We start from the raw sequence: 90,352 nt of genomic DNA, 5'->3' as shown, positions 1-90,352 counted from the left end.
CCGGGCAAACCGTTCCACACCCGCCGGCGACCCGCACACCAGCGCCATGGTCCGACGCGACATCAGCTTCAACCCAGCCAACGCCTCATCAAACTGCGCCGCCAACACCAATTCGACCGTCACCCCGTCCAGCGCCTGTAACGACTGCGTCAGATAGTGTCCTTCAGCGCTGCGTGCCACGTGCAGCACCCGAATCTCCCCCCGATGCCCGTGGCGCAGCGCCTCGCGCAAGATGCCCCACAACGGTGCCAACCCGGTCCCCGCTGCCAACAACCACAGCGGCCGCTCCTGCCAGTCCGGGTCGTAATGCAAAGCCCCACCTCTCAACTCGCCCAGCCTCAGCTCATCGCCTACTTGTAACTGCCTGGCCCGATCACAAAAGGCCCCCGAACGCCTGCAATCAAGGTGGAATTCCAGAAAGGCTTCCTCGCCCGGCAGGCTCGCCAACGAGTAGGGCCGCGCAACATCGCCGCACCACAGCACCTGGTGCTGGCCGGCCTGGTAGCGCAATGGCCGCTCGGGCAGCAGCCGCAGGCGCAGCACGTCGCCGAACCAGGCCAGTTCGCTGACCGTAGCAGCAACACCGTCGCGTCGAGGGTCGAACAGTTCCAGCACCAGGTCACTGTTGACCGAGCACTGGCAGGCCAGGCGCCAGCCTTGTTCACGCTTGTCCGCCGCCAGGGCCTCGGGCTTCGCATCCCCGGGCATACCGTCCAGGCAGCGCACCAGGCAGGCATGGCAACTGCCGGCGCGGCAGCTGTAGGGCACGGCGCAGCCGGCGCCGTTGAGCGCATCCAGAAGATTACTGCCGAAAGGCACCGCCCATCGGCGCGCCCCCACAGTCAGTTCGGCCATGTCATTGATCTCCAAATACTCGCCTGATGATCAAGCAATGGGGCCGCTTGGCGGCCCTTCGCGGGTAAACCCGCTCCCACAAGGTCGGTGCATTCCCTGTGGGAGCGGGTTTACCCGCGAAGGGCTGCGCAGCAGCCCCAATCGATGTCACCCGTTAAACCATTGAACAGCATCACCCTGCCCACGTCATCAGCAAAAACGATGCCCGCCCCGCAGCCGACCAAGGTCCAGACCACCCGCAGGTGTTTCCCACGGCGGGGCGCGGTATACTGCCGCGCCTTTTTGCCCCGGCCCGACCAGCCAGGGCCTTGCCAGGCACTGCCGACATACCGGTGTGCGTTGTCGGTGTGCCTATTTGAATGTTCCCGTCTTTAAGAGGAGCGCGCTGCATGACCGTGATCAAGCAAGACGACCTGATTCAGAGCGTTGCCGACGCCCTGCAATTCATCTCGTACTACCACCCCGTCGACTTCATCCAGGCGATGCACGAGGCCTACCTGCGTGAAGAGTCGCCCGCCGCGCGTGACTCGATCGCCCAGATCCTGATCAACTCGCGCATGTGCGCCACCGGCCACCGCCCGATCTGCCAGGACACCGGTATCGTCACCGTGTTCGTGCGCGTGGGCATGGACGTACGCTGGGACGACGCCACCCTGAGCGTCGACGACATGATCAACGAAGGTGTGCGCCGCGCCTACAACCTGCCCGAGAACGTCCTGCGCGCCTCGATCCTGGCCGACCCGGCCGGTGCCCGCAAGAACACCAAGGACAACACCCCGGCCGTCATCCACTACTCCATCGTCCCTGGCGACAAGGTAGAAGTGGACGTCGCGGCCAAAGGCGGCGGTTCCGAGAACAAGTCGAAGATGGCCATGCTCAACCCGTCCGACTCGATCGTCGACTGGGTGCTCAAGACCGTCCCGACCATGGGCGCTGGCTGGTGCCCGCCAGGCATGCTCGGCATCGGCATCGGCGGTACCGCCGAGAAAGCCGCCGTCATGGCCAAGGAAGTGTTGATGGAGTCCATCGACATCCATGAGCTCAAGGCCCGTGGCCCGCAGAACCGTATCGAAGAGATCCGCCTGGAGCTGTTCGACAAGGTCAACCAGCTGGGCATCGGCGCCCAGGGCCTGGGCGGCCTGACCACCGTGCTCGACGTCAAGATCATGGACTACCCGACCCACGCCGCCTCCCTGCCGGTGTGCATGATCCCCAACTGCGCCGCCACCCGTCACGCCCACTTCGTGCTCGACGGTTCCGGCCCTGCCGAACTGGAAGCACCGTCGCTGGACGCCTACCCGGAAATCGTCTGGGAAGCCGGCCCGAGCGCCCGTCGCGTCAACCTCGACGAGATCACCCCAGAAGAAGTCGCCAGCTGGCAGCCAGGCGAGACCATCCTGCTCAACGGCAAGATGCTCACCGGCCGCGACGCCGCGCACAAGCGCATGGTCGAGATGCTCAACCGCGGCGAAGAGCTGCCGGTCGACCTCAAAGGCCGCTTCATCTATTACGTCGGCCCGGTCGACCCGGTCGGTGACGAAGTGGTAGGCCCTGCCGGTCCGACCACCGCCACCCGCATGGACAAGTTCACCCGCCAGATCCTCGAGCAAACTGGCCTCTTGGGCATGATCGGCAAGTCCGAACGTGGCCCGACCGCCATCGAAGCGATCAAGGACAACAAGGCCGTCTACCTGATGGCCGTCGGCGGCGCCGCCTACCTGGTGGCCCAGGCCATCCGCAAGTCGAAGGTCCTGGCCTTCGCCGAGCTGGGCATGGAAGCGATCTACGAGTTCGAAGTGAAAGACATGCCGGTCACCGTCGCGGTGGACAGCAAGGGTGAGTCGGTGCACATCACCGGCCCTGCGCTGTGGCAGAGCAAGATCGCCGAAAGCCTGGCGGTGGAAGTGAAGTAATCATCGCCCATGCGATATCAAACGCCCGGCCATTGCCGGGCGTTTTTATTCCAATTCATTATTTAATTTCTGACGACCAACCTTTATCGACGCCTGCGACAGGGGCACTGCCGACATCGCCACCTGATATTTTTGCCAGGTTTCAACTGCTCGCCGCCTGAATAGAATCCTACCTGAAACCCAACCATCAGGTCAGGCCATCATGAAAACTAAACGCTCAATCAGTGACTGGCTCAGCAGGTTTGAAATTGTTCTTTCATCCGCCAGCACTTCAGTTTTCAACAATAGCCGCCAGCAGGTGGAGGTCATCATTCTGGCGCGACCAAACGTTGGGCAAGAATTATCCCAAAGGGAATTCGATTCTTTGCGCATCGTCAGTCAGAAAGTCATCGGCATTTACGACCCGCTTCCAGAGGATGCTTCAGCCCCGTGGTTCTACAGCGAGCATCATGACGAGCGATTCGACTATTTCCCAGCCTTGAATCTACCCCCACTCCCCGAACCGCCGCCGCCTCCCGGTATGGACGAAAAAGATTTGATCCGTGAGGACAACCCGTCGTATTGGCTGAATGACAACGAAATTCGCTACAAGCAGCGTTATATTCATAGCCAAGCGCCGGCTGGCAGCAAAGTGACCCTGCGTGTGGCCATCACCCGGGATGCCGATGATGGCGGAAAGGGCGAGGACTATTACTCTGACGACATCTATGACAGTTCCATTGACCTCTATGCCCATCCGGCTCCTAATTACGTTTTCCCGCAAGACTACCACTGGGCGCAGACCCGAAACGAAGGCGACACCGTCGGCGGCTCCCGCTTTATTCACGAGCACCGTTTGATGCCCATTGAAGTACCCTTTTCCTACGCGCAATGCGAGCCGGATAATACCAATGGCATGATCCGCTGGCAGGATCATCAGCCAGATCAGACCTTCGCATCACACGTCGGCATCGCATGGCCTGGTAACAAGACGGTGCTCTACGACACCAGTATCTGTCTGGGCCCCCACTTCCCAGCGCGTCAGGTCGAAGAGGTCAACACTGACAACACCGGCGCCGTCATCGTGCTACTGCAAGGTGACAACCAGATCCCTTACTACGAAATCAAAGACACCAAAGCCACCAAAGCCACCAAACGTGATGGCCCTTGCCGACTCTCCGCCTACGACCGGCATGGCAACCGTCATCGCTTGTCCATCGCCTTCGACGGTACGCAGTCGGACCCGTTGGGTCGTCGCTCCAAGCTCACGGTGGTCAACACAAGCACCCTGGACGAACAGACCTCGCCGTTACGTGTCGCCAACATTGCGTTCTTCCAGGTGAAAGGGCTCGGCTTGGCAGACAACAACGTCCTCTGCAAACTTCACAATAGTGCCCGCCAACCCACCTTCATCGACGTCGTGATTCGTGCACTCGACGATAAACAGCAGCCCGTACAGCTTACGCCAGCTGAGTTGAACAAGATCGAGCTGGTAAGATACGACACAGGCGCAGCGCTAGGCAGCCAATACACGACCTACATTAGTGAGGCCCCGCGTTTCCCCGATGACTTGTTCGATGTCCTGGGCACACAAGTATCGACGCTCCAAAAACCTTTGCAGAGCGACCAAACCGTACGATTCTGGATAAAGACCAGTGGCGAGTTTAATTTACAGGTTGCAGCTCGTTTGGTCCTAGATGGCGTCACCTATCACACGTATCAAAAAGACTTATCCCCGGGGGGCAATACGGTAGCCGGCAAGTCAAATAGCTCAGCGACGCTCGCTGCCTTGAAAAGAAATTACGACCTCCCCCCCTCAAGTTTTAGTTACGGTCGCGTGGATATTTATAATAACGATGGCAAAGACATAGACATGCACAGACTTTGGATATCGGACCGCTCGTACAAACTGTGTTACTCATCAGGAAACACAACGACACTGCACTACAGAAATTACAAAGACAACATACAACGCATTCAACAACACTATAGACTCGACTACAAACGCACTGTCAAAGTCAGCCCCGACCATGCGCTTACCGCAGAAATAAACGGTATACTTGGAAACGCTTATGCATCCCGACTGCTTACCAATGACGGGAACGGCTACAAGTATTCAGACGCCGGGTACCTGATAACATATTATGATCAAAATGGCTATGGCTGGCCATTGTGGGTTTCCAACCTGACGAACAGTTTCGGAGTTAAATTGAAATGGATTGGCGCCAATTACGTAGACCTACAAAAAGAGCCAAAACCCACGGCATGGCTATTCAAATTGACAGCATTAAAGAATTATCTTCGCAGCGTTCTTCTTGCACTTGGGCTTGTACGAAAATTCGCTGAACGACGATCAAGCAAGGCGAAAACAGGCAAGTAAGGCCGAGATAGCACGGCACTTTTTATACAAGGCCTAGCTGCCATCGCTTCCTTGCTTGATAAAATCCCCCATAGCAATAATCGTTGAACCTGTCCGGGGAATATTAGTCAGGCCAGATAGCGGCGCTCGAGCGATATATATATACCGCTCGCCGTGCCCCTTCTCCCACTTAAATGAGCCCTCATCTCCCACACAGGAAGGGCTCATGACCCACACACAATCCGCCAATCAATGGCTGCGTCGATTCCGCGTCGATGTGACCTCCAACTCCAATCGCGTCTACGCCAATGGCCGCCAGCAGGTCGAAGTCACCGTGACCCTGGAACCGCGCGACGGCCAGACCATCACCGAACAAAGCCTGGCCTCGCTCGAACTGCTGCAGATCGACGACGACGGAAAGCTCCACATTCTGGATGCCGAGCTGCAAGCCCATCACGAGCGCGACCCGCGTTTCGCCTACCACGCCGCCTCCGGCGTTGTGCCCAGCCCCTTGATGGAGTCCTCGCCCCTTACCATCCGCCGCCGCTTCTACGTGACCTCGACACTGCCCGGCGGCACCCTGAGCACCCTGTATGCCGGGATCTGGAAGGACGAGCAGAGCCATTTCGAAACCAACGTCGCCCCGTTCAAGTCGTCGGTGGTCATCGAGTCCATTTCGCCGCAACGGCTCCCCGATTCGGCCTTCGAGCTGAAGATGGAAGGCACGATCGCCTACAAGCAATCCTCCGGGAACTACTGGGATGACGAAGTCGAGCACCAGGTCGGATATTTCGGCCTAAGGGACCCCAACAACTTCATCGTGGAAAGCCGCTCCCAGGCAACACCCGGTGGGCACGCCTTCTACGAACGCCACAACTGGGACCATGCGCTGTTTTCTTTCCAACTGACCAACGACTACAGCCAGCACACCGAAGTGACTGTCCATGGTGTGGGTCAGGCCTTCGCACTGGATGTACCCGGTTCGCGGGGCCGCCTGACCCAACGCCCCAACCAGATGACGCTGCACCGCTACCACCGACGCTTCTATGCACGCCACTACAACGCGCTCGATGAAGAGCAGAGCCTGTGGAAACTCATCGACCATAACGGCAACGAACATCGCATCGAATTCCTCAGCAAGGAAAGCGGCCACGCCATCGACTTCCAGGTCATCCAGGGCAACGTCTGATACACCGGCTCGGCGCCCCGAAAAGGGGTGCCCGGCGTTTCTGGTTCAACCAAGGAAACCTGCATGTCCGCACTGCACACCCAAGCCGGCAACTTTCTGGACTTCCTGAAGACCGGCGTAGACCCTCGCACCGGCCAGTTCACCCTGGCCATCGCCCTGCCGCTGCCACCGGCCAACCAGCTCTGCGGCCCCACCCTGACCCTGACCCTCAGCTTCAACCTGCTGAACTCCGCCCTCGATCGCGGTTATGGCCAAGGCTGGGCACTGGGCCTGTCGGAAATCGACCTGGACCAGAACGCAGCAAGGCTGCGCCTGAGTTCGGGCGAGCAGTTCGCCGTCGACCTGGGTGCCTCCCAGTTCACTGTCAATGGCCGACTGGCGTTGCACGATCAGAAACTGACCACCTTCCTGGTGACCTGGCAGGCTGACGGCAGCCTGCGCGTCGACCACAAGTCCGGGGAATGCGAGATTCTCAGGCGCCAGGACAGCGGCAGCGGTCGCTACCTGCTGGCCGAGCTGCGCTCCCCGGAAGGTCGAAGGCTGTTCTTCGACTGGCTGCCGTTCGCCGAGGGCGATTACAGGCTCCAGCAGATCCGCGACGAACAACGCCCCCTGCTAACCCTGGAAAATCGCCAGGGCGAGCTGCACTTCATCCTCAACCCGCACAGCCAGCAGCCCACCACCTTGCGCACGCTGCTCAGCAATGACTGGCTGACCGAGGTTCACCTGCCTGGCGTCAACGAACCGTTCAGCATCGAGTACGAGCCCATCGACCTTGCCGGTGCGACGACCCTGCTGCTACCCAGCTACATCCGCAGCCCGCTGGGTGCCGAAGACTTCGTACACTGGGCCAGCGACAGCGATGGCCATCACCTGCCACCGGGAGCCCCCTTCCCCTACCTGCCTCGGGTGGTTGCCTGGACCCATGCCACAGGCCGCAACGGCAGCGAACTCAACCGTACTTACACCTGGCTCGGCGAACACAACTTTCTTGGCTTCGGCAGCGACCAGGCCTTCGTCTGGCATACCGGCCGAGACAACCTGTACCAGGTCGAAGGCGACTATCGCTATGAAGTCATCGAAACCCTGAGCGACAGCGACGGCCAGGCCCTTGGCAGCCATCACTACACCTGGGACCGCCATCACCTGCTGGTCAGCGAAGTGACGCGCCAAGGCCCGTGTGAAACACGCAGGACCACCACCCATGGCGCGGACCCGCGCCTCACCTGGGAGCAGCAGCCGGCCTGGTGCCAGTTGCCCCTGCAGGTCTCCATGACCTATATCGATCATGCCCGCGATGGCGCCAGCCGCACCGAGACCACCAGCTACCGATACGATGATGCAGGCAACATCCTGCACGTGCGCTACCCCAGTGGTGTCGCGGAACACAACAGCTACTACCCGGCGACCGGTGCCGACGGCTGCCCGGCCGATGCGCTGGGCAGGGTACGCTGGCTCAGGAGCAAGACCGTGACGCCGGCTCCGGCTGACGGCCAGGCACCCACACTAGGCACCCTGTATACGTACCAGGCTCTGCCATCGCTGCTCGACGGCGAACCTGCCCACACCGTGGTGGCACGCGAACAAGGCTGGGATGAGGGCGAGCAACGCCTGCTGGAATCCACCAGCCAGGTCTACTGCACCGCTCCAGGTCCCGGCTACGGGCGGCTGGCCCGCAGCGCCACGACCTTGAATGGCATGACCACCACGACCGAATACCACTACCGCATCGAGCACGACGATCTGGTCACGCAGACCACGCTCATCGGCTTCGAGCACGACGCCGAGAACCGCTCGACCCGCAGCGATGCCCGCTCGCTGCTGAGCGGCTTGACCACCTGGGAGCGTGACGAGGCCGGGGCACTCACGACCTACGCCCATGACCCGCTCGGCCGGATCGTGCGCACCATCACGGCCGCCAACAGCCCCTACCAGGCCGAGCGCCAGGCCAGCTACCACCTGGGCGACACTGTCGCCAGGCAAGCCGGCAGCGGCGAAGCGCTCAACCCCGTGATGGTCGAGCAGGTCGAGGTCACCGGCCGCCGCCAACGGCAGTGGCTCGATGGGGATGGCCGAACGGTCAGGGTGGAGCTGGAAGATATCCAGCAGGCACCGGGCACCTTCAGGACCGTCGCTCACACCCAGTTTGACGCGCTGGGCCGTCCGGTCAGCGAGACGGCCGTCGACTGGCTCGGCGAAGGCATTGCTCCGCTACGCCTGACCACCACTACCGCCTACGACGACTGGGGTCAGGCCGCACTTACCATCAGCCCCGAGGGCATCGAGCGACATGCTCGCCATGACCCGGTTCGCCAGCGTACCGAGCACTGGCAGGTTGCCGCAGGGCGCAACGGCCCGCGACAGGTCATCGAGCTGAATGCGGCCGGCAGCCCCGCCCGACAACAGCATTTCGACAGCGACGGCCAACTGGTGCGCACCTTGAAGCTCACACGCGACGGCCTGGACCGGGTCATAGAGGAGCGCCTCACCGTCCCAGGCGCTACCGACATCATCAACCGCAAGCGCTACGACCACTACTCGCGGCTGGTCGAGCAACAACTGCCCGACGGTACTCGCCTGGCCTGGACCTTCGCCGCTCACAGCGATGACCAGCACGTGGAATCCATTGCCATCACTCCCGCACAAGCGCAGGCCCCCGCATGACCACCGACACCCTGATTCTCGGTCGCCAGACCTTCGACGGCCTCGGCCGCCAGCGCTCGGTGGCAGTCGCCGGGCGCAGCACCCACTATCACTACCGGGCCGGGCAGCTACCGCCCAGCGCCAACACCTTGGCCGATGGCAAGCGTGTGGCCTTTACCTACGAGCCACAGCTGGGTAATGCATTGCTTGCCAGCCATGCCGACGGCGCCACACAGCAACGCCTCGACTACCACCCCACGCTCGGCCTGCCTTGCAGCGCCAGCGGCGAGCTGTGCAGCCAGCATTGGAGCTTCGACGGCGCCGGCCTGCCACTGCGTGATGCATGGCAGGTCGATGGCGAGGAGCACAGCACCCAGTGGCGCTACTCATTCAATGGCCAGCTGTTGGGCTTCACCGACAGCGGCGCAGTGGAGCACCAGCGCCACCACGATGGGTTCGGCCGGCTCAGTGTGCTCAAAGTCGGCGACGTGACGACTACTTTTGCCTACGACGCCTTCTCCCGCCTCGAAACCGTGACCACCCAGGACCCCGTCGCTGACCGTCTGCTCACGCGAAAAATCACTTACGACAGCATGGGCCGCGAACATCGCAACACCTTCACCGTGGTCAACGACGGCAACACCCGGACCTTCACCCAGACCCTCGGCTACTCGGGCCTCGACCAACTCACCTCACGCACCTGGCATGACGGCGAGCAGCAGGGCGAAGAGACCTTCGCCTACGACCTGCGTTGTCGCCTGGTGCACTACCAGGCCGACCTGCACGCCGCGCCGCAAGACCCCTTCGGCAACCGAGTCGTCGAACAGAGTTTGAGCTTCAACGCCCTGGACGGTCATACCCACATCGTCAGTGACTTTGCCGATGGCAGCCGTGACGAGGCTCGGTTCAGCTACGCCGAAAACGACCCCACCCAGGTTGTCTCGATCACCCATACCCACCCATCCTGGCCCGAACGGATCGACCTCACCTACGACGCGTGCGGCCGCCTGATCGCCGACAGCCTGGGCCGTCAGCTGAACTGGGACGCTCATGAGCGACTGGCACAGGTGCAGCTCGATGGCCAAACCTGCGAATACCGCTACGACGCCAGCGGCCATCTGTGCGACCGGGTGCTCGATGGCCAGCTCGAGCGCAGTTTCTTCAGCGCCGATCAGCCGACCCACACACAACGGTCCGGTCAACGTCACGGCCTGGTAGGTGATGGTGCCTCGCTGTTCGCGATCAACCACCCAGGCGCCAATACCACTCTGCTTGGCTGCGACGGCCAGGGCAGCGTACGCCTGGAAGTGGACGACGATGTTCGCCAACGCCGCTACACAGCCTACGGCAGCACACCGAGCGACTCGACCCTGTCCCGGTTCGGCTTTGCCGGGGAACGTCAGGAACCGTTGACCAGTTGGCTGATCCCCGGTGGCTATCGCCCCTACGATCCACTGCTGATGATGTTCCTCGCCCCCGACAGCGAAAGCCCGTTCGGCCGTGGTGGCATCAATGCCTACGCCTACTGCGGCGGCGACCCGATCAACCGCATCGACCCGGATGGCCACAGCTGGATGAGCTGGACCTTGGCCAGCGTTGGCCTAGCCATTGGCGCCGCGGTCACCCTGGCCAGCCTGGGCACCGCTGCCCCGGCCGTCGCCACCGTCCTCGCCGGAGGCCTGGGAGCCCTCAGCGCCAACAGTGCCTTGGCAATCAGCACCGCCGCCCTCAGTGCCGTCTCCCTCGGCACCGGGGCCGCTAGTGCCGCCCTGCAAGCCAGCGATGCCGACAGCAAGGCCGCCAGCGTGCTCGGCTGGCTCTCCCTGGGCACCGGCATTGCCAGCGCGGTGGCGGGCATGGCGCCTGCTGCGGCCAAATGGGCCGCCGGGCTCTCGAACAGCTCGGGGCGCGCGGCCAGCAAGCTTGCCTCCTTCAAGCCTTACAGAATCGGCCCAGGTGACGGCCAGCGCCCCGCCACGGTGCTATTTGGCACAACCAAGGAAGGTGGCGATGTGGCCTTCATCCCGAACTTGTATGCAGAGAACACCGCGGCATTCGTGACTCACGGCCACCCGCTGGGCATGCTGATGAATGCCCAAGGCCAAGCCGACGATGCCGCAAACATCGCCAGAAACCTGATAGCACCGCGCCTGGCCGAGATGGGTTACCCGGCCGACCAGAAGATCGTGCTACTGGCATGCTGGGGTGGCAAGAGTGGCGCGGCGCAGAAGATCGCCAATGAGCTGCGCCGGCCCGTGGAAGCCTACAGCCAGAAGATTTTCCTCAAAGGGACGGCCACCTTGCAGATGCCTCGAACATACGAACCACTCTGGAGCCCGGGCTTCAATAACATTCCTGTCTACAAGCCATCATTGCCAAGCAGGGCCTTGCGCCGGTTCAACGGCCATTTCCCGGCTTTTGCCGACAAGTCCTACTCGGTTGCCAGGAGCAAGCTCTATTACCCTGGGTGAGCGACGCCGGCAGAGAACTGTTCCGGCCAGTCCCGTCGGGTGAGGACCTGCCCCTCCCGCCTCAGCCGACGGAGCTGCCCAAGGTCAAGGTCGCACCGCAACCATTGGCTGCCAGGCGGATCAAGCTCGGCGCTCAGTGCCATCACGCCATCCGCCGGCATGCCATGGTCCGGCGGCACGAACAACCCGGCGCGGCCGACATTCACGTCCAACGCCGGCGACCAGCTCGCCTGCCCCACGGTCGGGCTCTGCAACACGGCGATCTGGCTCTCCAGTGCCCGGGCCTGGGCGCCGATGCGCACGCGGTGGTAACCGGCCTCGGTGTCGGTGCAACTGGGCGCCAGGATCAGGTCGGCACCGGCCTCGGCCAGGTGCCTGGCGAGCAGGGGGAATTCGTTGTCGTAGCAGATCAGGATGCCCAACCGCCCCAGCGCCGTGTCGAACACCCACAGCCCCTGACCCGGGGCAATGTCCCACTGCTCGCGCTCGAAGCGCGTCATCATCAGCTTGTCCTGATGGCCCAGGCGGCCTTCAGGGCCAAACAGCCATGCACGGTTGCGGTAGTGACCGTCGGCATCCAGCACCGGCGCGCTGCCCGGCTGCAGGTAAACGCCGTAACGTCGGGCAATGCCTTCGCACAGCGCCAGCCAGGGTTCGATCAGCGGCTGGATGCCGGCTATCGAGCCCTTCAGGTCACTGCGCTGCTCGGCGGGCAATTGCCCGCTGAGTACCATCCCGGCGTATTCCGGCAACAGCAGCAGTTGCGCGCCCTGTTCGGCGGCCTCGGCGCACAGCCGTTCAAGGTGTGCCGCGTAAGCCTCCCAGGTTTCGAACAGCTCGATGGCGTACTGGCAGGCGGCGAGGCGGATCATGCCGGCAGTGCCTTGAGCCAGAACGACATGATCTTGCTCGACTGCTCCTGCTCGTCGAGGTCGCGCCAGCTATAAGTCGTGCGCAGCGAGGGCTCATGCAGAAAGCCACGGTTGCGCCAGAAGCCATGCAAGGGTTTGTAGCCCGAAGGCCGGCGCGGATGCCCGGCCGGGCGCTCCACGGCACAGAAGGCGCAATAGTCGAACTCGGCCAGCTTGTGGGCATAGGACTCGCGCTCGATGAAAAAACGCACGCCCAGGCCCTGGCCGCGGTAGGCCGGCAGCAGCACCGACTCACCGAAGTAGTAGACCGAGGCCGGGTCACGGCCCTGGGCCAGGAATGGCTGCTGGAACTCGGGCGTCTCGTCCACCAGCGGCAGGCCGGTCGAAGCGCCGACCACTTGGCCGCCGTCCAGCGCCAGCACTGCCAGGCTGCGCCCGGACTGGGCATAGGTGGCCAGGTAATCGGCTTCGTAAGCTTCAGTGCCTTGGTAAAGGTAGGGGAACTCGCGGAACACCGTCAGGCGCAGGCGAGCGAGGTCATCGATGTAAGGCGCGATGGCGGCGCCATGGAGCAGGCGAATTTCCATGGGGGCGGTCGTTTTGTCGATGTGGATGACGCGCTCGGCTAAGCCGGGCCTGAGGGGAAACCCTATCATCGGGCCCAGGCCATTCCCTTTCCCCTGCGCGACAGGTATTTCTCCATGACCGCTACCGAACTCGTCACCGCCTACTACAACGCCTTCAACGCCGGCGACATGCCCGCCTTCCTCGCCCTGCTCAGCGAGGACGTGATCCATGACATCAATCAGGGCGAGCGGCAGATGGGCAAGGCCAGGTTTGCCGCGTTCATGGACAAGATGAACCGCTGCTACCGTGAGCGGCTGGCCGATCTGGTGGTGATGCAGAACGCCGAAGGCAACCGCGCGGCGGCGGAGTTCACCGTGCATGGCGAGTACCTGGCCGACGATGAAGGGTTGCCGCCGGCCAGTGGGCAGCAGTATGTGCTGGCGGCGGGGGCGTTCTTCTACATTCACTGCGGCAAGATTGCCCGGGTGAGCAACTACTACAACCTCAATGACTGGGTCGAGCAAGTGGGCTGAAAGATCAGCGGGCCGCGTACCCTGTGGGAGCGGGTTTACCCGCGAAGCAAGCGACGCGGTAATGGCACCGGCTTCGCCGGTGTTCGCGGCTAAAGCCGCTCCCACAGGCCCCTGCTAAATCAACCACTCATGTGCAGTTCTGTGGCAGAAGGTCAGGCGATCCTCGTCCCCAGCACCTTCAGAAACGCCGCCAGCCAAGCCGGATGAGCAGGCCACGCCGGCGCCGTCACCAGGTTGCCATCCACATGCGCCTGGTCCACCGCGATGTCGATGAATTTGCCACCCGCCAGCCGCACTTCCGGCGCACACGCGGGGTAAGCGCTGCACTCGCGCCCTTCCAGCACCCCGGCCGCCGCCAGCAACTGCGCGCCATGGCACACCGCGGCAATCGGCTTGCCCGCCTGGTCGAACGCCCGCACCAACTCCAACACTTTGTCATTCAGGCGCAGGTACTCCGGTGCTCGCCCGCCAGGGATCAGCAACGCGTCATAGCTTTCGGCCCGCACCTGGACGAAGTCGTAGTTCAGGGCAAAGTTGTGCCCGGGCTTCTCGCTGTAGGTCTGCTCGCCCTCGAAGTCGTGGATCGCCGTACGCACGGTCTGCCCCGCGATCTTCTCCGGGCATACCGCATGGACGGTATGGCCCACCATGGCCAGGGCCTGGAACGGCACCATCACCTCGTAGTCTTCGACGTAGTCACCGACCAGCATGAGAATCTTCTTCGCCGTCATCGCATCCACTCCTTCCGTTGCATGGGAACAATCCCAGCACGATAGTCCGCTTTGCCGGCCAGCGATATAAGCCGCTAGTCGCGTCGATTGAGCAGGTTGGCTACCAACCGATCCAGCCAGCCCCACAGCCGCTGCTGCACCCGCCGCCACAACGGGCGGGCATGCCAGCGGGCCAGGTCGACCTCCTGGCTCTGGGCGAAATCGCGCTCGAAGCTGGCGGCCACGGCGGCGGTCAGCGGCGGGTCGAGTGCTTCGACGTTGGCTTCGAGGTTGAAGCGCAGGTTCCAGTGGTCGAAGTTGCACGAACCGACACTGACCCAGTCGTCCACCAGCACCATCTTCAGGTGCAGGAAGCACGGCTGGTATTCGAAGATCCGCACCCCGGCGCGTAGCAACCGGGGGTAATAACGGTGGCCGGCGTAGCGCACCGCCGGGTGGTCGGTGCGCGGGCCGGTGAGCAGCAGGCGCACATCGACGCCCTTCTGCGCGGCGCGGCGCAACGAGCGGCGCACGCTGAAGGTGGGCAAAAAGTACGGGGTGGCCAGCCAGATACGCTGCTGGCCGCTGTTCAATGCGCGCACCAGCGCATGCAGGATGTCCTTGTGCTGGCGGGCATCGGCATAGGCCACCCGGCCCATGCCCTGCCCCTGCGCCGGCACCTGCGGCAAGCGCGGCAGGCCAAAGCCCTCGGGTGGGCGCCAGGCGGTACGCCGCTGGTTGGCGGCCCATTGACGGTCGAACAGCAGTTGCCAGTCGCCGACCAACGGCCCCTGGATACCCACCATCACTTCGTGCCATTCGCTGGTGGGTTCGCCGGGCTGCCAGAACTCGTCGGTTACACCGGTGCCGCCGACCACCGCCCAGCGCTCGTCCACCAGCAGCAGCTTGCGGTGATCGCGGTACAGGTTGCGCAAGCCACGGCGCCAGCGCAGGCGGTTGTACCAGCGCAGGTAGACGCCGGCCGCCAGCAACCTTTGGCGCAGGGCCGTCGGGAACGCCAGCGAGCCGTAGTCGTCGAACAGGCAGCGCACCCGCACGCCACGGCGGGCGGCCTGCTCGAGGGCATCCACCACCGCCTCGGCGCAGGCGCCGCCTTCGACCAGGTACAGCTCCAGGTCAACCTGGAACTCGGCGCGCACGATGGCCAGCAGCATGCGCGGAAAGAATTCGGGGCCGTCGATCAACAGTTCGAACTGGTTGCCATCCCGCCAGGGGAAGACCGGCCCCGGCATGTCAGCGGGCGTTGAAGATCAGCACCGCACTCACCGGCACCGACGGGTTGATCGACTTGAGCCCGGCAAGCTTGCGCAGCTTGTCCAGCCCCGGCAGCAGGCCGAAGTGATCGGCACGCAGCACCAGCGGCTCCAGGGTCACCACCTGGAAGCGCCGTTCGTCCAGGCGCGTGGCCAGCAACAGGGTGTCGTAGTTGTGGGTCTGGCCATGCAGGGTGACGCTCACCGGCAGGCGCAGCTCGAGCTGGGCACCGTTGGCCAGGTCGTTGATCGGGCGCAGGTCGATCTGCGCCTGCACCTTGCCGTCGGCGAAGCGCTCTACTTCGAACAGTTCGTCACGCAGGCGCTCGTCGCGCAGCGGGATGCCGCTGCTGACCGAGTCCATCTCGATGCTCACCTCGGCCGCGCCCTTGCGATCGACCGTGCCATGCAGCACCAGGAAACGGTTCACTTCGGCGATGTTGCCATTCTTGCCAGTGACGAAGGACAGCCGCGACGACTCGCCATCCAGGTGCCAGTTGGCATGGGCGGGCAAGCCAGCGGCCAGGAACAGCGGCAGCAGCAGCGAGGGCAGAACACGGGACGGCTTGAACATGTGAAATCCTGTTACACAAGGCCGTCAACCTTAACCGCCCGGTTTCACGGCAGCAAGCGGCAGCCCACGCGCGCGCCCTGCCAGGCCGCCTCGTGTCGCCGGCCCAAACCCTCGGCGCTGACCCGGCGGCCAGCGCTGTCTTCCTCAAGCAGGCCCAGCGGCAGATATTGCTGCACATAGCCACGGCAATAGGCCTGGTCGAAACCCATGACAAAGCGACACGAGCAATACTCCTTGGCCGAATAGGCCGAGAGGATGCCGGGGAAGTCCGCCAGCGCCTGGCGTTCGTGCCAGGCCCAGGCCAGCAGGGCCACTAGCAGTAGCAGGGCAATCCGCTTCATGCACCCTCCCCGGCCAGTGCGGCCAGCACGCGCTTGAGCAGTTCGTTGTGGCTGTAACTACCGTCGCGGTCATCGGCGTAGCGCACGATCACCAGCTTCTGCGCCGGCAGCACATACAAGGCCTGCCCCCAGTGGCCGAGGGCCGCAAAGCTATCCGCCGGTGCGTCGGGCCAGGGCAAGGGTTGGCCGGCTAGCGGCTGGTTGAGCCACCAGTGGCCGCCCGGGTTGGCCTCACCGGGTATCGCTTCGGCCTGCGCGAACAGGGTGCGGTTGAACGCCACCCAGTCGGCGGGCAACAACTGCCGCTCACCCCAACGTCCGCCGCGCTGCATCAGCAGGCCGATGCGTGCCAGGTCGCGAGCGCTCAGGTACAGGTAAGAGGAGCCGACCAGGGTGCCGGCCCCATCGCGCTCCCAGACCGCACTGTCGATGCCCAGCGGGGTGAACAGCGCCTGCCAGGCATAGTCATCGTACTGGCCGGCGTCGAGCAGGCCACGCAAGGTGGCAGCCAGCAGATTGCTGTCACCGCTGGAATAGATAAAGCGCTGGCCGGGCGCGCTGGCGGCGGGCATGGCCGCAGTGTAGGCCGCCATGTCGGCGCGACCACGGGTGTAGAGCATGGCCACCACCGATGACTTGAGCGGTGCGTATTCGTAGTCCTCCTGCCAGGCCAGGCCGCTGGCCCAGTGCAGCAGGTCGCGCAGCCGCAGTTCGGGATGTTGCTGCAAGGGCGGGTAATAGCGGGCGGCAGGCTCATCGAGCTTGAAGCGGCCTTCGCCGAAGGCTACGCCCATCACCGTCGCCAGCACGCTCTTGCTCACCGACCAGGTCAGGTGCGGGGTGTCGTCGCGGGTCGGGGCGGTGTAGCGCTCATGGATGATGCGGCCATCGCGGATGATCAGCAGGGCGTCGGTGCGGATGCCGCTGCGGTCGGTGGTGCGTGGCGGGAAGGCGTAGGTGTCGACGGCTTGCCAGTCGATGGCGGCAGGGTCGACCGGCCAGGTGGGGATGGGCCAGTCTTCGGCCCGGACAGGGCTCACCGCCATTGCCAGAATCAACCACAGTGCCTTCATCTTGATCGCCTGAATGGGGGCTGCTTTGCAGCCCTTTCGCGGCACAAGGCCGCTCCTACAAGGGATCGCGATTCCCTGTAGGAGCGGCCTTGTGCCGCAAAAGGGCCGGCCCCGATTTAACGGATCACCCAGCCTCTCAGGCTTTCATGACAATCCTGCAGCGCTCCAGGCCTTGCCCAGACGCTTTTCCCGGGCAGCGCTGGCCAGCGCCAGCACCCCCTGGTCGCGCTGCCACAACTGCGCCCAGTGGCCAGGCCCGTTGCCAAAAGCCTTGTCGATCTCGGCGCGCAGGCTCTCGAACTGCGCGAACAACCCACCCAGCAACAGGTGACAGGCAACACTGTCGGCACACTGCCGACTGCCTTCGGCACAGCCGGCGAGCAAGCCGATCAAACGCAGACGCAACGGCTGCGGCCACGCGCATTCCTGGGCCACGCCATGCAGCCAGGCCACCAGCGCGGCGAGCACATAGAGGTCTTCGAGGGAGCGGAAGGGTTTGACGTAGGCATCCCAGCCGTCGCCGGCCAGCAGTTCGCAGGCTGCCTCGTCCAGGCGCACACGACCATGGCCCACCTCGGGCATCAGCGGCAAAGTCGGCAAGGCCTCCACGGTCACCCCCGGCTCACCGGGGTAGACCACCGCCAGTTGCAGCCGCGGCGCCTCGCCCTGCCCCTCGCTGCGCGCCGCCACCAGCAGCCATTCGGCATCCAGCCCGGCGGTGACGAAATCCTTGCTGCCGGTCAGGCGCAGGCCGTCGAGGCGGGTGTGCATGTCGGCCGGGCGCACGCTGCGCCGCTCGGTGGCGCACAAGGCGCCGAGGCTGGCCGGGGCGCTGGGCCAAAGCACACGCAAGGCGGCCTGGTAGCCGACCAGGAACGCCAGCCCCGGCGTCGCCATGGCCCGCCCGCCGAGCACCGCCAGTTCGAACGGGCTGACGCCCCCGAGGCGTTCGAGCAATGCCGCGTAGGTTTCGCCAAGGGTGGCCGCCAGCGGATGCCGCAGCGGGTCGTTGAGTCGTTGCAACCAGGCCATCGGACGCTCCTTGAAAAGGGCTTGTGGGGGGTGTCACGCAAGCATCACCAAAGGTTCACAGGGGTGACACCACCCCTACCTAGGCTGACTTTGCACAACAAAGCCGACCGGCCGCAACCCTTTGGCTGGCTTATGGAGACTCGCAATGACTCGGATCGCTCGCTCTGGCGACAACAGCCCTGAACGCCGTCTGCAAGCCGAACGCCTGGTTGGCGAGGCGGCTCTGCAGGAAGCACAGGCCCTGCGCTACAAGGTGTTCAGCGCCGAATTCAAGGCCAAGCTCAAGGGCGCCGAACAGGGCCTGGACATGGACGACTACGACATCCACTGCCGCCACATCGGCGTGCGTGACCTGGCCACCGGCCAACTGGTGGCCACCACCCGCCTGCTCGACCACCAGGCCGCCAGCAGCCTGGGGCGCTTCTACAGCGAAGAAGAGTTCCGCCTGCATGGCCTGCTGCAACTGCAAGGCCCGATCCTGGAACTGGGCCGCACCTGCGTCGATGCCGACTACCGCAACGGCGGCACCATCGCCGTGCTCTGGGGTGAGCTGGCAGAGGTGCTCAACGAAGGCCGTTACAGCTACCTGATGGGCTGCGCCAGCATCCCCATGCAGGATGGCGGTGTGCAGGCCCACGCGATCATGCAGCGCCTGCGCGACCGCTACCTGTGCACCGAACACCTGCGCGCCGAACCGAAGAACCCGCTGCCCAGCCTGGATATCCCCGGCAACGTCATCACCGAGATGCCGCCGCTGCTCAAGGCCTACATGCGCCTGGGCGCGAAGATCTGCGGCGAGCCGTGCTGGGACGAGGATTTCCAGGTCGCCGACGTGTTCATCCTGCTCAAGCGCGACGACCTCTGCCCGCGCTACGCCCGCCACTTCAAGGCGGCAGTCTGATGCCGCGCCTGCGGGCCTGCGCCCGCCTGCTGCGGTTGTTCATGGTCCTGGCGCTGGGCTTAGGCCTGGCCAGCCTGATCGCCGTTGGCGAACGCCTGGGGTTCAAGGCTTCGCTCGCACGCCGCCAGCGCTGGACGCGCATGTTCATGCAGCGCCTGGTCGGCGCCCTGCCCTTCGAGGTGCGGGTGGTCGGTACCCTGCCGCAACGGCCGATGCTGTGGGTCAGCAACCATGTGTCCTGGACCGATATCCCACTGCTGGGCATGCTCACCCCGCTGTCGTTCCTGTCCAAGGCCGAAGTGCGCCACTGGCCGGTAGCCGGCTGGCTGGCCGAGAAGGCCGGCACCCTGTTCATCCGCCGTGGCGGTGGCGACGGCCAGCGCCTGCGCGAACAGATCAGCGGCCAGCTGGAGCAGCAGCAACCGCTGCTGATCTTCCCCGAAGGCACCACCACCGATGGCCGCAGCCTGCGTACCTTCCATGGCCGCCTGCTGGCCGGTGCCATCGACCACGGCACCCCCTTGCAGCCGGTGGCGATCCAATACTTGCGCGCTGGCATGCCGGACCCGATCGCCCCCTTCATTGGCGAGGACGACCTGGTGTCGCACCTGATGCGCCTGTTCAGCCAGGAGCGTGGCGAAGTGCTGATCCACTTGCTGGCGCCAGTCACCAGCGCCGATAAGGAACGCGCCGCGCTGGCCTTCCAGGCCCAGCAGGCGATTCAACTGGCATTGTTCGGCGCCGAGCCGGTAGAAGCGGCGCCGCGACGCCAGGCGCGTGCGGCCTGAGGTTCAGGCGCGCACGTAGCGCTGGCGCAACAGGTCGCTGAAGGCATCCACCAGCAGCACCAGCACCAGCATGGCGATGATCACCGTGCTGGCCTGGGCCTCCTGGAACAGGCTCAGGGTGGTGTAGAGCATCTGCCCCAGGCCGCCTGCGCCGACGAAGCCCAGCACGCTGGCCATGCGGATGTTGTTCTCCCAGCGGTACAGGCTGTACGCCAGCAACTGCGGCCACAGGTTGGGCAAGGTACCGAAGCAGAACGCCGCCACCTGGCTGCCGCCCTGCAGGCGGATCGCCGCCGCCGGTTCAGGTGGCGCGTTCTCCAGCGCCTCGGCGAACAGGCGGCCGAGCACCCCGGCGGTGTGCAGCGCCAACGCCAGGGTGCCGGCATTGGGCCCCAGCCCTGCGGCCAGCACGGTCAGCGCGGCCCAGACCAGTTCAGGAATTGCCCGCAGCGCATTGAGCAGCAACCGCGTCGCACCCTGCAGCGGCCAACCGAAGCGGCCAGCGGCGGGCAGTGCCAGCAGCATGCCGAGGGCCATCGCCAGCAAGGTGCCCAGCCCGGACATGGCCAGGGTTTCCAAAGCGCCCCAGGCCACCGCGCGCAAATGCCCGGCGGACAGGTCCGGGTGCAGGAAGCGCCCGGCGTACTCGCCCATCTGCGCCAGCCCGCCATTGCCGACCACGGCCTGCATGTCCAGCTCGAGGTAGGCAAACGAGGCCAGCACCGCGGCAACGATCGCCAGCAGCACCAGCAGGTTGATCGCCCGGTTCATGCCAACCTCCCGCGCAGCAGGCGGCTGAGGATATCGGCGAGGGTCACCAGCGCCAGGAACGCCAGCAGCATGCTCGCCACCTCGGCGCCGGCGAACATGCGCATCGACAAGTCGATCTGCTGCCCCAGGCCGCCGGCGCCGACGAAGCCCATCACCACCGAGGCACGCACCGCGCACTCCCAGCGGTACACGGTGTACGACACCACTTCGGCCGCCGCATTGGGCAGGATGCCGTAGCAGAATGCCGCCAGCCGCCCGCTGCCGGCTTGCATCAGGGCGTGGGCCGGGCGCTGGTCGACCGACTCGAAGATTTCCGCATAGACCTTGCCGAGCATGCCGCTGTAGGTGATGGCGATGGCCAGCACCCCGGCGGTCGGCCCCAGGCCCACGGCGCGCACGAACAACAGCGCCCAGACGATCTCCGGCACGCTGCGCAGGAACACCAGCAGCCCCCGCACCGGCAGCCGCAGGGTGCGCGACCAGCCGCCTGCCCTGCCGCCCCGGGACGCCGCACGCAACGACAGCGCACGGCTCGCCAGCAAGCTGGCCGGCACTGCCAGCAGCAGTGCCAGGGTCATGCCGGCGGTAGCCACGGCCAAGGTCTGTAGCGTGGCCTGCCACAGCAGGCCGAGGAATTCGCGGTCATGGGCCGGCGGCCAGAAGCCCGCGACGAAGCTGGCCATCTGCTGACGGTTTTCTGCCTGCAGCAACACAGCGGGGTTCAATTCGCTCAGCTGCAACCCTGGCCACAGCAAAGCCAGGCACAGCAGCGTCACCAGCAGACGCGGCAGCGCCGCCGGATCGCGGGCGTCAGTGTTCAGCATCGCGGGATCTGCACGGTCAGGGTCGGGCCTGGGGCAACAGGTGACCCAAGCTGTTCGTTGGCATAGAGCGCATCGAGCAGGCCCTGGGTCACCGCCGTGGCCGGGCAGTCGAAGGCCACCTGGCCCTCGCGGATACCGACCACCCGCGGGAAGTGCGCCAACGCCAGCTCCACGGCATGCAGGCTAGCCACCAGCGTCACGCCCTGGGCCACGGCGTGGCGGTTGAGCAGTGCCAGGCTGTGATCAGCCAGCACCGGGTCCATCGCCGACACCGGCTCGTCGGCCAGCAGTACCTGCGGCTGCTGATACAGCGCCCGGGCGATACCGACCCGCTGCAACTGGCCACCGGACAACTGCCCGCACTGCACGAACAGCTTGTCCGCCAGGCCCAGTTCGGCCAGCACTTGGCGCACGCCAGGCACATCGCCCGGGTGCAGCAGGTTGAGCAGGCCACGCAAGGTGCCCCACTGCCCCAGGCGCCCGGCCAGTACCGCCGTCACCACCCGCTGGCGCGGCGGCAGCGGTGGCGCCTGGTGCACCAGCGCCACCCGCGCACGCAGCTGCTGACGGGCGCCTGCCGACAGGGCCCAGGGTTGCGTTTCCAACAATTCCAGGCGCCCGGCGCTGGGTTGCACCGCCGTGGCCATCAGGTGCAGCAGGCTGGATTTGCCCGCCCCGGACGGGCCGATGATCGCTACCCGCTCGCCCGTTTCGATACGCAGGTCGACTGCTTGCAGGGCCTGGACCTGGCCATGGCGCAGGCCGGCCCTTTGCAGACGGATACTCACTTGAGCAGGCCGGCCTCACGCGCGGCTTGCTCGGTGCCCTGGTAGTTCTCGGGCTTGGTCTCGATGAAGCGACTGGCGGCCTGCAGGTCGAGGATCGCCTTCTGCTCAGGCTTGGCCGGGTCGAGGGCGAGGAAGGCCTGCTTGATCTTCTCCTTGAGCGCCGGGTCCATGTTGCCGCGCACCGTCCAGTTGTAGTCGTAGTAGGTCGGGGTGGTGGCGAACACTTTCACCTTGGTGGTATCGACCTTGCCGGCATCGACCAGCTTCTGCCACACGCTGGCATTGAGCACGCCGCCATCGACCTTGCCGGCCTGCACCCAGGCCACAGTGGCGTCGTGGGCACCGGAGTAGGCAACGCGGCTGAAGTAGTCCTCCGGCTTGATGTTGTCTTCTTTCAACATGAAGTAGCGCGGCATCAGGCTGCCGGAGGTGGACGAGATCGAGCCGAAGGCGAAGGTCTTGCCCTTGAGGTCTTTGAGGCTCTTCACCTCGGGGTTGGCGGTGATGAACTTGCTGGTGAACTGGGCGTCCTGCTCACGCTGCACCAGCGGGGTGGCGGTCGGGTCCTTGAGGTGCACCTGGACGAAGGTGAAGCCACCCAGCCAGGCCAGGTCCAGGCGGTTGCTGGCCAGCGACTCGACCACCGCCGGGTAGTCGGCGACCGGGACGAACTTGACCTCCATCCCCAACTGCTTCTCGAGGTATTCGCCCAGCGGCTTGAACTTGCGCAACAGTTCGGTCGGCGCTTCATCGGGGATGGCGCTGACCCGCAGTACCTCGGCGGCCTGGGCAACGACGGCGCAGCAGGACAGCACGAGGCCGGCAGCGAGTGCCAGAGGGCGTTTGAGCATGGGGGTTCTCCGAATTTGAAAGCAGCTTCAAGCTGCGAGCTCCAAGCGACAAGAAGAAAGCAAGGCAGCATGCGGACAGCTTCGACTTGCAGCTTGAGGCTACAAACTTGCAGCTGTGTTGGGGAATTATAAGAGCCGCTGGCGCAAAGGCCAGCCACTATTGAAAGCAGCTTCAAGCTGTGAGCTTCAAGCGACAAGAAGAAAGCAAGGCAGCATGCGGACAGCTTCGACTTGCTGCTTGAGGCTACAAACTTGCAGCTGTGCTGAAGAGCCGCTGGCGCAAAGGCCAGCTTTGCTACAATCGCGCCACTATTTGTGCAGAGGTGCGTATGAGCGAGCCGATTCGTCTGACCCAGTACAGCCACGGCGCCGGTTGTGGCTGCAAGATCTCCCCCAAGGTGCTGGACGTGATCCTCGCCGAGAGCGGCACCCAGGCCCTGGACCCCAAGCTGTGGGTCGGCAACGCCTCGCGCGACGACGCCGCCGTGTACGCCCTGGACGACGAACGCGGCGTGGTCTCGACCACCGACTTCTTCATGCCCATCGTCGACGATCCCTATGACTTCGGCCGCATCGCCGCCACCAACGCCATCAGCGACATCTACGCCATGGGCGGCGACCCGCTGATGGCCATCGCCATCCTCGGCTGGCCGGTCAATGTGCTGCCGCCGGAGGTGGCCCGCGAGGTGATTCGTGGCGGCCGGGCCGTGTGCGCCGAAGCCGGCATCCCGCTGGCCGGCGGGCACTCCATCGACGCCCCCGAGCCGATCTTCGGCCTGGCCGTCACCGGCGTGGTGAGCAAGCGCCACCTCAAGCGCAACGACACCGCCAGCGTTGGTTGCCGCCTGTACCTGACCAAGCCGCTGGGCATCGGCATCCTCACTACCGCCGAGAAGAAAGCCAAGCTGCGTGACCAGGACCGTGGCCTGGCCCGCGACTGGATGTGCACCCTCAACACCCCGGGCAGCCGCTTCGGCAAGCTCGACGGCGTCAAAGCCATGACCGACGTCACCGGCTTCGGCCTGCTCGGCCACCTGGTCGAAGTCGCCGAAGGCAGCAAGCTCACCGCACGCCTGCAATTCGCCGCCGTGCCGCGCCTGCCCAGCGTCGACCACTACCTGGCCGAAGGCTGCATCCCCGGCGGCACGCTGCGCAATTACGAAAGCTATGGGCACAAGATCGGCGCCCTCAGCGACGATCAGAAGCACCTGCTGTGCGACCCGCAAACCAGCGGTGGCCTGCTGGTGGCGGTCAGCCCTGAAGGCGAAGCCGAGTTCCTGGCCGTGGCCGCCGAGCTGAACCTCGCACTGGCACCGATCGGTGAGCTGGTGGAGCGACAGAGCCACGCAGTCGAGGTGATCTGATGCGCCCCGACTGCACCCACCTGAAACAGCTGTTCCTCGACGACGTGCCGCTGATGGACATGCGCGCCCCGGTCGAATTCAACAAAGGCGCCTTCCCCGGCGTGGTCAACCTGCCGCTGATGACCGACCAGGAGCGGCAGAAGGTCGGCACCTGCTACAAGCAGCAGGGCCAGGCCGCCGCCATCACCCTTGGCCACCAGTTGGTCAACGGCGCGGTGAAAGCGCAACGCCTGCAAGCCTGGGCGGCGTTCGCCCAGGCCCACCCCGACGGCTACCTGTATTGCTTCCGTGGCGGCCTGCGCTCGCAGATCGTCCAGGGCTGGCTCAAGGAAGCCGGCATCCACTACCCCAAGGTGGTCGGTGGCTACAAAGCCATGCGCACCCTGCTGCTGGAAACCACCCAGCAGGCGGTCGAGCAGTGCGACTTCGTGCTGCTGGGCGGCCTCACCGGCACCGGCAAGACCGACGTGCTGCACCAGCTGGACAACGTGCTGGACCTCGAAGGCCATGCCAACCACCGCGGTTCCAGCTTCGGCAAGCGCGCCACCGCGCAACCGGCGCAGATCGACTTCGAGAACGCATTGGCCATCGATGTGTTGAAGAAGCGCGACCGGGGCATCGGCCAATTCGTGCTGGAAGACGAGGGCCGCATCGTGGGTAGTTGCACGGTGCCACTGGAACTTTACCAAGGTATGCAGCACTACCCGCTGGTGTGGCTGGAAGACAGTTTCGACAGCCGCGTGGCGCGTATCCTGCGTGATTACGTGACCAACCTGTGCGCCGAGTTCGTTGCGGTGCACGGTGAAGAAGACGGCCGCAGGCTGTATGCCGAACGCCTGCACCAGAGCATGGCCAATATCCACAAGCGCCTGGGTGGCGAGCGTTTTCAGCGGTTGTCCGCGCTGCTTGGCCAGGCCCTCGACGAGCAGTTGCGCAGCGGTGATGTGAGCCTGCACCGGGGCTGGATCGAAGGGTTGCTCAAGGAATACTACGACCCGATGTACGCCTACCAGCGCGACGCCAAGGCCGGGCGCATCGAGTTTGCCGGGGGTGCTCGGGAGGTGCGCGAGTACCTCAAGGCCCGGGCCCGGCGCGGGCAGCACTAAGGGCGCTTCGCGGCCCTTCGCCGGCAAGCCGGCTCCCACAGGTACTGCACGACAGCTGTAGGAGCGGCCTTGTGCCGCGAAAGGGCTGCACAGCGGCCCCGGCAATTTATGTGGTAACGCTGGGGCCGCTGCGCGGCCCTTTCGCGGCACAAGGCCGCTCCTACGAAGACAGTTGCTCCCACACCGACTGCGTGATCTCAAGACTTGCGCGGTACCTGTGGGAGCGGGCTTGCCCCGCGAAGCAAACGCCGCGGTGGATGAAGGCCGTCACTGCCCTGGGCTGAGCACCCGTTCCAGCTCCGCCGCGCGGTCCTTGCTCATGTCCATCGCGCACATCGCCCCTTCGATGCGGTAGAGGCTGCCGCTGCTCAAGCTACCGTGGAACGCGCAGTTGCCGTCGCGGTATTTGATCCAGCTACGCTGCACCTCGCGCAGGTCCTTCTGCTGCTGGCCCTCGAGCTTGGCCATCAATTGCTTGTAGACACGGTTCAGGCGCTCATCCTGCAATTTGGTTTCGGCCTGGATGCAGGCACCCATGGCCACGGTGCTGGAAGCCTTGTCCATGCACTGGGTGTAGCTGGGCGAGTAATCTTCGGCGTGGGCCGCAGTGATGGCCAGCAGGGTGCTGCCGGCAAGCAGATAACGCTTGAGCATGGGTAATCCTTTCAAAGGTGATCGGCGCACAGCCTAGCACTCGGCCAACGCCGTGGCCGTACACAAAGTCTGAAGTTGCCTGCGCAGCCAACGGTGCCCGGCATCCCCCTCGCGGCGCGAATGCCAGGCCTGGCAGAACGTGAATGGCGCGATCGCCAGCGGTGGCGGGAACTGGCGCAAGGCAGAGTCCAGGCGGGCGCCCAGCAGGCTGCGGCGAGCCACCGTGAGCACCAGGTCGGTACCGGCGAGCAGCCCCTGGGCGGCCCCCCAGTGCGGCAGGCTGAGGGCGATGCGGCGGCGCGCACCGAGCACGCCGAGGGCCAGGTCGATTTCGTTGTCGATCCCCGGGCGCACCGCCACCAGCACATGGGGGCGGGCCAGCCACTGGGCAAAGTCCAGCCCGCCGCGCGGCGGTAGCGTGCCACGGTCGGCCAGGCAGACGAACGACTCCTCGAACAGCACTTGCTCGCAAACCTCGGCAGGCAACTCGGGAAACACACCCAGCGCCAGGTCGGTCTCGCCATCGATCAGTTGCCCGAGCATCGCCTCGCGGCTGCCCTGGGACACCACCAGGTCGATGCCTGGCGCCTGCTCGCGCAACAGCCGCATCAACGCCGGCAGCACCACCCGCGCGCCGTAGTCCGACATCGCCAGGCGGAAGGTACGGCGCGCCCGGCCCGGCTCGAAGCCGGGGCTGCCGAGCAGGCCATCGAGCTGTTGCAGCGCCTGCTGCAAAGGCTCGCGCAGGGCTTCGGCACAGGCGCTCAGTTGTAACCCACCGCCCCGGCGGACCAGCAACGGGTCGGCGAAAATTTCGCGTAGCTGGGCCAGCGCGTGGCTGACCGCCGGTTGGCTGCGGTGCAGGCGCAGAGCCGCCCGCGAGACATGCCGCTCGCTGAGCAGGGCATGCAGGGTGAGCAACAGGTTGAGGTCGATGCGGCGCAAATCATCCATGGGGCGAATACAGCCTCTACATAATTCGAATTTCCATCATTCAAGTGCATATCACAGACTGATACCAGTGTTTCGCACAGGAGTAGACACCATGCCCAACAGCCTTTTTGCCGCCCTGCCCTTGCTGATTGCCTTGCTCGCCGGCGCCGCCGTGCCCTTCCAGGCAGGCAGCAACGCCGCCCTTGGGCGCTTGCTGGGGCATCCGTTGTGGGCGGCGGGGGTGTCGTTGCTGGTCAGCCTGCTGATGCTGGTGCCCGCCCTGCTGCTGATGCGTGCGCCGCTGCCGCAGTTGCACAACCTCGCCCAGGCCCCTTGGTGGGCGTGGTTCGGCGGGGTTGCCGGGGTGCTCTACATCACCGCTGCGCTGGTGCTGACACCACGCCTTGGCGCTGCCGGGTTCATCGTCTGCGTGGTGGCCGGGCAAGTGCTGTCGTCGCTGTTGATCGACCAGTTCCGCCTGATGGGGTTGCCGGAACGGCCAGTCAACCTGCTGCGCCTGGCGGGGGTGGGGATGATCGTGGTGGGGATGCTGGTGGTGCAGTGGGGGACGGTGCGCTGAATCGCCGATGCGACTTGCCCCGCGAGGGTTTCAAAAGGCCTGTGGTTGCTCGGGCGGCATGATCACCTTGTGCGGTTCGAATTGCAGCTCGGGCATCTGCGTGGCGTAGCAGAACGTTGCCCCAAGCGCCGCCAGCAATGCCACATCCAGCCAGCGCCAGCCCGGCACCTCGGCGGCGCTGCTGGCCTTCCAGCACCACCACGCCTGCCCCAGGGTAAATACCAGGATGGCCATCAACCACAGGTAGAACCCCGCGCCAAAACCGCTGAGGTCGTGGAAGGCATAGCTCTGGTTATCCGGCAGCCGTTCGACCGCGAAGCTGCTGGCCGCCAGGTACAGCGCCAGCAGGCCGCACGCCAGCGCCAGCCGCCGGAACCGGCGATGGGCAAGTACCGCCAAGGCCATCAAGGGGTTGGCAAACCACTGGTACAGCCCGAAGGGGATGCCCCACGGCCCATACAGCAGCATCTGCAATGCCGGCAAATGCCGCCCGGCACCGGTCAAGGCACCGTCGAACGCCAGGCTCAGCAGGTACAGGGCCAAGCTTGTGGTCAGGTAGAAGGCGGGCAAGTAAGGCACCTGGTAGCAGCGGGACGAAGTGCGACCTTAACCCAGCCCTCGCTGTCATTCCAAACCCGCTGCAGGTTCCATCGCCTCGGCCGATGGGCTGATCTGCACACCCAGGCTTGGCATGTTGGTCGCTACAACAATCGTCGCTACCAGCACCGCGATCAGTAGCCCATCGAACCAGCGCCAGGCCGGCATGCCTTGCGCCGAACGCGCCTTGCGGCACCACCAAGCCTGCCCCAGGCAGAACAGCAGAATCGCCAGGGCCCAGAGGTAGTACCCGGCGCCAAAGCCAGTCAGTGGCAGGAAGTCGTAGCTACGGTTGTCCGGCAGCCGCTCGATGCCCAGGCAACTGAGCGCCAGGCCCAGGGCGATCACCGCAGCGCCCAGCGCCACCCGGCGAAAGCGCCGACGGGCGAGTATCGCCAGCCCCAGCAGCGGATTGGCAAACCACTGGTAGAGCCCGAAGGCGATGCCCCAGGGGCCCATGATCAGTATCTGCAAGGCCGGCATATGCCCATCGACGCCCATCAACAGGCCGTCGAAACACAGGCTCAGCAGGAACAGTACAAGCGTGAAACTCACATAGAAAGCAGGCAACCGTAGGCTCCATCCATTATCCAAAGGCGCTGCCGAACGTCAGGCAACAGGTGGCTCGAGCAGCAACCCGTAAAGCCCCGAGTCGGACAGCTCGCCGGCCACGCACCAGCGCGCGCGCAGCGTGCCTTCGAGCACGAAGCCCTGGCGCTCCAGGGTGCGCGCCGAGCCCTGGTTGCGCGGGTCGATTTCCGCCTCCAGGCGGCGCAGGTGCAGGGTGTGGGCCAGGTAGTCGATGAAGCAGGTCAGGGCTTCGTCCATGTAGCCGCGGCCCTGGACGGACTTGGCCAGGCAGTAGCCGATCTCGCCCCGGCGCGAGCCCTCTTCGAGGTTGAACAGCTGGACCATGCCGATCAGCTCGCCGTTATCGCGGCGGTACATACCCAGCTTGAGCAACTGGCCGGCGGCATAGGCTTCACGGTCGGCGGCCAGGGCGCTCTCGGCCTCGGCCAGGGTCTGCCACGGGGCGTGGTACCAGTAACGCATCACTTCGGGGTCGGCCATGATGGTCAGCCATTGCTGCGCATCGCCATGGCGCATGGGGCGCAGCTGCAGGCGTGGGCTTTGCAGGCTCAGGTCGCTGGGGAAACTGCGGGGGTCAGGCACGCCGGGACTCCTGTCCGGTGGTGGGAGATGACAGTCTAGCGACAGAGGCCTGGTCTGGCACCCTGGAAAACAAACGGCGCCCACCGCGATGGCGCGTCGTGCAGACAAGGCGGACAGCGGAGATAGGCCAGGAGCAACTGGCCCGAAACAAATGTGGGAGCTGGCTTGCCAGCGATGCGCCGCGCGGGCGGCGCTCGATCTTGAGAGCGCTGCAAGGCTACCGTCATGCACCTAGTGGCCCTCATGCGATTTCAAGACAGGCCCTTGGGCACCACACCGCTGGCCCTGGGTAATCAGGGTTCGGTAATGGCCACCAAGTGCATGACGGGAGACTGGATGAAGGCCACCAGGTGCCTGCCGGTGTTTTTGCAGCGCCTATCAGATCGAGCGCCGCCCGCGCGGCGCATCGCTGGCAAGCCAGCTCCCACATCTGTTTCGGACCAATTATTCCTGTGAGGGTACCGCTGCCCGCCTTGGCGCATGTCGCAAGGCAGTAGCAGCATCAGTCACCTCAGCGGGCTCTGATGTTTATCCGCCACACCGCCTTGTAGGACCTGAGCCGCACAGGATGCCGCTGATTCTGAGCCGGCCATCGGAGCCGTCCTGCATCCTCGCCGCTGCCATTGCCCTAGGGTCTTACTCTTTTCAACCCAGAGAAGTGAACCCATGGCTTATCTCAGCTACTTGTCCATCAACGGCGACCGTCAGGGCCTGATTTCCGCTGGCTGCTCCACCGAGGCCTCGATTGGCAATCATTGCCAGGCGGGACACACCGACGAGGTGATGGTGCTCTCAGTCGCACATCAGCTGATCGGCGACGACAGCCAGCGTGCCCTGCACCAACCGGTGCTGATCACCAAGTTCGTCGACAAGGCGACCCCACTGCTGGCCCAGGCTCTGGACAGCGGCGAACGCCTTGAATGCAACCTCAACTTCTACCGCACCAACCCCGCCGGGCTTCTGGAACGCTACTTCACCCTCAAGCTCGATGGCGCGGTGCTGGTGGAGCAGCGCGTGGACATGCCCCACAGCATGCTGCAAAGCGACCAGGAGGCTCAGGAACACCTGGCAATCCGTTACCGCGATATCAGCTGGATCCACCACACCGGCAGCACCTCGGCCCATGCCGCCTGGCGAGACCTCACATGAGCGCTCGTCAAGGTAACTATCCGCTGGGGCCCGACTATTGGGATGTAAACCAGGCCGCTACGCGCCTGACTGCGTTCGCCTGCACGGTCAGCGCGCGGCATTTGAGCCATGGCATGGCTCGGATGCAGTTCAACCGGGAGGTTGCTTATTTTTCAAAGCAAGTTGTTGACAAGGTGGCGATGCAGCAGCTGAGTCCAGAGGAAGGGATGAAGCTGCTCAAGGGGGAACAAGCCGAATTATTGGTGCAAGCAGCAACACTCGGCCAGCAGACCATTGGTCTTCTTGGTGGGGTGAGTCAAATGGCTGCGGGAGCCGGTGCATGTGCAACAGGCCCTCTCTTGTGCTCTTTCTTCGGGGCTCCGGTATTCGCCCATGGTGCAAACAACGTCTACGAGAACGGAAGTAGCATCTGGAATAAACAGAGCAACACAACGGGACCACTTCGTAAAGCATATCAATATGCAGCAAAGAAGCTTGGCTTTGAAGAGCGAGAGGGAAACATGGCTTACTATACGGCAGATATTGGCTTGGGCGGATACAATCTATTTTTTAGAAAGGTACTAAAACCGGGCGCATGGCGCCTATTCAAATATCACGACATCGATCGAACCCAGGCAATACGAATAATGGGCCACCATACAATATTTATGGAAATGGTCGTCAGCACCGTGACGTTGCAGCAACTGATCGCTGAATATTTTCGCAAATGATGCTCGCGCTAGCTGCCTTCATACTATCTGACATTTCTATCTCTATCTGTTTGAGACGCTACTTGATTGCAAGACCTTTTTTTTGGGCCGGCGCCATCGCCAGCTTTATATACAACATAATAGCCGGCTCCCTTTACTTGCACCTGATGGCGCACCAGAAATTCTTGCTAGTCTTCGACGCCATGGATTTATCAATCAGCTTATGGCCATTCTTGTTCATTTCCTGCCTACTCATGATGTTGTTTCATAGTTGGGCATTTTTAGGAGGCACTGAACGATAGCCCATAATGTCCTTCGAGGACTCAAAACTCGTAGCTATTGCACTCATTACGCCTGGCGAGACCAAATATAAGCGCTCGCCAGGGTTACTACCCGCTGGGGCATGAATATTGGAGCGTCAAACAAGCCTCTACGCGCCTGACTGCCTTCGCCTATACGGTAAGCGCACGGTAATTGAGGCATGGTATGGCTCGGATGCAGTTCAACCGTAAGACCGCATGTTTTTTCCAAACGCATCATTGACGCCAACGCTGAATCAAAGAATATTTTCGCGAATGATTTTTGCACTTGCTCTTTTTTTCGCATCAGACATATGCGCCTCAGTCATCTTGAGACGCCACGCCATTCAAAATCCTCACTCACTAGCCACCGCTATCACAAGCTACCTCTACAACACAGCAACCGCAGGACTTTATTTACACTTGATCGAGCACAGAAGTTTTTTGATTTTCATAGACATCGAAGAGACCTATATGAATTTCCGAGGTTTGACTTTCTTTTCATCAATATTCATGATTCTCTTCCACTGCTGGGCGTTTTCAGGAAGTGCTAAAAAATAGCCCATCACTTGCTGAGACCTACCATAAGCGCCGCAGCGGCGAACCACCGTTCCTAGGACAAGGCATGTCCGACTATTATCCAGTGTCAGCCTCCGGTATGGATGCAGACGGCAGAATTCGACGTGCTACGTGATTATAGAAAACCCTGCCGACATGCCCAGCGTGTCCCCGGTCTCAGCACTTTATCAGGCAGTAACTTACCGTCAGCAAACATGTCCCTAGGGTATTGGCCCAAAATGATAGTTGCAGACAACGCTTTAAAAAAATCGGAACAGTCCGATAATCGTATTCACTCAACCAGCCATGACGAATGCCAAATTTTGGCCAGACCACACCAACACTTACGCCCGCGACAATCACCACACGCGAGCGGAGTGTCAATGTACCCCATAGTTTCCGATCATCTTCCAAACCACGACTATTCTTGAATGCCTCGCACAGAGCAGAAAAATGCTGCGTACCTGCAACCAGCCACGTCGCGAACATTCCGACTATGATAATTAGCGTGGGCACCAACAATAGAATCAACTTTGCAGCAACAGGCCAATTGGCGGGATCAGTCATAGATGACTCCATGAATGAACTCTCCCAACGCCTCGCCTCCAGCGCCCCCCCCTGAACTACCAGCAAAGGATCCAGCACCAACAACGGCGACACCACAAATAGCTCTGCCATGGGGAGTGAAACGACAGACCGCCTTGATTGCATAGCCTCCCAAGGTTGCTCCTAAAGATCCACCCAATAAACCACCGGTGAAACTGCCTGTCTCAGTGAACCTAATCCGTTTGCACGTTTCGGTCTCCCCCGCCCGGCACGCCTCGTAGATCTTCATGTACGACGAAGTCGCCCCCACCCCCACCGCCACATGCCCGCCGTACTTGAGGTACTTGGTCATCTTCGCCACCTCATCCAGGTGCGTCGCATACCCAGGGATCGCCCCCGGCGCGCCGGCCTTCGACCAGTGATGCACCAGGCTCTTGGTCGAGATCCCCAGCCCCCGGCGCAGGTCCTCGTGCTGCCCCAGGTTCAGGTACTTGCCGAGAAACGCGCTGCGCAGCTGTGCGTTCATCTGGCCATACAGCGCCTTGCGCTCGGCGAAGAACTGCGGGCTGTTCAGGTGCCGATGCGCAATGAACTCGCGCTGGTGCAAACGCTCGATGCCTTTGAGCGTGTCTTCCACCTGCCCCAGCCCCCGCGACAGCATGTCCTTGCCCACCCCCATCGACTGGCTCGCGCCGTTGAGCACACCGGCGATCTCGGCCATGTGTCGCATCATGAAGTCGGCTTCTTCGGTGCTGAGCTGCGCCAGCGACGCCCGGGCACTGCGGGCCGCTGCCATCAGTTCGGCTTCTTCGCGAGTGCAGGCGTAGCTGTGCTCGGAGGCGCCAAGCACGAATAGCTCGCCCGCCTTGAAGCCCTGGTCAAAGGTGGGGTTGAGCCGACGCACCAGCGACAGCGGCAGGTTGCCCGGCAGCGCGGCCAGCTGTTGCAGCACCTGCTCGCCGGTCATGCTGCGCGGCACGATGTAGAAACCGGGTTGCAGCCCTGCAGGGGTCGCCATGGCGACTTGTGGGGTGGGTGTGGCGCGTTCAGCAGCCACCGGTGAAGTGACAGGCGCCTTGGCCGGGGCGGCCTGGGACGATGCGATCAGGCGGTTGCTGCCCAGCGGGCAGCCACAGCGCACGCGGGCGCCGTCGACGACGGTGGGTACGCCATCCTGGAGGAAGCGCTGTTCGCCGTCGATGAGGGTGCCCACCTGTCCGCACTTCGGGCAGGCGGTGGTCTGGTCGCCTTCGAGCAGCCAGGCGCGGCCATTCACGTTACCCGCTGCGCGGTCTCCGATGCAGGTGGCGCCGGTGGTGGTGCGGTCGCCCACCAGGCCCTGCCCCTTGCCGAAAATCACGATGCGATAGGTCATGGGCGGTCACCTGCGGCGATGCCCTTGAAAGGGTTGCGGGTCATGCGGCCTTTCCTTTGAACGCAGAAAACGCCGAACGCTAGCAGCTTGATGACGCCTCCGACGGCGCCGAAAACAGATCAAGAAACGTCCTACGGCAACGACGGAACACTCACTCGAACATGCCTTGTTCTGGAGAACAGTCCTCCGCAACAGTGGGTTGTTATGTATCAGAAGGTCAGGCCCACCTGGCATCCCATTCACAAGCCCAGTGCAACGGCAGCAGCGCCACACGATGCAGCGTCACGACCTTGGCACATCGAGACTGCCCGGCAGTCTCGATAAGTGATGGGTTTACTTGCCTTGGCTCATCCCCGGCTCCATGTCATCGATCAGCCCCTTGGCCAGCCCGCTGAGGATCCGCGCGGCGCTGCCGGCCAGCAGATCACCCTCCATTTCAGCTTCAGTAGTCAGGTGCCTGATGCAGCCAAGCAGCGCGGACAGCTCGCCGAAGGCATGTTCGAACGGGATGCCCGGCTTGATGCAGAACAGGTCCAGGCAGGTGGTGCTGCCCTCGGTCGGGCCGTAGAGGCTTTTATCGCTCATGGGCGGCCCTCTTGGACTTGGCGTGGTTGATCAGGGCGATCACCAGTTGCGTGAGGACCGAGGCGTTGTCCAGCAGGATGTCCGAACGCAACTCGGGAGGGCAATCGGCGTAGGCGTGGACGGTATCGACGAGGGTGTCCATCAACGTGGCGGCATGGGCCATGGCCTGCTCGGCGGTGAGGTCGTTGATGATGGTGATGAAGGGAATCGGATACGGTGGATCGGGGACGATCTTTTTCATTGGCACACCAATTGGAAATGTTGTCAGTGAACAACCACCTCCATCCTTCTCACAGACAAGGGTGGCAGCCGTGCGCGAGGTGAGAAGACCGTGCTCCAATCACACACGGCCAGACCGAAGTCTGCACGCGCACAGCTGCCATAACTGGCTAGCACATTGGATTAACACGGCGGGCTTCTCACACCCGGTCGCCAAATGTGACGACCCAGCGACGTTACCCCCGAGGTATTTCCCAGCCAATGCAGAGCCTTCCGACAGTCGCGTAGGATAGGTCCCAAGCGCTGGCCGATTGAAGTATTTGGTTTCAGATTCGGAAATGTCTTACGCCTTCAGGCCCGCCCCACGCTGACCGCGCCAACGCGATTTCGCGCCGTGCCAACAAGGCAGACCAGGTAATGGCACAGGAAAGACTGGCCCGAAACAAACTGTGGGAGCGGGTTTACCCGCGAAGCGCCGCGCGGGCGGCGCTCGATCTTGAGAGCGCTGCAAGGCTACCGTCATGCACCTGGTGGCCCTCATGCGGTCTCAAGACAGGCTAGTGGGCGTCACACCGCTGGCCCTGGGGATTCAGGATTGGGTAATGGCCACCAGTTGCATGGCGGAAGATTGGGTGAGGGCCACCAGGTGCCTGCCGGTGTTTTTGCAGCGCCTATGAGATCGAGCGCCGCCCGCGCGGCGCATCGCTGGCAAGCCAGCTCCCACAGTTTGTTTCGGGCCAGTTACTCCTGTGAAAGTACCGGCGCCTGCCTTGGTGCATGCCTTGAGCCATGTGGGGCGGTGGCAATGCCCACACTGAAACCGCGTCGTACCAACAAGGCGGACAGTGATGGACTTACAGGAGTAACTGTCCCGAAACAGATGTGGGAGCTGGCTTGCCAGCGATGCGCCGCGCGGGCGGCGCTCGATCTTGAGAGCGCTGCAAGGCTACCGTCATGCACCTGGTGGCCATCATGCGGTCTCAAGACAGGCTAATGGGCGTCACACCTAGGATTTGGCAATCGCTCTCCCACATCTGTTTCGGGCCAGTCATGCCTGTTGTTTCACCGCCGCTCGCCTTGCGAATGGGCCGTAAAGCGGCCCCCGGCCATAACCCTCAGAACCCCATGCTGAAGCTCACCGTCACCCCATGGTCGCGGGCATCATTGGACAGCTGCCCGGAATACCCGATCCCCAGCTTGCCACTCTCGCCCACCGCCAGGTCCAGCCCGGCCTCGACCACTGCCGCGTCCTTGGCAATCGGCACGCCCGAGGCACTGAAGCCTGCCCCGCCTTCGATAAAGCGCAGGTCGGCGTCGGGCTTGGTGTCGCCGAAGGCATGCCGCCAGCCCAACGACGCGCGCGGGGTGATGGCGGTGCCGTTGGCCAGCTCGATACGCTTGCCGGCGCGCACGCCCAGGGTGGAATAGGTCACGTCCTGGTCAACGCTGCCCTCCAGCCGCCCTGCCCCGCCCTTCTCATGGGCGGTATCGCTGTCGTACTTGCCGTAGGCCAGCCCGGCGAACGGCTCCAGGGCAATGCCACCGGCGTCGATGGCGTAGCCCACTTCGCCGAACACCTGGGCGCTGCGGGCCTTGTACTTGGCCTTGAGGCGGTCGTTGTAGGCGCCCACCTCGACGTCACGCTTGGTGTCGATGTCGTGCCAGCTGTAGGCCACGCCCAAGCGGGCGGCGAAGGCGTCCAGCTGGTAGCCCAGGTAGGTGCTCAGGTGGTAGCTGTCGACCGAGGCATCCGAACGGCGCTGGTGCGCATCGATACTGGAGTTGGTGTAGCCGGCAGCAACGCCGACCTTCCACTGCTCGTCCAGCGCCCGGTCGACACCGAGCATGAAGCCCTGCAGCTCACGATCGACACTGGCGTGGCTGCTGCTGCCATCGAAGTCGCCCCAACCGCCGAGGGCGCGGATCCAGCCGACGGCCTGGCCCTGGCAACCTTCGCTGGTGAGCTGCTGGTTGGCGGTGGGGGCCAGGGTACGGCGTGGGTCGTCCTGGCGGCTGCAATCGGCCTGGCGCAGGCGGTCGTTGACCGCTTCGCGAACGTAGCGCGAGTCCTCGATCAGCACGCTGGCCGTGCTGGCGTGGATCTCGCCGGACAGGCTGTCGAACGCCGCCCGGGCCTGCGCCGCGCTCATTGGCAGGATATTGCCGGCCAACGCGGCTGGCGCGGTTGGGCCGCTGAGGGCGGTGGCCACGCCACGCTGGTTGCCGGTGACCGCGACCCCGGCAAAGCCGGTACCGTTGCGGCTCAGCGACAGGGTCACCTGGTTGGCGCCATAGGCCACGGCGCTGTTGAGGAACGCCGAGTTGCTCAGGTTGGTGCTGGCGAAGGTCCCGGTGACACCGCCCGCGGCAGTGACCACGGTGTAATGGCCACTGCCACTGAAGCCGGCCAGGTTGACCACCTGCAGGCTGCCGCCGAGGTTGGCGGTGCCGCCGACGTCGAGGTAGCTGGTCGGGTTGCCGCTGACATCGACGAGCAGGCTGCCGCTGGCGGCGTTGGTGAAGTTGCCGGTGACACTGAGTTCACCGCCCTTGCCCGGCATCACCGTGCCCTGGTTGACCAGGCTGGCGACCGTGCCGGTGCCGGTCAGCGCGGCGCCATTGGCCACGGTGACCTGCGCCGCGAGGCTGGCGCCGGGGTTGGCGGCATTGCCCACCTCAAGCACGCCCTGGTTGACGTTGAAGGCGCCGCTGAAGGCCTGGTTGCCGGTCAGCAGCAAGGTGCCGGCGCCGGTCTTGGTGGTGGTGCCGGTACCGGTCAGGCTGCCGTTGAAGGTGCCATTGGCGCCCTGGGCGAACACCAGGCTGGCGTTGTTGAGGATGTTGCCCTGCAGGCTGCTGGTATTGCCCATCAGGGTACCGCCGCTGACCGTGGTGCCGCCGGTGTAGGTGTTGGCGCCGGCCAGTACCAGGGTGCCCGAGTCGAGCTTCTCGATACCGCCGGTCCCCACCAGCGGCGCGCTGATCAACGCCGTCGCGCCGGCATCCACCCGCACCGCCGCGAGGCTGCCGCCGCTGCCGTTGGTGGCGGTCAGGCTGCCATTGTTGCCGGCCACCAGTTGGTAGCCATTGGTGAGGAACTGCATGCCGGTGAAGGCCTGGTTGCCGGCCACGGTCACGGTGCCGGCCTGGCCACCGAACACGGCGAACTGCGCGCCCCAGTTGCTGCTGGCGGTGCCGGTGGAGTTGGTCCAGTTGGTGGCCGAGTTCCAGGTGCCGCTGCCGCCACCGATGCTGCCGTTGGGGGTGGTCTGGCTGCCGTTCCAGAACTGCAGCGAACCGCCGGCGCCCTGCACCACCAGGTTGAGCTGGTTGGCGATGGCGGTCTGCAGGCTCAGGTCGCCCAGCACCACGCTGCCGGGGATGGCGCCGAACACCAGGCCGTTGTCGGTCAGTGAACCGCCATAGCTGAACAGGCGGTACACCCCTGGGCCGAAGCCGCCGGCGTCGGTGATGTTGAGGGTGCCGTCGACGATCAGGTTGCCGGCCACCTGCACCACAGTGGTCGCAGCATTGGGTGCGCCAAGGCTGAAGTCCAGGGTGCTGCCGGAGGCCAGGCTCAGGCTGCCCACCGACAACGGCGTGCTGCCAGGGCCTGCGGCGAGGGTGGCGCCGTTCTGGATCTGCACCGCACCGGCCAGGGTTCCGCTACCGCTCAGGCTGGCGCCGGTGGCGACCGTGACCGTGGCGCTGTCGAGGCGGCCGTTGACCACCAGGCGCCCGGCGTTGACGTTGGTGGCGCCGGTGAGGGCGTTGTTGCCGGTGAGCAGCAGCTCGCCGGTGCCGGCCTTGGTCAGGGTGCCGCTGCCGGTGAGGTTGCCGGTGTAGCTGCCGTTGGCGTTCTGCTCGAAGGTCAGTGCCGCGTTGTTGACGATGGCGCCCTTGAGGCTGTCGCTGTCGCCCACCAGGCTACCGGCGTTGATCAGGGTGCCGCCGGTGTAGCTGTTGCTGCCACTGAGGGTGAGCTGGGCGCTGCCGTTCTTGACCAGGCCGCCAGCGCCACTGAGGTTGCCGGCCAGTTCCAGGGCGTTGCTGCCGGCAATGGCCAGGGCGCCGTTGAGCACGGCATTGTTGCCCAGGGTGACGGCGGTGTTGCTGTCCAGCGTGGTGCCAGCGGCGGCGGTCAGCACGCCACTGCCCAGGGCGCTGTTGTTGCCCACCACCAGGGTGCCGCCGTTGAGCGCGGTGCCGCCGCTGTAGCCGTTGGCGGCGTTGAGCACCAGGGTGCCGGTATCGTACTTGGCGATGCTGCCGGTGCCATTGAGGGCGACGTTGAGGGTGGCCGTTGCGCCGTTATCGACCCGCAGGTTGGTGGTGCCGGTGGTGAGCAGCTCGCCGGCGGCGCCGCCATTGAGCACATAGCCGTCGCTGACGAACTGCATGCCGCCGATGCTCTGGCTGCCGTTGACGGTGACGGTGCCTGGGGTGCCCTGGAACACCGCGAAGGTGTCGTTCCAAGAATCGTTGAGCACGCCATTGGCGTCGGTCCAGTTGGTGTTGGTGGCATCCCAGGTGCCGCTGCCACCGTCGATCACGCCGTTGGGGACGGACTGGCTGCCATCCCAGAACAGCACGTTGCTGGCCCCGCCGACCACCAGGTTGACCTGGTTGGCGATGGCGGTTTGCACGGTCAGGTCGCTGGCCGGCACCGGCGTGCTGCCGATGGCCATGCCGTTGTTGACCAGGCTGCCGCCGTAGGCGAACAGGCGGTACACCCCGGCGCCGAAGCCACCGATGTCGGTGATGTTGAGCGTGCCGCCGAGGGTCAGGTTGTTGGCCACGTTGACCAGCGGGGTGCTGCTGACCGGCGCACCGAGGGCGGCGTTGAAGTTGGCGCTGTTGCCGAGCACCAGGTTGCCGACGTTCAGGGTGCTGCCGCTGGCGGCGCTGAGGGTACCGCCGTTGGCCACCGACACCGTTCCGCCAATGCTGCCGCTGCCGCCCAGGGTGGCGCCGCTGGCAACGTTGACCGTGTTGCTGGCCAGGCTGCCGTTGACCACCAGGCCACCGGCCTGAACGTTGGTGGTGCCGCTGTGGCTATTGCTGGCGCTGAGGGTCAGGGTATCGATGCCCATCTTGTTCAGGGTGCCGGTACCGCTGATGTCACCGGCGAATACGCCGCCCTGCACGCCCAGGCTGTTGCCCGCGGCGATCTGGATGGCGCCGCTGCCACCGATGTCGCCCAGGGTGGTGTTGCCGTCCAGGTTGAGGGTGGCGCCGCTGCTGACATTGAGCTCGCTCTGGCTGCCCAGGGCCGTGGTGCCGAGGGTGCTGAGGCTGCCGGCGAGCAGGTTGATGATGCCGCTGAAGGTGTTGTTGCCCGACAGGGTCAGGTCGGCCAGGCCGGTCTTGTTGAGGGTGCCGTTGCCGCTGAGCACGCCGGCCAGTTGCAGGTCGTTGCTGCCCAGCACGTTCAAGGTGCCGCTGACCGCGACCGGGTTGCCCAGGGTGACCGCGCTGCTGCTGTCGAGGTTGGCGTTGCCGGTGACGCTCAGGCCACCACTGCCGAGCGCTGCGTTGTTGCCGACCACCAGCGTGCCCGCCTGCAGCTCGGTACCACCGCTGTAGGTATTGGCGCCACTGAGCGTCAACGCCGAGGCGCCGCTCTTGACCAGGCTCCCGGTACCCGCCAGGGTGCCGCCGAGGGTCAGGTCGTTGCTGCCCAGCACGTTGAACAGGCCCGCCAGGTTGACGTTGTTGGCCAGGGTCACGGCTTGGCTGCTCTGCAGGCTGGTGCCGGCAGCCGCATTGAGCGCGCCGCTGCCCAGCGCCGTGTTGGAACCGACGATCAAGGTACCGGCGTTGAGCGCAGTGTTGCCGCTGTAAGTGTTGTTGCCGGCCAGCAGCAGGCTGGCGTTGCCGGCCTTGACCAGGCCGCCGCTGCCGCTGATGTCGCCATTGAGCGCCAGGTCGTTGCTGCCGGCGATGTTCAACGGCCCGGCCAGGCTGATGGCGTTGCCCAGTGCCACGGTCTTGTTGCTGTCCAGGGTGGTACCCGCCGTGGTGCTCAGCACGCCGCTGCCCAAGGCACTGTCGCTGCCGACGATCAGCGTGCCACCACTGAGGGTGGTGCCGCCGCTGTAGCTGTTGCTGCCATTGAGCACCAGGGTGCCGGTGTCGAGCTTGTTCAGCTTGCCGCTGCCGGCCAGGGCCACGTCGAGGGTCGCGATGGCACCCGGGTCGACGCGCACGCTGGTGTCGCCGCTACTGCCGTTGACCAGGTTCAGCACACCGCCGGCACCGCCCAGCAGGCGGTAGCCGTTGCTGACGAACTGCATGCCATTGATGGCTTGCGGGCCCACCACGGTGACATCGCCGGCAGTGCCCTGGAATACCGCGAAGCTGCCGTTCCAGGCGCTGTTGGTGGCGCCGTTGAGGTCGGTCCAGTTGCTGCTGCCGGCGTTCCAGGTGCCGGTGCCGCCGTTGACCTGGCCGTTGGCGGTGGTATCGCTGCCGTCCCAGAACAGGATGTTCTGGCCACTGGCGCTGACCAGCAGATTGACCTGGTTGGCCAGGCTGGTCTGCAGGCTCAGGTCGCCGAGGCCGAAGCCAAAGGGCAGGTTGCCGAAGTCCAGGCCGTTGTCGGTGAGCGCGCCTGCGTAGTCGAAGATCCGGTACACGCCGTTGCCGAAGCCGCCGATGTTGCTGACGTTGAGAGTGCCGTCGAGGGTCAGGTTGCCGCCGACGTTGAACAGTGCGGTACCACCGGTGGCGGGCGAGCCAAGCCCGGCATCGACGATCGAACCGCTGTTGAGCACCAGCGAACCCAGGCCCAGGGTGCTGCCGCTCGTGCCGGCCAGATGCCCGCCATTGCTGATGATGACCGTGGCGTTGGCGTTGCCGCTGCCGGTGAGGGTGGCGCCGCTGGCGACGGTCAGCAGGTTGCTGCCCAGGGTGCCATCGACCTTCAGGGTGCCGCCATTGACGTTGGTGTTGTCGGCGAGGTTGCTGATGCCGGTCAGGGTCAGAGTGCCGGTCCCGACCTTGGTCAGGCCGCCGAGGCCGTTGAGGCTGCCGGCGAAGGTGTTGCTTAGGTTGTTGCTGCCCAGGCTCAGGACGCTGCCGATACCGACATCGACCTGACCGCTGCCGGTCAGACTGCCGAGGCTGGCGTTGCCATTGAGGTTGAGCTGGCCGCTGGCGCCGACATTGAGGTTATCGACGTTGGCCAGCACGCCGCTGCCCAGGGTGGTAAGGGAGCCGGCCTGGATATCGACGTCGCCGGTGAAGGTCTTGGTGCCGACCAGAGTGAGGTCGTCGACGCCGGTCTTGATCAGGTTGCCGGTACCACTGAGGTCACCGCTGAGGATCAGCGCGTTGTCGACGGCGAAGGTCAGGTTGGCGTTGTTGCTCAGGGCGATGGTGTTGCCCAGGGCCATGGGCGCGCTGTTGGCCAGGATGGCATCGGCGCTGACCGAGAGGGTGCCGGTGCCCAAGGCGCCGCTGCTGCCCAGGGTCAGGCGTCCGGCATTGAGCTGGGTGCCGCCCTGGTAACCGTTGTTGCCGTTGAGGGTCAGGTTGCCGTTGCCGTTCTTGGTCAGCCCGGCGGTGCCGTTGAGCACACCGTTGAGGGTCAGGTCGTTGGCGCCAGCGACAGTCAGGCCGGCGTTGAGGGTGATGTTATTGGCCAGGCTGACGTTGCTGCCGGCGCTCAGGGTCGAGGCCCCGGCGACGGTCAGGGCGCCCTGCCCCAGCGCGTTGTCGTTGCCGACCACCAGCTGGCCGGCGTTCAGGGTGGTGCCACCCAGGTAGTTGTTGGCGCCATTGAGGGTCAGGGTGGCAGCGCCCGACTTGTTCAAGCCGCCGACGCCATCGAGCACGCCGTTGAGGGTGAGGTCGGCGCTGCCCAGCACATTGAGCAGGCCCCCCAGGTGCACGGCGTTGGCCAGGGTAACGTCCGCGCCGCTGGCATCGAGGCTGGTATTGGCGCCAGTGCTCAGGGCACCGGTGCCCAGGGCGGTATTGCTGCCCACCACCAGGGTGCCGCCGTTGAGCGTGGTGCCGCCGCTGTAGGTGTTGTTGCCGTTGAGGGTCAAGGTGGCGGCGCCATTCTTGATCAGGCTGTTGGTGCCACTGACTACACCGTCGAGGGTCAGCGCCTGGCTGCCGCCGAGGGTGAGGTTGCCGCCAGCCAGGTTGATGGCGTTGCCCAGCGCCAGCGCCAGGCTGGTATCGAGGGTGGCGGCACCGTTCACGTTCAGCGCGCCGCTGCCCAGGGCGCCGGCATTGCCCAGCAGCAGGCTGCCGGCTTGCAGCGCGGTGCCGCCGGTGTAGGTGTTGTTGCCGTTGAGGATCAGTTGGCCACTGCCCAGTTTGTTCAGGCCGCCATCACCACTGATGACGCCGTTGAGGGTCAGCGCCTGGGTATTGCTGACGCCAAGGGTGGTACCGCTGCCAAGGCCGATGGCGTTGGCCACCTGCAGCACCCCGCTGCTGGCCAGTGTGCTGTTGCCGGTCACCGCCAGGTTGCCCGAGCCCAGCGCCGTGTTGTTGCCCAGGGTCAGGGTACCGGCCCCGAGGGTGGTGGTGCCCTGGTAGGTGTTGGCGGCGCCGAGGGTCAGGTTGCCGGTGCCGGTCTTGCTCAGGCCACCGCTGCCGCTGATCACGCCGTTCAGCGCCAGGTCATTGTTGCCGGTCAGGTTCAGGTTGCCGTTGAGCAACACCTGGTTGGCCACGGTCAGCGCGCCGAGGGTGGCCAGGTTGGCGGCGGCGCCGACGGTGAGGGTTCCGGTGCCCAGCGCCTGGTTGTTGCCCAGGGTCAGGGTGCCGGCGTTGAGGGTCACTCCGCCGGTGAGGGTGTTGGCGCCACTGAGGGTCAGGTTGCTGGCACCGTTCTTGGTCAGGCTGCCGGCACCGGTGACGAGACCGCCCAGACCCAGGTCGTTGCTGCCAGCAATGGTCAGGTTGCCACCAAGGTTGACGGTATTGCCGATGTTCAGCGCGGTGTTGCTGTCCAGTGTGGTGCCAGCAGCCGCGTTGAGCTGGCCCAGGCCGAGGGCGCTGGCGTTACCGAGCACCAGGGTGCCGGCATTGAGGTTGGTGTTGCCCAGGATGCCGTTGGTCCCGTTCAGGGTCAGGATGCCGCTGCCGGTCTTGGTCAGGCCGCCGACACCGTTGATATTGCCGCCCAACGTCAGGTTCTGGGCACCGGCAAGGGTCAGGTTGCCGGCCAGGTTGATCTGGTTGGCCAGGGTTACGTTGGCGTTGCTGCTCAAGGTGGTACCGCCTACGGCATTCAGTGCGCCGGTGCCCAGCGCGGTGTTGCTGCCCACGACAAGCGTGCCGCCGTTGAGGCTGGTGATGCCCTGGTAGCTGTTGCTGCCGTTGAGGGTGAGGGTGCCGCTGCCGGACTTGACCAGCCCACCGGTGCCGCTCACGACGCCGTTGAGGGTCAGGTTGCTGGTGCCCGGCAGAGTGAGGTTGGCGTTCAGCGCGATGCTGTTGGACAGGCTGAAGTCGCCGGTACTGGTCAGGCTGGAAGCCCCGCTGACCGTGAGGCCACCGGTGCCCAGTGCCTGGGCGTTGCCCAGGGTCAGGGTGCCGGCGCCGAGGGTGGTGCCGCCGCTGTAGGTGTTGGCGTTGCCCAGGGTAAGGTTGGCGCCGCCTGCTTTGATCAGGCTGCCGTTGCCCGAGACGATTCCGGCCAGGCCAAGGTCGGCACTGCCGGCCACGGTCAGCGCGCCGTTGAGGGTGAAGGCGTTGCCCAGGGTGACGGCGGTGTTGCTGTCCAGGCTGGTGCCCGCTGCGGTGCTGACCGAGCCGGTGCCCAAGGCGGTGTTGCTGCCGACCACCAGCGACCCACCGTTGAGCAGGGTGCCGCCGGTGTAGCTGTTGGCACCGTTGAGCACCAACGTGCCGCTGTCGAGTTTGGCCAGCTGGCCGCTGCCGGACAGGCCAACGTTGAGCGTGGCGGTGACGCCTGGGTCGACACGCACAGCGAAAGCGCCGTTGCTGCCGTTGACCAGGTCCAGGCCACCGGCGCCGATCAGGCGGTAGCCGTTGGTGACGAACTGCAGGCCGGTGGCGGCCTGGGTACCGACCAGGGTCACATCGCCCGCCGTACCCTGGAAGATGGCGAAGTCACCGCCCCAGGCGCTGTTGAGCGTGCCGTTGACGTTGGTCCAGTTGCTGCCGCCGGCACTCCAGGTGCCTGTACCGCCATCGACCGAGCCGTTGGCGACGGTCTGGCCGCCATCCCAGAACTGCACGCCGCCGGCCGCGCCGCCGACCAGCAGGTTGACCTGGCTGCCGACGCTGGTCTGCACCTGCAGGTCGCCGGGCAACACGCTGCCGGGTATGGCGCCGAACACCACGCCGTTGTCCACCAGCGCCCCGGTGTAGTCGAACAGGCGATAGATACCCACGCCGAAGCCGCCGAGGTCGCTGACATTGAGGGTGCCGTCGAGGGTCAGGTTGCCATTGACGTTGACCAGCGCGGTGCCGCCGGTGGACGGCCCGGCCAGGCCGAAATCGAGGATCGAGCCGCTGTGCAGGGTCAGCGAGCCGGTACTCAGGGTGGCGCCGCTGTTGGCCAGCAGGTGCGCGCCATTGGCGATGTCCACGGCGCCCACCAGGCTGCCGGTGCCGCCCAGGCTGGCACCGCTGTTGACCTGCACGTTGGCGCTGGCCAAGGCACCGCTGACGTTGAGCAGGCCGCCATTGACCGTGGTATTGCCCGCCAGCACGCTGACGCCGGACAGTTCCAGGCTGCCGCTGCCGTTCTTCACCAGCCCGCCCGCGCCAGCCAGCACGCCGCTGAAGACGTTGTTGAGGTTGTTGCCGCCCACGCTCAGGTTGCCGCCGCTCGCCACGTTCACCGTGCCGGCGCCACTCAGGCCGCCGACGGTGGCACTGTTGCCGAGGTTGAGGCTGGCACCGGCGCCGACATTGAGCGCCGAGGCATTGCCCAAAGCGCCGGTGCCGACGGTGGTGAGGCTGCCGCCGAGCAGGTCGATGGCGCCGCTGAAGGTGTTGTTGCCGGCCAGTGTCAGGTCGGACAGGCCGTTCTTGATCAGGCCGCCCGTGCCACTGATCACCCCGCTCAGGGTGAGGTCGTTGCTGCCGCCCAGGGTCAGGTTGGCGCCCAGGCCGATGTTATTGGCGAGGTTGAGCACGGCGCTGTTGTCGAGGCTGGCGGCACCGGTCACGTTCAAGGCGCCACTGCCCAGGGCGTTGCCGTTGCCGATGACCACGCCACCGGCATTGAGGGTGGTGCCACCGGTGTAGGTGTTGACGCCATTGAGGGTCAGGGTGGCGAGGCCGTTCTTGATCAGCTGCCCTGCCCCGCTGAGCACGCCGCCGAGGGTCAGGGCGTTGCTGCCGCCCAGGGTGAGGTTGGCGTTGAGCGCGACATTGTTGCCCAGGCTGATGGCGGTGCTGTTGTCCAGGGAGGCCGCGCCGCCCACGGTCAGGGCGCCGCTGCCGATGGCGCTGCCACTGCCCAGCACCAGGCCACCCGCGTTGAGCACGGTGCCGCCGGTGTAGGTGTTCAGGCCGTTGAGGGTGACGGTGGCAGCGCCGTTCTTGATCAACTGGCCGGTGCCATCGATCAAACCGCCCAGGACCAGGTTGTTGCTGCCGCCAAGGGTGAGGTCGGCGTCCAGTGTGATGGCATTGCCGACGCTGAGCGCGGCGCTGGTATCGAGGCTGCCTGCACCCGCCACGGTCAGTTTGCCTGCGCCCAAGGCGGCGCCGTTGCCCAGCACAAGGCCACCGGCGTTGAGGGTGGTGCCGCCCAGGTAGGCATTGGGGCCGGACAGGGTCAGCAGCGCGCTGCCGTTCTTGACCAGGCTGCCGGCACCGCTGATCAGGCCACCGAGGCCGAGGTTGGCGCCACCGCCGATGGTCAGGGCACCGGCCAGGTTGACGGCATTGGCGAGGTTGACCGCGCTGCTGGCATCCAGGCTGGTGCCGGCGGCGGCATTGAGCGCGCCGCTGCCCAGCGCGGTGTTGCCGCCGACCACGATGCGCCCGGCGTTGAGGTTGGTGGCGCCGACATAGGTGTTGGCGCCGTTGAGGGTCAGGGTGCTGGCGCCGTTCTTGGTCAGGCCGCCGACGCCGGCAACCACACCGCCAAGGGTGAGGTCGTTGCTGCCGGCCAGGTTGAGGTTGCCCGCCAGGTTGAGGTTGTTGGCCAGGCTCAGCCCGGCCACGCTGCTGTCGAGGGTGGTGTTGGCGGCGGCGTTGAGCGCGCCGGTGCCGAGCGCGGTGTTGCTGCCGAGCACCAGGGTGCCGGCGTTGAGCGAAGTGGTGCCGCTCTGGGAGTTGTTGCCACTGAGGGTCAGGCTGCCTGCGCCGTTCTTGATCAACCCGCCAGCGCCACTGATGTTGCCGGCCAGGCTCAGGTTGTTGGCCCCGGCCACGGTCAGGTTGCCGCCCAGGCTGACGGCGTTGTTCAGGGTCATGGCCACGGTGTTGCTCAGCGTGGCGGCGCCACCGACGGTCAAGCCCCCGGTACCAAGCGCGGCGGCGTCGGCCAGGGTCAGGGTGCCGGCGTTGAGGGTCAGGCCACCGCTGAAGGTGTTGGCACCGCCCAGGGTGAGGTTGCTGCTGCCGTTCTTGACCAGGGCGCCGCTGCCGCTGACCACCCCGCCCAGGGTGGTGGCGTTGCTTCCTGCCAGGGTCAGGGTGTTGCTCCCCAGGTTGATGGCGTTGCCCAGGTTGACCGCAGTGCTGGCGTCGAGCCCGGCATTGCCGCCAAGGGTCAGCGCGCCAGTACCCAGGGCGTTGTTGTGGCCCAGGATCAGTTGCCCGGCGTTGAGTGTGGTGCCACCGCTGAAGGTGTTGTTGCCGCTGAGGGTCAGGCCGGCGCTGCCATTCTTCACCAGAGCGCCGGTGCCGCTGATCGCCCCGCCCAGGGTGGTGGCGCTGGTGCCCAGCAGGCTGAGGGTGTTGGCGCCGAGGTTGACGGCATTGCCCAGGCTGACTGCGGTGCTGGCATCGAGGCTGGCATTGCCGCCCAGGGTCAGTGCGCCGCCGCCCAGCGCGTTGCTGTGGCCGACGGTAAGCTTGCCGTTGTTGAGCGTCAGGCCGCCGCTGAAGGTGTTGTTGCCGTTCAGGGCCAGGTCGCTGGCACCGTTCTTGACCAGCGCGCCAGTGCCGCTGATCACCCCGCCCAGGGTGGTGGCGCTGGTGCCCAGCAGGTTGAGGGTGTTGGCGCCCAGGTTGATCGCATTGCCCAGGCTGACAGCGGTGCTGGCATCGAGGCTGGCGTTGCCGGTCAAGGCCAGGGCACCGGTACCCAGCGCGGCACTGTTACCGACGGTAAGCTTGCCAGCGGCCAGGCTGGTGCCGCCGCTGTAGGTATTGACGCCGTTGAGGGTGAGGTCGGCGGCGCCGTTCTTGACCAGGCTGCCAGTGCCGCCGATCACGCCACCCAGGGTGAGTGCGTTGTTGCCCGTCAAGGTCAGGGCACTGCTGCCCAGGTTGATGGTGTTACCCAGGGACATCGCCGCCGTGGTGTCCAGGCTGGCGTTGCCGGTGAGGCCCAGGGCTCCCGTGCCCAGGGCGTTGCTGTTGCCCAGGGTGAGGGTGCCGTTGGCCAGGGTGGTGCCGCCGCTGAAGGTGTTGACGCCGTTGAGGGTCAGGTTGCCGCTGCCGCTCTTGACCAGCGAACCGCTGCCGCTGAGCACGCCGCCCAGGGTCAGGGCGTTGCTGCCAGGCAGGCTGAGGGCGGCGTTGAGTGCCACGGCGTTGTTCAGCACCAGCGGCACGCTGCCTTGCAGGCTGCCGGCGCCGTTGACGGTGAGCCCGCCGGTGCCAAGCGCCGCAGCGCTGGTCAGGTTGAGGCCGCCGGCGGTGAGGATGGTGCCGCCGCTGTAAGTGTTGGTGCCGCCGAGGGTGAGCAGGCCGGCGCCGGTCTTGGTCAGCCCGCCAACACCACTGACCACCCCATTGAGGGCCATGTCGGTGGCGCCGCCGACGTTCAGGCCGGCGTTCAGGGTCAGCGCGTTGCTCAGGCTCAGCCCGCCAACGGTGCCTGCCAGGCCGCCGCCATTGACGGTAATGGCACCACTGCCGAACGCGCTGGAATTGTCGAAGTTGACCTGGCCGCCATTCAGGGTGGTCAGGGTGGTGCCGTTGAGCACCTGGCCGAGCAAGCTCCAGGTGCCGCTGTCGACGATCAGCCGGTTGAAGTTGATGTAGTTGCTGGCGTTGATGGTACCGCTGCCACTGGTGCCGCTGCCGCCGCCGATGGCATTTTGCAGCGCCAGGGTGTTGGTACCACCGGCGCCGCCGTCGATCTTGCCCGCTGCCGCGTAGGCGAGGTTGGGGTTGCTGGTGACCAGCAGGGCCACGCCGACACCCAGCCCCGCGCCGACATTGGAACCGGTGATGGCGTTGAAGCGGTTGGTGCTGTTGGCGCCCATCGACAGGCTGCCGGTGAGGGTGCCGGCGTTGGTGAAGGTGTTGCCGGTAGCAGAGGCCTCGAAGGCTGCACGGCCGAGGACGGTGCCGGTGTTGGTGAAGTTCACCGTGCCGCCGCCGGTCACGGCGATCACCGGGGTGTCCTCGCTCACCAGGGTCAGGCTGGCCAGCGCCGAGGAGCCGATGCTGCCGGCGTTGGTAATGGTGGTGGTGCCACCTGCACCGTTGCGCGCATCCAGCGCCATGCCCGTGAGGTTGAACAGGCTCGCGCCAAGCAAGGCACCCGTGCCCTTGATCACGCCCGTGGCGTTGTTGTTGATGTTGAGGGTGCTGCCGGTGCCGGTGTTGCCGATCAGCACCGCACTGGACTGAATGCTCAGCAACCCCAGCAAGGTCGGGTCGATGATGCCGGAGTTGTTCAAGGTGTTGTTGTTGCCGGCCAGCGACAACGAGGTGCCGCCCACCCCCAGCAGCGTCCCCAGGGTGGCGCCTGGGTTGACGTTGACCGTGAGGCCACTGCCGCCGTTGGTATAGCTCGGCGCCAGCGGGTTGGCCGCGCCGTTGCAGGTGATCGTGGACCCCGCCGCGCTACAGACGGCCAGCGCCTGTTCACTGGTGAGGGAAAGGGCCATGCCCCCGACAACCAGGCTGACAGCCAGGGACAATTGCGAGAGACGGGCAGGCAAACGGGCGGCGACACTTCTGTCCACGGAGAGCTCCTTCGTGGATCAGGTCATTCAGTCCTTGAATACGTGTATCGCGGTGATGCAGGAGCGCGACATACGCCGGCCGAAACGCCTGACCCTGGCTACAAGTTCCTTTGTGGAAATGTGTAGCCGCTCAAGCACGGACAGCACGCCGCTTGGGGCGGTCAAATGGTGTTAATACTATTTCGAGGCAGTACGAACTACGCGGGTTGCAGCGCAGTGGCGATTGGATCCATCCGACAAGCGGTCATGGCCAATCGCCAGAATGTGACCGCTTCACCGTTTCGCCTGGGCCTCAGGCAACCTCGGCGCCGTCATCCGGCCAATGCGGCTCGTTGGCGCCAGGCGGTGTCAGGGGTGGCAGGCCGTAGGCCGCACGGGCGTCGTCGCAGCTGGGGTTGTGCACGCCATGCTCCCAGGATGCTTCGAATTCACGGCAGGGGCTCGAGCGGTTCTCGTAGATGCCGCAGGCGACCTGCTTGCCGATCTCGCCGCCCAGGCTGGTACAGCGGCAGGGCTTGGCGTCGGTGCCGATCATGGCGACGCGGGTGGGGTTGATCTGCACCACCAGGTCGTCGGGCACCAGGCCACCGGCCGATTGGCATTCACCCCAGAAGAAAGACACACGAAAGTAGCCGCAGCAGGCGCCGCAGGTCAGGCAAGGGTTCTGTTCGGACATGATGACCAGGGAGGGAGGTTGTTGTTATCGGGGCGAGCGCCCGCGGCGCTATTTGTAATCCAGGCGCGACTGGCTGAGAAGAGGGGGAATGAAAAAAAGATCGCCGCTGATCGGCGTAAACGCATCGCGGGGCAAGCCCGCTCCCACGCAAGCGATGCAAGGCGTGGGAGCGGGCTTGCCCCGCGATCAGGCCAGGCCTGCTTACTTGCTGGTCAGCCCATCAGCACGGAACATCTGGCGAATGCCGCGAATGGCCTGGCGAATGCGGTCCTGGTTCTCGATCAGGGCGAAGCGCACATGGTCATCGCCGTAGTCACCGAAACCGACGCCTGGCGACACGCAGACCTTGGCTTCGGCCAGCAGCTTCTTGGAAAACTCCAGCGAACCGAGGTGTGCGTACTGTTCGGGGATCTTGGCCCATACGTACATCGACGCTTTAGGGTTCTCGACCATCCAGCCCATCTCGTGCAGGCCCTTGACCAGCAGGTTGCGGCGCTGGCGGTACTGCTCGGCGATGTCGCGCACGCACTGCTGGTCGCCTTCCAGGGCGGCGATGGCCGCTACCTGCAACGGGGTGAAGGTGCCGTAGTCGTGGTAGCTCTTGATGCGTGCCAGGGCGCTGACCAGCTCCGGGTTGCCGACCATGAAGCCGATCCGCCAGCCGGCCATGTTGTAGCTCTTGGACAGGGTGAAGAACTCCACCGCGATGTCCTTGGCCCCCGGCACCTGCATGATCGACGGCGCCTTCCAGCCGTCGTAGACGATATCGGCGTAGGCCAGGTCGTGCACCACCAGCACGTCGTACTGCTTGGCCAGGGCCACCACGCGCTCGAAGAAATCCAGCTCGACGCACTGGGCAGTGGGGTTGGACGGGAAGCCGAGGATCATCATCTTCGGCTTGGGGATCGACTCGCGGATCGCCCGCTCCAGCTCGTTGAAGAAGTCCACGCCCGGCACCAGCGGCACCGAACGCACCTGAGCGCCGGCGATCACCGCGCCGTAGATGTGGATCGGGTAGCTGGGGTTGGGCACCAGCACGGTGTCGCCCTGGTCGAGGGTGGCAAGCATCAGGTGCGCCAGGCCCTCTTTCGAGCCGATGGTGACGATGGCTTCGCTCTCCGGGTCGATCTCGACCTCGTAGCGGTCCTTGTACCAGTTGGAGATGGCCCGACGCAGGCGCGGGATACCGCGCGAGGTGGAATAGCCATGGGTGTCTTCGCGCTGGGCGACCTGCACCAGCTTCTCGACGATGTGCGGCGGGGTGGCGCCATCGGGGTTGCCCATGCTCAGGTCGATGATGTCCTCGCCACGGCGGCGGGCAGCCATCTTGAGCTCGGCGGTGATGTTGAAGACGTAAGGGGGCAGACGATCGATGCGCGCGAAACGGCGCGGCGAACCTGGATTGGCCATGGTTTCCTCTGGAGACGTAAGCGCCCGGAACCGTCCGAGCGACGTTGGCCGCTGCGGCGGCCGAATCAGAAGATAATCCCGCCAAGTAAATTTCGCAAAGGATAATTTTCTGTTTTTCCAAAACTTTTCAGGCGCATAGTTTGAAAAAACAGAAAATTCAAAATTGACGAGTCCCCTGTGGGAGCGGGTTTACCCGCGAATGCGTCGCTGGATTCACCCTCGAACTCGCGGGCAAACTCGCTCCCACAGGCAGGTCAATGAATCAATAAACCTGCACCCGCCACAACTCGCGCGAAGCCGAGGCCGCGCTCATGGGCAGGCGCCCGTGCAGGGTCTGGTAGTTGTCGATCAGCACCAGGTCGCCCGCCGCCCATTCGTGGGCGATCAGGCACTGCGGGTCGTACACCAGCCCGTCGAGCTGTTCGATCAACTGGCGCTGATAGGCCTCGTCACCGCCCTGCACCTGCTGCTCGAGGGTCTGCAGCGACGACTCGCACCCTTCCTGGTAACGCAGCACCGGCTCGCCCGTGCGCGGGTCGCGGTCCACCAGCGGATAGGTACGTGGCGAACCGCCGAAATAGGTCATGCGCGTGTAGTAGGTGATGTCGACGCCCTGCCATTGCCGGGCCACCTCGAGCCCGACCTGACGCAGGGCGTTGCGGCTGTCGACGATGGTGGTCTGCCCTTCCCCGGGTTGCGGCGGCGTCTTGCAGTAGAGCATGAAGGTATGGGCGCAGAACTTGGGGTCGCGCTGCACCAGCGGGTCGCTGTCGGGCAGCAGGTTGAGGTCCCAGTGCAGCGGCGTCTTCTCCAGCGAATGCACCACGCCCTGGGGCTGCTCGGCCGGCTTGACCACGTGCACCTCGCCAAAGGCCCAGCGGTAGATGGTGCCGAAGCGCGCGCAGTCGGCGGCGAACTCGCCCTGCTCGGGATACTCGCAGCCCTTCAGGCAGACGAAGCCGAAACTGCGCACCAGCGCCTGCAAGGTCTCGGTGGCCAGCCGTTGTGGCCCCTCCCCCGTGGGGGCGCTGACCACCAGGCCGAACAGCGGCAGTTTCTGCAGTTCGAAGCGGTAGCCCTCCAGCGCCTCGCCGCTGGTTTCATGCAGCAGCCACGGCCGCCCTTGCCAGGTCACCTGCACATGCCGAGCGTTGTCGATTTCGGCACGGCCACGCAGCGACTGGCCGCCATCGAGCTGGCGCACCGGCACCGCGTGCCAGGGGCTGACGACATGGCTCAACCCCTCGGCCAGGGCCAGGGTGAACTTGGGCCCGGCGTTGTCGTACTGATGCACCGACAGGCGAATGTGCTCGGGGAAGAAGCGATCGACCGCCGCATTGAGCGCTTGCCCGCGCAGCATCATCTGGTAGGCCTTGTAGGAGAGCTGGCGCAGATGCTCGTCCTGGTCCTGGCCGGGCTCGCAACACAGGCGCAAATCGTTGTACAGGTGGCTGCACAGCTTGTCGTGGCTGCGGGCCAGGGTTTCGTCGCCCTGGCAGTGCTCGATCAACGCCTCGACGTTCTTCCATGGCAGGCGCGCCTGCTTGACCAAGGTCGCGCGCAGCGTCTCGGGGCTGCTGGCCTGGGGGAACAGGTCTTCCATGCTCACCCAGCGGATGCAGTGGGTGACGCACAGGCTGCGCAGGGCCTGGTTGTAGGCGCGGCGTACCTCGTCGGGCACGCCGACGATGTCGTTGAAGGTGGTGCCATCGCTGAGGATGACGATCTCGCAACCCGGTGCGTGCAGCGCGGCGATCTCCTGGCCGAGGCGGTCGAGACGTTCGATGGCCATCACCTCGCCGTAGTCCGGCAGCACGCCGAAGGTTTTGTCGCGATCGTTCGGCGATTTGCAGGGGAAGCCCGGCAGCACCATGCGCAGCGGCTCGCCACGTTCGAAGCAGCGAGCCAGGCTCTGGGCCAGTTGCGCCTTGCCGCTGTCGGCGAAGCGATCGCCCTCGGCCTTGAGCAGATAACCGTCCAGCACCTGGCTGACGGCTGCGATCCAGCTGTCTTGATCATGCATCTGTGTGTCGTCCTTTGGTGGTGTTACAACGAGCCGGCCAGTTCCATGGATTGGCTCAAGGGGGAAACAGCTGTCGGGCGCAAGGCCGCGAGCAACTGGTCGGGGGTCTGGCAGTACAGCTGCGGGCCGTGGGCACGCAGCGTCTCGGGCTCGCCATAACCCCAACCTGCGGCGACCACCGGCATGCCGGCAGCGTGCGCCGTCAGCAGGTCGACCGGTGTGTCGCCGACGAACAGGCAATGCACGGGTGCCACGCCGAGCCGCTCGGCAGCCAGCAGCGCAGCGTCGGGAGCGGGCTTGAGCGGCTGCCCCGGTTGGTGCCCCATGACCGCGGCAAAGGCCGTGGCCGGCAGCAGCCGCTCCAGCACTTGCAAGGCCAAGGCGTGGGCCTTGTTGGTGACCACGGCGATGGGCAAGCCGCGCGCCGTGAGGGTTTCGAGCAGCCGTTCGATCCCGGCATAGGGGCGCGAGAACTGCACCAGGTGCTGACGGTAACAGGCACTGTAGTCAGCCAGCAGGCGCCCGGCGTGCGACGCCCCCTGCTCCCTCGCCACCTGTTCGATCATCGCGGCCACGCCACCGCCGACCAGGGCGCGCACGCGTGCCTCGGGCAACGCGGCCAACTGGTGCTGCGCCAGTACTTGATTGAGGCACCAGGCAATGTCCGGCAGGGTGTCCACCAGGGTGCCGTCCAGGTCGAACAGCACCGCTTGCGCTTCGCTCAACCGCGCCATCACTGCACGCTCGCGTAATGGCAGGGGCGACCGCGACGGAACACCAGGCGGCTATAGCGCTCGTCGACATTGCTGCGCCGCTCGAGGGTAACCACGCCACGGCGCTTGATCGCCACCGAGTGCCAGGGCGTGCGCCACAGGTCGCTGGTGGGCACCAGGCGGATGCCGATCTTGCTCGACACGGCCAGTTGCGGGTGGATCGACAGGCGCAGGCAGTGCGGGTAGCGCGCCTGCAGCAGCGCGCTCCAGGCTTCGCTGCGCTGGATCACCCGCTGGGAGGCAGGCTTGGCCACTTTCTTCACCGCGTTCATGCTCATGCCGGCAAAGTCGGCAAGGCCGGCGTAGTCCTCCGACAGGAAACGGTGGATGCCGCAGTACATCAGCATCATGTGGTCCTCGGACTCGAAGCGCTGCTGCAACGTACGCAGCGACTGGCCGTGCTCGATCATCAGCTCTTCGCGCATGGAGTCCAGGCAGCCCAGTTGCGGGTAGGCGTCCTTGAGGTCGAACAGGGTGAACCGGCCCGGGTAGTGCTGGTCGGCGTAGCGCTGGATATCGTCGGTGTAGGCCTGGACATGGGCGTCGGGCACCCGCACCAGGTCAGAGAACACATAGCCGTCGGAGCAGATATGGATCACCGCCCCCGGTGCGTGCAGCGCGCGGATCTCTTCACAAAGCCTGTGCAATTCATCGATGGCGTGGTGCTCGGCCAGGTCGGGCAGCGGGCCGAGGGTCTTCTGGCGATTGGGCGACTTGCCTGGGAAAGCCGGCAGCACCATCTCGATCGGCTGACCCTGCTCGAGGGCGGCCAGGACCTTGGGCAGGTGCGGCGCGAGGGCCAGCTCGTCCAGCGCAGGATCCTGCCCGGGCGCCAGGCTGCGGCGACTGAACAGGCAGTGCAGGATGGCGAGGGCGGTGTCGATGGGCGCAGCGGGGTGACGTTGGCGCAACAACGCGCCATACGCCGAAAGAGCGAGGCTCGAATCGGTCATGGAACATTCCTTTGTCTGAAAACGCGGCAATTGTGCCGCCGGGTCATCCTGACCCGCGGCGGATAAAGTCCTGCAAAGCGGGTGACGATGTCAACCACGCCCCGATGAATTTTTACCAAGGCATAAAAAAACCCCGGCGCCAAGGCCGGGGTTTTTCGGGTAACAGCCCGCTGTATCAGCGTGCGTAGGTCATCAGCACATCGGCTGCGGTCTGGCTGTCCACACCCATCATCACGCTCAGGGCGGTGACGGTGAGGATGGAGAAGCCGAAGACCTTGCGCGCCCACTTGCTGTCGTCCTCGGCCTTGTAGCCGCCCCAGGCCATGTACAGCCAGTACAGGCCCATGGCGGCTGCCACGGCGAGGTAACCCAGGCCGGCGTAGCCGCCCAGGGTCAGCATCAGGGTGGCGAGCACGAAGGCCAGCACGTACAGCACGATCTGCTTCTTCGCCGCGAGGATACCGCGCGCCACCGGCAGGACCGGGATGTTGGCGGCGCTGTAGTCCTTGAAGCGGAAGATGGCGATGGCGAAGCTGTGCGGCATCTGCCACAGGCTGAACATCACCAGCAGGGTCACTGCAGCGAGGTCGAAGCTGTTGCTCACGGCGCAGTAGCCGATCACCGGAGGCATGGCACCGGACAGGCTGCCGACCAGGGTGCCGTGCACCGATTTGCGCTTCAGCCAGAGGCTGTAGAAACCGACGTAGACCACGAAGCCAACCAGGGCGCAGAACGCCGACAGTGGGTTGGCCTGCACATACAACAGGCTGAAACCGGCCACCCCGAGCAGGGTGGCGTAGATCAGCGCGAGGGGCAGCGACATGCCGCCCTGCACCATGACGCGGTTCTTGGTGCGCTCCATCTTGTGGTCGATGTCACGGTCGATGCAGTTGTTGAACACGCATCCGGACGCGACCACCAGGGAGGTACCGATCACCACTGCCAGGAACAGGGCGAAGTCCACTTGGCCCTTCGCGGCAAGGAAGAACCCGCCTGCCACGGAAAGCACGTTACCGAAAATGATCCCCGGTTTGGTGATTTGGATAAAGTGCTTCACGGACATGCAGTCTTACCTCACTTGGCCATCATTTCGAAGTGGATGCTGAACATGATCCACAGCGACAGGCCGACCAGCAGTGCAATTACCAGAACGGTGAACAGGAACGTCGACACGTTGGAACGCTGCTCTTTCGAGCGGTCCATGTGCAGGAAGTACACGAGGTGCACTACCACCTGGATGACGGCCATGGCCACCACGATCAGGACGGTCAGGTTCTTCGGCAGGCTTGGGTACATCACCAGGCCGAACGGGATCGCGGTCAGGATGATCGACAGTACGAAGCCGATCATGTAGGACTTCACGCTGCCGTGGCTGCCTTCGTGATGAGTGTCGTGTGCGTTAGCCATTACAGAACCCCCAGCAGGTAGACGACGGTGAATACGCAGATCCAGACCACGTCGAGGAAGTGCCAGAACAGGCTCAGGCAGCTCATGCGGGTCTTGGCGGTCGGCGTGATGCCGTGCTTGTTGATCTGGTACATCATGATCGCCATCCAGATCAGACCGGCGGTCACGTGCAGACCGTGGGTACCGACCAGCGCGAAGAACGCCGACAGGAAGCCGCTGCGCTGCGGGCCGTAGCCCTCAGCGATCAGGTGATGGAACTCGTAGATTTCCATCGCGATGAAGCCAGCACCGAACAGGAAGGTCACAGCCAACCAGCCCAGTACACCTGCTTTCTTGCCGTCGAACATCTTCAGCATGGCGAAGCCGAAGGTGATCGAGGACAGCAGCAGGAACGCGGTTTCAACCAGCACGAAGTCGAGCTGGAAGATGTCGTGACCCGACGGGCCGCCGGCGAAACCGCCGGACAGCACCGCGTAGGTGGCGAAGAGCGACGCAAACAGGATGCAGTCGGTCATCAGGTACAGCCAGAAACCGAGGACGGTCATCTGGCCCGAGTCGTGGTGGTGCTCGTCGTGCCCATGGTCGTGACCATGAGCAGCACCGTGGATTACTTGACTGGACATTGATTACACCCGTTCAAACGATTCGACACGTGCGCCGCCGGCAGGCAGTACACCAGCCTTGGCCAGCGCCTTCATGCGCTCGCCTTCGATGCGCGCCACTTCTTCGGCCGGAACCATGTAGCCCTGGTCGTCACGTGCAGCGTGGCGAACGAAGACCGCGATGGTCGCAACCAGGCTCGCACCCACCAGCCACCAGATGTGCCAGATGAAGGCGAAGCCGAACACGGTCAGGAACAGACCCATGAACAGACCGGTGGACGTGTTGCTCGGCATGTGGATCGCTTCGTACTTGGCCGGAGCCTTGTACGCAACGCCGGCTTCCTTGGCTTCGTGCCAGGCGTCCAGGCCAACTTTCTCAGGCATGTGAGCGAAGTTGTAGAACGGAGGTGGCGACGAAGTGGACCATTCGATGGTACGGCCGCCCCATGGGTCGCCAGTGACGTCCATGTTGTCTTTGCGGTCGCGAACCGATACGAAGATCTGGATCAGCTGGCAAGCGATACCGAACAGGATCAGCACGGCGCCGACAACGGCTACGTACAGGTAGGGTTCCCACAGTGGGTTGTCGGAGTGGTTCAGACGACGGGTCATGCCCATGAAGCCCAGGGCGTACAGCGGCATGAACGCAACGTAGAAGCCCGACAGCCAGAACCAGAAGGCAGCTTTGCCCCACTTCTCGTTCAGGGTGAAACCGAAGGCTTTCGGGAACCAGAAGGCGAAACCGGCGATGTAGCCGAATACCGCGCCACCGATGATCACGTTGTGGAAGTGAGCGATAACGAACAGGCTGTTGTGCAGAACGAAGTCAGCACCTGGAACGGCCAGCAGTACGCCGGTCATGCCACCGATGGAGAAGGTGACCATGAAGCCCAGGGTCCAGAGCATCGGTGCGGTGAAGCGCACACGGCCTTGGTACATGGTGAACAGCCAGTTGAACAGCTTCACACCGGTCGGGATGGAGATCAGCATCGTCGCCAGGCCGAAGAAGGTGTTGACGCTGGCGCCGGCACCCATGGTGAAGAAGTGGTGCAGCCAGACCGCAAAGCCGAGGATGGCGATGGCGCCCGATGCGTAGATCATCGAGTGGTGGCCGAACAGGCGTTTGCCAGAGAACGTCGAAGTCACTTCCGAGAACACGCCGAAGGCCGGCAGGATCAGGATGTAAACCTCAGGGTGACCCCAGGCCCAGAACAGGTTGACGTACATCATCGGGTTCCCACCAAGCTCGTTGGTGAAAATGTGGAAGTCCAGATAACGGTCAACGGTCAGCAGGGCGAGTGCGGCGGTCAGGATCGGGAACGAAGCGACGATCAGCACGTTGGCCCAGGTGCAGGTCCAGGTGAAGATCGGCATGTCCATCAGCTTCATGCCAGGTGCGCGCATCTTCATCACGGTGACGAGGAAGTTCACGCCGGTAAGCGTCGTACCCAAGCCTGAGAGCTGTAGCGCCCAGATGTAGTAGTCGACACCCACCCCAGGGCTGTACTGAATGCCCGCGAGCGGCGGATAGGCAACCCAGCCGGTCTTGGCGAATTCACCAACGCCCAGCGAGATGTTGACCAGCAGCACGCCTGCCAGCAGCAGGTAGAAGCTCAGGGAGTTCAGGAACGGGAAGGCAACGTCACGTGCACCGATCTGCAGAGGAACCGCGAGGTTCATCAGGCCGGTGAAGAACGGCATCGCCATGAAGATGATCATGATCACACCGTGGGCGGTGAAGATCTGGTCATAGTGTTCAGGCGGCAGGTAGCCTTCGGAGCCACCGGTAGCGGCAGCCAGCTGGGTACGCATCATGATGGCGTCGGCGAAGCCGCGCAGCAGCATGACCATAGCGACGATGATGTACATCACGCCGATTTTCTTGTGGTCGACCGTGGTCAGCCACTCGGTCCACAAGTAGGTCCACTTGCGGAAATAGGTGATGGCACCAACGACAGCGATACCACCGAGCGCGATCATGGCAAGCGTCACCATGACTATCGGCTCGTGATACGGTATCGCCTCCAGAGTTAATTTACCGAACATCTCTTACTCCTCTGCACCGGCAGCTGGTTGCATACTCGATTCCACACCCTTGGTGGTGGCCAGGTCTTTGCTGCCTGCTTCTTCGTGGACCGGCTTGCCGCGGTTCATGCCTTCGTACTTGTCGACGATGCGCTGGAACTGGTCAGCCGGAGCCTCGCTGTACAGCGCGACTGGGTTGTACTCGCTTGGTTTGGCCAAGGCTTCGTATTCGGCCTTGTCCAGCTTCTTCGGCGAGGCCTTCACTTCAGCGACCCAAGCATCGAAGTCAGCTTGCGAAGTGGCGGTTGCCTTGAATTTCATACCGGTGAAACCGGCGCCGCTGTAGTTGGCGCTGATACCGTCAAACTCACCGTTCTCGTTGGCGATCAGGTGCAGTTTGGTGGTCATGCCAGCCATGGCGTAGATCTGGCCGCCCAGGCCCGGGATGAAGAACGAGTTCATCACGGCGTCCGAGGTGACGCGGAAGTTGACCGGGGTGTTGGCCGGGAAGACGATCTTGTTGACCGTGGCAATGCCTTGTTCCGGGTAGATGAACAGCCATTTCCAGTCCAGCGCGACCACGTCGATCTGCACCGGCTTCACATCGGAATCCAGTGGACGGTACGGGTCCAGCTTGTGGGTGGAGTGGTAGGTGACGTAACCCAGGGCGATGATGATCAGGATCGGGATGATCCACACCGCGGCCTCGATCTTGGTCGAGTGCGACCAGTCAGGGGTGTAGGTGGCGGACTTGTTGGAAGCACGGTACTTCCAGGCGAACGCCAGCGTCATGATGATCACGGGAATGACCACCAGCAGCATCAAGCCGGTGGCGATCAGGATCAGGTTCTTCTGCTCAATGCCTACCTGGCCCTTCGGGTCGAGCAGGGTCCAGTTGCACCCACTGAGTAAAAGCATGCCTAAAAAGGGCAATATGCCAAACAGTCTGGGGTAACGCTTTTTACTCATCTCACGACCTCTAGATCAGCTTGCTTCAATGCAATTTGTGTTTTGGTAGCCAACACTTCGTCCTGCCAAGCGTCAGCAATTCGAGCCCGAATTCGCCCCTGCCTGGGGTCCGACTGCTGGACCTGGGCGCGAGCGCGTATACGGTGCTTTATGGTTTCGTAGGCAAACGGCCTGTACTTCAGACCAAGTCCATTTGGTGCGGGAAAACGCGGAGGGGTGTCCGCCCGGATCGCCGTTGGGCGAAACTTGACGAAGTCAGCAATAAGAAAGCGCTGCGGCTTCCTTCAATCCTGCGACTCGCAAGCAGTGCCGAACGGAAATTGGGGGCGATTGTAGATAGGTCGCCCCCCATTGACTATGACTTATTGAGCAACAGTCCTTTACAGAATCTGTAACAATAGCACCCCAAAAATCAACTTCGCGACAGTTTGTCGCACCCTGCGCAGTAGCCCTGAAACCCTTGTAGCGCAAGGCCTGAGGGTTGATCCAGAGCAACCCTGGGGGCTGATTTCCTACTTATCTCGTCGCGCAATAGACCTGGGTCAAACAAGGACTTTGGTCTAACGAACGGTGCGTTCGTGGCGACGGTTACGGTAGATCCCCAGCGGCACCAGGATGGCCGTCAGCACGAACGCCAACAGGGCCCACTGGGCAAGCGACAGACCGAGAATCGGTGGGTAGGGCGTCGAGCAGAAGCCGTCGACCTGGAAGGCCAGCGGCCAGAGCTTGGCCAGCGGCAGGTCATCGACGATCGGCTGCAAGGTGTCGATGCCGCAGCTGACCATCGGGTTGGCGAGTATATACACATGGTTACCGGCTGCAACGATGCCACCGATGGCGCTCAGCACCACCAGCGCCTCGAACAGGGTCAGGCTTTTACGCCCGGGCATGGCCGCGGCGATGAAGGCGAAGATCGCGATGAACAGCAAGGCGTAGCGTTGCAGGATGCACAGCGGGCATGGCGCTTCGCCCAGCACCACCTGCATGTACAGGGCACCGCCGATCAGGGCCAGGCAGATCAGGCCGAGGAGCACCAGAAAGCGCCGTTCGCGGTTCAGGCGCGATGAGAGTTCGTTCATTGCCGATTCCTTCGATGGAGAGTGGCAGCGCTGGCTGCCCGAGGGGCGCCAAGTCTACACGCTGGAGTGGACCTGTGACTGCGTCGAGGAACGGTGAGCGCGGCTATCCATTGATGACCTAGGACCGAGCGTGTCGGTTTCGGTTCACTGCCGCGCGTAAAAAACACGGCAGCCCGAGCGCCGGACAGGGACAAGCCCCTCGACACTCGGGAGTGAAGGATACAGTGATTAAAGGAGGATTAAAGATGAAGGCGGGTGTAACCGCGTTCATCACTTCCTTATATAGAAGAGAGGCTGGGCCCAATCGCTGCGGTTCGGCGCTCGGCCAGGCCGGCAGCGCCGAATGTCATCGTCCGCTTCGTTCTCGATTACCCACGGCCGGAGCATCCGGGTGCTGCCGGCCCGACAGAACGCCGAACCGCAGCGATTGGGATGAAATCCATCGCGGGGCAAGCCCGCTCCCACGGGTTGAGCGTGGGAGCGGCGGTGCGCCGGTGCGACTTGCCCCGCGATGACATCAGTGCATCACTCCAGCGCCGCCGCCGGCCCGAAGAACTCATAACGGCTCTGCCCTTCCGGCACACCAATCGCCTTGAGCTGACGCTTGATCGCTGCCATGAAGCCCTTCGGCCCCAGGAAGTAGGCATCCACATCACGCTCGCGTGGCAGCCACTCGGCCAGCAGCTCCTGGTTCAGCAGGCCCACGGCATCAGCCGCCTGGCTACCGTCATCCTCGGCATAGCAATAAAAGCGCTTGAGCTGCGGGTGACGCGCAGCCAGGCCGTCAATCCAGTCGGCAAAGGCATGCACCGCACCATTGCGTGCGCAGTGGATGAAGTGCACCGGGCGCTGGGTTTTCAACGCAGCCTCGAGCATGGCCAAGGTCGGGGTGATGCCCACGCCGCCGCTGATCAGTACCAGCGGCTTGTCGCTGGCCGCCAGGGTGAAGTCGCCGGCCGGCGGGAACAGTTGCAGGGTGTCGCCCACCATCAGCCCGTCATGCAGGTAGTTGGACACCTTGCCGCCCGCTTCGCGCTTGACGCTGATGCGGTACTGCTCGCCGTCGCACAGCGCCGACAGCGAATAGTTGCGGCGCTGCTCCTGGCCATCGATGAACAGCTGCAGGCCGATGTACTGGCCCGGCTCGGCCTTGAGCACCGGCTTGCCATCCACCGGGGCGAAGTAGAACGAGACGATCTCGCTGCTTTCCTGCTCGCGGCGCACCAGGCGGAACTCGCGGGCACCACGCCAGCCGCCGGCGGCTTCCTCCTTCTGTTTGTACAGGCCCTCTTCGGCGCCGATCAGGATGTCGGCCAGCTGGCCGTAGGCGGCGCCCCAGGCGGCGATCACTTCAGGGGTAGCGATCTCCTTGCCCAACACTTCCTCGATGGCGCGCAACAGGCAGCTGCCGACGATCGGATAGTGCTCGGGGAGGATCTGCAGGGCCACATGCTTGTTGATGATCTGGCCGACCAGGCCACCGAGCTGTTCAAGCTTGTCGATGTGGCGGGCGTACATCAGCACGCCGTTGGCCAGGGCACGGGGCTGGTCGCCGCTGGCCTGGTGGGCCTGGTTAAACAGCGGGCGTACCTCGGGGAACTCGCTGAGCATCATCTTGTAGAAGTGGGTGGTCAGCGCTTCGCCGCCGCTTTCCAGCAGAGGAACAGTGGCCTTGATGATTGCACGTTGTTCGGCATTGAGCATTGCTGCAACTCCTGAGCCTTTGGCTTCGAATGATTGCCTTTGACTTATCAGCAATCGTGCCAACTTTAAAAGCCAATAAAATCAGGCTCTTGAGCATATAAGTGTCAAAAAGACACACTCAGGCGTATAGTCATTTCGACCAAATGGAGTCCATATGACTGCAAAGCCCCTGCTCACCGCCCTGCTGCCCCTGGTCAGCGACCTGTCCTGCGACCTGCCCGACCAGGAACGCTACCGCCGCCTGCTCCAGGCCATGCGCGACCTGTTGCCGTGCGACGCTGCGGCGCTGCTGCGCCTGGATGGCGAATGGCTGGTACCGCTGGCGGTGGATGGCTTGTCGCCCGACACCCTGGGCCGGCGCTTTCGAGTCAGCGAGCACCCGCGCTTCCAGGCCCTGCTCAGCCGCCCCGAGCCGACCCGCTTCCCCAGCGACAGCCCGCTGCCCGACCCCTACGACGGCCTGGTCGATGCCGAACATGTCGACCTGCAAGTGCACGACTGCATGGGCTGCCCGCTGATGGTCGACGAGCAGCCCTGGGGCCTGCTGACCCTCGACGCCCTCACCGCCGGGCAGTTCCAGAGCCTGGAGCTGGACGCCCTGCAGGCCTTCGCCAGCCTGGCCGCCGCCACTGTCACCGTGGCCGAGCGCATCGAGCACCTGGCCCTGCGCGCCGAAGACGAGCACCAGCGCGCCGAGGTATACCGCCAGGCCAGCGGCCAGGACAAGGAACTGATCGGCCAGAGCAAGGCGCACAAGCGCCTGGTCGAAGAGATCCGCCTGGTTGGCGGCAGTGACCTGACCGTGCTGATCACCGGCGAAACCGGTGTCGGCAAGGAGCTGGTGGCCCAAGCCCTGCACCGCGCCAGCAAGCGCGCCGACAAGCCCTTGATCAGCCTCAATTGCGCCGCCCTGCCCGACACCCTGGTAGAGAGCGAACTGTTCGGCCACGTGCGCGGTGCCTTCACTGGCGCCCATGGCGAACGGCGCGGCAAGTTCGAACTGGCCAACGGCGGCACGCTGTTCCTCGACGAGGTCGGCGAACTGCCCTTGGCGGTGCAGGCCAAGCTGCTGCGGGTGTTGCAGAGCGGCCAGTTGCAGCGCCTGGGCTCGGACCGCGATCACCAGGTGGACGTGCGCCTGATCGCCGCCACCAACCGCGACCTCGCCGAAGAGGTGCGCAGCGGGCAGTTCCGCGCCGACTTCTATCACCGGCTCAGCGTGTACCCGTTGCAGGTGCCGCCGCTGCGCGAGCGCGGCCGTGATGTGCTGTTACTGGCGGGGTATTTCCTCGAACAGAACCGTTCGCGGCTGGGCCTCGGTAGCCTGCGGTTGGCCGCCGAGGCGCAGGCGGCGCTCGAGGCTTACGACTGGCCGGGCAATGTGCGAGAGCTGGAACACCTGATCGGGCGATCGGCGTTGAAGGCCCTGGGGCGGCATGCACAGCGGCCGCGCATCCTGACCTTGAGCAGCGATGATTTGGACCTGCGCCAAGCCGCCTTGCCCGGTACTGTGACGCAGGTAGCGCCCCCCCTGGCCATCCGCGTGCCAGACGGCGGCCTGCGCGAAGCGCTGGATGCTTATCAACGACAACTGATCGAGGCCTGCCTGCAACGTCATCACCACAACTGGGCAGCGGCAGCACGCGAGCTGGGGCTGGACCGCGCCAACCTCAGTAGACTCGCCAAGCGCCTGGGGCTGCAATAAGCAGTACCTGTTGCTGATTCAGACACAGGCAAGGCGAACCAGTAAGGGTTCGCCTTGCCTGATCGCCGCTCGGCGACTTTTCGTAGAAACCCTACATGGCCCAATACCAGGGGTCCAGGTCCGAAGGTGGCTGCCCCGATAAGCGCGGCAACCACCCCCTACTCCGGACTACTCTTCGGACACCGTGACCTCGATTCCCACCAATCGCGACAATTCGCTCTGCACGCCTTCCTTGTTGGTAACGCGATAGCCGAAGTACAGAACGCGATTGTTCCCCAGCGTCAACATGTCACGGCGTGAGAAAGCAATCAGCGACTTTTGCTCCGGATCCCCAGCGACGAACTGCTTCAGGTACTGTCCGGAGTTTGCTGCCTCGGACGTCCCCAGCCACGTTTCAATGCGGTCTCCCGCCTCCCCCCCGAAGTAGGGATTCACCCAGGTATTGAGCAACCCTTCATCCAGATCGGCCTCGCTGATGCCTTGACGCTGCGCATCGCTGAAGGCAATCGCCGGCAGGCTCACGGGGGCGCGATGGACTGAACTAACGGCGGCGGTGCCGAACAGCACTGGGCAACTACCACCCGCCACGTTCAACGCGAAGCGAACGAACTTCTGCGGCGCAGCTTTTGAACCGTACTGATTGGCCAGCGTGTAATCCAGTGTCGCGCCATTCCTGCAGATCAGGCGGATATGGGCATAGGGCATGGAGATTTCGAAGTAGCCCTGATCAAGGTGTTGCTGTGTCAGTGGCACATTGTCCGCTTTCAACCGACTGGCTTCAATTGGCGCGGCTGGCGGAACAGGAGGCGCCGTCGCATCACCACTCTGGATCCCGACGAAGTTGTAACTTACTGTAGGGTTCTTGGTCAGTTCAATATTGCTCACACCCGTCAGCGGAATCCTGAATGGCGTACCATCAAGGGCGATCTGACGGGGGATGATATTATTGGCATTGGCCTCAGGGAATACACCCGGAAGCAATGCAGCAGGGCCACCCGGCAAACTCTCCACAGATGCGACTTTCACGATCTGGATAGATGATCTCACCGTAACAGGAACAGGCCCCTTGTCACCCGCCAACTCACGTGTGATCTCATAGTAGACAGGAATATCACCGACACCCTCGGTTTCGATGACGCCAGCATGGGGCACTGGATAAGGAATATTGGCCCCCCCGTTTACCGCATCGACGGTCACGGAAGTGGGTAATACGATCGATCCCCAATACAACTGGATGACATCGTCCGTCTGCCAGATCACCGAGTTGTCGATGCCCTGCCGGCGAATCGTGGCGGTGGCATTCTTGCCGAAATCGCCCGGCAGGATTTCATTGAGCGGACTGCTGCCCGCGTTGACAAGCACTTCGGCTGGGCGCAGGTTCTCATGCTCCGGCGTACCAGGGTTCGGATCAACGATACCGCCCGGCCCGCTCAGGTCGACCTTGATCGTGGTAGCGGGTGAAGAGACGACCGGATCGCTGCCGTGCGCCATGTTATAGCTGACGTTGACACTGCGTGATGCGTAACCGCCCGCAGCAACCTCGGCCAATGGCACCAGAACACTCAGCACGGGGTCGTCGGCCGCGTTGGTGATGGGCACCGCCGGCTGGGCTCTGCCCTCCCAGATGACAGTGATCATATCGCCGACGGCAACGCCGTCATAGGTAGGGATCTGCACCTCTACATGGGTATTGGCATCAGAAAAGGTCACCAGACCGTCGTCGGCTTCCGGTACCAATGGCGCGTCAAGGGCGGCCAAGTTGATGTAGACGGGGATACGCGTGACGAAGGAACGCGGGCTGACGTTGCCGGCATAATCGGTGACCCGATAGGCGAAATACAGCGGTTTGCCATCGCCCGCGGTGGCGAAGTCATCCGTCAGGAACTTGACCAGCGTGGGTTCGCTGGCCGGGTCCACAACATAGCTGTCGGGTAGGTACTTGGTATCGTCCTGAGCATTCGAGTCACTCAGCCACATCTCGATGGTATCGTCCAGCTCCGCGTACAAGTAAGGGTCTACCAATACTTCCAGATCACCGTCGGCATTCAGATCAGCGACCGTGATGCCACTCAATTGATCATCGCTGAATGCGATCGGCGGCAGCTGGGCGCCCCCGGCAGCTCGGCGGTCAAAGCGTACTTGCACCGGTCCGATGGATGTTTGTCCGTCCTCCGAAGCTTCATCATAGAGGAAGTAGTCCAACTTAACGGTTACATCACTCCCGTCAGCCGGATATTTACTAGTCTTAAAAAGCAACGTTAATTCATCAGGCACAGGGATTGTAACTTTCAGTACATCACTCACTACGCTATCCGGATCCAGCGGATCGTCACCAATGAACAAACGCACCGACAAAGTATCTACGAATTCAGCATTCGTCGGAATGACAACTTCCAAGTCATTGACCAAATCCGCAATCTTGATAAGACCTCTATCGAGTTTGGGAACCGTGGGTGCGGGCAGTGTAGCGTTAACCCCTGCTTTACCTGCACGATTTAATTTGTCAAACGCAGTCATACGATCACCTTTATTGGCAATGATAATCACACTAACGACAAAAACCAGAAACACCAAACTGTAAGGTTTCAGCACCCTCTACTTTTACTTGCCTGCCACTTCCGACAACCAAGCACTGATAATCCTAACCCACGCATCTGCACCAGAAACCTAGCATTTTTGACAGGTGTGAAAAAAACAAGCCTGCGTATAGTGATCAATCAAGACTGACCTCGGTGATAAACATGCACTCGACGCGATAAGCCACATGCCGTCAACTTGGAGGTAGAGGCAATGAAATCCCGTCAATCGACCAGGGCCACACCCAGTCAATTCCGATCATTGCTTCTATTGCTCTGCACCCTGGGAGGCGTGGCCTCGGCAGCCACCCTTCCCCCCGGCGGCAGCGCCAGTGTCGGCCCAGGCACCCCGGCGGAGTCATGGCTGCTGAACAGCGCCACCTTGACTGTCCAGCCAGGTGGGCAAACCCTGCAGATCACCGCCAACCAGGGTTCGCAAGTGACCCTGGACGCAGCCACCGTCAACGGCGGCAATGCTCGTGCCTTGGTGCTGTCCGCCAGCCAGGCCACCATCCGTGATTCCACCTTGACCTCCAGCGCCAACATCGGTCTGTCGCTGACCAGTGATCTGGCGGGCTCATCGCCGGGCTCCAGCGCGCTAGTGCAGAACAGCACGATCACCGGTTTCGGCCGCGGGCTCAACGTTTCAGGAGGCAGCAGCGCCACGCTCGTCAACTCGACCCTCACAGGCACAGGGACCGGAGCAGGGGGTGTGGCTGGCGATGGGCTGGGCATCAGCCTGGTCGGCGGTGAAGCGATCCTGCAAGACAGCACGGCCACTGGCAGCAACAGAGGCGCGGGGCTGTTCGCCAACGCCGTCGGGGGCAATACCCAACCCCACCTGGTGCTGGATCACTCCAGCCTCACCTCGCAGACGGGCAGCGCGATCGTGGTGAGCAACCTCAACGCGCCGGCGATGCTGGCGCGCATCGAGATACGCAATGGCTCGACGTTGTCGGCGGCCAACGGCACCCTGGTTGAAATCGGCCTGCCGGACGATGGGCCCGGCACGCTGACCCAGGCCAGCGTGAGCATCGATGCCAGCAGCCTGCAAGGCGATGTGCGTGCCAGCAATGGCGCCATCGCGGATGTCGCCTTGAACAACGGTGCCGCGCTGACAGGGAACACGATCGATGTCACCAGCTTGTCGCTGGATGCCAGCCGTATGACGGGCGATGTGCGTTCGTCATCGGCCAGCACGGTCATACGCCTGACCAACCAGGCCAACCTGACGGGCTCGGTGAACACGGCCCAGAGCACGCTGGTCGCCAGCGGTTCACGCTTTGACATGGTCAACGACTCTCACGTCGGTGCCCTGACGCTGGATGGCGGCACGGTGAGCCTGCGCGGGGGCAATGGCGCCTTTCGTACCCTGACCGCCACCCAGCTGAACGGCGCCGGCACCTTCGTGCTCGGCACGGACCTGGCCCAGGTGACGGGCGATCTGGTGAACATCGAGGGGCAGGCCCAAGGCACCCACGGCCTGCTCATCGCCAACACCGGTGCCGAGCCTGCGGCGGGCGCCGCCCCCCCTGCGGGTGGTGCATACCCAAGGGGGCGACGCCCAGTTTTCGGTGCTGAGCAGCAATGGCCGGGTGGATGTCGGCACCTTCTCCTACGGACTGGAACAGCGCGATACCGACTGGTACCTGGTGCAAGGCGACACCCCGGTCATCTCCTCCGGCACGCAGACCGCCATTGCCCTGTTCAGCGCCGCTCCTACCGTGTGGTACGGCGAACTCAGCACGTTGCGCAGCCGCATGGGCGAGCTACGCAGCGGCTACGGCCAAGGCGGTTTCTGGGCACGGACCTACGGCAACAAGTACCGGGTGGCTGCCGCCGACCAGGTGCACTACGAGCAGAATCAGCAAGGTGTTTCATTCGGCGTCGACACCCCGCTACCCAGCCAAGGTGGCCTCTGGCTGCTCGGCGTGATGGCCGGCTACAGCGATTCGCAACTGGACATGAGCCTGGGCAGCAATGGCCGAGTCGCAAGCTACTATCTGGGCGTGTACAGCACCTGGCTGGCCGACAACGGCTACTACGTCGACGCGGTGCTCAAGGCCAACCGCTTCGACAACCAGGCCGATGTGCGCATGAGCGATGGCGCCAAGGCCAAGGGGGACTACAACAACCATGGCCTGGGGGGCTCGGTGGAGGCTGGCCGGCATTTCAAGCTGGACGACGGCTGGTTCATTGAACCCTATGTCCAGCTATCGGCACTGTGGGTCAATGGCGAACACTACGACCTGGACAACGGCATGCGCGCCAGCAGCGACAGGGCCGACTCGCTGCTGGGCAAGGTGGGGGCACAGGCCGGCCGGACCATTCCCCTGCAAGCGGGTGGTTTCGTGCAGCCCTACGTGAAAGCGGCGGCCGTGCGCGAGTTCGCGCGCAACAACGATGTGCAGATCAACCAGACCTCCTTTCATGACGACCTGTCCGGAGAGCGTCTGGAACTGGGAGCAGGCCTCGCGGCCCAGGTTTCCAAGCGCCTGCAACTGCATGCCGACATCGACTACGGCAACGGTAAGAACATCGAACAACCCTGGGGTGTGAACCTCGGTCTGCATTACGCCTGGTAAGGGCATCGACGGACGAGCCCGTTCGGCATCATGGCTGTATTCCTACAACATCACAGGTGTTTTCCTAGGGTTCTCTGGGATTCGTCTCGGTCAAATAGCGCCTCTTTTTTGACCGGGCCAACCCATGACCTACTTACCCCTTCGCACGCTGCTTGCGTCGACGATCGCAGCTTTGGCTGTTTCTGCCCACGCCGTGGACATCATCGAAGTACCAGCCGGTGAAAGCCACAACGTAGTCCAAGGCGATCCGGTCAACCGCTATCACCTGCTCGGCGGGACACTGAACGTCACACAAGGCGCACAGACCGAGCGAATCCTGGGCAGGAACGGGGCGCAGCTGAACATGAGCGGCGCAACCGTGAATACCGTCGGTACCGCGGGTATTTCCTTGTTCGACAGCAATGCCGTCATTGACGGCAGCACCATCACCGCCACCGCCGACCCTGCGCGTCCCGGAGACCCCGCCGCGGGCATCACCCTGCAGGACTCCAACGCCAGCGTCAGCAACAGCCGCGTCTCTGGCAGCGGACAGGGCATCAATGCTGCGGGTTCGACCGTGCTCGACCTGTCGAACTCACAGGTCGATGGCCGCGCACTGGCCAATGGCAGCGGCCCTCTGGGGGCGGCGTCGGCCTGGTGGCCACCGGCGCGACGGTGCGCATCCGTGAGAACAGCGTGATCTCGGGCGACGACAATGGCGTCGTGCTGTTCACCAGTTCCCTGTTCCCGGGCAGGCCCGCGACGACACTGAGCCTCGACGGCTCCGCCATAGTCGGCCGCAACGGCAGTGCCATCCGGGTCATCCGCGCCCCTGGCGCCGACGAAACCGTGCAGATCGACATCAGCAATGGCTCGACGCTCTCGGGCGGCAACGGCGTGATCATCGAGGTCGTGGAAGGTGGCCGTGCCAATGCCGTGGTGAACGACAGCCAGTTGACGGGCAACATCGTGGTCGACGAGGACTCGACCCTGGACCTGAAGCTCACCAACCACGCCAGCCTGACCGGCACCCTCGACAACGTCACATCGCTGGCGCTCGAAGACGCTTCCAGCTGGGTCGTGACCGGCGACTCCACGGTCGGTAGCCTGTCGCTCGACACAGGCACGGTCGACCTGCGCGGCAATGCCCCTGGCGCTGCTTACAACCACCTGCAAGTGGGCGAATTGTCCGGCAGCGGGACCTTCATGCTGCGCGCCGACCTGTCTGGCCAGCAGGGCGACTTCCTCGATGTCAGCGGCAAGGCCAGCGGCGATTACCAGTTGCTGGTGCAGAGCACCGGCACCGACCCGAACAGCGCAGTGGACGCCCATCAGGTCGTGCATACCGGCCAAGGCAGCACCTCGCAGTTCGGCCTGATCGGTGGGCAAGTGGACTTCGGTACGTTCGCCTACGAGCTCGAGCAACGGGGCGACGACTGGTTCCTGGTGCGCAAGGGCAACACCACCACGCCGGGCACGCGCTCGGTCACCGGCCTGTTCAGCGCCGCGCCGACCGTGTGGTACGGCGAGTCGAGCACCCTGCGCGGGCGCATGGGTGAGTTGCGCAACGGCCAGCAAAGCGGCGGTGGCTGGATGCGCAGCTACGCCAACAAGTACCAGGTAGCGGCCGGTGCCGGCGCGGCGTATGACCAGGTGCAGCAGGGTGTCGCCTTCGGTGCCGACGCCCCGTTGCCCTCCCGCGATGGCCAATGGCTGGTGGGCCTGATGGGCGGCTACAGCCGCTCGCAACTGGATCTTTCCGGCGGCACCACTGGCCAGGTCGACAGCTACCACATCGGCGCCTACAGCACCTGGCTGGCGGACGATGGCCTGTACATCGACGCCCTGATCAAGGCCAACCGCTTCCAGAACAGCTCGGACGTGCGCATGAGCGATGGCCGCAAAGCCAAGGGCGAATACAACAACCACGGCATCGGCGCCTCGGTCGAGGTGGGCAAGCATTTCAAGCTCGACGATGGCTGGTTCGTCGAACCCTACGCCCAAGGCTCCACACTGTGGGTCGACGGCGCCAGCTACAGCCTCGATAACGGCATGCGCGCCAGCACCCGCAACGCCGATTCGCTGCTGGCCAAGGCGGGCAGCCATGTGGGACGCACCTTTGCCCTGCGCGACGGCGGCTTCGTGCAACCCTACGTGAAGGCGGCTTACGCCCACGAGTTCGCCCGCAACAACCAGGTACGGGTCAACGACACGCAGTTCGCCAATGACCTGTCGGGCAGTCGCATCGAACTGGGAACTGGCGTCAACGCCCAGCTGACCGACGTGCTGCAAGTGCAGGCCGGTTTCGACTACATGAAGGGCGAGCGCATCGAACAACCCTGGGGCGTCAACCTGGGGGTACGTTACAACTGGTAAGCAGCAAAGGGCCGCACGGCCCTTTTTGTCTAAAGCCTGGCCGTCGCAGGCCGATACCCCGGCATCCTCCTCTATTCCCGACACTCCGGAAGGTTGCCCATGGCCACGCAAAAAGCCCGCGCGGACTCGTTGTCCCTGCTGCTGTTCACCCTGCGCAGCGGCAAGCTGATGGCAATCAACCTGCTCAAGGTCAGCGAGATCATCACCTGCCCGCCGCTGACCAAGCTGCCCGAGGCCCACCCGCACGTCAAAGGCGTGGCCACCCTGCGCGGCAACTCGCTGTCGGTGATCGACCTGTCCCGCGCCATCGGCGAAATGCCCCTGGCCGACCCTGACGGTGGCTGCCTGATCGTCACCGAGATCAGCCGCTCGCGCCAAGGCCTGCATGTGCAGGCGGTGAGCCGCATCGTCCACTGCCTGAGCACCGACATCAAACCGCCGCCGTTCGGTTCGGGTAACCGCTCGTTCATCACCGGCGTGACCCGGGTCGACAACACCCTGGTGCAGGTGCTGGACATCGAAAAGGTCATCCACGGCATCGCCCCGCCACCGCACGAACCACACCCGGGCGAAGTCAGCGAAGAAGACGCAAGCCTGCTGGCGGCCGCCAACATCCTGGTGGTCGACGACAGCCAGGTGGCGCTGCAGCAATCGGTGCACACCCTGCGCAACCTCGGCATCGAATGCCACACCGCACGCAGCGCCAAGGATGCAATCAACGTACTGCTGGAGCTGCAAGGCACCGAGCGGGAGATCAACATCATCGTCTCGGACATCGAGATGTCCGAAATGGACGGCTTCGCCTTCACCCGCACCCTGCGCGAAACCCCGGACTTCCAGCACCTGTACATCCTGCTGCACACCTCGCTGGACAGCGCCATGAGCGGCAAGAAGGCCGAGGAAGCCGGGGCCAACGCCATCCTCACCAAATTCAGCTCGCCGGAGCTGACCGACTGCCTGGTGGTGGCGGCCCGCGCTGTGGTGTTCGCCGAGCGCTGATATATTCAGCGACAAACTCCCCGGCTTGCTGTCGGGGAGCGTTCGGGCATAATTCGCGCCCCTCGCAGCCAACGGCGGACCCGCACATGAAATACCTCAGCTCCCTGCTGATCGCTTTCGCGTTGTTCAGCGGCGCGGCCCACGCGTCCAGCACCCAGGCCTGGAACGACCAGCGCCAGCACATGCTCAAGGCTTGCCTGAAGGCCAGCCAGTTCAAGCAAGCCCACGCCCTGGGCAAGCCTGCCGAATTCGACGACCAGGTCGGCTACAGCGCCCTCTTGATCGAAGGCGTGTACCCGCAAAAGCACATGAACAACGCCACCGGCACCGAACTGTGCCTGTACGACCGCCAGCGCCAGCAGGCATTCGTCACCGAGTGGGCGGCCGGCAAGTGAGCGACAGCATCCGTTTCGGCTGTACCGGCTGCGGCAAGTGCTGCACCGGCCACCATGTGCCGCTGACCCTCGCCGAAGCGGGCCAGTGGGCGCATGCCGGGGGCCAGGTGATCGTGCTGATCGAAGGCTTCATGGTCGATGGCCCGGGCATGCCGCCAGAGCAGCGCGAACACGTGCTGCGCCGCTCCCATCCGGTGCCCTGCGGCACAGGCGAGCTACGCGTGTCGGTGACCTTCGCCGCGTTCAACCCAGGGCGCTGCCGCAACCTGGACGCCGACGACCTGTGCAGCATCTATGAAAGCCGCCCGCTGGTGTGCCGCATCTACCCGGCCGAAATCAACCCGCACCTGCCGCTGCGCCCCGAGAGCAAGGACTGCCCGGCCGAGGCCTGGGAACAGGGGCCGGAGCTGATCCACGGCGGGCTGCTGCAGGATGCAGAACTGCGCGGCTTGATCGAGGCGTCGCGCCAGGCCGACCGTGAAGACATCGCCAGCAAGGTTGCCATCTGCCAGGCGCTGGGGATCACCACCAGTGCGCTCAAGGGCAATGGTTTCACCGCCTGGCTGCCGGACATGGGCGCCTTGGCGACCGCGCTGGCCGCAGTACCTGTGGATAACCCTGCGCAGTGGCAGGTGCATGTGGTGGATGGCGAGCTGGCCGGCAGCCTGCAGGGGCATGGGTTGCAAACCACCGCCGAGACGCCGGTGTATTACGCCTTCATTGGGTTCTGATCTGCCCGCTACCCATTGGCCAAACCAGCCCCTGTGGGAGCGGCTTTAGCCGCGAACACCGGCAAAGCCGGTGCCATCCACCGCGTCGTCTGCTTCTCGGCTAAAGCCGCTCCCACAGTGATCGCTTCTGCAAACTACCCAGTCGCTTACTGACACCTGCGCCAGAACTCATCCGCCAGCCGCCGCAGGTCCTGCGCCAGATCCGCCACGTCACTGGCGCTGCCATGGCTGCGCTGCCCCACCTGCACCGTCGCCTCGCTGGCCTGGCGAATGCTGATGATGTTGCGGTTGATGTTCTCGCTGACCTGGCTCTGCTGCTCCACCGCCGCGGCAATCTGCAAGCTCATCTCGTTGATCTGGTTGACCCGCACGCTGATGCTGTCCAACGCATCGCTGGCCAGTTGCGCCTGCTCGACGCTGTGCCCGGCATGGGCGCTGCTCTCGCGCATAACTTGCACGGCAGCGCGGGCGCCGTCCTGCAGGGCGCTGATCATGTGCTGGATATCATGGGTGGACTGCGCGGTGCGCTGGGCCAGGCCACGCACCTCGTCGGCCACCACGGCAAAACCGCGCCCCTGGTCGCCGGCCCGCGCCGCTTCTATGGCGGCGTTGAGTGCCAGCAGGTTGGTCTGCTCGGCAATGCCGCGGATCACGTCGAGCACCCCGGAAATCTCGCTGCTGTGGCTTTCCAGTTGCTGGATCACCTCGCCGGCCTCCACCAGCGAACCGGCCAGGTCCTGGATCGCGCAGCGGTTACGGTCCACCAGCTGGTGTCCGGCCTGGGTCTCGCCCTCGGCCTGGTCGGCGGCCATCGAGGCCATCTGCGCGCTCGTGGCCACCTGGGCCACGCTGGCGCTCATCTGGTGGATGGCAGTGGCCACCTGGTCAGCCTCGCTTTGCTGCTCGAGGCTATTGGCATGGCTGCTATGCAGCGCCTCGACCAGCGAACCGGAGTGCCCGGCCAGGCGCGACGAGGTATCGCCGATGCGCCCGACCACCGCGCCCAGTTGCGCCTTGAGCATGCGCATGGCGAACTCGATCTGGCCCAGGCCATCGCGCCGGCCTGTGTATAAAAGCTGGCTCAGCGGGTTGTCGGCAATCGCCAGGGCCTGGCGGCGCAGGCGCTCATAGGGGCGCAGCAACAGCAGGATGGCCAGGCCCGCCAGGCCCGCCACGGCGAGCACTTCGACCAGTGACACCAGCAGTGGCGCCCCTGCCCACCACTGCCCCACGCCGATCACCAGCGCCGCAACCCCCGCCACCGCCAGCGCCAGGCGCGTTGCCAGGCCCGTCACCGGCAAGCGTTCGCGCCAGCTGCGCCGCCCTTCGCGCAGGCGTGCATAGCAGGCCTCGGCCGCCGCCACCTGCTCTGCGCCAGGCTTGGTGCGCACCGACTGATACTCCAGCGCCTGCCCGCCACTGCTGATGGGCGAGACGAACGCACTGACCCAGTAATGGTCACCGTTCTTGCAGCGGTTCTTCACCAACCCCATCCACGAACGCCCGGCCTTGAGCGCCTGCCACATCTGCGCGAAGGCCTGGGGCGGCATGTCCGGGTGGCGGACCAGGTGGTGGGGCTGACCCAGCAACTCGTCGCGGGTAAAGCCGCTGACCTGCATGAACACGTCGTTGGCGTAGGTAATGTGGCTGTCCAGGTCGGTGGTGGACAGGATGTTGGCGTCGCCGGGGTAATCCACTTCGCGACCGGTAACGGGCAAATTGCACTTCATCGGAGGCTCTCATTGTTGTTGGGAACAATCGGCAGGGCGCTCGAGATTAGTGGCAATTGGCAATCATTCTTTGACCTGGCTCAATCCTCGTGTGATTGGCGGGCCGTCACTGGACGGCCCCGGGGAAACCCCGCCGTTGGGAAGCCTGCGAATTTTTCCCAGCCCTTGCGAAACTGACAGCGCTGACAGCCAGCCGTCACGCTGACGACCCGATCGACAGGCTATAAGACACTGTCCCCTTCCCCTTTCCGGCCACCGCCACATGACCCGACCCCAGCCCCGCAAAGCCCTGATCCTGCTGCTCGTCGTCGCCCTCGGCGCCAGCGCCTGGTGGCTGCGCCCGACCGCGGACACCGCGCACAAGCCTGCTGCCGCCATCCCGGTGCGGGTGATCGGCGTGGCCCAGCAGGATGTGCCGCGCTACCTCGGCGCCATCGGCTCGGTGCTGTCGCTGCACAGCGTCGAGGTACGCCCGCAGGTCGAAGGCGTGCTGACCCAGGTGCTGGTGAAGGAAGGGCAATGGGTGAAGCAGGGCGACCTGCTGGCCACCCTCGATGACCGGGCGATCCGCGCCAGCCTCGACCAGGCCCGTGCCCAGCTAGGCCAGACCCAGGCGCAACTGCAGGTGGCGCGGGTCAACCTCAAGCGCTACCAGTTGCTGAGCAGCGATGACGGCGTGTCGAAGCAGACCCTCGACCAGCAGCAGGCGCTGGTGAACCAGTTGCAGGCAACGATCAACGGCGACCAGGCGGCCATCGACAACGCCGCCGTACAACTCAGCTACACGCAAATCCGCTCTCCGGTAAGCGGCCGCGTGGGCATCCGCAACGTCGACCCGGGCAACCTGGTGCGCACCAGCGACACTCAAGGCCTGTTCAGCGTCACCCAGATCGACCCGATCGCCGTGGAGTTCAGCCTGCCCCAGCAAAACCTGCCGACCCTGCACAAACTGCTCGAAGCCCCCACGCCCGCCGCAGTGGAGGCGTTCATGGATGCCGACGGTGAGCACAGCCTGCTGGGCAAGGGCCACCTGGCATTGATCGACAACCAGGTGTCGGCCAACACCGGCACGGTGCGGGTCAAGGCCGAGTTCGACAACAAGGACGGCCACCTGTGGCCCGGCCAGCTGGTGACCGTGCGCCTGCTCACGGCGGTGGACGAGAACGCCCTGGTGGTGCCGCCGCCGGTGGTGCAGCGCAGCATCGACGGGCACTTCGTCTACCGCCTCGATGGCGACAAGGTCACCGCCGTGCCGGTGAAGGTGCTGTATCAGGACAGCACGCTGAATATCGTCGCTGGGGTGAAGCCTGGCGACCGCCTGGTGCTCGATGGGCAGTCGCGGCTCAAGCCCGGCTCGAAGGTCGAAGTCACGCCCGATGCCCCCGCACCGGCTGAAATGGCCGACCGCAGGAGCCAGCCATGAACACCCGCAACGGCGTTTCGGCCTGGTGCATCGACCACCCCATCGCCACCCTGCTGCTGACCTTCGCCCTGGTGCTGCTGGGCGCCATCGCCTTCCCGCGCCTGCCGGTGGCGCCGCTGCCCGAAGCCGACTTCCCAACCATCCAGGTCACCGCCCAACTGCCCGGCGCCAGCCCCGAGACCATGGCCTCGTCGGTGGCCACGCCCCTGGAGGTGCAGTTCAGCGCCATCCCCGGCATGACCCAGATGACCAGCAGCAGCGCCCTGGGTTCGACCAACCTGACCTTGCAGTTCACCCTCGACAAGAACATCGACACCGCCGCCCAGGAAGTCCAGGCAGCGATCAACACCGCCACCGCGCGCCTGCCCCAGGACCTGCCCAGCCCGCCGACCTGGCGCAAGGTGAACCCGGCCGACAGCCCGGTGCTGATCCTCACCGTAAGCTCGGCGCAGATGCCCGGCAACGAGCTCAGCGATTACGCCGAAACCCTGCTGGCGCGCCAGCTCAGCCAGATCGACGGGGTCGGCCTGATCAACATTACCGGCCAGCTGCGCCCGGCCATCCGCGTGCAGGCCCAACCGGAGAAACTCGCCGCCATCGGCCTGACCCTCGCCGATATCCGCCTGGCCATCCAGCAGACCAGCCTGAACCTGGCCAAGGGCGCGCTGTATGGCGAACACAGCGTGTCGACCATCGCCGCCAACGACCAGCTGTTCCACCCCGAAGACTATGCCCGGCTGATCGTCAGCTACCGCAACGGCGCCCCCGTGCACCTTGCCGACGTGGCCAAGGTGATCAACGGCGCCGAGAACGCCTACGTCAAAGCGTGGTCGGGCGACCAGCCGGGGCTCAACCTGGTGATCTTCCGCCAGCCCGGGGCGAACATCGTCGACACCGTGGACCGGGTGCTCGACGCCCTGCCGCGCTTGCAGGAAATGCTGCCGGCCTCGGTCGAGGTGTCGGTGCTGCAGGACCGTACCCAGACCATCCGCGCCTCGCTGCACGAGGTGGAGCTGACGTTGATGATCGCGGTGGCCCTGGTGATCGGGGTGATGGCGCTGTTCCTGCGCCAGTGGTCGGCAACCCTGGTGGTGTCCAGCGTGCTGGGCGTGTCGCTGATCGCCAGTTGCGCATTGATGTACGTGTTCGGCTTCAGCCTCAACAACCTGACCCTGGTGGCCATCGTCATCGCCGTGGGCTTCGTGGTCGACGACGCCATCGTGGTGGTGGAGAACATCCACCGCCACCTGGAGGCCGGCGACGACAGCCGCACCGCCGCGCTCAAGGGCGCCGGCGAAATTGGCTTCACCGTGGTGTCGATCAGCTTCTCGCTGATTGCCGCGTTCATCCCGCTGCTGTTCATGGGCGGCGTGGTCGGGCGGCTGTTCAAGGAGTTCGCCCTGACCGCCACGGCGACCATCCTGATTTCGGTGCTGGTGTCGCTGACCCTGGCGCCGACGCTGTGCGCGCTGTTCATGCGCAAGCCGCCGCAGGAGCAGCACGGCGGCTTCGGCCAGCGCCTGCTGGGCTGGTACGAGAAAGGCCTGGACCGCGCCCTGGCGCACCAACGCCTGACCCTCGGCATCTTCGGCATCACCCTCGCCCTGGCGGTGGTCGGCTATGTCGGCATCCCCAAGGGCTTCTTCCCGCTGCAGGACACCGGCTTCATCCTCGGCACCACCGAGGCGGCGGCGGATGTGTCATACCCTGCGATGATCGAAAAACACCTGGCCCTGGCCAAGATCATCGGCGACGACCCGGCGGTGCGCGCGTTCTCCCATTCGGTGGGGGTGACCGGCAGCAACCAGACCATCGCCAACGGCCGCTTCTGGATCTCGCTCAAGCCCCGCGGCGAACGCGATGTCTCGGCCAGCGAATTCATCGACCGCCTGCGGCCCAAGCTGGCCCAGGTGCCCGGCATCGTCCTGTACATGCGCGCAGGCCAGGACATCAACCTCAGCTCCGGCCCTTCGCGCACCCAGTACCAGTACGTGCTCAAGAGCAACGACGGCGTGGCGCTGAACCTGTGGACCCAGCGCCTGACCGAGCGCCTGCGGGAAAACCCGGCGTTGCGTGACCTGTCCAACGACCTGCAACTGGGCGCCAGCGTCACCCGCATCGACATCGACCGCCAGGCCGCGGCGCGCTTCGGCCTGACCACCACCGATGTCGACCAGGCGCTGTACGACGCCTTCGGCCAGCGCCAGATCAGCGAATTCCAGACCGAGACCAACCAGTACAAGGTGATCCTCGAGTTGGACGCCCGCCAGCGCGGCAAGGCCGAAAGCCTGAACTACTTCTACCTGCGCTCGCCGCTGTCGGGCGAGATGGTGCCGCTGTCGGCACTGGCCCACGTGGCGCCGCCCAGCACCGGGCCGCTGTCGATCAGCCACGACGGCCTGTTCCCCGCCGCCAACCTGTCGTTCAACCTGGCCCCCGGCGTGGCCCTGGGCGATGCGGTACAGATCCTCGAACGCACCCAGCGCGAGCTGGGCATGCCCGACTCGATCGCCGGTAACTTCCAGGGCGCGGCCCAGGCCTTCCAGAGCTCGCTGTCGAGCCAGCCGTACCTGATCCTCGCCGCGCTGGTGGCGGTGTACATCATCCTCGGCGTGCTCTACGAGAGCTTCGTGCACCCACTGACCATCATCTCCACCCTGCCCTCGGCGGGCCTGGGGGCGATCATCCTGCTGTGGGGCAACGGGCAGGATTTCAGCATCATGGGGCTGATCGGCGTGGTGCTGCTGATCGGCATCGTCAAGAAGAACGGCATCCTGTTGATCGACTTCGCCCTGGAAGCCCAGCGCCACCACGGCATGACGCCCGAACAGGCGATCCGCCAGGCGTGCCTGGTGCGCTTCCGGCCGATCATCATGACCACCCTGGCCGCGCTGCTCGGCGCGGTGCCGCTGATGTTCGGCTTCGGCGCCGGCGCCGAGCTGCGCCAGCCACTGGGCATCGCGGTGGTGGGCGGGCTGCTGGTGAGCCAGGCGCTGACGCTGTTCTCCACCCCGGTCATATACTTGGCCCTGGAGCGCCTGTTCCATCGCCGCCAGGCCGCCACCGCCGCCGCGCCGACCGCCCGCTGAGACAAGACCATGCGTGTACTGATCATCGAAGACGAAGAAAAAACCGCCGACTACCTGCACCGCGGCCTGACCGAGCAGGGCTTTACCGTGGACCTGGCGCGGGACGGCATCGACGGCCTGCACCTGGCCCTGGAAGGCGACTACGCGGTGATCGTGCTCGACGTGATGCTGCCGGGCCTGGACGGCTACGGTGTGCTGCGCGCGTTGCGGGCACGCAAGCAGACGCCGGTGATCATGCTCACCGCCCGCGAACGGGTCGAGGACCGCATCCATGGCCTGCGCGAAGGCGCCGACGATTACCTGGGCAAGCCGTTCTCGTTCCTTGAGCTGGTCGCCCGCCTGCAAGCCCTGACCCGCCGCAGCAGCAGCCACGAACCGCTGCAGGTGCAGGTGGCCGACCTGTGGATCGACCTGATGGCGCGCAAGGCCACCCGCGCAGGCCAGCGCCTGGAGCTGACCGCCAAGGAGTTCTCGTTGCTCAGTGTGCTGGCCCGGCGCCAGGGCGAGATCCTGTCCAAGACGGCCATTGCCGAGCTTGTGTGGGACATCAATTTCGACAGTGACGCCAATGTGGTGGAGGTGGCGATCAAGCGCCTGCGCGCCAAGCTTGACGGGCCCTTTGACAACAAGCTGCTGCATACCATCCGAGGCATGGGCTATGTCCTGGAAAACCGTGGGTAGTGAGCAGTCCCTGTGGGAGCGGGTTTACCCGCGAAGTGGCCACCGAGGTGCCTGGCACCGGCTTCGCCGGTGTTCACGGGTAAACCCGCTCCCACAGGGGCTTGGCGGCGGCGGCGATTGGATGGACTGTCAATGAACACAAAAGACCATTTGCGCAAAAGAGCCGGCAACTCCATCGCCCTGCGCCTCTGCGCCCTGTTCACCCTGGTCGCCCTGGGCGTGTTCGTGCTGATCGGTAGCGCCCTGTACCGCCAGGTCGACCGCAGCCTCGACCTGTTGCCCGCCGCCGAACTGGACGCCCGCTTCAGCGTGCTCGAGTCCGCCCTCAACCGCTACGGCACGCCCGAGCACTGGGCCAAGATCCACAACAAGCTCAACCTGCTCGGCGAAGAGGACAAGCGCATCCGCTTCTGGGCGGTCGGCAGCAACCCGAACTACGAATATGGCCAACCCACCGAACTGATCCGCGCCTTCGCCGAAGGCCCGCCGGGCATGCGCGAGCTGCGCCTGGCGGACAGCCCCTACCCTTACAAGGTGCTGGTCAGCGAGCTGCCGGCACTGGGCGAACGCCCGCCGCTGCGCTTTCTGATCGGCATCAATACCGAAACCTTCTGGCAGGCCCAACACAGCCTGCTGGTGGCCATCGTCGGCCTGGCAGCATTCGGCGTGGTGCTGGCATCGCTGCTCAGCTACTGGGTGGCGCGCATCGGTTTGAAGCCCTTGCTGACGCTGTCTGACCAGGCCCAGGGGCTCGCCCCGCCACGCCTGGACGGGCGCCTGCCAACCGAAGCCCTGCCACCGGAACTGGCGCGCTTCGCCGGCGCCTTCAACGCCGCGTTGGACCGGGTCAGCCAGGCCTACACCCAGCTCGAAGCGTTCAACGCCGACGTCGCCCACGAACTGCGCTCGCCGCTGACCAACCTGATCGGCCAGACCCAGGTGGCACTGACCCGTGGGCGCAGCGCCGAGCACTACTTCGAAGTGCTGCAATCGAACCTGGAGGAGCTGGAGCGCCTGCGCAGCATCATCAACGACATGCTGTTCCTCGCCAGCGCCGATCAGGGCAGCAAGGCCACCGCGCTGGCCGAGGCCTCGCTGGCCGAAGAGGTGGCCACCACCCTCGACTACCTGGACTACATCCTCGAGGACGCCCAGGTGCGCGTGAGCGTCAGCGGCGACGCCCGGGCACGCATCGAGAAAGCCCAGTTGCGCCGGGCGCTGATCAACCTGCTGAACAACGCCGTGCAGCACACCGCGCCCAACCAGGTGATCGAGGTGTGCATCAAGGGCGATGAACAGCAGGTGAGCATCGCCGTGAGCAACCCTGGGCCGGCCATCGCCGACGAGCACCTGGCCTTGCTGTTCGAACGCTTCTACCGGGTGGATGCGGCACGCGCCAACAGCGGCGGCAACAACCATGGTTTGGGGCTGGCGATCGTCAAGGCCATCGCGCTGATGCATGGCGGCAGTGTTTTCGTGCACAGCGAGGCCGGCGCCAATACCTTTGGGATCAGCCTGCCAAGCGCTCAACTACGCGGGTTTGCGGTAAAAGTCTGAGGGTATCTGCTAACAATCATTACTTTTTGCGCAACAGTGCTTATCTGAACAGGCCCTGTTTCACGGGGCCTCGGGGGATTAATTTAGCCCCATCTCCACTAGCACTTGCTTAGCAAGAAGGTTGTTTCAAATGTCCAACAGTATGGGTGTTGCCAGCGTATTTATCCTGTCGTCCCTGTTGTTGTCGCCCCTGGCCATGGCGGAAGAATCCTCGGCCTTCGTAAACCGCAACGCAGAAGTTGCGGCGGTCCATCAGCAGGCTCGCGAAGCCATTGCCGCGCAAAAAGCCGACGCCGCAAAAGGCTCGCAGCAGACTGCTTCCAAGGTGTCCGCCGACGATAGCGCCGACAGCTGATCAGCCACTCTCCAGTTTCCTGATTTTCCCTTGGCTACACCGTGGGCGTTGCCCGCGACGATATGTTAGCCTTTCCAAGCCGCTGCCGATCAGCGGCTTTTTTTATGTGTCGAAATTATCAGCCCGGCTGTTACGTCTCTAATAAGAAACTTGCAGATACGACAATAAAAACTGCCCCACCGCTTGACCAAAGGAGTTTGTACCGGTGTCTTTTGCGTTTCGTTTTACCCCGCTTTTCCTTGCGTTTACCGCAACGATGCCCCTGGCCGCCCAGGCCGATGAAGACAAGGCTGATGGCTTCATCGAAGGCTCTACGCTGAACCTGCATTTTCGCAATGCCTACTTCAACCGCAACGAACTCAACCGTGACGTGCGTGACAAGCGCGAATGGGGCCAGGGCGCCGTGGCGCGCTTCGAGTCCGGCTACACCCCTGGTGTGATCGGCTTCGGCCTGGACGCCCACGGCATTCTCGGCCTCAAGCTCGACGGTGGTGCGGGCCATGCCGGCACCTCGATCCTGCCCAACCACATCAAGGACGACGGCAGCCAGGGCGCTGCGCCGCACTCGTTCTCCACCGCGGGCGGGGCGATCAAGCTCAAGGGCTTCGACACCGAGTTCAAGGCCGGTGACCTGTTCCTCACCAACCCGGTGATCGCCGGCGGCGAGTCGCGCATGCTGCCGCAGACCTTCCGTGGTTTCGCCCTGACCAACACCAGCATCGACGGGCTGATGCTCGAAGGTGGCCAGGTGAGCTTCACCAAGCCGTACAACCAGAGCGGCCACCGCCGCATCGACACCTACTACGGTGCACTGGAAGACGGCGACAAGAGCAAGCACCTGAACTGGGCCGGCGCGTCCTGGAGCGGCACCGAAAACGTCACCGCCAATGTCTACGCCGCCGAGCTGAAGGACATCTGGAACCAGTACTACGCCGACTTCGACTACACCTACCAGGTCAACGACCTGGTCAGCCTCAACCCGGGTGCGCACTACTACCACACCCAGGACACCGGCCAGTCGCTGCTGGGCAAGATCGACAACAACACCTACAGCCTGCACTTCACCGTCGCCGCCGGGTTCCACAGCGTCACCGCCGCCTACCAGCGGGTCAACGGCAACACGCCGTTCGACTACATCAACCTGGGTGACAGCATCTACCTGGACAACTCGCGCATGTACTCGGACTTCAACGCGCCCAACGAGCGCTCGTGGAAGCTGCAGTACGACTATGACTTGGCCGGTGTCGGCGTGCCGGGGCTGACCAGCTCGCTGTCGTACTCGCGCGGCGAGGCGGACCTGACCAAGGCCACCCAGGACACCACGCACTACGACTACTACAACGCGGACGGCAAGCACGCCACCCATTGGGAGCGTGACTTCGACCTGAAATACGTGTTCCAGGAAGGCCAGTTGAAGGATTTGTCGGTGCTGCTGCGCTATGCCAGCCACCGGGCCAATGCGGCCTACGCGGCAGAGTCGGATAACGACGAAGTGCGGGTGATCGTCGATTACCCGGTGAACGTGTTCTGATCTGACGTCGGTGCACGGCGAGGGCTTCGCCCTCGTTTCGCCGACAAGCCGGCTCCCACAGAGGTAGCCTGTGGGAGCTGGCTTGCCAGCGATGGGCCGCTATGCGGCCCCTTTCAGCAGTTTCTGTTCAACCCGAGTTCCAGGTCATTGACCAGCGCCTTGGCCATGGCGCTGAGAATCCGCGCCGCACTGCCGGCCAGCAAATCCCCCTCCATTTCCGCCTCGGTCGTCAGGTGCAGGATGCAGCCCTGCAACATCGACAGCTCATCGAATGCCCGGCTGAACGGGATATCGGGCTGGACACGGTACAACTCAAGGAAGGTCTCGACGCCTGCGGTGAAGGCGGGTTCGGGCTTGTCGCTCATGGCGCCGCCTCCAATGACCGGGCATGGTCGAACAGGCAGCGCAGCAACTGGCTGAGGATGGCTACGTTTTCCATCAGGACCATGGGGCGGTCGTCAGGGGGGAACGCGCGGTAGGCGTCCAGGGTTCGGCTCATGGTCGACATCAGTACGGCGGCGTGGGCCATGGCGGCGTCGTGGGTCAGGTGGTCGATGATGCTGATGTAGGGGATGGGTGGGTCGGGGACTAGCTTTTTCATATGCAATTCCCAATATCGATAAAGGAAACCGCCAGCTCATCCTTTCTCACGAGACAAGGGTGGCAGCCGTACATGGGGTGAGAAAGCCGAGGACATTGGAACCCGGCCAGACCTAAGTCTGCCCATGCACGACTGCCATAACAGCGTGCGGGACCAACATCGTTCGGGTTTCTCACGCCCGGTCACCATTCGGCGACCCGAGAAAGTTATCCCTGATGATTGTCCCGGCATATCTGGAACCTTCCGGCAGGCGCGTAGGATAGGTCCCAAGCATGGCCTGACTGAAGCATTTGGTTTCAGATTCGGAAATGTCGTACGCCGTTGCGGGGGGGCTGATCGGGAGCTGGTAATGGCCACCAGGTGCATGTCGAAAGATGGGGTCAGGGCCACCAGGTGCCTGCCACAAGCCTTGCAGCGCCTGTGAAATCGAGCGCCGCCCGCGCGGCGCTTCGCGGGTAAACCCGCTCCCACAGTTTGTTTCGGGCCAGTCTCTCCTGGGCCTTTACCTGGTCGCCTTGTTGGTACGACGCGGTTTCATTGTGGGCGTTGCCGCCGCCCCGCATGACTCAAGGCATGCACCAAGGCAGGCGCCGGTACTTTCACAGGACTCATTGGCCCGAAACAAACTGTGGGAGCGGGTTTACCCGCGAAGCGCCGCGCGGGCGGCGCTCGATCTCATAGGCGCTGCAAGGGCTGCGGCAAGCACCTTCATGCCCTGATGCAATCAACAGCCAGGCCCCTGTATGCCCTGACGCCATCAACAACCAGCCACCCAATACCCCTCAAGCGCCCCCAAGACCGCCACCAGACTCCTCGCCCCCACGATTTCGTCGGACGAATCACCATAATTCTTGTCCGACAATCCACCGTTCCTTAGAATACCGCCGCCGCGTAGTGGCCCATCCCCCATGGATCAAGGGGCTTATGCAGTAGCGAGCATGACGTCAGTTACCCGATCACCGCGTTCCGCCCTGTACAAGTCGCACCCCGAACTGATCCTAAACCTGGGCAGTTGCCTCGCCGTGCTCGCCATAGTGGGCATCGTCAGCTACCTGCTGGCGCGCGAGCGCGACAGCGTCGAGCAGTCGGCCATCCGCTCCTCGGGCAACATCGTGCAGCTGATCGAAAGCGACATCCTGCGCAACGTCGAACTCTACGACCAATCCCTCAAAGGCCTGATCTGGGCGGTGAAACACCCGGAATTGCTCAGCGTCCAGCCCAGCCTGCGCCAGCAGATCCTCTTCAGCCAGGCGATATCGGCACCGGTGCGCGGCGACATTCTCTGGCTCGACGCCAAAGGCGATGTGGTCGGTGACTCCACCAGCGTGGTGCCCCGCCAGGCCAACTTCGCCGACACCATCCCCTTCCAGCGCCACCGCGACCACCCCGGCCTGGGCCTGCTGATCAGCCCACCGTTCAAGGCCCGGCTGGGCGAGCTGGACTGGTGCATCAGCTTCAGCCGGCGAATCTCCGGCAGCCACGGTGAATTCGTCGGCCTGGCCGCCGGGGCCCTGCGCCTGTCGTATTTCAGCCGGCTGTTCGAGCGCCTGGACATCGGCGACGACAGCAGCATCAACCTGCTCAACACCGACGGCCAGCTGCTGGCCCGCCAGCCTTCCCGGCCACAGGACCCGCTGATCGGCACCAGCTTCAGCGAACGGCCCAACTTCAAGCGCATCCTCGGCGAGCGCAGCGGCAGCTTCACGGCCAGGTCGAGCCTGCGGGAAACCCAGCGCATGTACACCTTCGCCCGGGTCGCCGACCTGCCGTTGATCGTGCTGGTGGTGCACTCCACCGACGAGGTGTTCCAGTCCTGGCGGCGCACGGCCATCGTGGTCAGTGTGGCCACCGGCGTGCTGTGCATCGGCATCCTCTGGCTCACGTTGTTGCTGGGCCGTGAATTGCGCCGGCGCCACGATGCCGAGCAGGGCCTGGCGACCCTGGCCGCCACCGACAGCCTCACCGGGCTGGCCAACCGCCGCCGGCTCGACCAGGTGCTGCGCCTGGAATGGGCACGCGCCCAGCGCAACCGCAAGCCACTGGCAGTGCTGATGGTGGATGTGGATCACTTCAAGGCGTTCAACCAGCGCCACGGCCATGCCGGCGGCGACCATGTGCTGCGCGAGGTGGCCAAGACCGTTGAGCATTGCATTCGGCGCCCGGCGGACCTGGCGGCGCGTTATGGCGGGGAAGAGTTCCAGGTGGTGTTGCCGGAGACCGAACTGGCCGGCGCGCTACTGCTGGCCGAGCGCATTCGCGCCAGCGTCGAGTCGATGCCGCCGTTCGGCGCGGACGAACGCTCGGTGACGGTGAGCGTCGGCATCGGCCTGCACATCCCCGGCACCCAGCACGACCTGACTCGGCTGCTGGGTGACGCGGACGAAGCGCTGTACCGGGCCAAGGCGAATGGCCGTAACCGGGTAGAGGGCCCTCAGGCTTAAGAGGCGGCGCGGGCTGCGTTGCGCAGCGCCTTCACCTGATCGTGGTTGCGCTGTACACCTTGCAGCTGGTTTTCCACCAGCATGTAGGTCTGGTCACTGGCGGTACGGCCCAGTTTCACCAGCTTCTCACGGCCATCCTTGTAGGCCTTGAGCGCGTGATCCTCACCGCGCTCCACTTCATTGAGCACCGCCGCTTCATCCTTGCCGGTGACCATCGACTTGAGGTTGACCCAGCCACGGTGCAGGTCGCCGCTGATGCTGGTGCTGGTTTCCGGGTCGCCACCCAGGCGCCGGACTTCGCTTTGCAGCTGGGCCGCGGCATTGGCGCATTCGCCGGCACGCTGGACGAAGAACGCCTTGAGTTGTGGGTTCTTCACATCCTCGGCGGAGGTCTTGAAGCCCTTCTCGCCGTCCTTGCTGTACTCGATCAGGTCATTGAGCACATCGATGACGTCTTTGTTGGGGTTACTCATGGCAACAACTCCTTGGCAGGTGATAGTCACCTTCACTGGAGCAGGCTTCATGCCAGGCTTGCCGATTAAAAATAATCTATAAAAATCAGTAATTTACAGCTATTACGAAACCGTCGTGTTGGGGCGTTCTGCATGATCGCCGCTTGGGTCGTCGTGCAGATTGCAGTATCGTCCGCGCTTCACCCGCCACAGGCTGCCGCGCCAATGAAACCTGAATCCCTGCAACTGCTGGTTACCCGCACCATGCCTTTTGGCAAGTACCAGGGGCGGATCATCGCCGACCTGCCGGGCGATTACCTGGCGTGGTTTGCACGCAAGGGTTTCCCCCATGGCGAGCTGGGCGCGTTGCTGGCATTGATGCATGAGATCGACCACAACGGCCTGGCCGACCTGCTGGTGCCGCTGCGGGCAAAATCACGGCAGGGCTGAACGATCAAGACCTCGCTGTACCCGCCGAAAACTAACAGAGCTCTTTTCAAGGACGACTGACCTTCCATGCAATCGCGTCAATCCGCTTCATCGGCGCTTGTCATCTCCCTGCTGGTCGCAGGCTCGGGGCTCTACTACGTAGGCCGCCTGCGTTGGGCGCTGATTCTGCTGGCGCTGTTCTTCATCGACTTCTTCCTGATCGGCCTGTTTGCCACGCCCAAGGCGGTGATCGTCGGCCTGTGGCTCGCATTGGCCCTGAAGCTCGGCTCGGCCTGCCTGGCCGCCTGGATCGCCTGGCGCGGCCACCCGGGCAGCGAACCACCCGGGGCACGCCTGGTGGGATACGCCGCTGCAGTGGTGGTGGTGGCCGGTGTGCTGGTGCTGCTGCGGGGGCCGCTGTTCGGTTACCGGCTCGACCAGATTCCTGGGGGCTCGATGGAGCCAGCGCTGCAGATCGGTGACCACATCGTCAGCGACTCGCGCTTGCTTGGCGACCTGAAGGTGGGGGATGTGGTGCTGTATCGCCAGGGCAACGTGGAAGGGTTCAAGCGCGTGGCGGGGGTGGCCGGCGACCGGCTGGAGATCGTTGCGGGCGAACTGTTGGTCAATGGCCGCAACCTGGGCTTGTTCCATGCCCCCGCCGAGATGGTGCGCAGCCCTTATTCACTGAGCCTGGCGCCCCTGGTGGTTGAACCCGGCCATGTCTACCTGCTCGGCGACCGTCGCGACAACAGCACCGACAGCCGCTACTTCGGCCAGGTCGCAGTGGCGGATGTAACGGCGAAGATTACCGGGGTCTGGTACGCGAAGAATCGTCAACGGATCGGTACGACCCTCGAATAACC

The 90,352-nt window shown here is 64.3% G+C and carries 69 protein-coding genes and 3 pseudogenes; 30 read left to right on the top strand and 42 right to left on the bottom strand.

The genetic code is table 11. The features are described 5' to 3' along the window. On the bottom strand, window positions 1-855 hold an 855-nt coding region (locus ACQ4N9_RS10150), incomplete at its 3' end, for an iron-sulfur-binding ferredoxin reductase (RefSeq protein ID WP_430932774.1). A 389-nt stretch (window positions 856-1,244) separates the two neighbouring features. Between ACQ4N9_RS10150 and ACQ4N9_RS10145 the strand changes: the two genes are divergently transcribed. The 5 genes from ACQ4N9_RS10145 (at window position 1,245) to ACQ4N9_RS10125 (ending at window position 11,409) form a co-directional block, all read left to right on the top strand. Further along, window positions 1,245-2,768: a fumarate hydratase gene (locus ACQ4N9_RS10145; protein WP_390968670.1), complete on the top strand. Its 1,524-nt coding sequence runs from the start codon at window positions 1,245-1,247 to the stop codon at window positions 2,766-2,768. Window positions 2,769-2,970: 202 nt separating this feature from the next. Continuing rightward, a complete protein-coding gene (locus tag ACQ4N9_RS10140; protein WP_390968669.1) occupies window positions 2,971-5,127 on the top strand; it encodes a hypothetical protein in 2,157 nt (718 codons plus the stop codon). A 205-nt stretch (window positions 5,128-5,332) separates the two neighbouring features. Further along, on the top strand, window positions 5,333-6,295 hold the full coding sequence (locus tag ACQ4N9_RS10135; RefSeq protein ID WP_390968668.1) for a hypothetical protein: 963 nt from the start codon (window positions 5,333-5,335) through the stop codon (window positions 6,293-6,295). A 63-nt stretch (window positions 6,296-6,358) separates the two neighbouring features. Beyond that, window positions 6,359-8,959, top strand: coding sequence for a hypothetical protein (locus ACQ4N9_RS10130; protein ID WP_390968666.1), 2,601 nt, complete (start codon window positions 6,359-6,361; stop codon window positions 8,957-8,959). After that, window positions 8,956-11,409 carry an RHS repeat domain-containing protein gene (locus ACQ4N9_RS10125; RefSeq protein ID WP_390968664.1) on the top strand — a complete coding sequence of 818 codons (2,454 nt, stop codon included), beginning with the start codon at window positions 8,956-8,958 and terminating at the stop codon, window positions 11,407-11,409. Before ACQ4N9_RS10130 ends, ACQ4N9_RS10125 begins: the two co-directional genes overlap by 4 nt. Here ACQ4N9_RS10125 and ACQ4N9_RS10120 read toward each other — a convergent pair. Together ACQ4N9_RS10120 and ACQ4N9_RS10115 are read right to left on the bottom strand one after the other, a co-directional pair. Next, window positions 11,397-12,281, bottom strand: coding sequence for a carbon-nitrogen hydrolase family protein (locus tag ACQ4N9_RS10120; protein ID WP_390968662.1), 885 nt, complete (start codon window positions 12,279-12,281; stop codon window positions 11,397-11,399). The genes ACQ4N9_RS10125 and ACQ4N9_RS10120 overlap by 13 nt on opposite strands. Continuing rightward, window positions 12,278-12,868 (bottom strand): GNAT family acetyltransferase, encoded by a 591-nt coding sequence (locus ACQ4N9_RS10115; protein WP_390968660.1) that lies wholly within the window; start codon window positions 12,866-12,868, stop codon window positions 12,278-12,280. The genes ACQ4N9_RS10120 and ACQ4N9_RS10115 overlap by 4 nt, the downstream gene beginning before the upstream one ends. A gap of 114 nt (window positions 12,869-12,982) precedes the next feature. On the opposite strand from ACQ4N9_RS10115, the gene ACQ4N9_RS10110 reads away from it, so the two are divergent. Beyond that, window positions 12,983-13,381: a nuclear transport factor 2 family protein gene (locus ACQ4N9_RS10110; RefSeq protein ID WP_390968658.1), complete on the top strand. Its 399-nt coding sequence runs from the start codon at window positions 12,983-12,985 to the stop codon at window positions 13,379-13,381. A gap of 152 nt (window positions 13,382-13,533) precedes the next feature. Here the strand turns inward: ACQ4N9_RS10110 and ACQ4N9_RS10105 are convergent, their stop codons facing one another. From ACQ4N9_RS10105 to ACQ4N9_RS10080, 6 genes are all read right to left on the bottom strand, one after another. Then, window positions 13,534-14,112 carry a DJ-1/PfpI family protein gene (locus ACQ4N9_RS10105; RefSeq protein WP_125465435.1) on the bottom strand — a complete coding sequence of 193 codons (579 nt, stop codon included), beginning with the start codon at window positions 14,110-14,112 and terminating at the stop codon, window positions 13,534-13,536. A 74-nt stretch (window positions 14,113-14,186) separates the two neighbouring features. Beyond that, entirely contained in the window at window positions 14,187-15,344 is a 1,158-nt protein-coding gene (locus ACQ4N9_RS10100) for a phospholipase D-like domain-containing protein (protein WP_390968656.1), read from the bottom strand. 1 nt (window position 15,345) lies between these two features. Beyond that, complete coding sequence (locus ACQ4N9_RS10095; protein WP_125465437.1) at window positions 15,346-15,939, bottom strand: YceI family protein; 594 nt, start codon at window positions 15,937-15,939, stop codon at window positions 15,346-15,348. Between the two features lie 44 nt (window positions 15,940-15,983). Further along, complete coding sequence (locus tag ACQ4N9_RS10090) at window positions 15,984-16,280, bottom strand: amidase (protein ID WP_390968653.1); 297 nt, start codon at window positions 16,278-16,280, stop codon at window positions 15,984-15,986. Beyond that, the gene (locus tag ACQ4N9_RS10085; protein WP_390968651.1) at window positions 16,277-17,353 is read right to left on the bottom strand and encodes a serine hydrolase domain-containing protein; all 1,077 of its coding nucleotides are present in this window, start codon (window positions 17,351-17,353) and stop codon (window positions 16,277-16,279) included. Before ACQ4N9_RS10085 ends, ACQ4N9_RS10090 begins: the two co-directional genes overlap by 4 nt. A gap of 144 nt (window positions 17,354-17,497) precedes the next feature. Further along, window positions 17,498-18,385 carry an acyl-CoA dehydrogenase gene (locus ACQ4N9_RS10080; RefSeq protein ID WP_390968649.1) on the bottom strand — a complete coding sequence of 296 codons (888 nt, stop codon included), beginning with the start codon at window positions 18,383-18,385 and terminating at the stop codon, window positions 17,498-17,500. A 145-nt stretch (window positions 18,386-18,530) separates the two neighbouring features. Between ACQ4N9_RS10080 and olsB the strand changes: the two genes are divergently transcribed. Continuing rightward, window positions 18,531-19,286, top strand: coding sequence for an L-ornithine N(alpha)-acyltransferase (gene olsB, locus ACQ4N9_RS10075; RefSeq protein WP_110994904.1), 756 nt, complete (start codon window positions 18,531-18,533; stop codon window positions 19,284-19,286). Beyond that, a complete protein-coding gene (locus tag ACQ4N9_RS10070; protein ID WP_390968647.1) occupies window positions 19,286-20,074 on the top strand; it encodes a lysophospholipid acyltransferase family protein in 789 nt (262 codons plus the stop codon). Before olsB ends, ACQ4N9_RS10070 begins: the two co-directional genes overlap by 1 nt. 3 nt (window positions 20,075-20,077) lie before the next feature. Here ACQ4N9_RS10070 and phnE read toward each other — a convergent pair whose 3' ends face one another. The 4 genes from phnE to ACQ4N9_RS10050 are packed head-to-tail and all read right to left on the bottom strand — an operon-like array spanning window position 20,078 to window position 23,308. Then, complete coding sequence (phnE, locus tag ACQ4N9_RS10065; RefSeq protein WP_390968645.1) at window positions 20,078-20,845, bottom strand: phosphonate ABC transporter, permease protein PhnE; 768 nt, start codon at window positions 20,843-20,845, stop codon at window positions 20,078-20,080. Further along, window positions 20,842-21,669 carry a PhnE/PtxC family ABC transporter permease gene (locus tag ACQ4N9_RS10060; protein ID WP_390968643.1) on the bottom strand — a complete coding sequence of 276 codons (828 nt, stop codon included), beginning with the start codon at window positions 21,667-21,669 and terminating at the stop codon, window positions 20,842-20,844. Before ACQ4N9_RS10060 ends, phnE begins: the two co-directional genes overlap by 4 nt. Then, on the bottom strand, window positions 21,663-22,457 hold the full coding sequence (locus tag ACQ4N9_RS10055; protein ID WP_390968641.1) for a phosphonate ABC transporter ATP-binding protein: 795 nt from the start codon (window positions 22,455-22,457) through the stop codon (window positions 21,663-21,665). The genes ACQ4N9_RS10060 and ACQ4N9_RS10055 overlap by 7 nt, the downstream gene beginning before the upstream one ends. Continuing rightward, the gene (locus ACQ4N9_RS10050) at window positions 22,454-23,308 is read right to left on the bottom strand and encodes a putative selenate ABC transporter substrate-binding protein (RefSeq protein ID WP_390968639.1); all 855 of its coding nucleotides are present in this window, start codon (window positions 23,306-23,308) and stop codon (window positions 22,454-22,456) included. Before ACQ4N9_RS10050 ends, ACQ4N9_RS10055 begins: the two co-directional genes overlap by 4 nt. 329 nt (window positions 23,309-23,637) lie before the next feature. On the opposite strand from ACQ4N9_RS10050, the gene selD reads away from it, so the two are divergent. Together selD and mnmH are read left to right on the top strand one after the other, a co-directional pair. Further along, complete coding sequence (selD, locus tag ACQ4N9_RS10045; protein ID WP_258643097.1) at window positions 23,638-24,672, top strand: selenide, water dikinase SelD; 1,035 nt, start codon at window positions 23,638-23,640, stop codon at window positions 24,670-24,672. After that, on the top strand, window positions 24,672-25,778 hold the full coding sequence (mnmH, locus tag ACQ4N9_RS10040) for a tRNA 2-selenouridine(34) synthase MnmH (RefSeq protein ID WP_390968637.1): 1,107 nt from the start codon (window positions 24,672-24,674) through the stop codon (window positions 25,776-25,778). The genes selD and mnmH overlap by 1 nt, the downstream gene beginning before the upstream one ends. A gap of 267 nt (window positions 25,779-26,045) precedes the next feature. Here mnmH and ACQ4N9_RS10035 read toward each other — a convergent pair whose 3' ends face one another. Beyond that, the gene (locus ACQ4N9_RS10035; protein WP_390968635.1) at window positions 26,046-26,432 is read right to left on the bottom strand and encodes a lysozyme inhibitor LprI family protein; all 387 of its coding nucleotides are present in this window, start codon (window positions 26,430-26,432) and stop codon (window positions 26,046-26,048) included. Window positions 26,433-26,465: 33 nt separating this feature from the next. Further along, window positions 26,466-27,386 (bottom strand): LysR family transcriptional regulator, encoded by a 921-nt coding sequence (locus ACQ4N9_RS10030; protein WP_390968633.1) that lies wholly within the window; start codon window positions 27,384-27,386, stop codon window positions 26,466-26,468. 91 nt (window positions 27,387-27,477) lie between these two features. Here ACQ4N9_RS10030 and ACQ4N9_RS10025 point away from each other — a divergent pair, with 91 nt between their 5' ends. Further along, window positions 27,478-27,945 (top strand): DMT family transporter, encoded by a 468-nt coding sequence (locus tag ACQ4N9_RS10025; RefSeq protein ID WP_390968632.1) that lies wholly within the window; start codon window positions 27,478-27,480, stop codon window positions 27,943-27,945. Window positions 27,946-27,975: 30 nt separating this feature from the next. On the opposite strand, the gene ACQ4N9_RS10020 is transcribed toward ACQ4N9_RS10025, so the two are convergent. From ACQ4N9_RS10020 to ACQ4N9_RS10010, 3 genes are read right to left on the bottom strand one after another with little or no spacing between them, the layout of a single operon-like run. Then, window positions 27,976-28,515 (bottom strand): hypothetical protein, encoded by a 540-nt coding sequence (locus tag ACQ4N9_RS10020; protein WP_323833329.1) that lies wholly within the window; start codon window positions 28,513-28,515, stop codon window positions 27,976-27,978. Between the two features lie 54 nt (window positions 28,516-28,569). Next, on the bottom strand, window positions 28,570-29,112 hold the full coding sequence (locus ACQ4N9_RS10015; RefSeq protein WP_390968630.1) for a hypothetical protein: 543 nt from the start codon (window positions 29,110-29,112) through the stop codon (window positions 28,570-28,572). Between the two features lie 39 nt (window positions 29,113-29,151). Continuing rightward, window positions 29,152-29,715 carry a GNAT family N-acetyltransferase gene (locus ACQ4N9_RS10010; RefSeq protein ID WP_125465455.1) on the bottom strand — a complete coding sequence of 188 codons (564 nt, stop codon included), beginning with the start codon at window positions 29,713-29,715 and terminating at the stop codon, window positions 29,152-29,154. A 666-nt stretch (window positions 29,716-30,381) separates the two neighbouring features. Here ACQ4N9_RS10010 and ACQ4N9_RS10005 point away from each other — a divergent pair. Both ACQ4N9_RS10005 and ACQ4N9_RS10000 read left to right on the top strand, forming a co-directional pair. Beyond that, on the top strand, window positions 30,382-30,864 hold the full coding sequence (locus tag ACQ4N9_RS10005; RefSeq protein WP_390968628.1) for an Hcp family type VI secretion system effector: 483 nt from the start codon (window positions 30,382-30,384) through the stop codon (window positions 30,862-30,864). Continuing rightward, the gene (locus ACQ4N9_RS10000; protein ID WP_390968626.1) at window positions 30,861-31,574 is read left to right on the top strand and encodes a DUF4225 domain-containing protein; all 714 of its coding nucleotides are present in this window, start codon (window positions 30,861-30,863) and stop codon (window positions 31,572-31,574) included. Before ACQ4N9_RS10005 ends, ACQ4N9_RS10000 begins: the two co-directional genes overlap by 4 nt. Window positions 31,575-32,587: 1,013 nt before the next feature. Here ACQ4N9_RS10000 and ACQ4N9_RS09995 read toward each other — a convergent pair. The 17 genes from ACQ4N9_RS09995 to hmpA form a co-directional block, all read right to left on the bottom strand. Next, entirely contained in the window at window positions 32,588-32,977 is a 390-nt protein-coding gene (locus ACQ4N9_RS09995; protein ID WP_430932763.1) for a hypothetical protein, read from the bottom strand. Continuing rightward, window positions 32,970-34,331 carry a PAAR domain-containing protein gene (locus ACQ4N9_RS09990; RefSeq protein ID WP_430932761.1) on the bottom strand — a complete coding sequence of 454 codons (1,362 nt, stop codon included), beginning with the start codon at window positions 34,329-34,331 and terminating at the stop codon, window positions 32,970-32,972. The genes ACQ4N9_RS09995 and ACQ4N9_RS09990 overlap by 8 nt, the downstream gene beginning before the upstream one ends. 333 nt (window positions 34,332-34,664) lie before the next feature. Continuing rightward, window positions 34,665-34,916, bottom strand: a complete 252-nt coding sequence (locus ACQ4N9_RS09985; RefSeq protein ID WP_390968622.1) for a DUF3077 domain-containing protein — start codon at window positions 34,914-34,916, stop codon at window positions 34,665-34,667. Continuing rightward, window positions 34,906-35,157, bottom strand: coding sequence for a hypothetical protein (locus ACQ4N9_RS09980; protein ID WP_258705065.1), 252 nt, complete (start codon window positions 35,155-35,157; stop codon window positions 34,906-34,908). Before ACQ4N9_RS09980 ends, ACQ4N9_RS09985 begins: the two co-directional genes overlap by 11 nt. Window positions 35,158-36,250: 1,093 nt before the next feature. Further along, window positions 36,251-50,230, bottom strand: a complete 13,980-nt coding sequence (locus ACQ4N9_RS09975; protein WP_390968620.1) for an autotransporter-associated beta strand repeat-containing protein — start codon at window positions 50,228-50,230, stop codon at window positions 36,251-36,253. A gap of 292 nt (window positions 50,231-50,522) precedes the next feature. After that, window positions 50,523-50,906: a YkgJ family cysteine cluster protein gene (locus ACQ4N9_RS09970; RefSeq protein ID WP_110994885.1), complete on the bottom strand. Its 384-nt coding sequence runs from the start codon at window positions 50,904-50,906 to the stop codon at window positions 50,523-50,525. A 201-nt stretch (window positions 50,907-51,107) separates the two neighbouring features. Continuing rightward, window positions 51,108-52,316 carry an alanine transaminase gene (alaC, locus tag ACQ4N9_RS09965; protein ID WP_110995869.1) on the bottom strand — a complete coding sequence of 403 codons (1,209 nt, stop codon included), beginning with the start codon at window positions 52,314-52,316 and terminating at the stop codon, window positions 51,108-51,110. A 262-nt stretch (window positions 52,317-52,578) separates the two neighbouring features. Further along, window positions 52,579-54,339, bottom strand: coding sequence for an isocyanide synthase family protein (locus ACQ4N9_RS09960; protein WP_430932757.1), 1,761 nt, complete (start codon window positions 54,337-54,339; stop codon window positions 52,579-52,581). A gap of 23 nt (window positions 54,340-54,362) precedes the next feature. Continuing rightward, the gene (locus tag ACQ4N9_RS09955; protein ID WP_390968615.1) at window positions 54,363-55,073 is read right to left on the bottom strand and encodes an HAD family hydrolase; all 711 of its coding nucleotides are present in this window, start codon (window positions 55,071-55,073) and stop codon (window positions 54,363-54,365) included. Next, window positions 55,073-56,065 carry an L-tyrosine/L-tryptophan isonitrile synthase family protein gene (locus ACQ4N9_RS09950; RefSeq protein WP_390968613.1) on the bottom strand — a complete coding sequence of 331 codons (993 nt, stop codon included), beginning with the start codon at window positions 56,063-56,065 and terminating at the stop codon, window positions 55,073-55,075. Before ACQ4N9_RS09950 ends, ACQ4N9_RS09955 begins: the two co-directional genes overlap by 1 nt. A 175-nt stretch (window positions 56,066-56,240) precedes the next feature. Then, the gene (gene cyoE / locus ACQ4N9_RS09945) at window positions 56,241-57,128 is read right to left on the bottom strand and encodes a heme o synthase (RefSeq protein WP_125465460.1); all 888 of its coding nucleotides are present in this window, start codon (window positions 57,126-57,128) and stop codon (window positions 56,241-56,243) included. 11 nt (window positions 57,129-57,139) lie between these two features. Further along, complete coding sequence (cyoD, locus tag ACQ4N9_RS09940) at window positions 57,140-57,472, bottom strand: cytochrome o ubiquinol oxidase subunit IV (RefSeq protein WP_110995871.1); 333 nt, start codon at window positions 57,470-57,472, stop codon at window positions 57,140-57,142. After that, window positions 57,472-58,095, bottom strand: coding sequence for a cytochrome o ubiquinol oxidase subunit III (cyoC, locus tag ACQ4N9_RS09935; protein WP_110995872.1), 624 nt, complete (start codon window positions 58,093-58,095; stop codon window positions 57,472-57,474). Before cyoC ends, cyoD begins: the two co-directional genes overlap by 1 nt. A gap of 3 nt (window positions 58,096-58,098) precedes the next feature. Then, window positions 58,099-60,120, bottom strand: coding sequence for a cytochrome o ubiquinol oxidase subunit I (cyoB, locus tag ACQ4N9_RS09930; RefSeq protein WP_110995873.1), 2,022 nt, complete (start codon window positions 60,118-60,120; stop codon window positions 58,099-58,101). Window positions 60,121-60,123: 3 nt separating this feature from the next. Further along, window positions 60,124-61,068 (bottom strand): ubiquinol oxidase subunit II, encoded by a 945-nt coding sequence (cyoA, locus tag ACQ4N9_RS09925; protein ID WP_390968610.1) that lies wholly within the window; start codon window positions 61,066-61,068, stop codon window positions 60,124-60,126. A 560-nt stretch (window positions 61,069-61,628) separates the two neighbouring features. Beyond that, window positions 61,629-62,147, bottom strand: coding sequence for a disulfide bond formation protein B (locus tag ACQ4N9_RS09920; protein WP_110995875.1), 519 nt, complete (start codon window positions 62,145-62,147; stop codon window positions 61,629-61,631). A gap of 525 nt (window positions 62,148-62,672) precedes the next feature. Beyond that, window positions 62,673-63,851 carry an NO-inducible flavohemoprotein gene (hmpA, locus tag ACQ4N9_RS09915; RefSeq protein ID WP_390968608.1) on the bottom strand — a complete coding sequence of 393 codons (1,179 nt, stop codon included), beginning with the start codon at window positions 63,849-63,851 and terminating at the stop codon, window positions 62,673-62,675. Window positions 63,852-64,005: 154 nt separating this feature from the next. Here hmpA and norR point away from each other — a divergent pair, with 154 nt between their 5' ends. Next, a complete protein-coding gene (norR, locus tag ACQ4N9_RS09910; RefSeq protein WP_390968606.1) occupies window positions 64,006-65,556 on the top strand; it encodes a nitric oxide reductase transcriptional regulator NorR in 1,551 nt (516 codons plus the stop codon). A 168-nt stretch (window positions 65,557-65,724) separates the two neighbouring features. Here norR and ACQ4N9_RS09905 read toward each other — a convergent pair whose 3' ends face one another. Beyond that, the gene (locus ACQ4N9_RS09905) at window positions 65,725-68,073 is read right to left on the bottom strand and encodes a hypothetical protein (RefSeq protein ID WP_390968604.1); all 2,349 of its coding nucleotides are present in this window, start codon (window positions 68,071-68,073) and stop codon (window positions 65,725-65,727) included. Window positions 68,074-68,984: 911 nt separating this feature from the next. Beyond that, a complete protein-coding gene (locus tag ACQ4N9_RS09900) occupies window positions 68,985-69,422 on the bottom strand; it encodes a hypothetical protein (protein WP_390968602.1) in 438 nt (145 codons plus the stop codon). Between ACQ4N9_RS09900 and ACQ4N9_RS09895 the strand changes: the two are divergent. From ACQ4N9_RS09895 to ACQ4N9_RS09865, 7 genes and pseudogenes are all read left to right on the top strand, one after another. After that, window positions 69,421-69,600: pseudogene (locus ACQ4N9_RS09895) on the top strand (pertactin-like passenger domain-containing protein); the annotation flags it as partial. The gene ACQ4N9_RS09900 and the pseudogene ACQ4N9_RS09895 sit on opposite strands and share 2 nt — an antisense overlap. 73 nt (window positions 69,601-69,673) lie before the next feature. Next, window positions 69,674-70,717, top strand: a complete 1,044-nt coding sequence (locus tag ACQ4N9_RS09890) for an autotransporter outer membrane beta-barrel domain-containing protein (RefSeq protein WP_390968600.1) — start codon at window positions 69,674-69,676, stop codon at window positions 70,715-70,717. Between the two features lie 124 nt (window positions 70,718-70,841). Further along, window positions 70,842-71,396: a right-handed parallel beta-helix repeat-containing protein gene (locus ACQ4N9_RS09885; protein WP_390968599.1), complete on the top strand. Its 555-nt coding sequence runs from the start codon at window positions 70,842-70,844 to the stop codon at window positions 71,394-71,396. Continuing rightward, on the top strand, window positions 71,354-73,072 hold the full coding sequence (locus tag ACQ4N9_RS09880) for an autotransporter outer membrane beta-barrel domain-containing protein (protein WP_390968597.1): 1,719 nt from the start codon (window positions 71,354-71,356) through the stop codon (window positions 73,070-73,072). Before ACQ4N9_RS09885 ends, ACQ4N9_RS09880 begins: the two co-directional genes overlap by 43 nt. Window positions 73,073-73,171: 99 nt before the next feature. Further along, window positions 73,172-74,071 (top strand): chemotaxis protein, encoded by a 900-nt coding sequence (locus ACQ4N9_RS09875; RefSeq protein ID WP_390968595.1) that lies wholly within the window; start codon window positions 73,172-73,174, stop codon window positions 74,069-74,071. A gap of 86 nt (window positions 74,072-74,157) precedes the next feature. Then, entirely contained in the window at window positions 74,158-74,466 is a 309-nt protein-coding gene (locus ACQ4N9_RS09870) for a hypothetical protein (RefSeq protein ID WP_110995879.1), read from the top strand. Next, window positions 74,463-75,197, top strand: a complete 735-nt coding sequence (locus ACQ4N9_RS09865; protein ID WP_390968593.1) for a YkgJ family cysteine cluster protein — start codon at window positions 74,463-74,465, stop codon at window positions 75,195-75,197. The genes ACQ4N9_RS09870 and ACQ4N9_RS09865 overlap by 4 nt, the downstream gene beginning before the upstream one ends. Before the next feature lie 146 nt (window positions 75,198-75,343). Here ACQ4N9_RS09865 and ACQ4N9_RS09860 read toward each other — a convergent pair. Together ACQ4N9_RS09860 and ACQ4N9_RS09855 are read right to left on the bottom strand one after the other, a co-directional pair. Then, window positions 75,344-76,339 (bottom strand): annotated as a pseudogene (locus tag ACQ4N9_RS09860) (methyl-accepting chemotaxis protein); the annotation flags it as partial. 306 nt (window positions 76,340-76,645) lie between these two features. Continuing rightward, a pseudogene (locus ACQ4N9_RS09855) lies at window positions 76,646-76,816 on the bottom strand (PAS domain-containing protein); the annotation flags it as partial. A 373-nt stretch (window positions 76,817-77,189) separates the two neighbouring features. Between ACQ4N9_RS09855 and ACQ4N9_RS09850 the strand changes: the two are divergent. The 6 genes from ACQ4N9_RS09850 to ACQ4N9_RS09825 all read left to right on the top strand — a co-directional run bounded on the left by ACQ4N9_RS09850 (window position 77,190) and on the right by ACQ4N9_RS09825 (window position 85,563). After that, window positions 77,190-78,350, top strand: coding sequence for an efflux RND transporter periplasmic adaptor subunit (locus ACQ4N9_RS09850; RefSeq protein WP_390968591.1), 1,161 nt, complete (start codon window positions 77,190-77,192; stop codon window positions 78,348-78,350). Further along, window positions 78,347-81,439, top strand: coding sequence for a multidrug efflux RND transporter permease subunit (locus ACQ4N9_RS09845; RefSeq protein ID WP_430932748.1), 3,093 nt, complete (start codon window positions 78,347-78,349; stop codon window positions 81,437-81,439). Before ACQ4N9_RS09850 ends, ACQ4N9_RS09845 begins: the two co-directional genes overlap by 4 nt. A 9-nt stretch (window positions 81,440-81,448) precedes the next feature. After that, the gene (locus ACQ4N9_RS09840) at window positions 81,449-82,120 is read left to right on the top strand and encodes a heavy metal response regulator transcription factor (protein WP_110995887.1); all 672 of its coding nucleotides are present in this window, start codon (window positions 81,449-81,451) and stop codon (window positions 82,118-82,120) included. A gap of 132 nt (window positions 82,121-82,252) precedes the next feature. Further along, window positions 82,253-83,677 (top strand): heavy metal sensor histidine kinase, encoded by a 1,425-nt coding sequence (locus ACQ4N9_RS09835; protein WP_390968587.1) that lies wholly within the window; start codon window positions 82,253-82,255, stop codon window positions 83,675-83,677. A 130-nt stretch (window positions 83,678-83,807) separates the two neighbouring features. Then, on the top strand, window positions 83,808-84,032 hold the full coding sequence (locus ACQ4N9_RS09830) for a hypothetical protein (protein WP_232882063.1): 225 nt from the start codon (window positions 83,808-83,810) through the stop codon (window positions 84,030-84,032). 205 nt (window positions 84,033-84,237) lie between these two features. Next, window positions 84,238-85,563 (top strand): OprD family porin, encoded by a 1,326-nt coding sequence (locus ACQ4N9_RS09825; protein ID WP_390968585.1) that lies wholly within the window; start codon window positions 84,238-84,240, stop codon window positions 85,561-85,563. Window positions 85,564-85,676: 113 nt separating this feature from the next. Here ACQ4N9_RS09825 and ACQ4N9_RS09820 read toward each other — a convergent pair whose 3' ends face one another. Both ACQ4N9_RS09820 and ACQ4N9_RS09815 read right to left on the bottom strand, forming a co-directional pair. Next, window positions 85,677-85,928 (bottom strand): DUF3077 domain-containing protein, encoded by a 252-nt coding sequence (locus ACQ4N9_RS09820; protein WP_110995893.1) that lies wholly within the window; start codon window positions 85,926-85,928, stop codon window positions 85,677-85,679. Next, window positions 85,925-86,164: a hypothetical protein gene (locus ACQ4N9_RS09815; RefSeq protein WP_110995894.1), complete on the bottom strand. Its 240-nt coding sequence runs from the start codon at window positions 86,162-86,164 to the stop codon at window positions 85,925-85,927. The genes ACQ4N9_RS09820 and ACQ4N9_RS09815 overlap by 4 nt, the downstream gene beginning before the upstream one ends. A gap of 938 nt (window positions 86,165-87,102) precedes the next feature. Between ACQ4N9_RS09815 and ACQ4N9_RS09810 the strand changes: the two genes are divergently transcribed. Continuing rightward, window positions 87,103-88,605, top strand: coding sequence for a GGDEF domain-containing protein (locus tag ACQ4N9_RS09810; protein ID WP_390968583.1), 1,503 nt, complete (start codon window positions 87,103-87,105; stop codon window positions 88,603-88,605). On the opposite strand, the gene ACQ4N9_RS09805 is transcribed toward ACQ4N9_RS09810, so the two are convergent. Next, on the bottom strand, window positions 88,602-89,078 hold the full coding sequence (locus ACQ4N9_RS09805) for a ferritin-like domain-containing protein (RefSeq protein WP_125465481.1): 477 nt from the start codon (window positions 89,076-89,078) through the stop codon (window positions 88,602-88,604). The genes ACQ4N9_RS09810 and ACQ4N9_RS09805 overlap by 4 nt on opposite strands. A gap of 204 nt (window positions 89,079-89,282) precedes the next feature. Here ACQ4N9_RS09805 and ACQ4N9_RS09800 point away from each other — a divergent pair, with 204 nt between their 5' ends. Together ACQ4N9_RS09800 and lepB are read left to right on the top strand one after the other, a co-directional pair. Further along, the gene (locus ACQ4N9_RS09800; RefSeq protein WP_390968581.1) at window positions 89,283-89,507 is read left to right on the top strand and encodes a DUF3820 family protein; all 225 of its coding nucleotides are present in this window, start codon (window positions 89,283-89,285) and stop codon (window positions 89,505-89,507) included. A 66-nt stretch (window positions 89,508-89,573) separates the two neighbouring features. After that, a complete protein-coding gene (gene lepB / locus ACQ4N9_RS09795) occupies window positions 89,574-90,350 on the top strand; it encodes a signal peptidase I (RefSeq protein WP_390968579.1) in 777 nt (258 codons plus the stop codon). The last annotated feature ends 2 nt before the right edge of the window (window positions 90,351-90,352 follow it).

It is taken from the genome of Pseudomonas sp. ES1, assembly GCF_050586605.1.
Lineage (GTDB): Bacteria > Pseudomonadota > Gammaproteobacteria > Pseudomonadales > Pseudomonadaceae > Aquipseudomonas > Aquipseudomonas sichuanensis.
This window is presented reverse-complemented; position numbering and strand designations above follow the sequence as displayed.

Bases quoted from the DNA above. Each gene is read 5' to 3' on its own strand.
- ACQ4N9_RS10145 (WP_390968670.1), top strand. From the start codon at position 1,245: ATGACCGTGATCAAGCAAGACGACCTGATTCAGAGCGTTGCCGACGCC.
- ACQ4N9_RS10140 (WP_390968669.1), top strand. From the start codon at position 2,971: ATGAAAACTAAACGCTCAATCAGTGACTGGCTCAGCAGGTTTGAAATT.
- ACQ4N9_RS10135 (WP_390968668.1), top strand. From the start codon at position 5,333: ATGACCCACACACAATCCGCCAATCAATGGCTGCGTCGATTCCGCGTC.
- ACQ4N9_RS10130 (WP_390968666.1), top strand. From the start codon at position 6,359: ATGTCCGCACTGCACACCCAAGCCGGCAACTTTCTGGACTTCCTGAAG.
- ACQ4N9_RS10125 (WP_390968664.1), top strand. From the start codon at position 8,956: ATGACCACCGACACCCTGATTCTCGGTCGCCAGACCTTCGACGGCCTC.
- ACQ4N9_RS10120 (WP_390968662.1), bottom strand. From the start codon at position 12,281: ATGATCCGCCTCGCCGCCTGCCAGTACGCCATCGAGCTGTTCGAAACC.
- ACQ4N9_RS10115 (WP_390968660.1), bottom strand. From the start codon at position 12,868: ATGGAAATTCGCCTGCTCCATGGCGCCGCCATCGCGCCTTACATCGAT.
- ACQ4N9_RS10110 (WP_390968658.1), top strand. From the start codon at position 12,983: ATGACCGCTACCGAACTCGTCACCGCCTACTACAACGCCTTCAACGCC.
- ACQ4N9_RS10105 (WP_125465435.1), bottom strand. From the start codon at position 14,112: ATGACGGCGAAGAAGATTCTCATGCTGGTCGGTGACTACGTCGAAGAC.
- ACQ4N9_RS10100 (WP_390968656.1), bottom strand. From the start codon at position 15,344: ATGCCGGGGCCGGTCTTCCCCTGGCGGGATGGCAACCAGTTCGAACTG.
- ACQ4N9_RS10095 (WP_125465437.1), bottom strand. From the start codon at position 15,939: ATGTTCAAGCCGTCCCGTGTTCTGCCCTCGCTGCTGCTGCCGCTGTTC.
- ACQ4N9_RS10090 (WP_390968653.1), bottom strand. From the start codon at position 16,280: ATGAAGCGGATTGCCCTGCTACTGCTAGTGGCCCTGCTGGCCTGGGCC.
- ACQ4N9_RS10085 (WP_390968651.1), bottom strand. From the start codon at position 17,353: ATGAAGGCACTGTGGTTGATTCTGGCAATGGCGGTGAGCCCTGTCCGG.
- ACQ4N9_RS10080 (WP_390968649.1), bottom strand. From the start codon at position 18,385: ATGGCCTGGTTGCAACGACTCAACGACCCGCTGCGGCATCCGCTGGCG.
- olsB (WP_110994904.1), top strand. From the start codon at position 18,531: ATGACTCGGATCGCTCGCTCTGGCGACAACAGCCCTGAACGCCGTCTG.
- ACQ4N9_RS10070 (WP_390968647.1), top strand. From the start codon at position 19,286: ATGCCGCGCCTGCGGGCCTGCGCCCGCCTGCTGCGGTTGTTCATGGTC.
- phnE (WP_390968645.1), bottom strand. From the start codon at position 20,845: ATGAACCGGGCGATCAACCTGCTGGTGCTGCTGGCGATCGTTGCCGCG.
- ACQ4N9_RS10060 (WP_390968643.1), bottom strand. From the start codon at position 21,669: ATGCTGAACACTGACGCCCGCGATCCGGCGGCGCTGCCGCGTCTGCTG.
- ACQ4N9_RS10050 (WP_390968639.1), bottom strand. From the start codon at position 23,308: ATGCTCAAACGCCCTCTGGCACTCGCTGCCGGCCTCGTGCTGTCCTGC.
- selD (WP_258643097.1), top strand. From the start codon at position 23,638: ATGAGCGAGCCGATTCGTCTGACCCAGTACAGCCACGGCGCCGGTTGT.
- mnmH (WP_390968637.1), top strand. From the start codon at position 24,672: ATGCGCCCCGACTGCACCCACCTGAAACAGCTGTTCCTCGACGACGTG.
- ACQ4N9_RS10035 (WP_390968635.1), bottom strand. From the start codon at position 26,432: ATGCTCAAGCGTTATCTGCTTGCCGGCAGCACCCTGCTGGCCATCACT.
- ACQ4N9_RS10030 (WP_390968633.1), bottom strand. From the start codon at position 27,386: ATGGATGATTTGCGCCGCATCGACCTCAACCTGTTGCTCACCCTGCAT.
- ACQ4N9_RS10025 (WP_390968632.1), top strand. From the start codon at position 27,478: ATGCCCAACAGCCTTTTTGCCGCCCTGCCCTTGCTGATTGCCTTGCTC.
- ACQ4N9_RS10005 (WP_390968628.1), top strand. From the start codon at position 30,382: ATGGCTTATCTCAGCTACTTGTCCATCAACGGCGACCGTCAGGGCCTG.
- ACQ4N9_RS10000 (WP_390968626.1), top strand. From the start codon at position 30,861: ATGAGCGCTCGTCAAGGTAACTATCCGCTGGGGCCCGACTATTGGGAT.
- ACQ4N9_RS09995 (WP_430932763.1), bottom strand. From the start codon at position 32,977: ATGACTGATCCCGCCAATTGGCCTGTTGCTGCAAAGTTGATTCTATTG.
- ACQ4N9_RS09990 (WP_430932761.1), bottom strand. From the start codon at position 34,331: ATGACCTATCGCATCGTGATTTTCGGCAAGGGGCAGGGCCTGGTGGGC.
- ACQ4N9_RS09985 (WP_390968622.1), bottom strand. From the start codon at position 34,916: ATGAGCGATAAAAGCCTCTACGGCCCGACCGAGGGCAGCACCACCTGC.
- ACQ4N9_RS09980 (WP_258705065.1), bottom strand. From the start codon at position 35,157: ATGAAAAAGATCGTCCCCGATCCACCGTATCCGATTCCCTTCATCACC.
- ACQ4N9_RS09970 (WP_110994885.1), bottom strand. From the start codon at position 50,906: ATGTCCGAACAGAACCCTTGCCTGACCTGCGGCGCCTGCTGCGGCTAC.
- alaC (WP_110995869.1), bottom strand. From the start codon at position 52,316: ATGGCCAATCCAGGTTCGCCGCGCCGTTTCGCGCGCATCGATCGTCTG.
- ACQ4N9_RS09960 (WP_430932757.1), bottom strand. From the start codon at position 54,339: ATGCATGATCAAGACAGCTGGATCGCAGCCGTCAGCCAGGTGCTGGAC.
- ACQ4N9_RS09955 (WP_390968615.1), bottom strand. From the start codon at position 55,073: ATGGCGCGGTTGAGCGAAGCGCAAGCGGTGCTGTTCGACCTGGACGGC.
- ACQ4N9_RS09950 (WP_390968613.1), bottom strand. From the start codon at position 56,065: ATGACCGATTCGAGCCTCGCTCTTTCGGCGTATGGCGCGTTGTTGCGC.
- cyoE (WP_125465460.1), bottom strand. From the start codon at position 57,128: ATGTCCGTGAAGCACTTTATCCAAATCACCAAACCGGGGATCATTTTC.
- cyoD (WP_110995871.1), bottom strand. From the start codon at position 57,472: ATGGCTAACGCACACGACACTCATCACGAAGGCAGCCACGGCAGCGTG.
- cyoC (WP_110995872.1), bottom strand. From the start codon at position 58,095: ATGTCCAGTCAAGTAATCCACGGTGCTGCTCATGGTCACGACCATGGG.
- cyoB (WP_110995873.1), bottom strand. From the start codon at position 60,120: ATGTTCGGTAAATTAACTCTGGAGGCGATACCGTATCACGAGCCGATA.
- cyoA (WP_390968610.1), bottom strand. From the start codon at position 61,068: ATGAGTAAAAAGCGTTACCCCAGACTGTTTGGCATATTGCCCTTTTTA.
- ACQ4N9_RS09920 (WP_110995875.1), bottom strand. From the start codon at position 62,147: ATGAACGAACTCTCATCGCGCCTGAACCGCGAACGGCGCTTTCTGGTG.
- hmpA (WP_390968608.1), bottom strand. From the start codon at position 63,851: ATGCTCAATGCCGAACAACGTGCAATCATCAAGGCCACTGTTCCTCTG.
- norR (WP_390968606.1), top strand. From the start codon at position 64,006: ATGACTGCAAAGCCCCTGCTCACCGCCCTGCTGCCCCTGGTCAGCGAC.
- ACQ4N9_RS09905 (WP_390968604.1), bottom strand. From the start codon at position 68,073: ATGACTGCGTTTGACAAATTAAATCGTGCAGGTAAAGCAGGGGTTAAC.
- ACQ4N9_RS09900 (WP_390968602.1), bottom strand. From the start codon at position 69,422: ATGTCAAAGCGTGAACCGCTGGCGACCAGCGTGCTCTGGGCCGTGTTC.
- ACQ4N9_RS09885 (WP_390968599.1), top strand. From the start codon at position 70,842: ATGACCTACTTACCCCTTCGCACGCTGCTTGCGTCGACGATCGCAGCT.
- ACQ4N9_RS09875 (WP_390968595.1), top strand. From the start codon at position 73,172: ATGGCCACGCAAAAAGCCCGCGCGGACTCGTTGTCCCTGCTGCTGTTC.
- ACQ4N9_RS09870 (WP_110995879.1), top strand. From the start codon at position 74,158: ATGAAATACCTCAGCTCCCTGCTGATCGCTTTCGCGTTGTTCAGCGGC.
- ACQ4N9_RS09850 (WP_390968591.1), top strand. From the start codon at position 77,190: ATGACCCGACCCCAGCCCCGCAAAGCCCTGATCCTGCTGCTCGTCGTC.
- ACQ4N9_RS09845 (WP_430932748.1), top strand. From the start codon at position 78,347: ATGAACACCCGCAACGGCGTTTCGGCCTGGTGCATCGACCACCCCATC.
- ACQ4N9_RS09840 (WP_110995887.1), top strand. From the start codon at position 81,449: ATGCGTGTACTGATCATCGAAGACGAAGAAAAAACCGCCGACTACCTG.
- ACQ4N9_RS09835 (WP_390968587.1), top strand. From the start codon at position 82,253: ATGAACACAAAAGACCATTTGCGCAAAAGAGCCGGCAACTCCATCGCC.
- ACQ4N9_RS09830 (WP_232882063.1), top strand. From the start codon at position 83,808: ATGTCCAACAGTATGGGTGTTGCCAGCGTATTTATCCTGTCGTCCCTG.
- ACQ4N9_RS09820 (WP_110995893.1), bottom strand. From the start codon at position 85,928: ATGAGCGACAAGCCCGAACCCGCCTTCACCGCAGGCGTCGAGACCTTC.
- ACQ4N9_RS09815 (WP_110995894.1), bottom strand. From the start codon at position 86,164: ATGAAAAAGCTAGTCCCCGACCCACCCATCCCCTACATCAGCATCATC.
- ACQ4N9_RS09810 (WP_390968583.1), top strand. From the start codon at position 87,103: ATGACGTCAGTTACCCGATCACCGCGTTCCGCCCTGTACAAGTCGCAC.
- ACQ4N9_RS09805 (WP_125465481.1), bottom strand. From the start codon at position 89,078: ATGAGTAACCCCAACAAAGACGTCATCGATGTGCTCAATGACCTGATC.
- ACQ4N9_RS09800 (WP_390968581.1), top strand. From the start codon at position 89,283: ATGAAACCTGAATCCCTGCAACTGCTGGTTACCCGCACCATGCCTTTT.
- lepB (WP_390968579.1), top strand. From the start codon at position 89,574: ATGCAATCGCGTCAATCCGCTTCATCGGCGCTTGTCATCTCCCTGCTG.